The organism is Kitasatospora sp. cg17-2 (assembly GCF_054031055.1).
Genome location: NZ_CM132923.1, coordinates 6506421 through 6621763 on the forward strand (window position 1 = coordinate 6506421; position 115343 = coordinate 6621763).

General features: G+C 74.1%; 93 protein-coding genes (2 of these 93 cut by a window edge). 68 read left to right on the forward strand and 25 right to left on the reverse strand.

The window, feature by feature from the left end; all coding sequences use genetic code 11:
- On the reverse strand, positions 1–2736 hold the 5' portion of the coding sequence (locus tag ACW14Y_RS27410; RefSeq protein WP_456983683.1) for an Lhr family helicase. Its footprint begins 2007 nt before the window's first position; the window shows 2736 of its 4743 coding nt (coding positions 1–2736); its start codon is at positions 2734–2736; its stop codon lies beyond the left edge, outside the window.
- Between the two features lie 386 nt (positions 2737–3122).
- Here ACW14Y_RS27410 and ACW14Y_RS27415 point away from each other — a divergent pair, with 386 nt between their 5' ends.
- The 7 genes from ACW14Y_RS27415 to rny all read left to right on the forward strand — a co-directional run bounded on the left by ACW14Y_RS27415 (position 3123) and on the right by rny (position 11013).
- Positions 3123–4646, forward strand: coding sequence for a S8 family peptidase (locus ACW14Y_RS27415; RefSeq protein WP_380385255.1), 1524 nt, complete (start codon positions 3123–3125; stop codon positions 4644–4646).
- 141 nt (positions 4647–4787) lie between these two features.
- Positions 4788–5348 carry a GNAT family N-acetyltransferase gene (locus tag ACW14Y_RS27420; protein WP_380304200.1) on the forward strand — a complete coding sequence of 187 codons (561 nt, stop codon included), beginning with the start codon at positions 4788–4790 and terminating at the stop codon, positions 5346–5348.
- Positions 5349–5423: 75 nt separating this feature from the next.
- The gene (locus tag ACW14Y_RS27425) at positions 5424–5618 is read left to right on the forward strand and encodes a DUF3046 domain-containing protein (protein ID WP_266274417.1); all 195 of its coding nucleotides are present in this window, start codon (positions 5424–5426) and stop codon (positions 5616–5618) included.
- A 263-nt stretch (positions 5619–5881) separates the two neighbouring features.
- Positions 5882–7024, forward strand: coding sequence for an AI-2E family transporter (locus ACW14Y_RS27430; RefSeq protein WP_323182241.1), 1143 nt, complete (start codon positions 5882–5884; stop codon positions 7022–7024).
- A gap of 154 nt (positions 7025–7178) precedes the next feature.
- Positions 7179–8300, forward strand: coding sequence for a recombinase RecA (gene recA, locus ACW14Y_RS27435; RefSeq protein ID WP_380304197.1), 1122 nt, complete (start codon positions 7179–7181; stop codon positions 8298–8300).
- Between the two features lie 4 nt (positions 8301–8304).
- A complete protein-coding gene (locus ACW14Y_RS27440; RefSeq protein WP_380437208.1) occupies positions 8305–9327 on the forward strand; it encodes a regulatory protein RecX in 1023 nt (340 codons plus the stop codon).
- A 234-nt stretch (positions 9328–9561) separates the two neighbouring features.
- A complete protein-coding gene (gene rny, locus ACW14Y_RS27445) occupies positions 9562–11013 on the forward strand; it encodes a ribonuclease Y (RefSeq protein ID WP_380304193.1) in 1452 nt (483 codons plus the stop codon).
- Between the two features lie 57 nt (positions 11014–11070).
- Here rny and ACW14Y_RS27450 read toward each other — a convergent pair whose 3' ends face one another.
- From ACW14Y_RS27450 to ACW14Y_RS27470, 5 genes are all read right to left on the reverse strand, one after another.
- A complete protein-coding gene (locus ACW14Y_RS27450; RefSeq protein WP_456983684.1) occupies positions 11071–12987 on the reverse strand; it encodes an FAD-dependent monooxygenase in 1917 nt (638 codons plus the stop codon).
- 134 nt (positions 12988–13121) lie between these two features.
- Positions 13122–13973, reverse strand: a complete 852-nt coding sequence (locus ACW14Y_RS27455; protein ID WP_380304189.1) for an amino acid ABC transporter permease — start codon at positions 13971–13973, stop codon at positions 13122–13124.
- Positions 13970–14620: an amino acid ABC transporter permease gene (locus ACW14Y_RS27460; protein ID WP_360013754.1), complete on the reverse strand. Its 651-nt coding sequence runs from the start codon at positions 14618–14620 to the stop codon at positions 13970–13972. Before ACW14Y_RS27460 ends, ACW14Y_RS27455 begins: the two co-directional genes overlap by 4 nt.
- Positions 14621–14720: 100 nt before the next feature.
- The gene (locus ACW14Y_RS27465; RefSeq protein WP_380304187.1) at positions 14721–15629 is read right to left on the reverse strand and encodes a glutamate ABC transporter substrate-binding protein; all 909 of its coding nucleotides are present in this window, start codon (positions 15627–15629) and stop codon (positions 14721–14723) included.
- Between the two features lie 139 nt (positions 15630–15768).
- Positions 15769–16542 (reverse strand): amino acid ABC transporter ATP-binding protein, encoded by a 774-nt coding sequence (locus ACW14Y_RS27470; RefSeq protein WP_340635321.1) that lies wholly within the window; start codon positions 16540–16542, stop codon positions 15769–15771.
- A 415-nt stretch (positions 16543–16957) separates the two neighbouring features.
- Between ACW14Y_RS27470 and ACW14Y_RS27475 the strand changes: the two genes are divergently transcribed.
- Positions 16958–17713: a response regulator transcription factor gene (locus tag ACW14Y_RS27475; RefSeq protein ID WP_402724529.1), complete on the forward strand. Its 756-nt coding sequence runs from the start codon at positions 16958–16960 to the stop codon at positions 17711–17713.
- Positions 17714–17719: 6 nt separating this feature from the next.
- Positions 17720–19162: a sensor histidine kinase gene (locus ACW14Y_RS27480; RefSeq protein ID WP_456983685.1), complete on the forward strand. Its 1443-nt coding sequence runs from the start codon at positions 17720–17722 to the stop codon at positions 19160–19162.
- 21 nt (positions 19163–19183) lie between these two features.
- Here ACW14Y_RS27480 and ACW14Y_RS27485 read toward each other — a convergent pair whose 3' ends face one another.
- Positions 19184–20191: a TAXI family TRAP transporter solute-binding subunit gene (locus tag ACW14Y_RS27485; protein ID WP_380304180.1), complete on the reverse strand. Its 1008-nt coding sequence runs from the start codon at positions 20189–20191 to the stop codon at positions 19184–19186.
- An 86-nt stretch (positions 20192–20277) separates the two neighbouring features.
- Here ACW14Y_RS27485 and miaB point away from each other — a divergent pair, with 86 nt between their 5' ends.
- Entirely contained in the window at positions 20278–21780 is a 1503-nt protein-coding gene (miaB, locus tag ACW14Y_RS27490) for a tRNA (N6-isopentenyl adenosine(37)-C2)-methylthiotransferase MiaB (protein WP_380304178.1), read from the forward strand.
- Positions 21781–21891: 111 nt separating this feature from the next.
- Positions 21892–22590: a class III extradiol dioxygenase subunit B-like domain-containing protein gene (locus ACW14Y_RS27495; RefSeq protein ID WP_380301948.1), complete on the forward strand. Its 699-nt coding sequence runs from the start codon at positions 21892–21894 to the stop codon at positions 22588–22590.
- Between the two features lie 28 nt (positions 22591–22618).
- On the opposite strand, the gene ACW14Y_RS27500 is transcribed toward ACW14Y_RS27495, so the two are convergent.
- On the reverse strand, positions 22619–22909 hold the full coding sequence (locus ACW14Y_RS27500) for an antitoxin (protein ID WP_456983686.1): 291 nt from the start codon (positions 22907–22909) through the stop codon (positions 22619–22621).
- A 137-nt stretch (positions 22910–23046) separates the two neighbouring features.
- Here ACW14Y_RS27500 and miaA point away from each other — a divergent pair, with 137 nt between their 5' ends.
- The 5 genes from miaA to hflX all read left to right on the forward strand — a co-directional run bounded on the left by miaA (position 23047) and on the right by hflX (position 30060).
- The gene (miaA, locus tag ACW14Y_RS27505) at positions 23047–24006 is read left to right on the forward strand and encodes a tRNA (adenosine(37)-N6)-dimethylallyltransferase MiaA (RefSeq protein WP_380301944.1); all 960 of its coding nucleotides are present in this window, start codon (positions 23047–23049) and stop codon (positions 24004–24006) included.
- A 226-nt stretch (positions 24007–24232) separates the two neighbouring features.
- On the forward strand, positions 24233–24781 hold the full coding sequence (locus ACW14Y_RS27510; protein WP_380301942.1) for a hypothetical protein: 549 nt from the start codon (positions 24233–24235) through the stop codon (positions 24779–24781).
- Between the two features lie 89 nt (positions 24782–24870).
- Positions 24871–25782 (forward strand): diaminopimelate epimerase, encoded by a 912-nt coding sequence (gene dapF, locus ACW14Y_RS27515; protein ID WP_380301940.1) that lies wholly within the window; start codon positions 24871–24873, stop codon positions 25780–25782.
- Positions 25783–26005: 223 nt separating this feature from the next.
- The gene (locus ACW14Y_RS27520; RefSeq protein WP_380301938.1) at positions 26006–28444 is read left to right on the forward strand and encodes a RelA/SpoT family protein; all 2439 of its coding nucleotides are present in this window, start codon (positions 26006–26008) and stop codon (positions 28442–28444) included.
- 107 nt (positions 28445–28551) lie between these two features.
- Positions 28552–30060: a GTPase HflX gene (gene hflX, locus ACW14Y_RS27525; protein ID WP_380301936.1), complete on the forward strand. Its 1509-nt coding sequence runs from the start codon at positions 28552–28554 to the stop codon at positions 30058–30060.
- Between the two features lie 112 nt (positions 30061–30172).
- On the opposite strand, the gene ACW14Y_RS27530 is transcribed toward hflX, so the two are convergent.
- Positions 30173–31360 carry a trypsin-like serine peptidase gene (locus ACW14Y_RS27530; protein WP_380437220.1) on the reverse strand — a complete coding sequence of 396 codons (1188 nt, stop codon included), beginning with the start codon at positions 31358–31360 and terminating at the stop codon, positions 30173–30175.
- A 329-nt stretch (positions 31361–31689) separates the two neighbouring features.
- On the opposite strand from ACW14Y_RS27530, the gene ACW14Y_RS27535 reads away from it, so the two are divergent.
- From ACW14Y_RS27535 to ACW14Y_RS27555, 5 genes are read left to right on the forward strand one after another with little or no spacing between them, the layout of a single operon-like run.
- Positions 31690–33579, forward strand: a complete 1890-nt coding sequence (locus tag ACW14Y_RS27535; RefSeq protein ID WP_419931210.1) for an IucA/IucC family protein — start codon at positions 31690–31692, stop codon at positions 33577–33579.
- Entirely contained in the window at positions 33471–34190 is a 720-nt protein-coding gene (locus tag ACW14Y_RS27540; RefSeq protein WP_380437254.1) for a GNAT family N-acetyltransferase, read from the forward strand. The genes ACW14Y_RS27535 and ACW14Y_RS27540 overlap by 109 nt, the downstream gene beginning before the upstream one ends.
- A 15-nt stretch (positions 34191–34205) precedes the next feature.
- A complete protein-coding gene (locus tag ACW14Y_RS27545; RefSeq protein ID WP_456983687.1) occupies positions 34206–35615 on the forward strand; it encodes a lysine N(6)-hydroxylase/L-ornithine N(5)-oxygenase family protein in 1410 nt (469 codons plus the stop codon).
- On the forward strand, positions 35593–37419 hold the full coding sequence (locus ACW14Y_RS27550; protein WP_380301929.1) for an IucA/IucC family protein: 1827 nt from the start codon (positions 35593–35595) through the stop codon (positions 37417–37419). The genes ACW14Y_RS27545 and ACW14Y_RS27550 overlap by 23 nt, the downstream gene beginning before the upstream one ends.
- A gap of 12 nt (positions 37420–37431) precedes the next feature.
- A complete protein-coding gene (locus ACW14Y_RS27555; RefSeq protein ID WP_380385225.1) occupies positions 37432–39564 on the forward strand; it encodes an ATP-dependent DNA helicase in 2133 nt (710 codons plus the stop codon).
- Positions 39565–39666: 102 nt separating this feature from the next.
- Here the strand turns inward: ACW14Y_RS27555 and lexA are convergent, their stop codons facing one another.
- Complete coding sequence (gene lexA / locus ACW14Y_RS27560) at positions 39667–40548, reverse strand: transcriptional repressor LexA (protein ID WP_380301925.1); 882 nt, start codon at positions 40546–40548, stop codon at positions 39667–39669.
- A gap of 345 nt (positions 40549–40893) precedes the next feature.
- Between lexA and nrdR the strand changes: the two genes are divergently transcribed.
- The 15 genes from nrdR to ACW14Y_RS27635 all read left to right on the forward strand — a co-directional run bounded on the left by nrdR (position 40894) and on the right by ACW14Y_RS27635 (position 60740).
- A complete protein-coding gene (nrdR, locus tag ACW14Y_RS27565) occupies positions 40894–41391 on the forward strand; it encodes a transcriptional regulator NrdR (protein WP_360013707.1) in 498 nt (165 codons plus the stop codon).
- A 214-nt stretch (positions 41392–41605) separates the two neighbouring features.
- A complete protein-coding gene (locus ACW14Y_RS27570) occupies positions 41606–44506 on the forward strand; it encodes a vitamin B12-dependent ribonucleotide reductase (RefSeq protein ID WP_380301922.1) in 2901 nt (966 codons plus the stop codon).
- A gap of 135 nt (positions 44507–44641) precedes the next feature.
- Positions 44642–44881, forward strand: a complete 240-nt coding sequence (locus tag ACW14Y_RS27575) for a DNA-directed RNA polymerase sigma-70 factor (RefSeq protein WP_043476946.1) — start codon at positions 44642–44644, stop codon at positions 44879–44881.
- 3 nt (positions 44882–44884) lie between these two features.
- Entirely contained in the window at positions 44885–45448 is a 564-nt protein-coding gene (locus tag ACW14Y_RS27580) for a Clp protease N-terminal domain-containing protein (protein WP_380301920.1), read from the forward strand.
- A gap of 188 nt (positions 45449–45636) precedes the next feature.
- The gene (locus ACW14Y_RS27585; RefSeq protein WP_456983688.1) at positions 45637–47409 is read left to right on the forward strand and encodes a sensor histidine kinase; all 1773 of its coding nucleotides are present in this window, start codon (positions 45637–45639) and stop codon (positions 47407–47409) included.
- Positions 47406–47852, forward strand: coding sequence for a roadblock/LC7 domain-containing protein (locus ACW14Y_RS27590; RefSeq protein ID WP_030396646.1), 447 nt, complete (start codon positions 47406–47408; stop codon positions 47850–47852). The genes ACW14Y_RS27585 and ACW14Y_RS27590 overlap by 4 nt, the downstream gene beginning before the upstream one ends.
- Entirely contained in the window at positions 47849–48238 is a 390-nt protein-coding gene (locus ACW14Y_RS27595; protein ID WP_266274392.1) for a DUF742 domain-containing protein, read from the forward strand. The genes ACW14Y_RS27590 and ACW14Y_RS27595 overlap by 4 nt, the downstream gene beginning before the upstream one ends.
- Positions 48219–48884 (forward strand): GTP-binding protein, encoded by a 666-nt coding sequence (locus ACW14Y_RS27600; RefSeq protein ID WP_380301915.1) that lies wholly within the window; start codon positions 48219–48221, stop codon positions 48882–48884. The genes ACW14Y_RS27595 and ACW14Y_RS27600 overlap by 20 nt, the downstream gene beginning before the upstream one ends.
- A complete protein-coding gene (locus tag ACW14Y_RS27605; protein WP_380301913.1) occupies positions 48881–50125 on the forward strand; it encodes a cytochrome P450 in 1245 nt (414 codons plus the stop codon). Before ACW14Y_RS27600 ends, ACW14Y_RS27605 begins: the two co-directional genes overlap by 4 nt.
- A 101-nt stretch (positions 50126–50226) precedes the next feature.
- The gene (locus tag ACW14Y_RS27610) at positions 50227–51453 is read left to right on the forward strand and encodes a cytochrome P450 family protein (RefSeq protein ID WP_456983689.1); all 1227 of its coding nucleotides are present in this window, start codon (positions 50227–50229) and stop codon (positions 51451–51453) included.
- A gap of 230 nt (positions 51454–51683) precedes the next feature.
- Complete coding sequence (locus ACW14Y_RS27615; RefSeq protein ID WP_380301909.1) at positions 51684–53099, forward strand: ABC transporter substrate-binding protein; 1416 nt, start codon at positions 51684–51686, stop codon at positions 53097–53099.
- Positions 53100–53338: 239 nt separating this feature from the next.
- A complete protein-coding gene (locus ACW14Y_RS27620; protein ID WP_380301907.1) occupies positions 53339–54331 on the forward strand; it encodes a carbohydrate ABC transporter permease in 993 nt (330 codons plus the stop codon).
- A complete protein-coding gene (locus ACW14Y_RS27625; RefSeq protein ID WP_380301905.1) occupies positions 54328–55245 on the forward strand; it encodes a carbohydrate ABC transporter permease in 918 nt (305 codons plus the stop codon). Before ACW14Y_RS27620 ends, ACW14Y_RS27625 begins: the two co-directional genes overlap by 4 nt.
- 177 nt (positions 55246–55422) lie before the next feature.
- Complete coding sequence (locus tag ACW14Y_RS27630; RefSeq protein ID WP_456983690.1) at positions 55423–58623, forward strand: Ig-like domain-containing protein; 3201 nt, start codon at positions 55423–55425, stop codon at positions 58621–58623.
- A 563-nt stretch (positions 58624–59186) separates the two neighbouring features.
- Entirely contained in the window at positions 59187–60740 is a 1554-nt protein-coding gene (locus ACW14Y_RS27635) for a DUF4153 domain-containing protein (protein WP_456983691.1), read from the forward strand.
- A 175-nt stretch (positions 60741–60915) separates the two neighbouring features.
- On the opposite strand, the gene ACW14Y_RS27640 is transcribed toward ACW14Y_RS27635, so the two are convergent.
- On the reverse strand, positions 60916–62463 hold the full coding sequence (locus ACW14Y_RS27640; RefSeq protein ID WP_380437232.1) for an MFS transporter: 1548 nt from the start codon (positions 62461–62463) through the stop codon (positions 60916–60918).
- A 158-nt stretch (positions 62464–62621) separates the two neighbouring features.
- On the opposite strand from ACW14Y_RS27640, the gene ACW14Y_RS27645 reads away from it, so the two are divergent.
- The 3 genes from ACW14Y_RS27645 to ACW14Y_RS27655 all read left to right on the forward strand — a co-directional run bounded on the left by ACW14Y_RS27645 (position 62622) and on the right by ACW14Y_RS27655 (position 65050).
- On the forward strand, positions 62622–63332 hold the full coding sequence (locus ACW14Y_RS27645; RefSeq protein WP_380437234.1) for a TetR/AcrR family transcriptional regulator: 711 nt from the start codon (positions 62622–62624) through the stop codon (positions 63330–63332).
- A 196-nt stretch (positions 63333–63528) separates the two neighbouring features.
- Positions 63529–64239 (forward strand): ribonuclease HII, encoded by a 711-nt coding sequence (locus ACW14Y_RS27650; RefSeq protein ID WP_456983692.1) that lies wholly within the window; start codon positions 63529–63531, stop codon positions 64237–64239.
- Between the two features lie 400 nt (positions 64240–64639).
- Positions 64640–65050 (forward strand): hypothetical protein, encoded by a 411-nt coding sequence (locus ACW14Y_RS27655; protein ID WP_380385199.1) that lies wholly within the window; start codon positions 64640–64642, stop codon positions 65048–65050.
- 336 nt (positions 65051–65386) lie between these two features.
- Here the strand turns inward: ACW14Y_RS27655 and ACW14Y_RS27660 are convergent, their stop codons facing one another.
- Together ACW14Y_RS27660 and ACW14Y_RS27665 are read right to left on the reverse strand one after the other, a co-directional pair.
- A complete protein-coding gene (locus ACW14Y_RS27660) occupies positions 65387–66043 on the reverse strand; it encodes a hypothetical protein (protein WP_380385271.1) in 657 nt (218 codons plus the stop codon).
- Positions 66044–66565: 522 nt separating this feature from the next.
- On the reverse strand, positions 66566–68764 hold the full coding sequence (locus ACW14Y_RS27665; protein WP_456983693.1) for a RecQ family ATP-dependent DNA helicase: 2199 nt from the start codon (positions 68762–68764) through the stop codon (positions 66566–66568).
- A 231-nt stretch (positions 68765–68995) separates the two neighbouring features.
- On the opposite strand from ACW14Y_RS27665, the gene ACW14Y_RS27670 reads away from it, so the two are divergent.
- A complete protein-coding gene (locus ACW14Y_RS27670; RefSeq protein ID WP_380301891.1) occupies positions 68996–70498 on the forward strand; it encodes a DUF4192 domain-containing protein in 1503 nt (500 codons plus the stop codon).
- Positions 70499–70652: 154 nt separating this feature from the next.
- Here ACW14Y_RS27670 and ACW14Y_RS27675 read toward each other — a convergent pair whose 3' ends face one another.
- Positions 70653–71969 (reverse strand): alpha/beta fold hydrolase, encoded by a 1317-nt coding sequence (locus ACW14Y_RS27675; RefSeq protein WP_456983694.1) that lies wholly within the window; start codon positions 71967–71969, stop codon positions 70653–70655.
- Between the two features lie 699 nt (positions 71970–72668).
- Here ACW14Y_RS27675 and ACW14Y_RS27680 point away from each other — a divergent pair.
- The 7 genes from ACW14Y_RS27680 (at position 72669) to ACW14Y_RS27710 (ending at position 83073) form a co-directional block, all read left to right on the forward strand.
- Positions 72669–74801 carry a glycogen debranching N-terminal domain-containing protein gene (locus ACW14Y_RS27680; protein ID WP_380301950.1) on the forward strand — a complete coding sequence of 711 codons (2133 nt, stop codon included), beginning with the start codon at positions 72669–72671 and terminating at the stop codon, positions 74799–74801.
- Positions 74802–74960: 159 nt separating this feature from the next.
- Positions 74961–75719 carry an NUDIX hydrolase gene (locus ACW14Y_RS27685; protein ID WP_266313180.1) on the forward strand — a complete coding sequence of 253 codons (759 nt, stop codon included), beginning with the start codon at positions 74961–74963 and terminating at the stop codon, positions 75717–75719.
- A 251-nt stretch (positions 75720–75970) separates the two neighbouring features.
- Positions 75971–77635, forward strand: a complete 1665-nt coding sequence (locus ACW14Y_RS27690) for an ATP-binding cassette domain-containing protein (protein ID WP_456983695.1) — start codon at positions 75971–75973, stop codon at positions 77633–77635.
- Between the two features lie 3 nt (positions 77636–77638).
- The gene (locus ACW14Y_RS27695) at positions 77639–78559 is read left to right on the forward strand and encodes a hypothetical protein (protein WP_380310862.1); all 921 of its coding nucleotides are present in this window, start codon (positions 77639–77641) and stop codon (positions 78557–78559) included.
- 109 nt (positions 78560–78668) lie between these two features.
- Positions 78669–79601: a FadR/GntR family transcriptional regulator gene (locus ACW14Y_RS27700; RefSeq protein WP_380310860.1), complete on the forward strand. Its 933-nt coding sequence runs from the start codon at positions 78669–78671 to the stop codon at positions 79599–79601.
- A gap of 666 nt (positions 79602–80267) precedes the next feature.
- Complete coding sequence (locus tag ACW14Y_RS27705; RefSeq protein ID WP_266274373.1) at positions 80268–81917, forward strand: RNA polymerase sigma factor; 1650 nt, start codon at positions 80268–80270, stop codon at positions 81915–81917.
- A 319-nt stretch (positions 81918–82236) separates the two neighbouring features.
- Positions 82237–83073 (forward strand): S1 family peptidase, encoded by an 837-nt coding sequence (locus ACW14Y_RS27710; protein WP_456988268.1) that lies wholly within the window; start codon positions 82237–82239, stop codon positions 83071–83073.
- Between the two features lie 253 nt (positions 83074–83326).
- Here the strand turns inward: ACW14Y_RS27710 and ACW14Y_RS27715 are convergent, their stop codons facing one another.
- Positions 83327–83557, reverse strand: a complete 231-nt coding sequence (locus ACW14Y_RS27715) for a DUF7455 domain-containing protein (protein WP_380310858.1) — start codon at positions 83555–83557, stop codon at positions 83327–83329.
- Between the two features lie 549 nt (positions 83558–84106).
- Between ACW14Y_RS27715 and ACW14Y_RS27720 the strand changes: the two genes are divergently transcribed.
- From ACW14Y_RS27720 to ACW14Y_RS27745, 6 genes are all read left to right on the forward strand, one after another.
- Positions 84107–86218: a DNA gyrase/topoisomerase IV subunit B gene (locus ACW14Y_RS27720; RefSeq protein WP_380310856.1), complete on the forward strand. Its 2112-nt coding sequence runs from the start codon at positions 84107–84109 to the stop codon at positions 86216–86218.
- 150 nt (positions 86219–86368) lie between these two features.
- Positions 86369–86854, forward strand: coding sequence for a DUF1453 domain-containing protein (locus tag ACW14Y_RS27725; RefSeq protein WP_456983696.1), 486 nt, complete (start codon positions 86369–86371; stop codon positions 86852–86854).
- A gap of 30 nt (positions 86855–86884) precedes the next feature.
- Positions 86885–88051 (forward strand): sensor histidine kinase, encoded by a 1167-nt coding sequence (locus ACW14Y_RS27730; RefSeq protein WP_380310852.1) that lies wholly within the window; start codon positions 86885–86887, stop codon positions 88049–88051.
- Positions 88048–88764, forward strand: a complete 717-nt coding sequence (locus ACW14Y_RS27735; RefSeq protein WP_456983697.1) for a response regulator — start codon at positions 88048–88050, stop codon at positions 88762–88764. The genes ACW14Y_RS27730 and ACW14Y_RS27735 overlap by 4 nt, the downstream gene beginning before the upstream one ends.
- Positions 88765–88887: 123 nt before the next feature.
- The gene (locus ACW14Y_RS27740; RefSeq protein WP_380385175.1) at positions 88888–89373 is read left to right on the forward strand and encodes a DUF485 domain-containing protein; all 486 of its coding nucleotides are present in this window, start codon (positions 88888–88890) and stop codon (positions 89371–89373) included.
- Positions 89370–91133, forward strand: a complete 1764-nt coding sequence (locus ACW14Y_RS27745; RefSeq protein ID WP_380385172.1) for a solute symporter family protein — start codon at positions 89370–89372, stop codon at positions 91131–91133. Before ACW14Y_RS27740 ends, ACW14Y_RS27745 begins: the two co-directional genes overlap by 4 nt.
- Positions 91134–91237: 104 nt before the next feature.
- Here ACW14Y_RS27745 and ACW14Y_RS27750 read toward each other — a convergent pair whose 3' ends face one another.
- Both ACW14Y_RS27750 and ACW14Y_RS27755 read right to left on the reverse strand, forming a co-directional pair.
- On the reverse strand, positions 91238–92146 hold the full coding sequence (locus ACW14Y_RS27750; RefSeq protein WP_380313149.1) for a sucrase ferredoxin: 909 nt from the start codon (positions 92144–92146) through the stop codon (positions 91238–91240).
- Positions 92147–92359: 213 nt separating this feature from the next.
- Positions 92360–94810, reverse strand: coding sequence for a DNA gyrase/topoisomerase IV subunit A (locus ACW14Y_RS27755; RefSeq protein ID WP_380308416.1), 2451 nt, complete (start codon positions 94808–94810; stop codon positions 92360–92362).
- Between the two features lie 263 nt (positions 94811–95073).
- Between ACW14Y_RS27755 and ACW14Y_RS27760 the strand changes: the two genes are divergently transcribed.
- The 3 genes from ACW14Y_RS27760 (at position 95074) to ACW14Y_RS27770 (ending at position 99468) form a co-directional block, all read left to right on the forward strand.
- Entirely contained in the window at positions 95074–96432 is a 1359-nt protein-coding gene (locus ACW14Y_RS27760) for a M16 family metallopeptidase (RefSeq protein ID WP_266274363.1), read from the forward strand.
- A 20-nt stretch (positions 96433–96452) separates the two neighbouring features.
- Complete coding sequence (locus ACW14Y_RS27765; protein WP_380308440.1) at positions 96453–97820, forward strand: M16 family metallopeptidase; 1368 nt, start codon at positions 96453–96455, stop codon at positions 97818–97820.
- A gap of 454 nt (positions 97821–98274) precedes the next feature.
- Positions 98275–99468, forward strand: coding sequence for an RtcB family protein (locus ACW14Y_RS27770; protein WP_380308418.1), 1194 nt, complete (start codon positions 98275–98277; stop codon positions 99466–99468).
- Between the two features lie 127 nt (positions 99469–99595).
- On the opposite strand, the gene ACW14Y_RS27775 is transcribed toward ACW14Y_RS27770, so the two are convergent.
- Positions 99596–100033: a MarR family winged helix-turn-helix transcriptional regulator gene (locus ACW14Y_RS27775; RefSeq protein WP_231978555.1), complete on the reverse strand. Its 438-nt coding sequence runs from the start codon at positions 100031–100033 to the stop codon at positions 99596–99598.
- Between the two features lie 213 nt (positions 100034–100246).
- Between ACW14Y_RS27775 and ACW14Y_RS27780 the strand changes: the two genes are divergently transcribed.
- Positions 100247–100954, forward strand: coding sequence for a DUF4386 domain-containing protein (locus ACW14Y_RS27780; RefSeq protein WP_380308420.1), 708 nt, complete (start codon positions 100247–100249; stop codon positions 100952–100954).
- 370 nt (positions 100955–101324) lie between these two features.
- Here the strand turns inward: ACW14Y_RS27780 and ACW14Y_RS27785 are convergent, their stop codons facing one another.
- On the reverse strand, positions 101325–101954 hold the full coding sequence (locus ACW14Y_RS27785) for a TetR/AcrR family transcriptional regulator (RefSeq protein WP_380385169.1): 630 nt from the start codon (positions 101952–101954) through the stop codon (positions 101325–101327).
- A 170-nt stretch (positions 101955–102124) separates the two neighbouring features.
- On the opposite strand from ACW14Y_RS27785, the gene ACW14Y_RS27790 reads away from it, so the two are divergent.
- Positions 102125–103147: a medium chain dehydrogenase/reductase family protein gene (locus tag ACW14Y_RS27790; RefSeq protein ID WP_402724546.1), complete on the forward strand. Its 1023-nt coding sequence runs from the start codon at positions 102125–102127 to the stop codon at positions 103145–103147.
- Between the two features lie 200 nt (positions 103148–103347).
- The gene (locus tag ACW14Y_RS27795; RefSeq protein ID WP_456983700.1) at positions 103348–103617 is read left to right on the forward strand and encodes a hypothetical protein; all 270 of its coding nucleotides are present in this window, start codon (positions 103348–103350) and stop codon (positions 103615–103617) included.
- A gap of 104 nt (positions 103618–103721) precedes the next feature.
- Here ACW14Y_RS27795 and ACW14Y_RS27800 read toward each other — a convergent pair whose 3' ends face one another.
- Together ACW14Y_RS27800 and ACW14Y_RS27805 are read right to left on the reverse strand one after the other, a co-directional pair.
- Entirely contained in the window at positions 103722–104378 is a 657-nt protein-coding gene (locus tag ACW14Y_RS27800; protein WP_380308424.1) for a response regulator, read from the reverse strand.
- A gap of 132 nt (positions 104379–104510) precedes the next feature.
- A complete protein-coding gene (locus ACW14Y_RS27805) occupies positions 104511–105410 on the reverse strand; it encodes a sensor histidine kinase (RefSeq protein WP_380308426.1) in 900 nt (299 codons plus the stop codon).
- A 362-nt stretch (positions 105411–105772) separates the two neighbouring features.
- Here ACW14Y_RS27805 and ACW14Y_RS27810 point away from each other — a divergent pair, with 362 nt between their 5' ends.
- The 4 genes from ACW14Y_RS27810 (at position 105773) to ACW14Y_RS27825 (ending at position 109169) form a co-directional block, all read left to right on the forward strand.
- Positions 105773–106759 carry a thiamine pyrophosphate-dependent dehydrogenase E1 component subunit alpha gene (locus ACW14Y_RS27810; protein WP_380308428.1) on the forward strand — a complete coding sequence of 329 codons (987 nt, stop codon included), beginning with the start codon at positions 105773–105775 and terminating at the stop codon, positions 106757–106759.
- Between the two features lie 22 nt (positions 106760–106781).
- Positions 106782–107771, forward strand: coding sequence for an alpha-ketoacid dehydrogenase subunit beta (locus ACW14Y_RS27815; protein WP_380385164.1), 990 nt, complete (start codon positions 106782–106784; stop codon positions 107769–107771).
- Between the two features lie 71 nt (positions 107772–107842).
- The gene (locus ACW14Y_RS27820) at positions 107843–108349 is read left to right on the forward strand and encodes a quercetin 2,3-dioxygenase (RefSeq protein ID WP_030396600.1); all 507 of its coding nucleotides are present in this window, start codon (positions 107843–107845) and stop codon (positions 108347–108349) included.
- A gap of 184 nt (positions 108350–108533) precedes the next feature.
- Positions 108534–109169, forward strand: coding sequence for a TetR/AcrR family transcriptional regulator (locus ACW14Y_RS27825; protein ID WP_380308432.1), 636 nt, complete (start codon positions 108534–108536; stop codon positions 109167–109169).
- Between the two features lie 218 nt (positions 109170–109387).
- On the opposite strand, the gene ACW14Y_RS27830 is transcribed toward ACW14Y_RS27825, so the two are convergent.
- From ACW14Y_RS27830 to ACW14Y_RS27845, 4 genes are all read right to left on the reverse strand, one after another.
- Positions 109388–110260: an LLM class flavin-dependent oxidoreductase gene (locus ACW14Y_RS27830; protein WP_266313209.1), complete on the reverse strand. Its 873-nt coding sequence runs from the start codon at positions 110258–110260 to the stop codon at positions 109388–109390.
- A 5-nt stretch (positions 110261–110265) separates the two neighbouring features.
- The gene (locus ACW14Y_RS27835) at positions 110266–110646 is read right to left on the reverse strand and encodes a SchA/CurD-like domain-containing protein (RefSeq protein ID WP_030396597.1); all 381 of its coding nucleotides are present in this window, start codon (positions 110644–110646) and stop codon (positions 110266–110268) included.
- A gap of 68 nt (positions 110647–110714) precedes the next feature.
- Positions 110715–111707, reverse strand: a complete 993-nt coding sequence (locus ACW14Y_RS27840; protein WP_380308435.1) for an SDR family NAD(P)-dependent oxidoreductase — start codon at positions 111705–111707, stop codon at positions 110715–110717.
- Between the two features lie 156 nt (positions 111708–111863).
- The gene (locus ACW14Y_RS27845; RefSeq protein ID WP_456983705.1) at positions 111864–112994 is read right to left on the reverse strand and encodes an amidohydrolase family protein; all 1131 of its coding nucleotides are present in this window, start codon (positions 112992–112994) and stop codon (positions 111864–111866) included.
- A 409-nt stretch (positions 112995–113403) separates the two neighbouring features.
- Here ACW14Y_RS27845 and ACW14Y_RS27850 point away from each other — a divergent pair, with 409 nt between their 5' ends.
- From ACW14Y_RS27850 to ACW14Y_RS27870, 5 genes are all read left to right on the forward strand, one after another.
- Positions 113404–113868, forward strand: coding sequence for a DUF1772 domain-containing protein (locus tag ACW14Y_RS27850; RefSeq protein WP_231978553.1), 465 nt, complete (start codon positions 113404–113406; stop codon positions 113866–113868).
- Between the two features lie 147 nt (positions 113869–114015).
- On the forward strand, positions 114016–114471 hold the full coding sequence (locus ACW14Y_RS27855; RefSeq protein WP_266274350.1) for an ester cyclase: 456 nt from the start codon (positions 114016–114018) through the stop codon (positions 114469–114471).
- Positions 114472–114576: 105 nt separating this feature from the next.
- The gene (locus tag ACW14Y_RS27860) at positions 114577–114909 is read left to right on the forward strand and encodes a TcmI family type II polyketide cyclase (RefSeq protein WP_030396592.1); all 333 of its coding nucleotides are present in this window, start codon (positions 114577–114579) and stop codon (positions 114907–114909) included.
- 109 nt (positions 114910–115018) lie between these two features.
- Positions 115019–115288, forward strand: a complete 270-nt coding sequence (locus tag ACW14Y_RS27865) for an acyl carrier protein (protein WP_030301380.1) — start codon at positions 115019–115021, stop codon at positions 115286–115288.
- 3 nt (positions 115289–115291) lie between these two features.
- Positions 115292–115343, forward strand: partial view of an SRPBCC family protein gene (locus ACW14Y_RS27870; protein ID WP_266274348.1) — the 5' portion only. The gene runs 431 nt beyond the window's last position; only the first 52 of its 483 coding nucleotides appear in the window; it begins with the start codon at positions 115292–115294; its stop codon lies beyond the right edge, outside the window.

The window sequence follows — 115343 nt, forward strand, 5'->3', positions numbered from 1 at the left end:
CTCGGCGAGCGGGGAGTCGCCCTCGTAGAGGAACTGCGCGACGTAGCCGAAGAGCAGTGAGCGGGCGAAGGGGGAGGGCTCGGCGGTGGTGACCTCGACCAGGCGGACGGCCCGGGACTCCAGGTCGCCCATCAGCTCGACCAGGCCGGGGACGTCGAAGACGTCCTGGAGGCACTCGCGGACGGCCTCCAGGACGATCGGGAAGGAGCCGTACTCGGCGGCGACCTCCAGCAGCTGGGCGGCGCGCCGGCGCTGCTGCCAGAGCGGGGTGCGCTTGCCGGGGCTGCGGCGGGGGAGCAGCAGGGCGCGGCCGGCGCACTCGCGGAAGCGGGAGGCGAACAGGGCGGAGCCGCCGACCTGGTCGGTGACCAGCTGCTCGATCTCCTGCGGGTCGAACAGGGCGGCGTCGGCGCCGACCGGGGCGTCGTCGGTGACCGGTCCGGCGGCGGCGCCCGGTGCGGCGAAGGGGCCGCCGAAGTCGAAGTCGGGCGAGAGCAGGTCGGCGTCGGGCAGTCGGAGCACGATGCCGTCGTCCGCGTGCATGACCTGCGGGTCGAGGCCGTGCTTCTCGCGCAGCCGGGCGGCCAGGGCGAGTGCCCAGGGGGCGTGCACCTGGGCGCCGAACGGGGAGTGGACGACGATCCGCCAGTCCCCCAGCTCGTCGCGGAAGCGCTCGACCACGATGGTGCGGTCGTCGGGGAGGTGGCCGCAGGCGGCGCGCTGCTCGGCGAGGTAGTCGAGCAGGTTGGCGGCGGCCCAGTCGTCCAGGCCGGCCCGCTTCAGCCGCTCGGTGGCGGCCGCCGGGTCGAGTGCGCCGAGCTCGCGGGTGAAGGCGCCGAGGGCGCGGCCGAGTTCGAGCGGGCGGCCGAGGGTGTCGCCCTTCCAGAACGGCAGCCGGCCGGGGATCCCGGGGGCGGGGGTGACCAGCACCTTGTCGTGGGTGATGTCCTCGATCCGCCAGGAGGTGGTGCCGAGGGTGAAGACGTCGCCGACCCGGGACTCGTAGACCATCTCCTCGTCCAGCTCGCCGACCCGGCGCCCGCCGGCGCCCTTCCTGTCGTCCGTCCCGGCGATGAAGACGCCGAACAGGCCCCGGTCGGGGATGGTGCCGCCGGAGGTGACGGCGAGCCGCTGGGCGCCGGGGCGGCCGGTGACGGTGCCGGCCACCCGGTCCCAGACCAGGCGGGGGCGCAGCTCGGCGAAGGCGTCGGAGGGGTAGCGGCCGGCCAGCATGTCGAGCACCGCGTCGAAGGCGGACTGCGGCAGGGTCGCGAACGGCGCGGCCCGGCGGACCAGGGCGAGCAGCTCGTCGACCTGCCAGGTGTCCATCCCGGTCATCGCGACCAGCTGCTGGGCGAGCACGTCGAGCGGGTTGCGCGGGATGCGCAGCGCCTCGATCCGGCCGGCCCGCATCCGCTCGGTGACCACGGCGGACTGGACGAGGTCGCCCCGGTACTTGGGGAAGACGACGCCGGTGGAGACGGCGCCGACCTGGTGGCCGGCCCGCCCGACCCGCTGGAGGCCGGAGGCGACCGAGGGCGGGGACTCGACCTGGATCACCAGCTCGACCGCGCCCATGTCGATGCCCAGCTCCAGGCTGGAGGTGGCGACCACGGCGGGCAGCCGCCCGGCCTTGAGCTCCTCCTCGACCAGGGCGCGCTGCTCCTTGGAGACCGAGCCGTGGTGGGCCCGGGCGATCACCGGCGGGGCGCCGCGGGCGGCGCCGGAGCCGCCCATCAGCAGGGCCGGGGCGTGCGCCTCCGGCGGCGGGGTGCCGCCGGCCCGCTCCAGGGCGATCTCGTTCAGCCGGTTGCAGAGCCGCTCGGCGAGGCGGCGGGAGTTGGCGAAGACGATGGTCGAGCGGTGGGCCTGGACGAGGTCGACGATGCGCTCCTCGACGTGCGGCCAGATCGAGGCCTTGCGCTGCGGGTCCTCGTCGCCGGCGGCGCCGGTGGAGGGGGCGGCGGGCAGGTCGTCGAGGTCCGGGACGGGGACCACCACGGAGAGGTCGAACTCCTTGGTGGCGGGCGGCTGGACCACCTCGGCGCCGCGCCCGGGGCTGAGGAAGCGGGCCACCTCCTCGACCGGGCGGACGGTGGCGGACAGGCCGATCCGGCGGGCCGGGCGGTCGAGCAGCTCGTCCAGCCGCTCCAGGGAGAGGGCGAGGTGGGCGCCGCGCTTGGTGCCGGCGACGGCGTGCACCTCGTCCAGGATCACCGTGTCCACGCCGCGCAGGGCCTCCCGGGCGGCGGAGGTGAGCAGCAGGAAGAGCGACTCGGGGGTGGTGATGAGGATGTCCGGCGGGTGGGTGGCGAAGCGCCGGCGGTCGGCGGCCGGGGTGTCGCCGGAGCGGATGCCGACCTGGACCTCCGGCTCGGGCAGGCCGAGCCGGACGGCGGCCTGGCGCAGTCCGGCCAGCGGGGCGCGGAGGTTGCGCTCGACGTCCACCGCGAGGGCCTTCAGCGGGGAGATGTAGAGGACCCGGCAGCGGCGGCCGGGCTCGGCCGGGGGCGGGGTGCTGCTGAGCCGGTCCAGCGCGGACAGGAAGGCCGCGAGGGTCTTGCCGGAGCCGGTGGGGGCGACCACGAGCACGTCGGTGCCCCGGCCGATGGCGCGCCAGGCCTCGGCCTGGGCGGCGGTCGGCGCGGAGAAGGCACCCGTGAACCAGGCCCTGGTGGCCGGGGCGAAGCCGGCCAGCGGGTCGGCGGGGGGCGGGGTCGGGTGCGCGGTCGCCATGCCCCCATGGTGCCGGGTGGCACTGACATCGCGGGCCGGGCGGCCGCGGGGCGGTGGCCGTTCGGGGCAATCGGGAAGGCGAGTCGGACAAACGGACCATATGGTGATGATTCTTACCACCGTGATGCTCCTGTGATGATCAGCCCTCCGGTGGCCGGCCGGCTCCGGCGCGGCCGCCGGGACCGACGAGCGGAGACCGTGCCATGGCGCAGGCGGACCCGTCCGGCCGCGGTGGTCCTCTCCCCGGGCCCGGCCCTCTCCCCGCAACCGGCGCCGGGCCGCTCCCCGCAACCGGCGTCGGGCCGCTCCCTGTGCCCGTCCGGGCGGCCGGTCCCGGGCGGCCGGTCCGGCGCCGCGGCCGGGGGCCGCTCCGGGTCCTGCTCGCGATGCTGCTGACCGCGCTGGTCGTCGGCGGCGCCGTGCCCTACGTCGCCGGGCCGGGCCGTTCCTACCTCAGCTACCTGGTGCTCGCCGAGCGGGCCGACGCCGACGGGGCCGCCCACGCGGCCGCCGAGGCCCGGGCGGCCGGGGGGCAGGTGGTCCAGGAGTACCCGCAGATCGGGACGGTGCTGGCGTACGCCGGCGGGGGCTTCGCCGAGAAGGTCCGGGGTCGGCCCGGGGTGGCCGCGGTCGGGGCCAGCCGCACCTCGCCGGTGCCCGGGCCGCCCCGGCCGCTGGACGGCGCCGGCGACTTCCGGGCCGGGACGGACCCGGCGGGCGGTGACCGGGCGGTCGGTGATCGGGCGCGTGGTGACCGGCTGCTGCCCGGACGCGCCGTCGACGGCAACGGCGTCCGGGGCGGCGCCCGGGGCGGGGACGGCGGGGACGACGCCACCGCCACCGTCCCGGACCCCGGCGAGCAGGACGCCTGGAACCTCGCCCTGCTCGGCGCCGCCCCCGCCGCCGGGGACGCCACCCCCAACCTGCTGCGCGGTACCGGCGCCCCGGCCGCCGACGCCCTGCGCAAGGTGCTGGTCGCCGTCCTCGACTCCGGCGTCGACGACACCCACCCCGATCTGCGCGCCGCCGTCGACCCGAAGAGCTCCGCCTCCTGCGCCGACGGCCGCCCCGACGCCAGGACCGGCGCCTGGCGCCCCGACGCCGGGGTCGGCGAGAGCGGCCACGGCACCCATGTCGCCGGGATCGTCGGCGCGGCCAGGGACGGCCGCGGCGTCAGCGGGGTCGCGCCCGGCGTGCGGATCGCCGCCGTCCGGCTGCTCGGTCCGCTCGGCCAGTACTACGCCGAGAACATCGTCTGCGGCATGCTCTGGGCCGCCGACCACGGTGCCAGGGCGATCAACAACAGCTACTTCGCCGACCCGTGGAAGTACAACTGCCCCGGGGACCCCGACCAGGCCGTGCTGACCGCCGCCGTCGGCCGGGCCGTCGAGTACGCCCGGGGGAAGGGCGCGGTGGTGGTCGCCTCGGCGGGCAACGACGCGCAGGACCTCGGCGCGCCCCGCACCGACGAGCGCAGCCCCAACGACCGCACGACCGGCCCGCCGCAGTCCCGCCACGTCGGCCCCGAGTGCGTCCGGCTGCCCGGCGAGCTGCCCGGCGTGGTCACGGTGACCGCCGTCGACCGGGACGGCCGACCGTCCGCCTACACCAACTACGGGCGCGGCCACGTCTCGCTGGCCGCCCCCGGCGGGGACCCGGACGGCGGCGCCCGGGGAGCGGTGGTCTCCGACTGGCCCGGCGGCCGGTACGCCGCGCTGGCCGGCACCTCGATGGCCGCCGCGCACGTCACCGGCGCGGTCGCGGTGGCCGCCGCGCTGCACCCGGACTGGGGCTCCGACCGGCTGGCCGCCCTGCTCGCCGCGGACGCGGCGGCCGCCTGCCCGCCCGGGCCGCACGTCTGCGGCGACCACGAGTTCTACGGCGCCGGGCCGCTGGTGCTGCCGCACTGAGCCGCTGCCGCTGCCGCTGCCGCGGCTGCGCCTGACCGCGGACGGTGCGGCGGACGCTGGTGCGGTGGTGCGGTGGTGCGGGGACGGAGGGCCGCGGAAAACCGGGTGACGGGGCGGGGCCGGCGGGCCGAGGATCGGGGGATGGACACCTTCCTCACCACCGAGCGGCTGGTGCTGCGCCGCTTCACCGCCGACGACGTGGACGCCCTGGTGGAACTGGACGCCGACCCGGAGGTGACCCGCTACCTCACCGGTGGCCGGCCCACCCCGCGCGCGGTGGTCGAGGACACCCTGCTGCCGCTCTACTTCGACCACTACCGGCGCTTCGGCGACCTCGGCTGGTGGGCCGCCGAGGAGCGGGAGGGCGGGGCCTTCCTCGGCTGGTTCGAGTTCCGGTCGCTCCACGGCGACCGCTCCGAGGTCGAGCTGGGCTACCGGCTGCGCCGCGCGGCCTGGGGGCACGGCTACGCGACGGAGGGTTCCCGGGAGCTGGTCCGCCGGGGCTTCACCGGACTGGGCGTGGAGCGGGTGGTGGCGTACACGATGGCGGTCAACAGCGGGTCCCGGCGGGTGATGGAGAAGGCCGGGCTGTCGTACGTGCGGACCTTCCACGAGGACTACCCGGAGACGATCGCGGGCAGCGAGCACGGCGAGGTCGAGTACGCCCTGACGGCCGCCGACTGGCGGACCCGGGCGGGCTGACCGGCCGGAACGGTCCGAGCGGCCCGTGCCCCGGACCCCCGGACCGGCCGGTGTGCGGTCCGGGATACTGGGGGCATGAGGCTGACGGAGTTCTGGCGGCGAATGTACGAGCACTTCGGCGAGGCGTACGCGGAGTCCTTCGCGAGCGACCACGTGATGAGCGAGCTGGGCGGGCGGACCGTCCGGCAGGCGCTGGACGCCGGCCACGAGGCCAAGGACGTCTGGCGGGTCGTCTGCGAGACCCAGGGCGTCTCCGGCGTGCTCCGCTGACCCCGGCCGTCGGGCTCCGCTGACCCCGGCCGCCGGGCCGGACCGGTCCCGACCCCGCTCCGGCGAACCCTTCGCCGATGCTCGAACGTTCGTCGGGCATGGGTCAAACTGTGCGGGTGGCAAGGAGTGCAGAACAGCAGAATTCGGACAGGTCGGCGCAGGTCGCCGACGAGGCCGCGGGCCCTCCGCCCGCCTCTCCGCCCGGCCCGCCCGAGGGGCCGACCGGGGCCCGGACCGCGGGTGACGGTCTCTGGGGCACCGGGATGCCGCGCTGGCTGCCGCGCGCGATGGTGCTCGCCCTGGTCCTGGTCGGGGTGTTCCAGCTCGCCGACTGGGCCTTCCACCAGCTGATCGACCTCTTCGTGATGCTGCTGGTCTCGTTCTTCCTCTCGCTGGCGCTGGAGCCGGCGGTGGACCGGATGGCGGCCCGCGGCGTGCGCCGGGGCATCGGCACCTTCCTGGTCTTCGTCGCGGTGGCGATCGCCGTGGCCGGGTTCCTGACCGCGCTCGGCACCCTGCTGGTCGACCAGGTCGCGAAGATCGCCGGCGACCTGCCGCACCTGCTGGACAACCTGATCGCCTGGATCAACAGCACCTTCCACCAGGACCTCTCGCTGGACGAGCTGCAGAAGAAGCTGCTCAAGGACTCCGGCGCGATCGAGACCTACGCCCAGCAGGCCGCGGACAACGTCTGGGGCGTCTCCTCGACCCTGATCGGCGGGCTCTTCCAGGCCTTCACCGTCGGCCTCTTCACCTTCTACTTCACCGCCGACGGGCCCCGGGTGCGGCGGACCGTCTGCTCGATGCTGCCGCCCGCCAAGCAGGCGGAGGTGCTGCGGGCCTGGGAGATCGCGCTCGCCAAGACCGGCGGCTACCTCTACTCGCGGGCCCTGCTCGCGGTGGTGTCGGCGCTCGGGCACTGGGTGATGTTCGCGCTGCTGGACCTGCCGTACGCGGCCGCGCTCGCGGTCTGGGTCGGCGTCATGTCGCAGTTCGTGCCGACCATCGGCACCTACCTCGCCGGGGCGCTGCCGGTGCTGGTGGCGCTCACCACCTCGCAGCCGGTGGACGCGCTCTGGGTGCTGGCCTTCGTGGTGGTCTACCAGCAGATCGAGAACTACCTGCTGCATCCGCGGATCACCGCGCGGACGGTCGACGTGCACCCGGCGGTGGCGTTCGGCTCGGTGATCGCCGGTGCGGCGCTGCTGGGCGCGGTCGGGGCGCTGATCGCGATCCCGGCGGCGGCCACCCTGCAGGGCTTCGTCGGGACGTACGTGCGCCGCTACGAGGTGGCCACGGACCCGCGGATCGACCGCGGCGAGCAGCGCCGGCACCGCCGGGAGCTGCGCCGGGAGGCGGCCAGGAGGCTGCGGCGGATGGTCGGCGGGGACTCCGGGAGGAAGTAGTCCGAACGGCCCCGGCTTGATTCGAACACTTGTTCTTTGTACTCTCCGGCGCAGAGTTTTCCCCAGGCAGAGCCCGGTCGGGGCCGATTGTCGGTGGGAGGCGCTAGCGTCGAGGACGATGAAGCGCACAGCACAGAACCCGAGGGTGGAAGCCATGGCAGGTACGGACCGCGAGAAGGCCCTTGAGACGGCGCTCGCCCAGATCGAGCGCCAGTTCGGCAAGGGCTCGGTGATGCGCCTCGGCGAGAAGGCGAACGAGCCGATCGAGGTGATCTCCACCGGTTCCACCGCCCTGGACGTCGCCCTCGGGGTCGGCGGCATCCCGCGCGGCCGGGTGGTCGAGATCTACGGCCCCGAGTCCTCCGGCAAGACCACGCTGACCCTGCACGTGGCGGCCAACGCCCAGCGGGCCGGCGGCACGGTCGCCTTCGTCGACGCGGAGCACGCGCTCGACCCGGAGTACGCCAAGAAGCTCGGCGTGGACACCGACGCCCTGCTGGTCAGCCAGCCGGACACCGGTGAGCAGGCGCTGGAGATCACGGACATGCTGATCCGCTCCGGCGCGGTCGACCTGGTGATCATCGACTCGGTGGCGGCGCTCGTGCCGCGCGCCGAGATCGAGGGCGAGATGGGCGACTCCCACGTCGGTCTGCAGGCCCGGCTGATGAGCCAGGCGCTGCGGAAGATCGCCGGTGCGCTGAACCAGTCGAACACCACCGCGATCTTCATCAACCAGCTGCGCGAGAAGATCGGCGTCATGTTCGGCTCGCCGGAGACCACGACCGGTGGCCGGGCGCTGAAGTTCTACGCCTCGGTCCGGCTGGACATCCGCCGGATCGAGACCCTGAAGGACGGCACCGAGGCGGTCGGCAACCGCACCCGGGTCAAGGTCGTCAAGAACAAGGTGGCCGCGCCGTTCAAGCAGGCCGAGTTCGACATCCTCTACGGCGTGGGCATCAGCCGCGAGGGCGGCCTGATCGACATGGGCGTGGAGCACGGCTTCATCCGCAAGTCGGGCGCCTGGTACACCTACGAGGGCGACCAGCTCGGCCAGGGCAAGGAGAACGCCCGCAACTTCCTGCGGGACAACCCGCAGCTGGCCGACGAGATCGAGCGGAAGATCAAGAGCAAGCTGGGCATCGGCCCGAAGGTGGAGGAGCCGGCCGAGGCCGAGGCGGCTGCGGGTGGCGCCGAGGGTGCGGCCAAGCCGATCACCGCGACCGCCACCAAGACGGCCGCGGCGAAGAAGACGACGGCGGCCGCCGCCAAGGCCTGAGCCGTTGACGCAGCACAGTGGGCCGGTCGGCCCCGAGGAGGAGGACGACGACGGGCCGCCGGACTGGTTCGCGGCCGTCGCAGGGCCGCAGACCGAGCCCCGGTCCGCGTCGCGGCCCGAGCCGGGGGGCCGGTCGCGATCGGCGTGGCAGCCGGAGTGGGAGCCCGCGCCGGAGCGGGCCCGGGCGGCGAAGCGCCCGGCGGCCCGCCCGGCGGACGTGGGCGAGCTGGGGCTGGTCCAGGCCTCCGAGCTGCCCACGGGGCGGCGTCGGCGGCGCTCGGCGCTGGAGGCCGAGAGCGGCGCGGCCGTCGGGGGCGGCCGGGGCGAGGGTGCGGGGTCGGCCGGTCACGGGGGTGTGGCCGACCCTGCACCGGCGTTCCCGGAGGAGCGTCCGAGGCGTCGGTCCGGCCGTACCCGGGGGGGCGGTGACTCCGGGGGGCGGGACCACGACGGTGCCGACCGGGGTCCGGGCCGTCGCGGCGCGGGCCGCGGTGCCCGGGCCGAGGAGCCGGCCGATCCCGAGAGCCGGGCGCGGGACATCTGCCTGCGGCTGCTCACGGGCGCGGCCAAGAGCCGCAAGCAGCTCGGCGACGCCCTGCGCAAGCGGGAGATCCCGGACGAGGTCGCGGAGCAGGTGCTGACCCGGCTGGAGGAGGTCGGGCTGATCGACGACGCGGCCTTCGCCCGGGCCTGGGTGGAGTCCCGGCACAGCGTCCGAGGTCTGTCCCGGCGTGCGCTGGCGCAGGAGCTGCGGACCAAGGGGATCTCCGGCGAGCTCGCCGAGCAGGCCCTGGCCCAGCTCGACCACGACGACGAGACCGAGGCGGCCCGGGCCCTGGTCGACCGGCGGCTCCGGGCCACCCGGGGCCTGGAGCGGCAGACCCGCACCCGCCGGCTGGTCGGACTGCTCGCCCGGCGCGGCTACTCCGAAGGGCTGGCCTTCCGGGTGGTCCGCGACGCCCTGGACGCGGAGGGGTCCGCGGACGAGGACGAGTACGGCGACGAGGGCGACGGCTTCGAGGACTGAGGTCCTCCCGGTCGGCCCCGTCCGCCCCGACTGTTACCCGAGGGTTGGTCAACTGCCTGGCCAGTCTTGACCGTTTCGTAACCCGCGCCTAGCCTCGCACTCAGTGCGGGAGCACGTCGACCGTCCCTCGGCCGACCCCGGTCGTACGCCCGGCCATGCCTGTGACCGGGCGGTTCCGGGCGGCCGCGCGGGGGTCCCGGGCGGTGTGCCGCGGCGGGACGGGGAGTGGGCAGCATGAGGATCGCGGTGAGCGCCGGATCGGCCGCCTCCCTTTCGGTGGCCGTCCTGTTGGTGGTCCTGGCGACAGCCTGGCTACTGGTCCGGCAGTCGCGGGTCGCGCGTCGTCGCGCCGCCGCGGCGGCCGAACGGGCCCGGCGGCAGACCGAGCAGCAGGCCGACCGGCTGCGGGCCGAACTCGACCGGCGCGAGGAGCGGCTGGCCGGGGAGCTCGACCGGCTGCGCACCCGCGAGGACGAACTCGCCGAGCGCTCGGCCGCGCTGGCCCGCACCGCGGCGGAGGCCGGGGAACTCCTCCGGCGCCGGGCGGCCGAGCTGGAACGGACCGCCGGTCTCTCCGCCGCCGAGGCCCGCGCCGAACTCGTCCGGGAGGCCGAGTCGGAGGCCCGCCGGGAGGCGGCGGTCACCGTCCGGGAGATCGAGCGCGCCGCCCGCGAGGAGGGCGAGCAACGGGCCCGGGGCATCCTGGCCGGGGCGATCCAGCGGCTGGCGGCCGAACAGACCGCCGAGACCGCGGTGTCGGTGTTCCGGCTGCCCAACGAGGAGATGAAGGGCCGGGTGATCGGACGCGAGGGCCGCAACATCCGGACCTTCGAGGCCGTCACCGGCGTCAATCTGATCATCGACGACACGCCCTCGGTGGTGCAGCTCTCCTGCTTCGACCCGGTCCGCCGGGAGACCGCCCGGCTCACCCTGGAGCAGTTGGTGGAGGACGGCCGGATCCACCCGCTGCGGATCGAGGACGTGCACGAGCGCAGCCGGGTCGAGGTCGAGCGCCGCTGCGTGCGGGCCGGCGAGGACGCGCTGCTCGCCGTCCGGGTCGGTGCCATGGACCCGGAGCTGGTCCGCACCCTCGGCACCCTGCGCTACCGAGCCTCGTACGGGCAGAACGTGCTCGGCCACCTGGTGGAGTCGGCGCACCTGGCCGGGATGATGGCGGCCGAACTCGGGGTGGACCCGGAGCCGGTGCGGCGCGCGGCGCTGCTGCACGACATCGGCAAGGCGCTGACCCACGAGATCCAGGGCAGCCACGCGGCGGTCGGCGCCGACCTGGCCCGGCGGTTCGGCGAATCGGCGGACGTGGTGCACGCGATCGCCGCGCACCACGGCGAGGTGGAGCCCCGGACGGTGGAGGCGGTGCTCACCCAGGCCGCCGACGCCTGCTCGGGCGCTCGGCCCGGTGCGCGCAAGGAGTCGCTGGAGGCGTATGTGCGGCGGCTGGAGCGGCTGGAGGAGATCGCCCGGGCGCACGACGGCGTGGCCACCGTCTACGCGATGCAGGCCGGCCGGGAGGTGCGGGTGATGGTCCGGCCGGAGGTGGTGGACGACCTCGGGGCGCAGGTGATCGCCCGTGAGGTCGCCAAGCAGGTCGCCGAGGAGCTGACCTACCCGGGCCAGATCCGGGTCACCGTGGTGCGCGAGAGCCGGGCGACCGAGGTGGCCAGGTAGGGCGTGTCCTCCGGACCCCGACGGCGGCGGTCCGGCCGCCGCCGGGTCGGCGCCCGGTCAGCGCCCGGACGGGCGGACCGGCGGGAACGGCTCGGTGGCCGGAGCGGCGGCGGGAGGAGCGGCGGCGACCGGGCCGGTGACGACCGGACCGGGGGCCTTGGTGCCGTTGGCCTTCGCGCCGTTGGACGTGGCGCCGTTGGCCTTCGCGCCGTTGGACGCGGCGCCGGGGCCCTTGGCGTCGTTGGGCGCCGGGCCGTTGGACGTGGCGCCGGGTGCGGCCGGTCCGGGGACCGGTGCCTCCTGCTCGGACCCGCCGGGGAGCGAGGCCGGGCCGCCCCTGGCCCCGTCGGCCAGGGCCTGGAGGTCCTCCGCCGCCGCGCCCTGGGTGACCCCGACCAGATGGCCGTCGGGCCGGATCAGCAGCACCGTGTGCGGGCCGGCGCCCGGGTAGGCCTCGGTGACCAGGACCTCGGCCGGTACCGGCAGCGCGGCGGCGACCTCGGCCAGCCGGGGCATCAGCCCGGCGCCCAGCCAGCGCTCCGCGGACCAGACGGCGGTGCCGGGCGCGACCAGCAGCAGCAGGAAGCCCGCGCCGAGCCGGGAGTGCAACCGGTCGGGGGTGCCGTCGGTGGCCAGGACCGGCAGGTCGGGGACGAGCACCCCGGGGGCGGTGGCGGGCAGCAGCTCGCTGAGCGAGGTGGTGCCGCGGGCGCCGCGCTGGACCGGGACCCGTCCGGGCACGCCGGAGGGGGCGGCCGGATAGGCGGGGGCGCCGCCGAACCGCCCGGTGCCGAGGTGCCCGTCGGCGAGCATCGGCGCGTGCTTGCGGAAGGACCCGGTGAGCAGCGAGCGCCGGGTCTGGGCCCAGCCGCGCAGCGGGCGCAGCAGCGGCATGGCCTGGTCGACGGCGCGCAGCCGGGCGCCGACCGCCCCGCGGCGTTCGGCCTCGTAGCCGTCGAGCAGGGAGCCGCCGGGCTGCGGACCGCCCGAGTGGAGGTGCCAGGCGAGGGCGAGCCGCCAGGCCAGGTTGTCGGCGTCGCGCAGGCCGTCGGTGAGGTTCTGCATGCCGAGCGCGCCGTGCAGGTGGGCGGCGTCGCCGGCCAGGAAGCAGCGGCCGACCCGGAACCGGGCGGCCAGCCGCTGCTGGGCGGTGTGGTCGGCGGCGGCGAGCAGGTCGAACTTCGGGAGTTCGCCGCACCAGCCGGTGAGGGTGGAGGAGACCCTGGTGAGCAGGGTGTCGCCGGTGACGATGCCGGGCCAGGTGGCGTGCGGGTCGACCGGTTCGGCGGGGGCGGGCCGGCCCGGGGGGAGCCGCCAGTCGAGCCGCCAGACGCCGTCCGGCAGCGGGCGGGCGGTGGCCTCGCGGTCGCCGCGCCACGGCGGCTCGCGGTGCAGCCGGGGCTCGGTGAAGGGCAGGTCGACCCGGACGGTGGCGATCGCGCTGCGGTCGACGGCGGGCCGCCCGGGGAAGCGGATCTTCAGCAGTTTGCGGACGGCCGAGCGGGCGCCGTCGCAGCCGACCAGGTGGCTGCCGCGCCACCAGTTCTCGGTGCCGTCCTGCGGGTTGCGGGTGAGCACGCTGACGCCGTCGCGGTCCTGTTCGAGCCGGGTGACCCGGTGCAGCGGGACCACCCTGACCAGCGGGCTGCCGGTGAGGGCGTCGCGCAGGCCGCGCTGGAGGCGGTGCTGGGGCAGGTGCAGGACGGGGGTGTCGGCGAGGTCGATCCGGAGCACCTCCTGGCGGCGGCGCCAGACGGCGAAGGCGTCCCAGCGGGCGGCGTCGGAGGCGGCCCGGGTGTAGCCGATCCGGGTGAGGAAGGAGGCGGTGTCGGCGCCGAGGACGACGCTGCGAGGGCTCTCGGGGCTGAGCCCGGAGCCCTCGTCGAGGACGACGGTCGGCACCTCGTGCCGGGCCAGGGCGAGGGCCAGGGCCAGGCCGACCGGCCCGGCCCCGACCACGATCACCGGGTCCATGCCGGTCCCTCCGGGCCCGGGCGGGCGCCGTGGATCTCGGAGCACGGACCGGCCGTCAGCCTGCCGTCATATGCCGCGTGGATGCTCCCGGATGGTGTCACGAAGAGCAATGCAACAGTTCACCTGCGTGTCCGTCAAGCAGCAGCTGAAGTGCGCCGGTTCGCGCCGCGTCGGCCACGTGCCTCGATCCACCGGGCGAGCGCGGTGAGCAGGAGGCACATCGCGATGTAGATGGGGCCGATCACCAGGACCACGGGGATGTAGGGGAAGCCCGCGGAGTTGAGCGGCTGGGTGGCGATCGCCTTACCCACGAAGAGCAGCTCGTGGTAGGTGATGATGAAGCCCAGCGAGGTGTCCTTGAGGGTGACGACCAGCTGGCCGATCATCGTGGGCAGCATCGAGCGGACCGCCTGCGGGACCAGGATGTCGGTCATCACCTGGGTCTTGCGCATGCCGAGCGCGTAGGCCGCCTCGCCCTGGCCGCGCGGCACCGCGTTGACGCCGCTGCGGATGATCTCCGCCTGCACCGAGCCGTTGTAGAGGCTGAGGCCGAGCACCAGGGCCCACATCGGCTCCTTCGCGAAGAACGCGTAGTAGAGCGCGACGATCAGGATCAGCAGCGGCATGGCCCGGAAGAACTGGACCACCGAGACGCAGACCCAGCGCACCGGCTTGTGCTCGGAGAGCTGTCCGGCCGCCAGCAGCGCGCCCAGCACCAGGGAGAACACCGCCGCCAGCCCGAAGGCCTGGAGGGTGGAGACCAGACCGTCGACGATCCGCTGCTGGATGGTCGTGTACTGGAACGCGTCCCAGAGCCCGGGGTCGAACTGGCCGTTGTCGTTCAGCGCGGTGACGACGTACCAGAGCAGTCCCGCGATGCCGAGCAGCGAGAGCACCCCGAAGATCCGGTTGCGGGCGCGGGCCTTCGGTCCGGGGGCGTCGAAGAGGACGCCGGCGGTCGTCGAGCGGGTGAAGAGCTTGCTCATCGGGCCACCGCCAGTCGGGACTCCAGGAAACGGAACAGCAGGGCGACGGTGGCGCTGATCACCAGGTAGGCGCAGGCGACCCAGAAGAAGATCGCGAAGATCGAGTAGCCGCGCTCGGAGAAGGTCTGCTGCGCGCTGTACAGCTCGCTGACGCTGAACGCGCCGGCGATCGCCGAGTTCCTCGGCAGCGCGATGAACACGCTGCTCATCGGGGCCAGCACCGTCCTGGCCGCCTGCGGCAGGACGACCTGGGTCAGCGTCTGGCCGAAGGTCAGGCCGAGACTGCGGGCCGCCTCGGCCTGACCGATCGGCACCGTGTTGATGCCCGAGCGCAGCACCTCGCAGACGAACGCCGCGGTGTAGCTGCCGAGCGCCAGCACCGCGAACACGAGGTGGCTGAAGTGCACGCCGAGCGGCGGCAGGCCGAAGGTCACGGCGAAGAACAGCACGGTCAGCGGGGTGTTGCGGAAGACCGTCACCCAGCCGGTGCCGAAGGCACGCAGCACGGGGACGGGGGAGACCCGGAAGGCCGCCAGCAGGGTGCCCAGCAGCAGGGCGAGCAGCGCGCTGAGCGCGCTCAGCTCGATCGTCTGCAGGAAGCCGTCGCGGAACAGCGCGAAGTTGCCGTCCTCGAACAGGAAGCCCATCCGGCGGCCCTCCTCTCAGGGGTTCGTCGACTCGGGGGAGATCCGGACGGATCGGTCGGGATCCGTCCGGATCCGTGGAGGATCGGGTGGGACGGGTGGATCAGTAGCGGTCGAGGGCCGGCGGCTGCGGGGCGGCGGCACCGGAGAGGCCCAGGGTGGCGTCGTAGGCCTTCTTCCAGTCGCCGTTGTCCTGGTGGGCCTTGAGCGCGTCGCTGATCGCGTCGCGCAGCGCCTTGTCGTCCTTGTTCAGGCCGACGCCGTAGTTCTCCTTGGTGAAGGGCTGGCCGACCACCTTGAGCTTGCCGGTGTACTTCGAGGCGTAGCCCTTGAGGATGGCGTCGTCGGTGGTGACCGCGTCGACCTCGCCCGACATCAGCTTCTCGACGCAGGCCGAGTAGGTGTCGAACTGGGTGATCTTCGGCGAGTACTTCTCGATGTTCTTGATCGAGGTGGAGCCGGTGGCGGTGCAGACGTTCTTGCCGTTGACCGAGTCCGGGCCGGTGATCGTGGTGTTGTCGGCCTTGACCAGCAGGTCCTGGCCGGCGACGTAGTACGGGCCGGCGAAGGAGACGGTCTTCTTGCGCTCGTCGTTGATGCTGTAGGTGCCGACGTAGAAGTCGATCTGGCCCTTGGAGATGGCCGGCTCGCGCTGCGAGGAGACCAGGGTCTGCCACTTGATCTGCTGCGGGGTGAAGCCGAGGTCGGCGGCGACCATCTTGGCGATCTCGATGTCGAAGCCGCTGCGGTCGCCGCTGGCGAGGTCCTCCCAGCCGAGGAACGGCTGGTCGGACTTGGCGCCGATGAGCAGCTGGCCGCGCTTCTTGGCCTCGGCCAGCACGGCCGAGTCGATCTTGACGTCGGTCTTCACGGTGTAGGTGGGCAGCGCGGGGGCGGCGCTGCCGCCGGCCGAGGTGTTGGTGGCGCCGGGCGTGCCGTCCTTGCCGCAGGCGGCGGTGGCGGTGAGCGCGATGGCGCAGAGCGCGACGGCGAAGGTGCGACGAGTCCTCATGAGGGCAGTTCTCCTGGGGCTTGGCCACGGGTCGACCGGGCTCTGGCGGAGGGTGCGGTTCGGGTGGGGGCCCGGCGGGCGGGCGGGAGGGCGCGCGGTGGCGCCCCGCCGCCGTCGGCCGGGGGTCCGGACCGGGACATCAGTGGTGCAGGATCTTGGAGAGGAAGTCCTTGGCGCGCTCGGAGCGCGGCGCGGTGAAGAAGGCCTCGGGGGTGTTCTGCTCGACGATCCGGCCGTCCGCCATGAACAGCACCCGGTTGGCGGCGGAGCGGGCGAAGCCCATCTCGTGGGTGACGACGACCATCGTCATGCCGTCGGCGGCCAGCTGGCGCATGACCTCCAGCACCTCGTTGATCATCTCGGGGTCGAGTGCCGAGGTGGGCTCGTCGAAGAGCATCACCTTGGGGTTCATCGCCAGCGCCCGGGCGATCGCGACGCGCTGCTGCTGGCCCCCGGACAGCTGGGCGGGGAACTTCGACGCCTGGGCGCCGACGCCGACCCGCTCCAGCAGTTCCTGGGCGGTCCGTACGGCCTGGTCCTTGGCGATGCCGCGGACCTTCACCTGGCCGAGGACCACGTTCTCCAGCACGGTCTTGTGGGCGAACAGGTTGAAGCTCTGGAAGACCATGCCGACCTCGGCCCGCAGCCGGGCCAGCTCCCGGCCCTCGGCGGGCAGCGGGCGGCCGTCGATGGTGATCGTCCCGGAGTCGACGGTCTCCAGCCGGTTGATCGTCCGGCACAGGGTGGACTTGCCGGAGCCGGAGGGGCCGATCAGTACGACCACCTCGCCCTGCTTGATCTCCAGATCGATGTCCTGGAGGACGTGCAGCGCACCGAAGTGCTTGTTGACGTTGCGCAGGACCACCAGGGGAGCGGCGTCGGCGCGGGAGTCCTGGTCGAGGCTCGTGCTCATCGGGCCTGCTCCCTCGGGTCGGCCCGTGGGTGCGAACTCCCTTGGGCGGCAATGGTGGTAGGAATCCGAGGGTCGCAGCCGGCGGAGCCGCGACCCTCGGTGGGCCGACCATAGGAGCCCTGACGTCGCCACGTCAGCCGATCTGAGTGGAATTTGAGGATCACGATCCGGCCACACGCCCGGCGAACGCTGTTCACAAAGGTCCGATAAGGGCACAGTGACAGCGTCCGGAGGCCGCGGCGGGCGTGATCGCGGAGCCCCGGAGGGGCCGGGCGGCCGCCGGCCGAGCCTGGCGTCCGGGCCTTCGCTGGCCCATACTGCGCAGAACCGGGACCTGCCCGGCAGGGGCCGTGACAATCCCACGGCGACCGAGGGACGCACTCCCCGGGAAACCGTCCGGGAGAGGAGGAGAACCATGAGACTGCTGCTCGTCGAGGACGACGAACGCGTGGCCGCCGCGCTGGTCGCGGTCCTGGGCCGGCACGGCTTCCAGGTCCGGCACGCCCGCAGCGGCCACGAGGCCCTGGACGCCCTGGTGCCGGACGGCAACGAGCCGTACCGGGTGGTCCTGCTCGACCTCGGGCTGCCCGACCGGGACGGCTTCGAGGTGTGCAGCCGGATCCGGGCCGGCAGCGGCGTACCGGTGATCATGGTGACCGCGCGGGCCGACATACGCTCCCGGATCCACGGCCTCAACCTCGGCGCCGACGACTACGTCACCAAGCCCTACGACATGGGCGAGCTGCTCGCCCGGATCCACGCCGTCGCCCGCCGCGGCGCCGCGCCGGCCGCCGTCGCCGCACCCGCCCCGGACACCGTCCCGCAGCAGCGCGGCCCGCTGGAGTCCCGCGGCATCGTGATCGACCGCGAGCGCCGCCGGGTCAGCGTCGACGGCCGGGACGTGCCGCTCACCCGCAAGGAGTTCGACCTGCTGGCGCTGCTGGCCCAGAGCCCCGGCGTGGTCTACCGCCGCGAGCAGATCTTCAGCGAGGTCTGGCGCAGCGGCTGGGAGGGCAACGGCCGCACCCTGGAGGTGCACATCGGCTCGCTGCGCACCAAGCTCGCCCTGCCCGGCCTGGTCGAGGCCGTCCGGGGCGTGGGCTACCGGCTGATCCCGGAGTGCCCGACGCCCGCCGCCGACAGCCCGCCCCCGGCCCGCACGGAGCACTGACCGCACGTGCGCACCCGCCTTCTCGGCATCCTGATCGCGCTGATGCTCTGTGTGCTCGCCGCGCTCGGAATGCCGCTCGCCGCGGCGTTCGCCGCCGCCGAGCAGAGCCGGGTGGTGGTCGACCGCCTGGACGACGCCGCCCGGTTCGCCCAGGACCTGCCGACCTCCGGCGTCTCCGGCCTCGAATCGGCGCTCAAGGGCGATCCCCAGCCCGCCCCCGGCGACCTCAGCCGCCGCCACGCGCTGGACGCCGAGGTGGTGCGCTACCACGAGCTGTACGGGGTGCGGATCGGCATCTTCCAGCGCGACGGCGTGCCGATCGCGGTGGCCCCGGCCGACTGGCGGGTACCGGCCGGCGGCTGGGCCGAGCAGGCGTTCCAGGAGGCGCTGGACGGCCGGCGCAGCCACAACCCGCCGCAGGTCTGGCCGTGGACCCCGGAGCGGACACTGACCGTCGCCACCCCGGTGGTCCGCGACGGCGACGTGGTCGCGGTGGTGCTCAGCGACTCCCCGACCGGCGCGCTGCGCACCCGGGTGCTGCGCCAGTGGCTGGTGATCGGGGCCGGCGAGGCCGTCGCGATGATCGTCGCGGTGCTGCTCGCGGCCCGGCTGACCGAGTGGGTGCTGCGCCCGGTCCGCACCCTGGACCGGGCCACCCACGACATCGCCACCGGCCGGATGAACGCCCGGGTGGCGCCCGGCGGCGGCCCGCCCGAGCTGCAGCGGCTGGCCCGCTCGTTCAACGAGATGGCCGACCACGTGGTGCTCGCCCTGGACCAGCAGAAGGCCTTCGTCGCCGACGCCTCGCACCAGCTGCGCAATCCGCTGGCGGCGCTGCTGCTGCGGGTCGAGGTGCTGGGCCTGGAGCTGCCCGAGGGCCACGACGAGGAGCTCGGCGGGGTCCGCGAGGAGGGCGTCAGGCTGGCCCGGGTGCTGGACGACCTGCTCGGACTGGCCACCGCCGAGCACGCCCGCCCCGAGCCGGAGCCCACCGACCTGGCCGCGCTCGCCCTGGCCCGGGTGGACGCCTGGCGTCCGCTGGCCGGGCAGCGCGGGATCGAGCTGGTCTGGGAGGGCCCGGCGCTGGCGCTCGGCCTGGCCGACCCGATCGGCTTCGGCAGCGCGCTGGACGCGGTGGTCGACAACGCGCTGAAGTTCGGCCCGACCGGCAGCCGGGTGCGGGTGCTGGTCGCGGTGCGCCGCGAGGAGGTCGCGGTGACCGTCTCGGACCAGGGCCCCGGCCTCACCGAGGAGGAGCTGGCCCGGGCCGGCGACCGCTTCTGGCGCAGCACCCGGCACCAGAACGTGGACGGCTCGGGCCTCGGCCTGTCGATCGCCCGGACCCTGCTGCAGGCCGCCGGCGGCTCCCTCACCTTCGGCACCGCCGTCCCGCACGGCCTCGCCGTCACCCTCGCCGTCCCCCGCGCCGCCGACAAGCGCCGCGGCTGAGCGGCGGGTCCGACCCGAGGGTCAGGGCTTGACCGAGCGGTAGTAGCGGGCGGCGCCCTCGTGCAGCGGGAGCGGGTCGGTGTAGACGGCGGTGCGCAGGTCGACCAGCTGGGCGGCGTGGACCTGGGCGCCGATCTGGTCGCGGCTGTCGATCACCGCGCGGGTGATGCCCTGGACCAGGTCGTCGTCCACGTCGGCGCGGGTGATCAGCAGATTGGGCACGGCGACGGTGGCGACCGCGTCCTTGGGCTCGGCGTTGGGGTAGGTGCCCTTGGGCATGGTGGCCGCCCGGTAGGCGTCGGTGCCGCCGCCCTCGACCTTGTGGACCGACTCGGCGAGGTCGCCCAGCGGCACGATCCGGATCCGGACGTGCTCCGACAGGTCGGTGAGCGCGCTGGTCGGCAGGCCGCCGGACCAGAAGAAGGCGTCCACCTCGCCGCGCCGCAGTCCGTCGGCGGCGTCGCCGATGCCCAGCGGCTTCGGGGTGATGTCGTGCTCCGGGTCGAGCCCGGCCGCGGCCAGCAGCCGCCGGGTCACCAGGTTGACGCCCGAGAGCGGCTGGCCGACGCCGACCCGCAGGCCCTTGAGGTCGGAGGCCCGGTGCACCGGGGAGTCGGCCGGCACGATCAGCTGGAGGTAGTCGTCGTAGAGCCGGGCGAGAGCGCGCAGCTTCTCCCGGCCGGGGCCGGTGTACTGGGCCACGGCGTCCGCGGTGGCTATCGCGAAGTCGTCCCGGCCGGAGGTGACCCGGCGGAGGTTGTCGACCGAGCCCTCGGAGTTGTCGAGCTCCAGCCGGACCCCGGGCATCGCCCTGGCCAGCTGGGCGTCCAGCAGCTGCCCGTACCGGTCGTACACCCCGCGCTGGACGCCGGTGGCCAGGCGGGTCTCGCCGCGCGGGTAGCCGGGGGAGCGGCCCTCCGACAGCCACCAGCCGCCCAGGCCGGCCAGCACCAGGACGAGCGCCGCCACGATCCGCCACAACGGCCGGCGGGCCGCGGCGCGGAACCGGGAGGAGCTGCTGGAGGCCATGGAAGGGATAGTGCCAGGCGCCCGCGGCGAACGGGAGGGGGGCAGGACGGCGGAAGGTCCGGGGGAGCTGCCCGTACCCTGGTCGGGTGAGCGGTGACAGCGGATCGAAGAGCTACAAGGTCGTCACGTACGGCTGCCAGATGAACGTCCACGACTCGGAGCGGCTCTCCGGGTTGCTGGAGGACGCCGGGTACGTCAAGGCGGGCCAGGAGGGTGACCCCGACCTGGTGGTCTTCAACACCTGCGCGGTGCGGGAGAACGCGGACAACAAGCTGTACGGCAACCTCGGACAGCTGGCCCCGGTCAAGACCCGCCACAAGGGCATGCAGATCGCCGTCGGCGGCTGCCTGGCCCAGAAGGACCGCGACACCATCGTCGCCAAGGCCCCGTGGGTCGACGTGGTGTTCGGCACCCACAACATCGGCCACCTGCCGGCGCTGCTGGAGCGGGCCGCGGTCGAGCGCAAGGCCCAGGTCGAGATCCTGGAGTCGCTGGAGACCTTCCCCTCCACCCTGCCCACCCGCCGGGAGTCGGCGTACGCCGCCTGGGTCGCGATCTCGGTCGGCTGCAACAACACCTGCACCTTCTGCATCGTCCCGGCGCTGCGCGGCAAGGAGGAGGACCGCCGGCCCGGCGACGTCCTCGCCGAGATCGAGGCGCTGGTCGGCGAGGGCGTCATCGAGGTGACCCTGCTCGGCCAGAACGTCAACGCCTACGGTTCCGACCTGGGCGACCGCGAGGCGTTCTCCAAGCTGCTGCGCGCCGCCGGGCAGATCGAGGGCCTGGAGCGGATCCGCTTCACCTCGCCGCACCCGCGCGACTTCACGGACGACGTGATCGCCGCGATGGCCGAGACCCCGAACGTGATGCACCAGCTGCACATGCCGCTGCAGTCCGGCTCGGACCGGGTCCTCAAGGCGATGCGCCGCTCGTACCGGCAGGACCGCTTCCTGGGCATCATCCGCAAGGTGCGGGAGGCGATGCCGGACGCCGCCATCTCCACCGACATCATCGTGGGCTTCCCCGGCGAGACCGAGGAGGACTTCGAGGAGACCATGAAGGTCGTCCGCGAGGCCCGCTTCACCAACGCCTTCACCTTCCAGTACTCCAAGCGCCCCGGCACCCCGGCCGCCGAGATGGACGAGCAGGTCCCGAAGGCGGTCGTCCAGGCCCGCTACGACCGGCTGATCGCGCTCCAGGAGGAGATCTCCTGGGACGAGAACAAGAAGCAGGTCGGCCGGATCCTGGAGATCCTGGTCGCCGAGGGCGAGGGCAAGAAGGACGACCGGACCGACCGGCTCTCCGGCCGGGCCCCGGACAACCGGCTGGTGCACTTCACCCGGCCCGCCGAGCCGGTCCGCCCGGGCGACACGGTCACCGTGGAGATCACCTACGCCGCCCCGCACCACCTGCTGGCCGAGGGGCCGACGCTCGGGGTGCGGCGCACCCCGGCCGGGGACGCCTGGGAGAAGCGCAAGGGCGTGGCCGCGGCCAAGCCGGCCGGCGTGATGCTGGGGCTGCCGTCGATCGGCGCCCCGAAGGCGCTGCCGCTCGCCGCCCCGGCCGGGGGCGCCTGCTGCGGGGACTGACCCGGCACCGGCCCGACCGGAGCACGGTCGGGCCTTCGCCCGGACTGCCGACGGCCCGGGGGACCGCACGGTCCCCCGGGCCGTTCGGTGTTCTTGGCTAGAGTGATCCACATGCTGGTTGCCGCCGCCGTGTGTCCCTGTCCGCCGCTGCTGGTCCCCGAGGTCGCCGCCGGGGCCTCGGCCGAGCTGGAGCCGCTGCGCGCGGCCTGCGACGAGGCGCTCGGGGCGGTGCTCGCCGCCGGGCCGGAACTGCTCGTCGTCGTCGGCACCGGGCCGGAGGCCGAGGTCTGGACCGAGGGCGGGGCCGGGTCCTTCCACCGGTACGGCGTGCCGCTGGTGGCCGCGCTGCCGGGCGGCCGGGCCGAGGGCCCCGAGCTGTCGCCCGCGCTGACCGTCGGCGCCTGGCTGCTCGGCCGGTCCGGGACGGCCCTGCCGACGCACGCCTGCGCGGTGCCCGCCGACGCGCCCGCCGACCGGATGCTCGGTCTCGGCCAGGGCCTGGCCGGGCTGGCCGACCGGGTCGGGCTGCTGGTGATGGGCGACGGCAGCGCCTGCCGCTCGCTGAAGGCGCCCGGCTACCTGGACGAGCGGGCCGAGGGCTACGACGCGGCGCTCGCCCGGGCGCTGGGTACGGCCGACACGGCCGCGCTGGCGGCGCTGGACCCGGGCCTGGCGGCCGAGCTGAAGGCCGAGGGCCGGGCGCCCTGGCAGGTGCTGGCCGGCGCCGCCGAGGGCGCCGGCCTCACCGCGCGGCTGGGCTACCAGGACGCGCCGTACGGGGTCGGGTACCTGGTCGCCTCCTGGAGCTGAGCCCGGGCCGGGCCGGAAGGCCGGGCGGTCAGCCGGTCGGGCCGGGCGTGCTGCCGGGCGCGCCGCCGTTCGGGCTGCCCGGGGCGGTGCCGGTGCCCCCGGTGTCCTCGGGCTTGTGGGCGAAGTCGTCCACGGCGGTCCTGGCCTTGCTGGTGCCGTGCTCGATCTTCTCGCTGTACTTGCCCTTGGTGGCCTTGTCGATCGCGCCGCCCGCCTTGTCCACCGCGCTCCCGATCTGGTCGCTGTGCTTGCCGGCGAACTCGCTGGCCTTCTCCTTGAGCTCCCCGGCCTTGCCCTTGAGGTTGTCCATCAGACCCATGGCGCCTCACCCTTCTCTCGCTGTCTCTCTCACAACGTCCGTCACGTCCGAACCGTTCGCAACGGGACGAGGTGGCCGAAAACGGGCGTGAACGGGGGGCCGGACGGTCGGCCGCCGTTCTTTGGCAGACTTGTCCGGTGAGCAGCTCCACTACTGTCCGGCCCAGCCGCCCCCGTGTCGTCTCGGTCGTCGGCGCGACCGCCGCCGGCAAGTCCGACCTGGCCGTGGCCCTGGCCCGCGCCCTCGACGGCGAAGTGATCAACACCGACTCCATGCAGCTCTACCGGGGCATGGACATCGGCACCGCCAAGCTGACCCCGGCGGAGCGCGGTGGGGTCCCGCACCGTCTGATGGACATCTGGGACGTCACCGAGGCCGCCAGCGTCGCCGAGTACCAGCGGCTGGCCCGGGCCGAGATCGACCGGCTGCTCGCGGCCGGCCGTACCCCCGTCCTGGTGGGCGGCTCCGGCCTGTACGTGCGGGCGGCGATCGACGAGATGGAGTTCCCGGGCACCGACCCGGAGGTCAGGGCCCGGCTGGAGGCGGAGCTGGAGCAGCTCGGCCCCTACGCGCTGCACGGCCGGCTGGCGGCGCTGGACCCGGCGGCGGCCGAGGCGATCCTGACCGGCAACGGCCGGCGGATCGTCCGGGCGCTGGAGGTCATCGAGATCACCGGGCAGCCGTTCACCGCGAACCTGCCGAGCAACACCGCCGTGTACGACGCGGTGCAGATCGGCGTCGCGGTGCCGCGTCCCGAGCTGGACGAGCGGATCACCCTGCGGGTGGACCGGATGTGGCGGGACGGGCTGCTGGAGGAGGTGCGGACCCTGGAGGGGCTCGGGCTGCGCGAGGGGCGGACGGCCTCCCGGGCGCTCGGCTACCAGCAGGTGCTGGACCACTTCGCCGGGACCTGCACCGAGGACGAGGCGCGGGCCGAGACCGTCCGGGCGACCAAGCGGTTCGCCCGCCGGCAGGAGTCCTGGTTCCGCCGGGACGACCGGATCCACTGGCTCTCCCGGCCGGCCGGCACCGACCCGGCCGAGCTGCTCGACCGCTCGCTCGGGCTGATCGATCGTCAGGAAACGGCCGCGCGATAGGCGGTTTCCGGCCATCCGGCGGTGCAGTTGCGCGGGCAGAGGGCCGTGCAGCACGGTCCGGCGGTCACGACCGGATCACGTGATGGCCACGGATCACCCGACGACCCCGGTCAGGCCCGGAACGCGACCCTGGACATGCCATCATCGAGGTCACAAGGGTCGACCCGGGCGGGTCGATCGGCCAGGCCGCGAGTCGCACTCGTGTCGAACTGTCAGGGGAGGCCGCGTGTCCACGGGTACCGGCCCCGAGACCGACCAGAGCGCCGGCCGTTCCGTGAACGGCGGAGCCGTCGGCGGCAGTGTCACGGCGCAGACCGCCGACCTCGACTCCTCGACGCTGCCGGACCTGCCGGTGCTGTCCGGACTGGACATGCCCACCTCGTACGCCCTCGCGCTGCCCGCGCTCGACACCAGCGCCCCCGCCGGCGCGGTGCACGAGCGGGAGATCCGGCCGCGCCGCCGGCTCCGCTGGTGGCAGACCCTGCCGATAGCCCTGCTGGCCACCGCCGGCTCGCTGATGTTCGCCTTCCCGCTGGCCTTCGGCTCGGCCGGGGCCGGCTCGGCGATGATCGGGATGCTCGGTCTGCTGCTCACCGCCGCCTCGCTCGGCTGGGGTGCGATGGCCGCCCGGCACGCCGGTTACAAGTGGCCCGGCCTGCCGCGCCGAGGCACCGGCGAGCGGGCCGGGTGGCGGTCGATCGTGATCTACACGCTGATCGTGCTGGCCGCCTGCGCGCTGGCCCTGTGGCGGGTCGTCCGGCTCTCCGGACGGTAGGGCGGGTCCCCGGCGGTCCGCGGTCCGCGCCGGTCCGCGGGGTGGAACCGGACGGCACCGGTCCGGGGCGCCTCGGTACCATCGGGAGGGTGACCGCAACCTCCGCGCAGCCCGTCGGCCTCCCCTTCCTCAAGGGGCACGGCACCCAGAACGACTTCGTCATCGTCCCCGACCCGGACGGCCGGCTGACCATCGGTCCCGAGGCCGTCGCCGCGCTGTGCGACCGCCGCGCCGGCATCGGCGGGGACGGGCTGCTGCGCGTGGTGCGCTCCGCCGCCGACCCGGCCGCCGCCGACCAGGCCGACCGCGCCGAGTGGTTCATGGACTACCGCAACGCGGACGGTTCGATCGGTGAGATGTGCGGCAACGGCGTCCGGGTCTTCGCCCGCTACCTGGTCGAGGCCGGACTGGCCGAGCCGGGCGAGCTGCCGGTGGCCACCCGGGCCGGACTGCGGACCGTGCGGGTCGCGGCCGACGCCGCGGACGGCACGCCCGGGGAGATCACCGTGGACATGGGCCGCGCCGCGCTGCCCGGGCCGGACGGCGTCGCGGTGGCGGTCGGCGGTCGCAGCTGGCCGGCCCTGAACGTCAACATGGGCAATCCGCACGCGGTCGCGTTCGTCGAGAGCCTGGACCACGCCGGGGAGCTGCGGACGGCGCCGGCGACCAGCCCCGAGGGCGCCTACCCGGAGGGCGTCAACGTCGAGTTCGTGGTGGACCGGGGCCCCCGGCACGTCGCGATGCGGGTGCACGAGCGCGGCTCCGGCGAGACCCTCTCCTGCGGCACCGGCGCCTGCGCCGTCGCGGTGGCCGCCGCCCGGCGGGACGGCCTGGATCCGGCGGTCACCGGCGCCGCCGTGACCTACGCGGTCGACGTGCTGGGCGGCCGGCTGACGATCACCGAGCACCCGGACGGCCGGGTGGAGAAGACCGGCCCGGCGGTCATCGTCGCCCGCGGCGAACTGGACCCGTCCTGGACGGCGCTGCTCGGCGGCGCCTGACCGCCCCTCACCAGCGGTGCGAGCGGCCCGGGGAGCGTTCTCCGGGCCGCTCGGCCGCTCCGGCCGTCGACGATCGCGTTTGCCCAATTCGTATGGGATCGAATCCCCCCGTTCGAGTGACAGGTATGACGGACGGGAAGCGGGGCATCGCGGAACGTGCTCTGCTCGGTAGCATGGACCACCGGGTCGGCCCACGCCCCCGGTACCGCTGCCGGAGGTGCCGATGACCATCGAAGCCGGGCAGCCCCTGGCGGGGCAGCCGACGTCCGCACGGCAAGCCGGGCCCAGACGGCCGCTCGGCGGACTGGGCCGGGCCGCGCTCGGACGCGCCGGGCGCGCCGCGCTGCTGGCCACCGGCCGTCCGCCGGTGCCGGACGCCCTCGAACCGCTGGTCCAGGCCCACCGGCGGCACCATCCGCAGGCCGACCTCGGCCTTCTCGGCCGGGCCTACCGGCTGGCCGAGGAGAGCCACCGGGGCCAGAAGCGGAAGAGCGGCGAGCCGTACATCACCCACCCGCTGGCCGTCACCATGATCCTGGCCCAACTCGGCGCCGGCACCACCACCTTGGTCGCCTCGCTGCTCCACGACACCGTGGAGGACACCGAGTTGACGCTGGACCAGGTCGCCGAGGGCTTCGGTCCCGAAGTCGCCTACCTGGTCGACGGGGTGACCAAGCTGGAGAAGGTCGACTTCGGGGCGGCGGCGGAGGCGGAGACCTTCCGCAAGATGCTGGTCGCCACCGGGGACGACGTCCGGGTGATGGTGATCAAGCTCGCCGACCGGCTGCACAACATGCGGACCATCCGGCACATGAAGCCGGCCAGCCAGGTGCGGATCGCCAAGGTCACCCGGGACGTGCTGATCCCGCTGGCCGAGCGGCTCGGCATCCAGGTGCTGAAGGCGGAGCTGGAGGACATCGTCTTCGCCACCCTGCACCCGGAGGAGCACGCCCGCAGCCGGGCCCTGCTGGCCCGGCACGAGGACGGCCCCGACACCCTGCTGGCGCCGTTCGCCGACGTGCTGGGCCGTCAGCTCGCCGAGGCCGGGGTCGCCGCCGAGGTGACCGTCCGGCCCCGGCACTGCGTCTCGCTGCACCGGGTGCTGCTCAAGCGGGACGCCGCCCCGGGGCGGGACGGCCGGCCGCAGGAGCCGCAGCCGGCCGACTTCGGGCGGCTGCTGGTGGTGGTCGAGGAGAACGCCGACTGCTATGCCGTGCTCGGCGAGCTGCACACCTGCTGGACGCCGCTGCCGGGCGAGTTCAAGGACTTCGTGGCCGCGCCCAAGTTCAACCTCTACCAGTCGCTGCACACCGCGGTGGCGCTGGCCGGCGGCGAGGTGGTCGAGGTGCTGGTGCGCACCCGCCGGATGCACGCGATCGCCGAGACCGGGGTGGTGGCGCTCGGCGACCCCCGGCAGCCCGCGCGCGGCGGCGAGCAGGCCCCGGACGAGCTGGACCGCACCGACCCGGCCCGGCCGGGCTGGCTCTCCCGGCTGCTCGAGTGGCAGCAGGAGACCCCGGACCCGGACGCCTTCTGGTCCGCCCTCACCGCCGACCTCGCCGGTGACCGCGAGATCACCGCGGTCACCGAGCTCGGTGAAACGCTTCAGCTCCGGGCCGGGGCGACCTGTGTGGACGCCGCCTACCTGCTGGGCGAGGAGACCGGGCACCGATGTATCGGGGCGCGGGTGAACGGGCGGCTGGTGGCGCTCTCCACCGTGCTCCAGGACGGCGACCGGGTGGCCATCCTCACCGACGGCTCGGACGCGCCCGACGGCCCCCACGGCCCGGACGGCTCCCGCGGCCCCGACGGCCCCGGGTCCGCCGCCGCGCCGGCCGGCCGGCGCCGGTCCGAGCCCTCCGGCCCCGCCCCCGAATGGCTCGCGCACGCCCGCACCCCGGCCGCCAGGATCGCCATCGAACGCTGGCTGGCCGACCACCCGGCCCGCCGCCCGGTGGTCCGCACCGGCCCCTCGCCGAGCCAGCCCGCGCCGCCCGCCCACCCCGTCGCCCCCGCCCGGCCCGCCGTCCCGGTGACCTCGGCCGAGCGCCCCGGCGCGCCGGTCCGGCTGGCCCGCTGCTGCACCCCGGTGCCGCCGGACGGGATCGTCGGCTACCCGATCCGCGGCGGCGCGATCGCCGTGCACCGGGCCGGCTGTCCGGCCGGGGAGCGGATGCGCGACGACGGGCGCGGCGCGCTGGAGGTCGACTGGAGCCCCGGCGGCGCCCCGCCGGGCGGCTACCGGGCCACCCTGCGGGCCGAGGCGCTGAACCGGCCCCGGCTGCTCGCCGACCTCACCGCCGCGATCTCGGGGGAGGGCGTCGGCATCGTCTCGGCGGAGGTCGAGCCGCCGCAGGAGCTGCGGGTCCGGCACACCTACACCGTCGAGCTGCCGGACCCGGCCGCGCTGGCCTCGGTGCTGCGGGCGATGCTGCGGGTCTCCGGGGTGTACGACGTGGAGCGGCCGCACGCGCCGCCCGGCGGCGGTCCCGGCCGGGCCCCGGCCGCCCCGCCCGGCCCGGCGGGCGACCCGGCGGCGCCGGAGGGAAATGCGGATGACCCGTCCGCGCCCGACGTGCGAACATCATGGGGAATTCACGGCCGGACCGCGGCGTTCTCGGGGCAGAGGAGTCCCAGTCCGAACCGCGGCCCCGAGGGGTAGCTCGCACCTCGCCCGAGTGGTAGTCGGGGCGGCAGCTGGGCAGACTCCCGGCACGACCGTCCGTACGGTCGCGCACAGGCCACCCGTTCCAGCAGCCGAAGGACAGAATGACCTCCACGTTCGACACCCGCGACCAGACCGACGCCACGCGCCGCATCGACGGTCTGCGGGCGGAAGCCCTCATGGACGAGGACCTCGCGGCCATCGACGAGGACCACGGACACCACTACGACGGCGACCAGTACGACCGCAGCGAGCGCGCCGCGCTCCGTCGTGTCGCCGGCCTCTCCACCGAGCTCGAGGACGTCACCGAGGTCGAGTACCGCCAGCTCCGCCTGGAGCGCGTGGTGCTCGTCGGGGTCTGGACCGACGGCACCCTGGAGGAGGCGGAGAACTCGATGGCCGAGCTCGCCGCGCTGGCCGAGACGGCCGGCTCCGAGGTGCTGGACGGTGTGATCCAGCGCCGTGACAAGCCCGACGCGGCCACCTACATCGGTTCCGGCAAGGCCAAGGACCTGCGCGACATCGTCGCCGCCAGCGGCGCCGACACCGTGGTCTGCGACGGTGAGCTCACCCCGGGCCAGCTGATCCACCTGGAGGACGTGGTCAAGGTCAAGGTCGTCGACCGGACGGCCCTGATCCTGGACATCTTCGCCCAGCACGCCAAGTCCCGCGAGGGCAAGGCGCAGGTCTCGCTCGCGCAGATGCAGTACATGCTGCCGCGACTGCGCGGCTGGGGCCAGTCGCTCTCCCGGCAGATGGGTGGTGGTGGCTCCGGCTCGTCCGGCGGCGGCATGGCCACCCGCGGTCCCGGTGAGACCAAGATCGAGACCGACCGGCGCCGGATCCGGGAGAAGATGGCGAAGCTCCGCAAGGAGATCGCCGACATGAAGAAGGGCCGCGACACCAAGCGCCAGGAGCGCAAGCGCCACCAGGTGCCGTCCGTGGCCATCGCCGGCTACACCAACGCCGGCAAGTCCTCGCTGCTCAACCGGCTCACCGGCGCGGGCGTGCTGGTGGAGAACTCGCTGTTCGCCACCCTCGACCCGACCGTGCGCCGGGCGCAGACGCCGAGCGGCCGGGTCTACACCCTGGCCGACACCGTCGGTTTCGTCCGGCACCTGCCGCACCACCTGGTCGAGGCGTTCCGCTCCACCATGGAGGAGGTCGCCGACGCCGACCTCATCCTGCACGTGGTGGACGGCTCGCACCCCGAGCCGGAGACGCAGCTGGCCGCCGTCCGCGAGGTCGTCGTCTCGGTCGACGCGCAGAACGTGCCGGAGATCGTGGTGATCAACAAGGCCGACGCGGCCGACCCGCTGGTGCTGCAGCGGCTGCTGCGCCGCGAGCCGCACGCCATCGTGGTGTCGGCCCGCACCGGCGTCGGCATCGAGGAGCTGCTCGCGCTCATCGACGACGAGCTGCCGCGGCCGGCGATCGAGGTGCAGGCGCTCGTCCCGTACACCCAGGGCGCGCTGGTGTCCCGGGTGCACGCCGAGGGCGAGCTGCTCGGCGCCGAGCACACCGGCGAGGGCACCCTGCTGCACGCCAAGGTGCCGGCCGAGCTGGCCGCCGAGCTGGAGCCCTTCGCGGTGGCGCTGACGCCGCAGGGCTGATCCGCACCGCGAAGAACGCGAACGGCCCCGGTCCCCTCCCGCGAGGAGGGGCCGGGGCCGTCGGCGTTTCCGGTCGGTTCCGCCCGGCGGCCGCGTCGGTGATCGTGCCGGGCTACTTCTTCTTGGCGATCCAGTCCAGCGCCTGCTTGGCGACCGTCTCCAGGTACGGCCCGCTCAGCGAGGTGTGGTCCTGGGTGCCGATCGAGGTGTTGGAGACCAGGGCGAGCTTGCCGTCCGGCATCGGCGCGAACCAGCCGCCGCCGCTGGAGCCCTGGGTCATGTTGCAGCCGATGGTGAGCATCGACGGGCGCTTCGGGTCGAAGGAGAGCCGGGTCGGCTTCCCGCCCTCGCACTTGTACAGCTCCTGGCCGTCGAACGGCTTGTACAGCGGGTAGCCGACGGCGGTGGCGGTGACCTTGTCGCGCGGGGCGTCGAACCAGACCGGCACGGCCCCGCCGACCGTCTCCTCCAGCGACTTGCCGCTGTCGTTCTGGTTGCTCACCCGCATGATCGCGAAGTCGTACTGGTTCGCCGCGTCGCCGGTCCCGCCGCCCTCGACCAGCCACTGCGGCGAGGTCACCACGTCCTTGGCCCACCAGGTGCCGAGCGGGGCGAGCTCGGCCAGCGGGGCCTTCTTGCCGCCGCTGGAGGCGCCCGAGTTGTTGTAGGCGGGGACGAACACCAGGTCCTTGAAGTAGTTGCCGCCCTTGCCCGGGTGGACGCAGTGGCCGGCCGTCCAGACCAGGTTGCTCTTCCCCGGGTGCGCCGGGTCCTGGACCACGGTGGCCGAGCAGTTGCCCCGGCCGCCCTCGGCGGAGAAGAAGACCTTCCCGGACGGCTGCTTGGTGTACGGACGCGGCACCGGCACGGCCTTGACCACCGCGGGCTCCGGGTCGGTGACCCCGTCGTCGGCGGCGGGCTTGGCGGTGGGCGGCGCCGGGTCGGCCGGCTTGGAGTCGCCCATCTTGTCCGGGTTCCAGAAGTCCTTGACGATCGGGTTGTTGAAGACGTGCTTGGACGCCCAGTTGTCCCAGTCCTCGAACTTCCACCGGGTCAGGTCGTCCCAGCTCTTCGGCAGGCCCTCCAGCAGGCTGGTCGGGATGCCGGTGGGCAGGGTGATGCCGCCGATCACGCCGGTGCCGCCCGCCGCGGCGGAGGCGGAGGCGGTGGTGCCCGGCGAGGGCGGCGGGGCGGCGGTTCCCCCGCCGCCCGAAGGCCCGTCGGGGCCGCAGGCGGTGACGGCGAACAGGGTCCCCGCGGCGAGGACCGCGGCCGCGGCTGACCGGTGGATCGCTGGCATGAGTGCTGTCCCCCTGGTGGTTCGGTGTGGGCGGCGGGCCGCCGTCCTGGAGTCTGCCACTGGCCACCAGGACGGCACCGGGCGGCCCCCGGTTGCGGTCCCGGGCGGCGGTCACCGATCTGTGACGCGGGGGCCGTCCGCTCGTTGGCACTGGGGGACCAGCTCCCTCCCGAATGGTGAACCTTCACCGGTCTTCACCCGGACGAGTGAAGCGCCCTTGTGATCAACCGTCAGGGATAGGTAACCCTTACCTGACGCGACGGTGCGAGCGCCCGCAGGTTTTCTCCACCCCACGCGCGTCGGCACTCCACGCGCACCAAGGAGCAGCATTGAGCACCGCCCTCACCGGAGCCCCGCCCGACATCCCGGCCGGCCGATCCGGCCCCGCGGCCCCCGCCGCCGGCCCCGCGACCACTGTCCCTGCCGTCGGCGTCCCCGCCGTCGCCGCCCCGGTCGCCTCCGACCGGCTGCTCCACCCGGACCCGGCCGTCGCCGCCGAACAGGCCGCGCTGGAGGCCCTGTTGCGTTGCTGGGCCCGCGAGACCGGCGCCGCCCCCGGCCCGGACGGACATCTGCGGATCGCCGTCCTCGGCGGCGCCGCCCGACTCTCCGCCCCCGTCCGGCACTGGTCGCCGGCCGGCTGGCACCGGTTCGGCCCGGCCACCCTCGGGGCCGGTACGGCGGGAGACCTGCACGAGGCCCCGGTGGACGCCGTCACCGCCGCCGCCCTGCTCGCCGCCGCGGCCGCCGACCGGCCCGACCCCGGGCAGATCGCCGACCTCGCCGCCCGGGTCGCCGACTCGGTGGTCCGCACCGCCGACATCCTCGCCCACCACCGCTCCGGCACCGCCCCGTCGCCCGGCGGGCCCGAGCGCTCCGAGTTCCTCGCCACCGAGCAGTCCCTGCTGCTCGGCCACCCGATGCACCCCACCCCCAAGAGCCGCGACGGCCTCGGCCCCGCCCAGAGCGCCGCCTACTCGCCGGAACTGCACGGCTCCTTCCAACTGCACTGGTACGCCGTCGACCGCGAGCTGCTCGCGGCCGGCTCCGCCCTCACCGAGGGCGCCGACCGGATCACCGCCCAGCTCCTCGGCGACCCCGCCCTGCTGCCGCCCGGCACCGCCGCCCTGCCGCTGCACCCCTGGCAGGCCCGCGAACTGGCCCACCGCCCGGCCGTCGCCGCCCTGCTCGCCGACGGCCGGCTGCACGACCTCGGCCCGTCCGGCGCCGCCTGGTACCCGACCTCCTCGGTGCGCACCGTCTACCGGCCCGGCACCCCCTGGATGCTGAAGCTCTCGCTCGGCCTGCGGATCACCAACTCCCGCCGGGAGAACCTCCGCAAGGAACTCCACCGGGGCCTGGAGATGCACCGGCTGCTGGAGAGCGGCCTCGGCGCCGAGTGGCGGGCCGCCCACCCAGGCTTCGACATCGTCCGCGACCCCGCCTGGATCGGCGTCGACCACCCCGGCCTCGGCGACCCCGGCGGACTGGACACCGTGCTGCGCGCCCAGCCCTTCGCCCCCGGCGACCGCGTCCACTGCGTGGCCGGGCTGGTCGCCGAGCGGCCGCACCCGGCGGGGGCGGGCGACGAGGCCGGCCGCGTCCGGTCCCGGCTCGGCGACCTGCTGCGCACGCTCGCGTCCCGCACCGGCCGGCCGCTGCCGACCGTGGCCGCCGAATGGTTCCTGCGCTACCTGGACGCCGTCGTCCTGCCCGTGCTCTGGCTGGACGGACAGGCCGGCATCGCGCTGGAGGCCCACCAGCAGAACAGCCTCGTCCTGCTGGACGCCGAGGGCTGGCCGAACGGCGGCCGCTACCGCGACAACCAGGGCTACTACTACCGGCACAGCGCCACCGACCGGCTCACCGCCCGGCTGCCCGGCCTCGGCGCGCGCAGCGACACCTTCCTCGACGATCCGGTGATCGACCACCACTTCGCCTACTACCTGGGCATCAACCACGTCCTCGGCCTGATCGGCGCCCTCGGCTCGCAGCGGCTCGCCGACGAGGCCGTGCTGCTGGCCGCGCTCCGGCGCTTCCTGGCCGGCCCCGCCGCCCGGGCCACCGGCTCCGCGCTGCCGGGCCTGCTGCTCGAAGCCCCGACGCTGCCCTGCAAGGCCAATCTGCTCACCCGGATCCAGGGCCTGGACGAGCTGGTGGGGCCGGTCGCCACCCAGTCCGTCTACATCGAGCTGCCCAACCCGGTGGCGGGCGCGTGAGCGGGCCGGTGGACGGGCTGTCGGACGGTGGCCCCGGCGTCGGCGGTCCGGCGGACGATCCGGCGGGGTGGGGCACGATCGCCACCGCCGCCGGGGAGTTCCGGCTCCGCCGGGTCCGGCTCCCCGCCGACCTCGGCCTGCTCACCCGCTGGATGAACGACCCCGAGGTGGCCGCGTTCTGGGAACTCGCCGGCCCGTCCGCCGTCACCGAGCAGCACCTGCGCCGCCAGCTCGACGGCGACGGCCGCAGCCTGCCCTGCCTCGGACTGCTCGACGACACCCCGATGAGCTACTGGGAGGTCTACCGCGCCGACCTCGACCCGCTCGCCGCGCACTACCCGGCCCGGCCGCACGACGCCGGACTGCACCTGCTGCTCGGGCCCGTCGCCAGCCGCGGCCGGGGCCTCGGCACCGCCCTGCTCGCGGCCCTGACCGACCGCGTCCTGCGGGAGCGCCCGCACTGCGAACGGGTGGTCGCCGAGCCCGACGTCCGCAACCGGCGCTCCGTCCGCGCCTTCCGGCGGGCCGGCTTCCGGCTCGCCGCCGAACTCGACCTGCCCGACAAGCGGGCCGCCCTGATGGTCCGCGACCGCACCCCGCACCCCGCCTAGGACAGCACCCGCCTCATGGACACCCCAGCCCCCCCGCCCGGACCGTACGACCTGCTCGGCCTCGGCCTCGGCCCGTTCAACCTCTCGCTCGCCGCGCTCGCCGAGCCCGTCCCCGGGCTGCGCACCCTCTTCTGCGACCGGCGACCGGAGTTCCGCTGGCACCCCGGGATGCTCGTCGAGGGCGCGCGGATGCAGGTGCCGTTCCTCGCCGACCTGGTGTCCCTGGTCGACCCGACCAGCCCCTGGTCCTTCCTCAGCCACCTGCGGGAGGAGGACCGGCTGTTCCCGTTCTACTTCAGCGAGCGCTTCCAGCTCACCCGCCGGGAGTACGACCACTACTGCCGCTGGGTCGCCGAACGGCTCGCCAACTGCCGCTTCGGCACCGAGGTCACCGCCCTGCACTGGACCGGCGACCGCTACCGCGCCGAGCTGGGCGAGCCCGCCACCGGCCGGACGTACACCGTCGAGGCGCGCAACGTCGTGCTCGGCGTCGGCACCCTGCCCGTCCGCCCCGCGGCCTTCGCCGCCCTCGACGGCCACCCGGCGGTCTTCCACTCCGCCGACTACCTCGACCGGCGCGAGGGCCTGGCCGGCGCCCGGGACATCACCGTGGTGGGCAGCGGACAGTCCGGCGCCGAGATCTTCCTCGACCTGCTGCGCCGCCACGACGGCGACGGCGTGCGACTGCGCTGGCTCACCCGCACCCGGGCGCTCGCGCCGATGGAGTACTCCAAACTCGGCCTGGAGCACTTCACCCCCGACTACACCCGGTACTTCCACGGCCTGCCGGAGGCCGTCCGCGACCACCTGGTCGAGGCCCAGTGGCAACTGCACAAGGCCGCCTCCGCCGAGACCCTCGCCGAGATCCACGACCAGCTGTACGAACGCACCGTCGGCCGGCCGGTCGGCGCGGCGCCGGTCGAGATCACGCCCGGCACCGAGGTCACCGAGGCCCGGCCCGGCCCCTGCGGCGGGCTCGAACTCGACTGCCGGCACACCGACTCCGGCACCGCGCACCTGCTGCGCACCGACGCCGTGGTGCTCGCCACCGGCTACCGGGCGGCCGGGCCGGCCGCCCTGGAACCGCTCGCCCATCTGATCGACCGCGACCCGGCCGGCCGCTACCGGGTCGACCTCGACCACCGGGTGGCCACCCGGCCGGAACTCACCGGCGGGCTGTACGTCCAGAACGGCGAGCTGCACACCCACGGGGTGGGTACCCCCGACCTCGGACTGGGCGCCCACCGGGCCGCGGTGATCCTCAACGCCGTCACCGGGCGGACCGTCCACCGGCTGCCCCGGCGCACCGCCTGGACCGGCTTCGCCCCGCCCGCCCCCACCACCGCCGCCCCCGCTTCGTCCGTTCCCGCAACCACCCTCCCCCGACCCCAGGAGCCGACCCGTGCCGCAACCGCCGGCCGCTGAACCGCCGCTGTACCTGCCGCCGCAGCTCACCGCCGGCCATTGGCAGCGGGCCGGCCGCGCGCTGCTCGCCAAGATGCTCGGCGAGTTCGCCTACGAGGAACTCCTCGCCCCGACCGGGACCGGGACACCGGACGGCTGGACACTCGCCCTGCCCTCGGCCGAGTACCGCTTCACCGCCCGGCGCGTCGCCTACGAGAGCTGGCTCGTCGACCCCGGCTCGGTCCGCTGCGACGACCCCGAGGGCCTCGACCCGCTGCGCTTCCTGGTCCACGCCCGGCACGCCCTCGGGCTGCGCGGCGACACCACCGGCCACCTGCTGCGCGAGCTCACCGCGACCCTGATCGCCGACGCCCACCTGCTGGCCACCGGCCTCACCGCCGCCGAACTCGCCGACCTCGGCCACACCGAGCTGGAGGGCCGGCAGGGCGGCCACCCGTGGATCGTCCCCAACAAGGGCCGGATCGGCTTCTCCGCCGCCGACGCCGCGCGCTGGGCCCCCGAGGCCCGCAGCCCGCGCCCGCTGCCCTGGATCGCCGTGCACCGCCGGCTCGCCGAGTACCGGGGCGTCGCCGGTCTCGCCGACCCCGAGCTGCTGTACCGCCGGGAGCTCGACGACCCGGCCGCGCTCCGCGCCCCGCTCGGCGCCGCCGCCGAGGACTACCTGCTGCTGCCGGTGCACCCGTGGCAGTGGGACGAGACCGTGGTGCCGCTGTTCGCCCCCTGGATCGCCTCCGGCGAGATCGTGCCGCTCGGCACCGACGGCGACCTCCGGCTGCCCCAGCAGTCGATCCGCTCGTTCTTCAACGAGAGCCGACCCGAGCGCTGCACCGTCAAACTGCCGCTGGCCGTCCTCAACACCCTGGTCTGGCGCGGCCTGCCCACCGAACGCACCCTGGCCGCGCCCGCCGTCACCGCCTGGATCCACGGGCTGCGCGACGCCGACCCCTTCCTGCGCGAGGAGTGCCGGGTGGTGCTGCTCGGCGAGATCGCCTCGGTCACCGTCGACCACCCGGTCTACCGCGACCTGCCCGAGGCCCCCTACCAGTACAAGGAACTGCTCGGCGCGATCTGGCGGGAGCCGCTCGGCCCGGCGCTGGCGCCCGGCGAGCGCGGCCGCACCCTGGCCGCCCTGCTCCAGACCGGACGCGACGGACGGCCGCTGGCCGCCGAACTGGTCGCCCGCTCCGGGCTCGCCCCCGCCGAGTGGACCGGCCGGCTGTTCGCCGCGATGCTGCCGCCGCTGCTGCACTTCCTCTACCGGTACGGGCTGGTGTTCTCCCCCCACGGCGAGAACGCCGTCCTGGTCTTCGACGAGCGGGACGTACCGGTCCGGCTGGCGGTCAAGGACTTCGTCGACGACGTCAACCTCAGCGACCAGGACCTGCCGGAGCTGCGCGACCTGCCCGCCGAGGTGGACGCCGTCCTGCTGCGCGAGGACCCGCAGGGGCTGTGCCAGTTCCTGCACTCCGGGCTGTTCATCGGCGTGTACCGCTATCTGGCACCGCTGCTGGAGGCCGGGACCGGCCTCGCCGAGGCGGAGTTCTGGGCGCTGCTGCGGGCCGAGATCCACCGCTACCAGGCGCGGTTCCCGGAACTCGCCGAGCGGTTCGCGCTGTTCGACCTGTTCCGGCCGAGGATCGACCGGCTCTGCCTGAACCGCAACCGACTGCTGCTGGACGGCTACGGCGACCGCCCGCACCGCCCGCACGCGGCCCGGCACGGCACCGTGCCCAACCCGCTCGCCGCGGACGGGACGGGCCGGGTGCCCCGCCGCCGGGACCGGATTGTCACCCCTGCCCCGTAGGCTGGGTGGGTCATGACGAACGACTCCGAATCCCAGCTCCCCGCCGAGGACGCCGACGAGGCCGGGAGCGTCGCGGACGCCCCGGCGGAGGCCGTCCCCCGCGCCCGTGTCCCCGAGCTGCTGCACGCCGCGGTGGCCTCCGTCGGCGGCGTCGAGCGCCCCGGACAGCTCCGGATGGCCGAGGCCGTCGCGGACGCCGTCGACCACGGTGAGCACCTGTTGGTGCAGGCCGGCACCGGTACCGGCAAGTCCCTCGCCTACCTGGTGCCGGCGCTCGCGCACGGCGACCGCGTGGTGGTCGCCACCGCGACCCTGGCGCTCCAGCGCCAGCTGGTCGAGCGGGACCTGCCGCGCACCGTGGAGGCGCTCCACCCGGTGCTGCGGCGCCGCCCGCTGTTCGCGATGCTCAAGGGCCGCTCCAACTACCTGTGCCTGCACCGGGCCAACGAGGGCACCCCGGGCGAGGAGGGCGAGGGCCTGTTCGACCCGGTCGAGGCGCTGGGCGGGCCCGCCGGCAAGCTCGGCAAGGAGGTGCTCCGGCTGCGCGACTGGGCGGACGAGACGGAGACCGGCGACCGGGACGACATGTCCCCCGGCGTCTCCGACCGGGCCTGGGCCCAGCTCGCGGTCACCTCCAAGGAGTGCCTGGGCGCGACCCGCTGCGCCTACGGCCAGGAGTGCTTCGCGGAGAAGGCCCGGGAGCGGGCCAAGCTCGCCGACGTCGTCGTCACCAACCACGCGATGCTCGCGATCGACGCGATCGAGGGCGCGCCGGTGCTGCCCGAGCACGGGCTGCTGATCGTCGACGAGGCGCACGAGCTGGTCAACCGGGTCACCGGGGCGGCCACCGCCGAGCTGACCGTCGGCGCGGTGAACCGGACGGTCAAGCGGGCCGCCCGGCTCGCCAACGAGAAGGCCGTGGACGCGCTGCAGGCCGCCGCCGAGAACTACCACGGCCTGATGGAGACCGCCCAGCCCGGCCGGGTGGAGGAGCTGCCCGAGTACCTCGCCTACGCCGTGACGGCGATCCGGGACGCCTCCCGGCAGGTGATCACCTCCCTCGGCGAGACCAGGGACAAGGGGCTCAGCGACGAGGACGCCGTGCGCAAGCAGGCGATGGCCGCCGCCGAGTCCCTGCACGAGACCGCCGACCGGCTGCTCCAGGACTCCGAGTACGACGTGGTCTGGATCGAGCGCAGCGACCGCTACGGCCTCGGCACCGCCTCGCTGCGGGTCGCCCCGCTGAGCGTCTCCGGGCTGCTGCGGGAGGGGCTGTACAAGGAGCGCGCGGTGGTGCTCACCTCGGCCACCCTCAAGCTCGGCGGGGACTTCACCGGTGTGGCCGCCTCGGTGGGCCTGCCGTCCGACGCCCGGCTGCCGGACGTCCGCACCCCCGGCGACAATCCGGAGGCGGCGGGGGAGGGCATGGGCGACGAGCCGGTGCCGCACTGGCGGGGCATCGACGTGGGCTCGCCGTTCAAGTACTCCAAGCAGGGCATCCTCTACGTCGCCAGGCATCTGGCCGATCCCGGGCGCGATCCTGAACGGCCGGACATGCTCGACGAGTTGGCCGATCTGATCGGCGCGGCCGGCGGGCGGACGCTGGGGCTGTTCTCCTCGATGCGCGGGGCGCAGGCGGCCGCCGAGGCGATGCGGGAGCGGCTGGACCAGCGGATCCTGCTCCAGGGCGAGGACACCCTGGGCGAGTTGATCCGGGAGTTCGCCTCGGACGCGACCACCTGCCTGTTCGGCACGCTGTCGCTCTGGCAGGGCGTGGACGTGCCCGGCTCGGCCTGCCAGCTGGTGGTGATGGACCGGATCCCGTTCCCGAGGCCGGACGACCCGCTGATGAGCGCCCGGCAGAAGGATGTCGAACAGCGCGGCGGGAACGGCTTCATGGCCGTCGCGGCCACCCACGCGGCGCTGCTGATGGCGCAGGGCGCGGGCCGGCTGGTGCGCGCGGCGGAGGACCGGGGTGTGGTGGCGGTGCTCGACCCCCGGGTGGAGACCAAGCGCTACGGCGGCTTCTTCCGGTCCTCGATGCCGGAGTTCTGGTACACCACGGACCGCAACCAGGTGCGCCGCTCGCTGGCGGCGATCGACGATTCGGCGGCGCCGGTCCGGCCGGTGCCGAAGCGGGGCTGATCCGGGCCCCGGGCGGGACCGGGTCGGCGTCCGGAAAGGCCGGAGGGGCTCCACGCGCTGTGCGGGGAGCCCCTTCCTGTGGGTCCGGGCGGGGTGGTGCGGTCAGAGCCGGCGGAGGACGGCCACGACCTTGCCCAGGATGGTCGCGTTGTCGCCGTTGATCGGCTCGTACGCGGGGTTGTGCGGCATCAGCCAGATCCGGCCGTCCTCGCGCTTGAGACGCTTGACGGTGGCCTCGCCGTCGATCATCGCGGCGACGATGTCGCCGTTCTCGGCGACCGGCTGGCGGCGGACGGTGACCCAGTCCCCGTCGCAGATGGCCGCCTCGATCATCGAGTCACCGCGCACGGTGAGCGCGAACAGCTCGCCCTCGCCGACCAGCTGCCGGGGCAGCGGGAAGACGTCCTCGACGGTCTGCTCGGCGAGGATCGGCCCACCGGCGGCGATCCGGCCGACCAGCGGCACGTAGGAGGTGGACGGCCGGCCGGCCGTCTCGGCGGTGTTCGGCCGGGCCACCTCGACGCCCCGGACCTCGTAGGCGCGCGGACGGTGCGGGTCCCGCCGCAGGAAGCCCTTGCGCTCCAGCGCCATCAGCTGGTGGGCCACCGAGGAGGTGCTGGACAGGCCGACGGCCTGGCCGATCTCGCGCATCGACGGCGGGTAGCCCCGGCGCTGCACGGAGTCCCTGATGACCTCGATCACCCGGCGCTGGCGCTCGGTGAGGCCTGCCTCGTCGGTCCGGATGCCGGGCGGGCGGCCCGGCGCGGAACGGGTCGGCGCCGGGTGGGCGTCGTCCAGGGCGGGGGAGTGTTCGATGGGCTGGTCCGGAACACGCCCGACCCCGGAAATGCCCGGGCCCGTGGGGCGGTGATCCTCGCTGCGGTCCATGCTGATGTCCACACTCTGCTGATTCGTGGTGCGCTGCCCCACCTTGAGCTGGGAGTGCTCCTGCACCGGGATGGTGTTGCTTTCGACGGCGTTCACGGCTGCCCCTCTCGACGGCTGTCCTCTCCTTTTTCCAGCCCAACGCACCTCGTATCGAAAGGTTGCGCCAAACACACGTTCGAGTGAATTATTCGGGAGTTGGCTGACTCGATCAAGGCTTTGTTGTACATCGATTAAATGTTCGATCGGAAATCGACTCCGAGGGTATCGCCCGCGCCGACACGCCAGGGCCCCTCCTTCGCTCCGAAACCTAGATGTAGTGGCTACAGTCCTCTTCGTGGCCCAGTACTTGTGGTCGAGACCTCAAGATCGGGTTGCTCGCAGAGCCCCGGGATCGCATAGACTCGACCAAGTCCGCACGTCCTGCCAAGGAGGGATCCTCAGGTGCACTGCCCCTTCTGCCGGCACTCCGACAGCCGCGTCGTCGACAGCCGGACCACCGAGGACGGCAGCTGCATCCGCCGCCGCCGGCAGTGCCCGGACTGCGGTCGCCGATTCACCACCGTGGAGACGGCCGCCCTGATGGTCATCAAGCGCAGCGGCGTCACCGAGCCGTTCTCCCGGGAGAAGGTCATCTCCGGAGTCCGCAAGGCCTGCCAGGGCCGCCCGGTCACCGAGGACGCCCTCGCCCAGCTCGGCCAGCGGGTCGAGGAGTGCGTGCGGGCCACCGGCAACGCCGAGCTCACCACCCATGACGTCGGGCTTGCCATACTCGGCCCGCTCAAGGAACTCGACGTGGTCGCGTTCCTGCGCTTCGCCAGCGTCTACCAGGCGTACGACGGACTGGAAGACTTCGAGGCCGCCATCGCGGAACTCCGCGCCGAGCAGCCCGCCCCCGAGGCCGACGGCGCCTGCGTGCCCGTCGCCGCCGCCGCGCCCTAACCGGCCCGGCCCCTCCACCGGCCCCTTTCCGGGGTCGGCGCAACCCCTTCGGTCCCCCGGGGCCGACGTGTGCCCGAAAACGGCGCACAGACCATGACAAAACGTGCGCGGTGGGTGAGGATCCCTGCCTGCCGCACACCGGAAGAGCGAACCAGCCGTGCCCGGACTTTACGGGGCACTTCGGGCGTTTGCCCAACCAGGAGGAGGAACAGAAGTGACAGACACCACGAGCGGTTCCGCGCGCGGGTCGAAGTCCGACAAGGCCGCGGGCAAGGGTGCCGGCAAGGCACCCAAGGGCGGCCTGCGGATCGAGCGCATCTACACCACCCCTGGCGTGCACCCGTACGACAAGGTCCGCTGGGAGCGGCGCGACGTCGTCATGACCAACTGGCGTGACGGCTCGGTCAACTTCGAGCAGCACGGTGTCGAGTTCCCCGACTTCTGGTCGGTCAACGCGGTCAACATCGTCACCTCCAAGTACTTCCGCGGCGCCCTCGGCACCCCGCAGCGCGAGTGGAGCCTCAAGCAGATCATCGACCGCGTGGTGCTCACCTACCGCGCCGCCGGCGAGAAGAACGGCTACTTCGCCACCCCGGACGACGCCGAGGTGTTCGAGCACGAGCTGACCCACGCCCTCCTCCACCAGGTCTTCAGCTTCAACTCGCCGGTGTGGTTCAACGTCGGCACCAAGCAGCCCCAGCAGGTCTCCGCCTGCTTCATCCTGTCCGTCGACGACTCCATGGAGTCGATCCTCGACTGGTACAAGGAAGAGGGCATGATCTTCAAGGGCGGCTCCGGCGCCGGCCTCAACCTCTCCCGGATCCGCTCCTCCAAGGAGCTGCTCTCCTCCGGCGGCAACGCCTCCGGCCCGGTCTCCTTCATGCGCGGCGCCGACGCCTCCGCCGGCACCATCAAGTCCGGCGGCGCCACCCGCCGCGCGGCCAAGATGGTCGTCCTGGACGTCGACCACCCGGACGTCGAGGCCTTCATCGAGACCAAGGTGAAGGAGGAGGAGAAGATCCGCGCCCTGCGCGACGCGGGCTTCGACATGGACCTCGGCGGCGACGACATCGCCTCCGTCCAGTACCAGAACGCCAACAACTCCGTCCGCGTCAACGACGAATTCATGACCGCCGTCGAGAACGGCACCGAATTCGGCCTGCGCGCCCGGATGACCGGCGAGGTCATCGAGACCGTCGACGCGAAGAAGCTCTTCCGCAAGATGGCCGAGGCCGCCTGGGCCTGCGCCGACCCCGGCATCCAGTACGACTCCACCATCAACCAGTGGCACACCTGCCCGGAGTCCGGCCGGATCAACGCGTCCAACCCCTGCTCCGAGTACATGCACCTGGACAACTCCAGCTGCAACCTCGCCTCGCTCAACCTGATGAAGTTCCTCCGCGACGACGACTCGTTCGACGCCGAGAGCTTCGCCAAGGTCGTCGAGCTGGTCATCACCGCGATGGACATCTCCATCTGCTTCGCCGACTTCCCCACCGAGAAGATCGGCGAGACCACCCGCGCGTTCCGCCAGCTCGGCATCGGCTACGCCAACCTCGGCGCCCTGCTGATGGCCACCGGCCACGCCTACGACAGCGAGGGCGGCCGCGCGCTGGCCGGCGCCATCACCTCCCTGATGACCGGCACCGCCTACCGCCGCGGCGCCGAACTCGCCGGTGTGGTCGGCCCGTACGACGGCTACGCCCGCAACGCGGCCCCGCACCAGCGGGTCATGAAGCAGCACGCGGACGCCTCGCTCGCCGCCGTCTCCTTCGACGGCCTCGACGCCCCCGTCCTGGCCGCCGCCAACGCGACCTGGCAGGACGTCCTGCGGATCGGCGCGCAGAACGGCTTCCGCAACGCCCAGGCCTCGGTGCTCGCCCCGACCGGCACCATCGGCCTGATGATGGACTGCGACACCACCGGCGTGGAGCCCGACCTCGCGCTGGTCAAGTTCAAGAAGCTCGTCGGCGGCGGCTCGATGCAGATCGTCAACGGCACGGTGCCGCGTGCGCTCAAGCGCCTCGGCTACCAGGACGAGCAGATCGAGGCGGTCGTCGCCCACATCGCCGAGCACGGCAATGTGGTGGACGCGCCGGGTCTGCGGACCGAGCACTACGAGGTGTTCGACTGCGCGATGGGCGAGCGCTCGATCTCCCCGATGGGCCACGTCCGGATGATGGCCGCGATCCAGCCCTGGATCTCCGGCGCCATCTCCAAGACGGTCAACATGCCGGTCTCCGCGACCGTCGAGGACGTCGAGGAGATCTACTTCGAGGCGTGGAAGCTGGGCGTCAAGGCGCTCGCCATCTACCGCGAAAACTCGAAGGTCGGCCAGCCGCTCTCGGCCAAGAAGAAGGACGAGGAGAAGGCCGCCGCCGAGGCCCCGGCCCAGGTGGAGAAGGTCGTCGAGTACCGTCCGGTCCGCAAGCGCCTGCCCAAGGGCCGCCCGGGCATCACCACCTCCTTCACGGTCGGTGGCGCCGAGGGCTACATGACCGCCAACTCCTACCCGGACGACGGCCTCGGCGAGGTCTTCCTGAAGATGTCCAAGCAGGGCTCGACCCTCGCGGGCATGATGGACGCCTTCTCCATCGCCGTCTCGGTGGGCCTGCAGTACGGCGTCCCGCTGGAGACCTACGTCTCGAAGTTCACCAACATGCGCTTCGAGCCGGCCGGTCTGACCGACGACCCGGACCTGCGCATGGCGCAGTCGATCGTCGACTACATCTTCCGCCGCCTGGCGCTGGACTTCCTGCCGTTCGAGACCCGCTCGGCGCTCGGCATCCACTCGGTCGAGGAGCGCCAGCGCCACCTGGAGACCGGCTCCTACGAGCCGCTGGAGGCGGAGGAGGAGCTGGACACCGAGACCCTCGCCCAGTCCGCCCCGGTCGTGCCGGTCGTCACGAAGCCGGTCGCCGTCCCGGCCCCGGCCCCGGTCGCCGCCCCGGCGCCGAAGGCCACCGCCCAGGCCCACAACTCCACCGAGCTGATGGAGATCCAGCTGGGCATGAACGCCGACGCGCCGCTCTGCTTCTCCTGCGGCACCAAGATGCGCCGCGCGGGCAGCTGCTACCTCTGCGAGGGCTGCGGCTCCACCAGCGGCTGCAGCTGAGCGGAGCGGCCGCCTCGCGGGTGAGGTGAGCCGCCGCTGAAGGCGGGGCGAGGACAGAGATGTCCTCGCCCCGCCTTTTCGGTTTTTCCGTCAACTTTGGTTGACACTCTGCCGCCGTCAACCTAGGTTGACACTATGAGCGAGAGCGGAGAACTGGCGGCCGCGGCAGCCAGTCGGGATCCGGCCGTGGGGCTCCGGGCGGTCCGGGCGTTGCGGGATCTGGCGGACCGGCTGGAGGGGCTGCAGGTCGGCAGCGCGCGGGACCAGGGCTGGTCGTGGCAGGACATCGCGGTCTGCCTCGGGGTGACCAGGCAGGCGGTGCACAAGAAGTACGCGCGGCGCGGTGCCGGTGGAAGCGGGAAGGACGGGGACTGAGCGATGTTCGAGCGATTCACCGAGGAGGCCCGGCGGGCGGTCGGGCAGGCGGGACGGGAGTCGGCGGAGCTGGGGCACGGGCACGTCGGGACCGAGCACCTGCTGCTGGCGGTCCTGGCCGAGACCGCCGACCCGGCGGCGCGGGTGCTGATCGACGCGGGGCTCGACCACGCGGAGGCCCGGCGGGCCGTCGGGCGGTTGCTCGGGACCGGCGGCGACGCGCAGGCGCTGGCCTCGATCGGGGTGGACCTGGAGGCGGTGCGCGAGGCGGTGGAGTCCGTGTTCGGGGCGGGGGCGCTGGACTCCCCGCCGGAGCCGGAACCGCGGCGGCGCGGGTGGTTCCGGTCCGAGGGCCGGGTGGGGCGGAGTCCGTTCACGGCGCGGGCGCGCAAGGCGGTGGAGCTGTCGCTGCGCGAGTCGCTGCGGATGAAGTCCGGTCACATCGCGGTCGGCCACCTCCTGCTCGGGGTGCTCCGCGAGGGGGAGGGGCTCGGGGCGAGGGTCGTCGCCGACCGCGGGCTGGACCTCGCGGAGGTGCGACGTGAGGTCGAGGTGGCGATGGGGTGAGGGGATGGAGGTGGAGTGGTATACGGAGCGTGGCTGAAGGAGACTGACCGTCAACTTACCGGTTGAGCACATCGTCTGAATGGATATGATCGGCCGACTGCGTGAACCGAAACACCGCCCGGAGACGTTCCACGACGTCGGCCGGGCGGTCGCGCATTCGCCCGACTTCTGCCGAGGACACCGCACCGATGACAGAAACCACCAGCCCCGACGGTGGGCCCAGCCGTCGATCCGACGTGCGTACCAGGGCCGTTGTGGCGGCCGCCGCCCTGCTGGCGGCGGTGGCCGGGCCGGTCGGGGTGATGCGGGCCTTCGACGCCGGGCGCCCGCTGACCGCGGCCGCCGTGGCGGCGGCCACCGTGCTCTGGCTGATCGCCGTCCGGCAGGCCGGCAGTGCCACCGAACGGGCCCGCCGGCTGGAGCTGGAGCTGGGCCGGTGGGAGGGCGAGTCGATGACGGCCCTCGTGGTCGCCGGTGCGGCCAAGCAGGCCGAGACCGCCGCCAAGGCGCGGGCCGCCGCCGCCGAGGCCGAGCGGGACGAGGCCGGGGCGGCGCTCGCCCGGGCCGAGGAGCAGATCGCCGCCGCCCGCGCGGAGGCGGCCGGGGCCCGGGCGGAGGCCGAGGCGGAGCGCGCCGAGCGGGCCGCCGTGGACCGGATCGCCGACGAGGTGCTGCCGGTCCTCGTGAAGCGGCTGCGGAGCGGCGCGACCGTGGACGCCGCCCTGGCCCCGCACCGCGAGCACCCGCAGCGGCCGCTGCTGCGCGCCGTGGCGGAGGAGATCGGCCGCGGCGAGCGGCTGCGGGCCGCCGCGCTGGCGGTCTGCGCCACCGCGGCCGGACGGGTGCAGGCCCTGGCCACGAGCATGCACGCGGAACTGCGCGAGATGCAGCACCGGCACGACGAGGAGGTCCTCGGCGACCTGCTGCGGCTGGACCACTCGACCGCGCAGGCGGGTCGGATGGCCGACAGCATCGCGGTGCTGACCGGCGCCCGTTCGGGCCGTCGCTGGGGCCGGCCGATCCCGGTCGAGTCGGTGCTGCGCGGCGCGCTCGGCCGGATCGGCGCCTACCAGCGGGTCAGGCTGCACAACGCGAGCACGGCCGCGGTGGCCGGGTTCGCCGCCGAGGGCGTGATGCACGCGCTCGCCGAACTGCTGGACAACGCGACCACGTTCTCCGCGCCGCCGGCCGAGGTGCACGTCTACGTCGAGGAGGTGCCGGCCGGACTGGTCGTCACCGTCGAGGACAGCGGCCTGGGCCTGAGCGACAGTTGGCTGCGCCGCGCCGAACGGGCCGTCTCCGCCGAGTCGCTGGACCTCACCACGCTGTCGGCGGGCACCCGGATCGGTCTCGCGGTGGTCGGTGTGCTGGCCCGCAAGCACGGGCTGCAGATCTCCTTCCGGCCGTCGGCGCGCGGCGGTACCGGGGTGGTGGTGCTGATTCCGCAGCAGCTGGTCACGCACCCCGCGACGGTTCCGGCCCCGCTGCCCGCGCCGGTCGAGCGCGCGGTCGAGCGGGCGGGCGGTTCGGGTCCGCGCCCCGCGCTCACCCCCGCGCGCCCGGCGCCCGCTGTTCCCGCCGCACCTGTTGAGCCCGTCGCCCCGTCGGCCGATCCGGCGCCCGTCGCGCCCGCCGTCACCGACAGCGGTCTGCCGCAGCGCCGCCGCGGCCGGACCATGGCCGCCGCCGCCCCGGCCGCGGCCCCCGTCGAGCGGCCCGCCCGTCCCGACGGGGCGAGCGCCGCCGCCAGGCTGGGCGCCTTCCGCCGGGCCGCCCTGCCCGCCGCCGGGCCCGCTGCCGCCGCACCCGCCGAGCCCGCCGTCGGCACCCCGAACCCCGCGCCCGCCGGTGCCCCCGCACCGGCCGAGGGCGCCGTACCGGTCCAGGACACCCCGGGCGCGCGGTCCGCCGCCGACCCCGCGTCCGACGCTTCCCCCGTCACCGAGAAGGACTTCCGATGAGCAGTGCCACCGACCGCGACCTCGACTGGCTGCTGGAAAACCTGCTGACCAACACCCCCGGCACCCGGCACGCCCTGGTGCTCTCCGCCGACGGCCTCAAGCTCTGCCACACCTCCGGCCTCGGCAACGACCGGGCCGACCAGCTCGCCGCCATCGCCTCCGGTCTGCAGAGCCTGGCGCACGGCGCGTCGATCGAGTTCGGCGACGGCACCGGCGGTGTGCGGCAGTCGATGACCGAGTTCCACGGCGGGGTGCTGTGCATCGTGGCGGCCGGCGAGGGCGCCCACCTGGCCGTGGTCACCGACGAGGACGCCGACGTGGGTGTGGTCGGCCACAACATGCACGGGCTGATCGAGCAGATCGGCGTCCACCTCAGCGCACCGGCCCGGGAGGGCGCGGCCGGGGCGGACGGCCCGGTGACCGACGGGAGCGCCCGGGCATGAGCGGGCGCGGGGGGAACACCGACGGGCGGCCGGTCCGGCCGGGCCGGGACGACGACCCGGACCGCCTCTACACCATCACCCGGGGCCGCAGCCGGTCCCCGGAGAACGCGTTCGACCTGGTCACGCTGATCGTCGCCGAGCGGGAGCCGGCGCCGGGCATGCAGTCGGAGCACGCGCGCATCCTGCGGATGTGCGAGGCGCCGACCGCGGTGGTGGAGGTCGCCGCCGAGCTGGCGCTGCCGGTCTCGGTGGCGAAGATCCTCCTCGGCGACCTGCTGGAGGCCGGTTCGATCACCGCCCGCCACCCCCGGTTCGCCCCTAACAAGGCCCGGCTGCCCGATCTCGACACGCTGAAGCAGGTACTGCATGGACTCCAACAGCTCTGAGGGCCGGGACCCTCGGCCGAGCGGGCGGACACCGCTGCGCCGCACCGCCGACAACGCGCTGAAGATCGTCGTGGTCGGCGGCTTCGGCGTGGGCAAGACCACCCTGGTCGGCGCGGTCAGCGAGATCCGTCCGCTGAACACCGAGGAGACCCTGACCCGGGCCGGGGAGGGGATCGACGATCCCACCGGGGCCTGGGGCAAGCGCTCGACCACGGTCGCCTTCGACTTCGGCCGGATCACCCTCTCCGCGAGCCAGGTGCTGTACCTGTTCGGCGCGCCGGGGCAGGAGCGGTTCTGGTTCCTCTGGGACCGGCTGTTCTCCGGGGCCCTGGGGGCCGTCGTGCTGGTGGACACCCGGCGGCTGGCGGACTCCTGGTACGCCATCGACCGCCTGGAGCACCACGGCACGCCCTTCGTCGTCGCCCGCAACAACTTCGGCGACCCGACCCACACCCTGGAGCAGGTCAGGGAGGCGCTCGACCTGCCGCCCGGGGTGCCGCTGGTGGACTGCGACGCCCGGGACCGGGAGTCCGGCAAGCAGGTGCTGATCGAGCTGGTCCGCCACCTGACCGCCCGGGTCGAGGCCGAGACGGCGGGCACCCCCGTCACCGCCGCCGCCCCCGTCCTTGAGGAGAGCACCCCGTGACCGAGCCCGCCGCCACCCCGCCGCCGGGCTGCCCGGCCCACGCCGGCGCCACCCCGTTGTACGGGCCGCGCTTCCAGACCGACCCCTCCCAGGTCTACCGGGAGATGCGGGCCGGGCACGGCCCGGTCGCGCCGGTCGAACTGGCCGGCGGGGTCCCGGCCTGGCTGGTGATCGGCTACCGCGAGCTCCAGCTGGTCACCGGTCAGCCGCAGCTGTTCGGCCGGGACTCCACCCGCTGGACCGGCTGGGCGACCGTCGCCGAGGACTGGCCGCTCAAGCCGATGATGGCGCCGGTGCCGTCGATCCTCTACGCCGAGGGCGAGGAGCACGTCCGCCGCTCGCGGGCGGTCACCGACGCGCTGGCCGCCGTCGACCCGTACGAGCTGCGCAAGCACTGCGAGGAGCTGGCCGACCGGCTGATCGACGACTTCGCCGGGCGCGGCGAGGCGGACCTGGTCGCCGAGTACGCCCACCGGCTGCCGCTGCTGGTGCTCTGCCGGGTGCTCGGGCTGAGCGAGGAGCAGGCGCCGGTGCTCATCGAGGGCCTGCTGACCATGCTGGACGGCGGCCCGGACGCGCCGGCCGGGGCGCAGCGGCTGCTCGCCGTGATGCTGGAGCTGGTCGAGGAGAAGGCGGCGCACCCGGGTGACGACGTCGCCTCGCGGATGCTGGCGCACCCGGCGGGTCTCAACCACGACGAGATCATGCGGGACCTGCGGGTGATGCTGATCGCCGGTCACCAGCCGACCTCGTACTGGATGTCCAACGCGCTGCGGCTGATGCTCACCGACGAGCGGTTCGCCGCCTCGCTGTCGGGCGGGCGGCGCAGCATCAGCCAGGCGCTGAACGAGGCGCTCTGGGAGGACACCCCGACCCAGATCTTCGCGGGCCGCTGGGCGACCAGGGACACCCAGTTGGGCGGGCAGCGGATCGCCGCCGGGGACATGCTGCTGCTGGGTTTCGCGGGGGCCAACGCGGACCCGTCGGTGCGGCAGTCGGACGGACGGCCGGCCGAGGGCAACCGGGCGTACCTGAGCTACTCGTACGGCGAGCACGGCTGTCCGTTCCCGGCGCAGGAGGCGGCCGAGGTGATCGCGACGACGGCGGTCGAGGTGCTGCTGGACCGGCTGCCGGACCTGCGGCTGGCGGTGGCCGAGCACGCGCTGGTGTGGCGGCCGTCGGCCTGGGTGCGCGGGCTGGTGGCGCTGCCGGTGTCGTTCGCCCCGGGGTACGCGGGCTGAGTCCGGTCCGGGACGCGGGCCGAGCCCGGTCCGCGATCCCGGGCCCCGGCGGTGCCGGGGTCGCTGTACCGCTTCACCAGAACCGAAGGAGTGTTTTAGCCATGACCGCCCCCGCCCCGTTCGTCCCCGCCCCGTTCGTCCTCGATCCGCTGGCCCGTGACAACGCCGCCGAGGGTGCGCTGCTGCGCGCCGCCGGTCCGGTGGTGCCGGTGGAGCTGCCCGGTGGCGTCACCGCCTGGGCCGTGACCCGGCACGGGCCCGCCCGGGAGCTGCTGACCGATGCCCGGTTGGTGAAGGACGCCCGGCACTGGGCGGCCTTCCAGCGCGGTGAGGTGCCGAAGAGCTGGCCGTTGATCGGCCTGGCGGTGCCCGGTCCGAGCATGGTGACCACCGACGGCGCGGAGCACCGGCGGCTGCGGGCGCTGGTGGCGCACGCGTTCACCCCGCGCCAGGTGGAGCTGATGCGACCGCGGGTGGAGGCGATCACCCGGGATCTGCTGGACGCGCTGGCGGTGGGGGAGCCGGTGGTGGACCTGAAGTCCGCCTTCGCCTTTCCGCTGCCGATGACGGTGATCTGCTCGCTGCTCGGCGTCCCGGAGTCGGAGCACGCGCTGCTGCGCGACCTCTACGAGCGGTTCTTCGGCGCCCGCCCGAACCCGGAGGGCATCCAGGCGACCGTCGCCGGGCTGAACGCCTTCGTCAACGGTGTGGTGGCGCAGCGCCGTGCGGCCCCCGGTGACGACCTGGCGAGCGTGCTGCTGCAGGCCGACGCCGAGGGCGGGGCGCTGACCGACGCGGAGGCGGCGGCCACCCTGCGGGTGATCATCGCGGCGGGTCACGAGACGACGGTGAACCTCATCGGCAACGCGGTGCGGGCGCTGCTGGCGCACCCGGACCAGTTGGCGCTGGTGCGGGCGGGCAAGGTCGGCTGGGACGCGGTGGTGGAGGAGTCGCTCCGCTGGACGCCGCCGACCAGCAACTTCCTGTTCCGGTTCACCACCGAGGACGTGGCGGTGGGCGACACGGTGATTCCGGCCGGGGAGCCGGTGCTGGTCTCGTACAACGCGATCGGCCGGGACCCGGCGCAGCACGGGGTGACGGCCGAGGTGTTCGACGTGACCCGGGATCCGGTCCGGCACCTGTCGTTCGGGCACGGCCCGCACGTCTGCCCGGGCTCGCCGCTGGCCCGGCTGGAGGCGGGGATCGCGCTGCCGGCGCTGTTCGAGCGCTTCCCGGGGCTGTCCTTGGCGGTGCCGGACGAGGAGCTGCGGCCGAGCGGCTCGCTGGTGGTGAACGCGCTGAAGGAGCTGCCGGTCCGGTTGTTCTGACGGCCGGGCGGTCGGGGTGGGCCGGGTGCGGTGCGCGGCCGGCGGTCGGGGTCACAACTGGGGCACGCGGTGACGAAGGGCGTGCCCGCACCTTGGCGGGCACGTCGTGGCTGCGTTACCGTCGTCGGATCGGCCGGCCGCCGCGTCCATGTCGAACGTCGAACTCCGGTACAGCGCAATGCCGTTCTGTCGCACAGCCGAGCGTTCGCGCCCCGGCGAGGAGGACCGCGTTGACTCCCACCCCGACCGTGCCGTCCACGACCGCGCAGCCACTGAACCCTGTCCGCCGCCGTCGCCGTCCGCTCGCGGCGGTGGCCCTGCTGGCCGTCGCGGCCCTGACCGCGGCCTGCTCCAACAGCTCCGGAAGCTCGGGGGATTCGGGCGGCGGCGGCAACCAGACCCTGTCCGGCGACTGTGCCCGCTACCAGCCCTACGCCGGTCACGGGGGCACCACGGTGACGGTGTTCGCCTCGATCCTCAGCCCCGAGTCCGACAATCTGGAGAAGTCCTGGGCCGACTTCAGCCGGTGCACCGGTATCAGGATCAGTTACGAGGGCAGCAACGACTTCGAGTCCCAGCTGCCGGTGCGGGTGAGCGGCGGCAACGCCCCGGACTTCGCGATCGTCCCGCAGCCCGGACTGCTCGCCCAGATGGTCAAGAGCGGCAAGGTGGTCAAGCCGCCGCAGCAGACCGTGGCGAACCAGGAGAAGTGGAGCCCGGTCTGGAAGACCTACGGCTCGGTCAACGGCACCTTCTACGCGGCGCCGATGAGCGCCAACATGAAGTCCCTGGTCTGGTACTCGCCCAAGACCTTCAAGCAGGCCGGCTACGAGGTCCCGAAGACCTGGGCCGACCTGATGGCGCTCAGCGACCGGATCGCCAAGGCCGGCGGCGGCGCCAAGCCGTGGTGCGGCGGCATCTCCTCCGGTACGGCCACCGGCTGGCCGGCCACGGACTGGCTGGAGGAGGTGGTCCTCGGCACGTACGGCGGCGAGGTCTACGACCAGTGGGTGAACCACCAGGTGAAGTTCTCCGACCCGAAGATCGCCGCGGCGATGAGGACGGTCGCCGACTGGATGCAGAACCCGGCCTGGGTCAACGGCGGCTACGGTGACGTGAAGTCGATCGCCACCACGACCTTCCAGGACGCGGGCGCGCCGATCCTCACCGGCAAGTGCCTGATGCTCCAGCAGGCTTCGTTCTACAAGGCGCAGTGGCCCAAGGACACGAAGATCGGGCCGGACGGCGACATCTTCGCCTTCCACCTGCCCGCGGTGGACCCCTCGGTGCCCAACCCGGTCGAGGGCGGCGGGGAGTTCCTCACCGCGTTCGCGAGCCGGCCCGAGGTGCAGGCGGTGCAGAACTACCTGTCCAGCGCCGACTGGGCGAGCAGCCGGGTGCGGACCGCGACCGGCTGGGTTTCGGCCAATCAGGGTGTGGACAAGAGCCTCTACACCGATCCGATCGACCGGATCTCCGCCGACGCCCTGACCGACCCGGCGGCGACCTTCCGGTTCGACGGTTCGGACCTCATGCCGGCCGCGGTCGGCGCCGGGCAGGAGTGGAAGTCGCTCACCGCCTGGTTCGCCGAGGGGCAGTCGATCCAGAAGACCGCCGCGGACATCGACGCCGCCTGGCCGCAGTAGCGGCGCGCGTCGCAGGACCACCTGCCGAAGGGCGGTGCGGGGCCACCCACCCGCACCGCCCGCCCCTCCTCCCGCCCTGCTGCCTCCCGGGCTCGTGTGTTCGTGTGATCGCGTGTTCGCGGCCGAGATCCGTCGTGTCCCTTCGTTCGGGTCCGCCCGCTTCCCGGTACCTCCGCCTCCCGGTAGCTCTGCTTCCCGGTACCCCCGTTCCGCCTCCCGTTGGGAAAGGACGTGACGCCATGTCCCTCGCCGCCGGTGCCTGGGGCGACGCGATGGTCAAGTTCGGCAACGGCCTCGGTGCGATCGCCGGCTTCGTCGGCATCCTGTTGCTGGTCTTCCTGGTCGCCGGCCGCGCCTCGGGCCGGATCGCCCGCCCGCTGGCCGTGCTGGTTCTGCTCGGCCCGGCGCTGGTCCTGCTGCTGCTCGGCCTGGTCGCGCCGCTGGTCCGTACCGTCTACCTGAGCCTCTACAGCGACGACAGCAGCCGCTTCGTCGGCGGCGAGAACTTCGGCTGGGCCCTCACCACCGGTTCGGTGCGCGAGGTCCTGGTCAACACCCTGCTCTGGCTGGTGATCGCGCCGCTGGCGGCGACCGGGCTGGGGCTGGTGCTGGCCCTGCTGGTGGACCGGATGCGCGGCCAGGCGGTCTACAAGTCGCTGATCTTCATGCCGATGGCGATCTCCCTGGTCGGCGCCTCGATCATCTTCAAGTTCGTCTACGAGTCGCGCGACCCCTCGCAGCGGCAGATCGGTCTGCTCAGTCAACTGGCGATCTGGCTGGGCTGGGACGACCCGCCGAACTGGATGCTCGCCCAGCCGCTCAACACCTTCCTGCTGATGGCCGTCATGGTGTGGGTGCAGACCGGTTTCGCCATGGTGGTGCTGTCGGCGGCGATCAAGGCGATCCCGGACGAGGTCACCGAGGCGGCCCGGCTGGACGGCGCCCAGGGGCTGCGGCTGTTCCGGCACATCACCGTGCCGATGATCCGCACCACGGTGGTGGTGGTGCTGACCACGGTGATGATCACCACGCTGAAGGCCTTCGACATCGTCCGCACCATGACCGGCGGCAACTTCGGCACCCAGGTGCTGGCCAACGAGATGTACTCGCAGTCCTTCGTCCAGTTCAACACCGGACGGGGGAGCGCGCTGGCGGTGATCCTCTTCCTCGCGGTGCTGCCACTGGTGGCCTACAACATCCTCCAGCTGCGCAAGGAGCGTGCGGTCCGATGAGCGTACGGCGGGACGGCGGCGCCGTCCGGAAGACCTTCTCCTCACCGCTGGCCTCGGTCTTCGTGATCGCGGTGACGGTGCTGTGGACCGTTCCCACCCTCGGTCTGCTGGTCACCTCGCTGCGCCCGAAGCGGGACGTCACCGCGGACGGCTGGTGGAACGTCCTGCTCCATCCGGACCTCGGGCTGGACAACTACCACACGGTGCTGTTCGAGGGCGGCTCCGGCGTCTCCACCGGTCTGATGCCCTTCCTGGTGAACTCGCTGGCGATCAGCGTCCCGGCCACGCTCTTCCCGCTGGCGCTGGCGGCGATGGCGGCCTACGCGCTGGCCTGGGTGCGGTTCCGGGGCAGCGACACCCTGTTCTTCGTGGTCTTCGCGCTGCAGGTGGTGCCGCTGCAGATGGCGCTGATCCCGCTGCTCCAGCTGTTCTCGGGCGGTGCGCACCTGGGCTCGTTGACGCTGCTGCCGGCGCTGGACCTCAAGGGCACCTACGCGCCGGTGTGGCTGGCGCACACCATGTTCGCGCTGCCGCTGGCGATCTTCCTGCTGCACAACTTCATCGCCCAGCTGCCCCGCGACCTGATGGAGGCGGCGGTGGTGGACGGCGCCTCGCACTTCAAGATCTTCCGCTCGATCGTGCTGCCGCTCTGCACACCCGCGCTGGCCTCGTTCGCGATCTTCCAGTTCCTGTGGGTGTGGAACGACCTGCTGGTGGCGCTCACCTTCGCCGGAGGCACCCCGGAGGTGGCGCCGATGACGGTCCGGCTGGCGCAGCTGTCCGGCTCCTTCGGCGGGCGGTGGGAGCTGCTGACGGCGGGGGCGTTCCTGTCCATCGTGATTCCGCTGGCGGTGTTCTTCGCGCTCCAGCGCTACTTCGTGCGCGGGCTGCTGGCGGGTTCGGTCAAGGGCTGACGCCGGTTCGCCGGTTCCGCCCGTGACGCCCGTACCGCCCGCGACGCCCGTTGTCCCCGGGGGAACGTCGGGGTTCAGGTCATTCCATGGCGAATGTGGCGATTTCGTGGACACGGTAGGCGGGTTACCGGTACACCGTTAGGGGCTGGTCGGCCGAGATGACACAGGGGGGCGGTCATGGCAGACAGGGGCATACGCCTGGGCGGGCGTACCGACAGACGCGGTGGCGGGCGGGGTGGTGGCGGGCGCGCCGGGGGGCGGTGGTGGCGGCGGGCCGGAGTCCTGCTGGCGGCCCTGACCACGGCCGCGGCGGTGGTGTCGGGCCCGGGCGCGCCCCCGGCGGCGGCCGTCACCGCGACGCTCGGCAGCACGGCGGTCGGCACCGCCACCGATTCGGCCGACTCCAACTACCTCAACGCCTCGCGGTACGTGACCGGCTCGGCGGGCGGCACGGTCAGCAGCGTCTCGGTCTACGTGGACGGCGTGGACGCCGCGCCCAACAACCGCTTCCAGACCGCGATCTACCAGGACAACGGCGGAAGCCCGGGCGCCCTGCTGGCGAGCAGCGCCACCGCCACCCTCGCCGGGTCGGGCTGGAACACCGTCCCGCTGACGGCCACCCTGACCGCCAACACGCCGTACTGGCTGGCCTACAACACCAACGGCTCCGGTCCGACGGTCAACAACCTGCGCTACAGCCCGGGCGGCACCAGCGTGTACGGCAACGGCGGCCTGGCGTTCGGCAACTGGCCGGCCACCGCGGGCGCGGTCACCAGCAGCGGGCTGAGCTTCTCGATCTACGCCACGTACACCACCGAGGCGGCCCCGCCGCCCCCGCCGCCCGGCACGGGCCCGGGCGCCGAGGGCCCGGTCCTGCTGGTCACCAGCCAGGCCAATCCGTACACCCGGTACCTGGCCGAGATCCTCAAGGCGGAGGGCCTGAACGCCTACCGCCAGGTGGACATCTCGGCCGTGACCGCCTCGGTGCTGGCCTCCGCCGAGGTGGTGCTGCTCGGCGAGACGCCGCTCACCGCCGCCCAGGCCGCGCTGTTCACCACCTGGACCAACGGTGGCGGCGCACTGGTCGCGATGCGCCCGGACCGGCAGCTCGCGCCGCTGTTCGGGCTCACCCCGGCCACCGGCACCCGCGCCGACGCCTACCTCAAGGTGAACACGGCTGCCGCGCCCGGCGCCGGGATCACCGCCGACACCATGGGCTACCACGGCCCCGCCGACCTCTACACGCTGAACGGCGCCACCACCGTCGCCACGCTGTACAGCGACGCCGCGACCGCGACCGCCAACCCGGCGGTCAGCCTGCGTTCGGCCGGCAGCGGCCGCGCCGCCGCGTTCAGCTACGACCTCGCGAAGTCGGTGGTGCAGACCCGGCAGGGCAACGTCGCCTGGGCGGGCCAGCAGCGCGACGGGGTCGACGGCTACGAGGCCAGCGAGATGTTCTTCGGCACCGGCGGCCAGCCCGACTGGAACGACCTGGACAAGGCGCTGATCCCGATCGCCGACGAGCAGCAGCGACTGCTCGCCAACCTGCTCACCCAGCTCGCCTCCGACGACGCGCCGCTGCCCCGGTTCTGGTACTTCCCGCGCGACGTCAAGGCCGTCGTGGTGATGACCGGCGACGACCACGGCGTGGGCGGTACGGCCGGCCGCTGGGACGGCTACATCGCGCAGAGCCCGCCCGGGTGCTCGGTCGCGAACTGGGAGTGCGTCCGGGGCTCCTCCTACATCTACACGGACGACCCGCTCACCCCGGCCCAGGCGAAGGCGTACAGCGACCAGGGCTTCGAGGTCGGCGTGCACGTCAGCACCAACTGCCGCCCCTGGGGCAGCACCTCGGTCCTCCAGGGCTACTACCGGGACCAGTTGGCGGCCTGGCGGGCCAAGTACCCGAACCTGCCGAACCCGTCGAGCAGCCGCACCCACTGCGTGGAGTGGGACGACTGGGCCACCCAGGCGAGGACCAAGCTCGCCAACGGGATCCGGCTGGACACCGACTACTACTTCTACCCCTCGAACTTCACCCAGGACCGGCCCGGCTACTTCAACGGCACGGCCCAGATCATGCGCTTCGCCGACACCGACGGCAGCGTGATCGACGAGTACCAGGCCACCACCCAGCTCACCGACGAGTCCGGCCAGTCCTACCCGGGCACCGTCAACACCCTGCTCGACGCGGCGTACGGCGCCAAGGGCTACTACGCGGCGCTGACCGCCAACATCCACACCGACTTCGCCGCCTCCGCCGCCTCGGACGCGGTGGTCGCCGCCGCCAAGGCGCACGGCGCCCCGGTGGTGTCCGGCCGGCAGATGCTCACCTGGCTGGACGGGCGCAACGCCTCGGCCTTCACCGGGCTGGCCTGGAACGGGAGCGCGCTGACCTTCGGCATCACCGGCGGGGCCAACGGGCTGCGCGCCATGCTGCCGGTGGACGCGGCCGCCGGCACGCTGACCGGGATCACCTCGGGCGGCCACCCGGTGCCGTACCGGGTCGAGACGGTCAAGGGCGTCGCCTACGCGTTCTTCGACGGCGCGGTCGGCTCGTACAGCGCGAGCTACGGGCAGGACACCACCGCGCCCGCGGTGATCGGCACCACCCCGGCCGGCGGCGCCGACGCGGTCGCCCCGGGTACGGCGGTGCGGTTCTCCTTCAACGAGCCGCTGGACCCGGCGAGTGTCACCGGCGGGTCCGTCACCCTGCGGACCACGGCCGGCGGCGCGGCGGTCGCGGGGTCGGTGGCCCACGACGCGGTGGCGAACGGCGTGGTGTTCACGCCGGCCGCCCCGCTGGCGCTGACGACCGGGTACACCGCGACCGTGCAGGGCGTCCGGGACCGCTCGGGGAACGCGCTGGCCGCCCCGTACACGTTCTCCTTCACCACCGGGGGAGCGGAGCCGCGGACGATCGGGAACACGGCGGTGGGCTCGCTGATCGACGACACCGACTCCAACCATCTGAACGGCAGTCGGGTGACCACCGGCGCCGATCCGGCGGCACTCACCGCGCTGAGCGTGCACGTCGGACCGATCGCCGCGGCGCCCAACAACCGGTACCAGCTCGCCGTCTACACCGATGCGGGCGGCTCACCGGGCACGCTGGTGGCCGCCACGGGCTCGGGCACGCTGACCGCCAACGCGTGGAACTCGCTGCCGGTGAACCTCACCCTGAGCGCCAACACCTCGTACTGGTTCGTCTACAACACCAACGGCACCAGCACCACGGTGAACAACATGAACTACTCGACCGGAACCGCCGGACAGGGGGCGTACAGCAACACGGTGGTGCCGTTCGGGACGTGGCCGGCGGACTTCGGGCCGGCGGTGAAGGACTCCTTCCGGTACTCGCTCTACGGGACGTACTGACGCCGGTCCGGTCCCTCTCCGGCTCCTCTCCGGTCCCTCTCCGGTCCCTCTCCGGTCCCTCTCCGGTCCCTCTCCGGTCCCTCTCCGGTCCCTCCTCGGTTCCTCTCCGGCTTCGGGCCGGGCTCTGTCACAGGGGTGTGACAGAGCCCGGCCCGATGTTTTTGAACCTGTTCAGAATGGTCTACAGTCGGCTTCGGCCGTGGTGCCCGGTGTCCTCACCGGTGTGGTTCCGCGTGCTCGTTGGCGGACCGCCCGGAGGGTGGATTCCGCGTTCCCACCCGACCATTGAGGGGGATCCCATGTCCGGATTCAGCGTGCCCGCCGCGGGCGGAGTGCCGTCCCGGCCCGGTGCCGGTGCCGGTGCCGGTGCCGGTGCTGGTGGTGCTGGTGCTGGTGGCAGCGGTGCCGGTGCGGACGCGGGGGTGGGTGCCGGTGTTCCGGTGGCCGGTCCCACCGGGGCCTTCGGTCCTGCCGGTGGGTTCGGTCCCGGTGGGGCTCCCGGTGGCGCTCCCGGTGGTCACGGCCCCGGTGGCGTCGGCCCCGGCGGTCACGGCCCCGGTGGCGTGCCCGGCGCCGGTCCGTACCGGGTGCCCGGCACCCCCGCGCCGCAGCCGTTCCAGTGGCTGCGGCCCAGTGACCCTGAGCGGAAGGCCCCGGCCACCGGCCGGACGGTGCTGGCGGCGGTGCTCGCCGGTCTGCTCAGCTCCTGGCTGCTGATCGACGGACTCGGCGTCGATCTGCTGCTCTGCGCCGCGGTCGTCACCGTGGGCGCCGGGGCCGCCGCCCGGGCCGCCGGCCGTCGGCCGAGGGCCTGGACCGTGCTGTGGAGCGCGCTCGCGCTCGCCCTGCTCGCCGTCCCGGCGCTCTACGAGGCGGGCTGGCCGGTGCTGCTGAGCACGGTCTCGGCGGTGGGCCTGGCCTCGCTGGCGCTGCACGGCGGACGGCGCTGGAGCGGTGTCCTGCTCGCGCTGCCGGGGCTGCTCTGGCAGCTGGTGCCGGCACTGGTGTGGGGCTGCCGGACCCTGCGCGGACGTCGCGCGGGCAACCGGGGCCAGGTGGTGCCGGTACTCAAGGGCGTCCTGGTGGCGGCGGTGCTGCTGACCGTCTTCGGTGCCCTGTTCGCCGGGGCGGACGCGGCCATGGCGAACGTCCTGGAGAGCCTCGTCCCCAGCGTGGACCTCGGCGAACTCCCGGCCCGCGCGGCGCTGTTCGTGCTGGGCCTGGCGACCGCCCTGGGCTTCGCCCACATCGCGGCGGGCCCGCGGCGCTGGGACCGCACGGTGGTCCGGCCGGGCCGTGCCCGGGGCCGGCTGGAGTGGGCCCTGCCGGTGGCCGCGCTGAACCTCATGTTCGGTGCCTTCGCGGTGCTCCAGGCGGTGGTGGTGCTCGGCGGCGCCGAGGCCGTCCTGGAGCGCACCGGGATGAGCCGCTCCGAGTACGCCCGGCAGGGCTTCTGGCAGCTGCTGGTGGTCACCGTGCTGACCCTGGTGGTCGTCGCGCTCGCCAAGCGCTGGGCGCCGCGCGGGACGGAGGCCGACCGCCGACTGGTGCGACTGCTGCTCGGCGCGCTCTGCCTGCTGACCCTGGTGGTGGTCGCCGCGGCGCTCGGGCGGATGTGGTTCTACGTGGACGCCTCCGGCCTGACCAGCCTCCGGCTCTGGGTGCTGGCGGTCGAGATCTGGCTGGGCGTGGTGTTCGTGCTGCTGATCGTGGCGGGCCTGACCCCGTCGGCCGCCTGGCTGCCGCGCGCGGCGGTGCTCAGCGCGGTGGCGGCCGCCGCCGTCTACGGGCTGATGGGGCCGGACGCGATGGTCGCGGAGCAGAACGTGGCCCGCTTCGAGCGGACCGGGCAGATCGACCTGCGCAACGTCCGCTACCTCTCGGTGGACGCGGTACCGGCCCTGGACCGGCTGCCCGGCGACTACCGGACGTGTGCCCTGAACCTGGTGGCGTTCAACCTCCGGGCGGACGGCCCCGCGCCCTGGTACGCCACCAGCCTGGCCGAGTCGCGGGCCCGCGCGATCCTCGCCGAGCGGCCGTCGCCCGACCGTCTGACGGACGGAAACAACGCCTGCGACCGGGTGGGCATGAGCCGCGACTACTCCTTCGAGGGCTGAGCGGCGGCGTCGGTCCCGCTGGCCGCGAGCCTCCGGGGAATCGCGCGAAGGGCCGGTCGGGAGCGTGCTGCTCCCGACCGGCCCTGTGCCATGTCGTGCTGTGCTCTGTCGTGCTGTGTCGTGCTGTGTTGCGTGGTGTCGCGTCCGGTGCGGCCCACCGGGGTGGGCGACCGGGTCAGTGCACGGCGACGCCGGCGGTGTCCGACGGAAGGTCGGAGGCCTTCGCCTTGATGGCGACGACGGCGATCACGAAGGCCAGGCCCGCCATCACGGCGCCGACGATGAAGCCGTGCGAGATGCCCTGTGCGAGCACCTCGTTGGCCGCGCCGGTGCCCTTCGGGAACTCCTGCTTCTCCATCAGCCAGGCCTTCTGCTCCGGGGTGGCCGTGGCCATGAAGCCGGGCATCTGGACCTTGGCCTCGGCGGTGGCGTAGTGCGCGAACACCGTGGTCAGGATCGACAGACCGAGCGATCCGCCGATCTGCTGCATCGAGTTCAGCAGGCCGGAGGCGGCGCCGGTCTCCTGGCCGGAGACGCCCGCGACGGCGAGCAGCATGACCGGGACGAAGACCAGACCCATGCCGAAGCCGAAGACCACGGTGGGGCCGAGGATGCCGTCCACGTAGCCGCTGTCCGCGTTCATGAACGTCAGCCAGGTGAGCCCGACGGTGACGAGCAGCGCGCCGCCCGCCATGAACGGCTTCGGGCCGTACTTGGCCTGCAGGCTGGAGGCCAGCTGGGCGGCCACGATGATCGAGGCGCTGATCGGCATGAAGGCGAAGCCGGCCTTGAGCGGGCTGTAGTCCAGCGGGCCCTGCACGAACAGCGTGATGTAGAAGAAGATGCCGAACATGGCCGCGGCCAGGCAGAGCATCATCACCAGACCGCCGGTGCGGTTGCGGTTCGCGAACAGCTTCAGCGGCGTGATCGGCTGCGCGGTGCGGGTCTCGATGATCACGAACGCGGCCACCAGCACGACGCCCGCGGCGAAGGAGCCGAGCGTCACCGGGTCCGTCCAGCCGTCGGACGCGGCGCGGATGAAGCCGTACACCAGGCTGACCAGGCCGAGTGTCGAGGTGAGTGCGCCCGGCAGGTCGAACTTGCCCGGGTGGCGCTCCGACTCGGCGATGTAGCGCGGCGCGGCGAAGGCGATCAGGACGGCGATCGGCACGTTGACGAAGAAGACCCAGCGCCAGTCGAGGTACTCGGTGAGCAGACCGCCGGCCAGCAGGCCGATCGCGGCGCCCGAACCGGCCACCGCGGAGAACACGCCGAAGGCCCGGTTGCGTTCGGGCCCCTCGTCGAAGTTGGTGGCGATCAGGGCGAAGGCCGTCGGCGAGCAGATCGCGCCGCCGATGCCCTGGAGCGCGCGGGCGGCCAGCAGCATGCCGCCGTCCTGCGCGAAGCCGCCGAGCAGCGAGGCCAGCCCGAACAGCAGCGTGCCGGCGATGAAGACCCGTCGCCGGCCGAGGATGTCGCCCGCGCGTCCACCGAGCAGCAGCAGGCCGCCGAAGGTGAGCGTGTAGGCGTTGATCACCCATGAGAGGTTGGTGGTGGAGAAGTCCAGCGCGTCCCGGATCTGCGGCAGCGCGATGTTCACGATGGTGGCGTCGAGCACCACCATCAGCTGCGTGGCCGCGATGACGGCGAGGGTGATGCCCTTGTTCGGGCCGTGCCCGCTCCGCGTCGGAGAGTTCTTGCTGAGTGTGTTGGAGATAGCCAAGTTGATGCCCCCTGCTGGCTATTGCTTCGTATGCTGCGGACCCTGGGGTCCGGCCCGGCCCGTCGGCGTCCCGCGGACTATGAAGGAACGGTATCGTTCACTACTGTGGACGATAGCGTCGGCGAGATTATGAACGCAAGCGTTCCTTAGGGTTGGTGATGATGGATCAGTTGGTGCGGCGCCAGGCGAAGGAGCGCTCGGCCGACCGGCAGGCTCCCGGGGCCGAGGCGGATCGGGCGCCCGAGCCCGCGCGGGGCCCCTGTCCGGTCCAGGCCGTGGCCGAGGTGCTGACCAGGCCGGTGCGGCGGCGCGGGCGGGAGCTGGAGGCGGCGATCTTCGAAGCGACGCTCGATCAGCTCACCTCCGGCGGCTTCGCGCGGCTGACGATGGAAGGGGTCGCCGGTGCCGCGCGCACCGGAAAGGCCGCGCTGTACCGGCGGTGGGCGTCCAAGGTGGAACTGGTCATCGACGCCCTGGACTCCACTCTCCCACGCCCCACCGACACTCCGGACTTCGGGTCCGCCCGTGAGGAACTGCGGTACCTGGTCGAGAGTTTCGCCTCGGTGTCGCGCTCCCGCGCGGGCGGTGCCCTGACCGCGGTGATGGCCGAGTTGGACCACGAACAGGCTCAGCTGTTCAAGGACTTCATCGCCCAGCGGATGATCGAGCCCACCAAGGGCGTGATCCTGGACATCCTCCGCCGGGGTGCCGAGCGCGGCGACGTCCGGCCGGACGCGGCCACCCCGCTGGTCGCCGACGTCGTCCCGGCGATGCTGCTGTACCGGGTGAAGGTCTGCGGCCGACAGGTCGGGCCCGAGTTCGTCGACCAGTTGGTGGACGAGGTCCTCGTGCCGCTGATCCGGATGTGAGGGGGAGGGCCGTCCGGGCCTCCTGGCGGGGTGGTTGGTCCGGCCTCTCGTCCGGCCTCCCGTCCGGCCTCCCGTCCGGCCTCCCTGCTCGGCCTTCCGTCCGGTCGTGGTCCGGGTCGGGGGGGCGAGCAGGGCCGGGTCGGGGGTGCGGATGGGTGGCTTAGGCTGGAGTCCGACCAGCTGAACGGACCCCCTCATGCCCATCGTCCCGCCGACGCACTCCGTCGAGCGCTCGCTCCGGCGGGCCGGCGCCAAGATCGTGGTCGGCCTCGACGAGGTCGGGCGTGGTGCCTGGGCCGGTCCGGTCACCGTGGGCGCGGCCGTCACCGGCCTGCGCCGGCCCCCCGAGGGGCTGACCGACTCCAAGCTGCTCACCCAGCTCCGACGTGAGGCGCTCGCGCCCGTCCTCGCCGACTGGGTCACCGCCTACGCGCTCGGTCACGCCTCGGCCTCGGAGTGCGACGAGCTCGGGATGACGGCCGCGCTCCGGCTGGCCGCCGTCCGCGCGCTGGAGGTGCTGCCGGTGGAGCCGGACGCGGTGATCCTGGACGGCAAGCACGACTACCTCGGCGGCCCCTGGCAGGTACGCACGGTGATCAAGGGCGACCAGTCGTGCATCTGCGTGGCCGCCGCCTCCGTGCTCGCCAAGGTCCACCGCGACGGCATGATGGCCGAACTCGGCGAGGAACACCCCGAGTACGCCTTCGCCGACAACGCCGGCTATCCCTCCCCGGTCCACCGGGCCGCGCTGGAGGAGCTCGGGCCGACCGAACACCACCGCCTCTCCTGGTCCTATCTGGACGCGCTGCCCAAGTGGCGCCACCTGAAGCGGATCCGGGTGGTGCCCGGCCCCGCCGGGACGGTCTCCGCGGAGTCCGCCGGGGAGCAGCTCGCGCTCGGTTTCTGACACTACGTCGGGATATTTCGACCGCGGACCGTAGGGCTCGTGGTGCCCAATGGGTGGGGCGCCCGTGCGCGTTCGACCGGCATTTGATAGATATCCGGGTATGCCTGTCTTCCCCGAGGAGCCGGAGATCAACGAGAGCCTCCCGGGCCCCGGCGTTCCCAGTCCCCGCGAGTCGGACGCACAAGCCCTCCACGCGCCAGCCACCGGCGGCGCGACCCCCGTCGTACCGTCGGCCGCCGGCCCCGTGCCGGTCCAGGTGCCGGGGCCCCGCCCCGCACCGCCGCAGGCGGCGCGGCCGCGTTCGACGAGCGCGCGTGCGGACCGTCCGGGGCCATCGCCGCGGCCGAGCCCGATCCCCAAGCCCGGTCCTCGACCCGCGCCGCAACCGGTGTCGGTCGAGGTGCGGCACGTCCCCGCCGGCCGGGCGGCGGCGTTGGACCGCGCCGACGAGACCGTCGACCGACTGCTGGACGCCGGCCGCGAGCCCGGTGCCGTCCTGGTGCTGACCGTCGGTGCGGCGCACCCGTGGCAGCAGCACGAACTCTCCTTCGGGGAGGAGCGCTACTGGGCGCAACTCACCGAGGGCGGCGATGTCTTCTACGCCGACGCGGAGCTCGCCCGCCCGGTCCGCCGGCCGGTGGTCGTGCTGGTCGTCAACGGTGGCTCGGCCGCTCGTGCCGCGGCGGCGTACACCAAGGCGCTGCGGCACGCGGAGGAGCTGCTGGTGGTCTGCGGCGGCACCGACCCGGCGGTCGCCGGTGCGTCGCTCGCGGCCGCCGGGGCACCCGCTCCGCGCGTCCTGCCCGCCTGAGACCCGCGCCCGCGTCCGGACCCGCGACCCGCGGGGGCCCTTCGGCCCTCGCGGCTCCGGTCCTCCGGCCGGTCGGCGGCCCGCTCGGCGGTCTGCTCGACTGCCTTCCCCAGTCCTGTTCGGTCTTCTCCTCCCCGTCCGGTTCCGTTCCGGCCCGGTGCCCCTGTGGGGTGCCGGGCTTCGGCATGTCCGGGCCCGGGGCGGCGCGGAGGCCGCTGAGGGGCGGGGCACGGAGCAGCCGCGCGGGGCACCCGGCAGGTGCCGCGGCGCACGCCGGTCCCGGCGGGTGCCGGAGCGGCGTCCGCCGTCACGGAGCGCGGACGGGAGGCCGTCCGGTCAGCGGGTGCCGGTGCGCCGGACCGGTTCGATCGCCGTGACCCGGGCGGGCGTCCACGGGCGGTCGCCCTGGCGGGACCGCTGGGGCCGCTCGCCGCGCTGCGGTCGCTCGGGCGTCGGCCGCAGCGGCCGCTGGCCGTGCGAGCCCTCCAGCGCCGTGCGCGGTGGCAGCTCGGTCACGGTGTGCACCGGACCTTCCGCCCACGAACCCGCGTGCGGATTGCGGCCGCCGCGCCCGTCCCCGAGGATCTGCCAGCCGGCCGGGGTCAGCGCCACGTACGCGCCGCAGCGCAGCCCGTGCAGGGTGGCGGCGTCCCGCAGGGCCCACATCCACGCGCCGTCCTGCTCCGTCCAGCCGGCCGCGCCCTCGCGGCAGCGCAGCAGCACGGCCGTCCGGGCCGGGCTGGACAGGCGCAGGTCGTGCGGGGTGACCTGGCGCAGGTGGGCGAGGATCGCGTTGCGGTGCTGCCAGCCGTCGGCATCGTGCGGCCAGGGGGCGAAGGAGGCCGAGGCGGTCACCCGGTGCTCGGGGTCCAGGACGGCGACCACGACCGTGCCCGGCTGCGGCAGGTGCCGCTGGTGCAGCTCCAGGACGAAGTCGCGGGGGTCGCGGAGCAGCGGGATCCCCGATTCCGCCCAGGCCTCCAGGTCGAGCATCCGTCTGGGCGACGAGCTCCGGGCGAGGGGATACTGACCTCGGTCGATGCCGCTGATCACGATCCTCCTTCCCGACCCACGGGCGCGCGGGCGCATGCGTACGCCGAAGGCACGGTCCATGGGACCGGGCTCCGGGTACGGTCCAATTCTCAGGGTAGGAGGGGTGGAGCGGCAATGATGAAATGATGAACGCCGCCCGAAAGCCAACGTTCTGCCGGATATATTCCACGGTCGCGCGAAACCGGTCAGCACGCCTCCGGACCGCGATCCGGCCGCGTCGCAGTGCACTGCGAAGCATCTCCGACACCTCCGTTCCTCCTTTCCCGCGGTGGTCTCCCGTTGATCCGTCCGGCGGATCCCGCCGGTTCCGGCGCCGTCGGCGGTCCGTCCTCGTGCTGTTTCCGCCCTCCCGCCGTTCTCCCTCCCCGGCCGTTCCGGTGCCCGCGTCCCCGCTCCGTCCCCGCTCCGACGTCGCGTCGTCCCTGCGTCGTCCCCGGGCCGGAGCGGGGACGACGCCTTCCGTCAGCCCTGGACCGCCAGGACGAGCGGCAGGACCGCGCTGGCCCCGGCCCGGCGCAGCAGCCGGGCGGCCACGGTGACCGTCCACCCCGAGTCGACCAGGTCGTCCACCAGCAGCACCGGTCCGCCGACGGCCGCTAGCGCCGAGGCCAGCTCCGGCGGCAGGGTGAGCGCGCCCGCCACCGAGTTCAGCCGCTGGGCGCTGTTGCTGCGCGAGCCGTGCGGCGGCTGCCCGGTCGCGTACTCGATGCGCCCGAGCAGCGGCATCCGCCCGATCTCGGCGATCCTGGCACCGAGGCTGCCGACCAGCTGGGGCCTGGACGAGGAGGCCATGGTGACCACGCCGACCGGCCGGTCCAGCCGGGCGCCGTCGGCCGCCGCCGGCCCGGCCCAGCCGCCCGGCCCGCGCGCCCAGTCGGCCAGCACGGTGACCAGCGCGTCCACCGCCTCGCCGGGGACCGGCCCGTCCGGGGCCTGGTCGGCGAGCAGGGAGCGCAGCCGGTTGCCCCAGCCGATGTCCGAGAGGCGGCCGAGCGCGCGGCCCGTCTCGGCCTGCTCCCCGGCCGGGATGCGGCCCTTGAGCGGGACGCCCAGGGCGTCCATGCCGGTGGGCCAGAGCCGCCGCGGCTCGAAGCCCACGCCGGGGCGGCCGAGCGCGGCCCGGGCCGCCTCCAGCGCCTGGGCCGAGACCTCGGGCCCGTGCAGCGGCCCGGCGCAGTTGTCGCACCGCCCGCACGGCACGGCCTCCTCGTCGTCCAGCTGGCGGCGCAGGAACTCCATCCGGCAGCCGCCGCCGGTCGCGTACTCGCGCATCGCCCGCTGCTCGGCCTCCCGGGAGGCGGCGACCTTGGCGTAGCGGGCGCTGTCGTACTCCCAGCTCCGGCCGGTGGCCGTCCAGCCGCCCTTGACCCGGTGGACGGCGCCGTCCACGTCGAGCACCTTGAGCATGGTCTCCAGCCGGGTGCGGCGGAGGTCCACCCGCGGCTCCAGCGCGGCGGTGGAGAGCGGCCGGCCGGCCTCGGCCAGCGCGTCGATGGTGCGGCGGACCTGCTCCTCGGGCGGGAAGGCGAGCGAGGCGAAGTAGCGCCAGATCGCCTCGTCCTCGCGACCGGGCAGCAGCAGCACCTCCGCCCGGTCGACCCCGCGCCCGGCCCGGCCGACCTGCTGGTAGTAGGCGATCGGGGAGCTGGGCGAGCCGAGGTGGACCACGAAGCCGAGGTCGGGCTTGTCGAAGCCCATGCCGAGGGCGGAGGTGGCGACCAGCGCCTTGACCCGGTTGGCCAGCAGGTCGGCCTCGGCGGTGCGGCGCTCGGCGTCCTCGGTGCGGCCGGAGTAGGAGGCGACCGCGAAGCCGCGCTCGCGCAGGAAGGCCGTCACCTCGTCGGCGGCGGCGACCGTGAGGGTGTAGACGATGCCGGAGCCGGGCAGCCGGTCGAGGTGGTCGGCGAGCCAGGCCAGCCGGTGCGCCGGGTCGGGCAGGGTGAGCACACCGAGGGTGAGGCTCTCGCGGTCGAGCGGGCCGCGCAGCACCAGGGCGTGCTCGTCGCCGGCGCCGGTGCCGAGCTGCTCGGCGACGTCGGCGGTGACCCGGGCGTTGGCCGTGGCGGTGGTGGCCAGTACCGGTACCCCGGGGGTGAGCTCGGCGAGCATGGTGCGCAGCCGCCGGTAGTCGGGGCGGAAGTCGTGGCCCCAGTCGGAGATGCAGTGGGCCTCGTCGACCACCAGCAGGCCGGTGGAGGCGGCGAGCTTGGGCAGCACGTGGTCGCGGAAGTCGGGGTTGTTCAGCCGCTCGGGGCTGACCAGCAGGACGTCGACGGCCCCGGCGGCGACCTCGGCCTGGACGGCGTCCCACTCGTCGGTGTTGGCGGAGTTGATGGTGCGGGCGTGGATGCCGGCCCTGGCGGCCGAGTCCACCTGGTTGCGCATCAGGGCGAGCAGCGGCGAGACGATCACCGTCGGCCCGGCGCCCCGGGCGCGCAGCAGGGAGGTGGCGATGAAGTAGACGGCGGACTTGCCCCAGCCGGTGCGCTGCACCACCAGGGCCCGGCGGTGGTCGACGACCAGGGCCTCGATGGCCGTCCACTGGTCCTCGCGCAGGGTCGCGCCGGGGCCGGCCAGCTCGCGCAGGACGGCCTCGGCCCGGACCCGGACCTCGGCCCGGTCGGCGGTGGTGGCGGTGGTGTGGGTCTTCGGCTGCTCCATGGCGTCCATGAAACCCCGAGGGACCGACAGCGGGCGAACGGCGGTGGGTGAGGGACGGGCGAAGTCCGGAGGTATTTCATCCGTTCTTCTGCTGAACGGCCGTCATTTTTCCCTCGGGCGAGTGAGGCGACCGTACGCCGAACGAGGGAGGAGTTATTCACAGGCCGGGTTTATCCACAGATTCCGAAGAATTTTCCGAGGGTCCCGGGAAATTGGGACAGCCTTCGGGCCATGAGCAACGAACACATCGCGCTTCCCTTCGGCGACGGTCCCGGTGGCCGTTCGCTCACCATGCGGGGCCCGGCCGACATGGCCGAGGCGCTGCCCTACCTCCTCGGCTTCTTCCCGGACGACAGCATCGTCGCGGTCGGGCTGCAGCCGCCCGGCCTGCACCAGGGCGGGGTGATCCGGCTGGACATCCCGGAGTCCGAGGCCGAGTGGCCGTCCGCCGCGGAGGAGACGGCCGCCCTCATGGTCCGGCTCTCCGAGCGGCAGGAGCAGCGGCCGGTCCAGGTGCTCCTCTACCTCTGCCAGGACCCGGCCGTGCGGGGGCCGGGCCGGGAGCACGGCCCGCCGGTGGCGGAGCGGTTGCGGCCGCTCGCCGAGCGCCTGCGGCAGTCCTTCGAGAGCCGGGGCGTGCGGGTCAAGGAGTCGCTCTGCGTCTCGGCGGGCCGCTGGTGGTCCTACCTCTGCACCCGGGAGGGCTGCTGCCATCCGGGGGGCCATCCGGTCCGGAGCCGGCCCGGGCCCGGTCCGGTCGCGGTCGCGGCGACCGTCGCGGGCCTGGCGCCGCGCGGCAGCCGCAAGGAGATCCTGGCCGGGCTGGCCCCGATCGGCCCGCCCGGGGCGGAGTCCGCGCGGGCGGCCCTCGCCCGGGCCGGGGTCGCCCCTGGCGGGTGGCGGAGGCCGCTCGACCGGCGGGAGGGCGCCCGGCTGGTCGACACGGCCGTCGCGGAGTTCATGGCCGGGGCCGTCTCGCTCGACGACGACCGGGCGGCCGAGCTGCTGCTGGCGCTCCAGGACCGGGTCCTGCGGGACCGCGCCGCCGAGTACGCCCGCCCGGCCGAGCTCGCGTCCACCCGGCGGCTCTGGGCGTTCCTGGTCACCCGCTGCGTGGCGCCCCACGAGCGCCTCGCCGCTCCGCCGCTCACCCTGCTGGCCTGGGTGTCGTGGGTCGCGGGGGACGCCGCGACCGCGCGGGTGGTGCTCGGCCACACGCTCCGCCGTGCCCCCGGCTACCTGCTCGCGCAGCTGCTCTACGAGTCGATGAACGGCGGGTTCGCGCCGGAGGTGCTGCTGGCGAGCATCGAGGAGGAGCGGCAGCGCCGCACCGAGCAGGAGCGGGCGGAGGGCGAGGCAGCGGCCGCAGGACCGGAGGCGGCTCCGGAGCCGCCTCCCGGCCCGGACCTCGGTGGTGCGCCCGGTCCCGGTTCCGACCCGGCCGGGGGAGGGGCGGCGGAGCCCGGGCCCGGTGGCGCGGAGGCGGGCGCTCCGGCGCGGGGGAAGGCCCGCCGGGGCCGACGGCGGCGCGGTCGCCCGGTGGCGGGCTCGTCGCCCGTCGACACCCCGCCGGGGCCCGGCTCCCGCAGCGCCGACAGCACCGGTACGGCGGAGCCCCCCGGCCACCCGGCCGGGCCGGACGCTGTCGGTCGGAGCACCGGGGGCGGGCTCTGCCGGGCGCGGGTCCCCGTTCCGGCGCCCAGGGCGGAGTGGGGGCAGCGCCGTGCGCGGTGACCTCCGGGGCGGCCGGGCCGGGTCCGTCGAAGGCCTCCCGTGCCGCACGTCCGGCCGACCGACGGTCCGCCTCCCCGGTCGTCCGACCGACCGCCCCGACCGCCGGCCTGTCGGCCGACCGGGGAGCCGCCGGGCGGCCCGGGGCGCGGGCGGGCTACACCTCGCCGCGCGCCATCGCGATCAGCCGGTCCAGTACCTTGCCCCCGCTGACCCGGAGGCCGTCGTGCTCCCACTCGTTGGTGATCCAGGTCCGCACCCCGCGCACGGCCCGCGCGGTCTCCAGCGAGTCGGCGGTGTCGACGTACATGTCGTCGTGGTAGACCGCCGCGAACACCGGCACCTCGTTGGCGGCGAGCACGGCCGGGTCGTACAGGTCCGGCCAGTCGGTGCGGGCGGCGAGCAGCTCCGCGGTCTCCTTCAGCGGGCGCAGCGCCGGATCGGTGTCGAACACCCCGGGGTAGATCATCTCCCCGGTGAACAGCACCGGGGCGCCCGACTCCAGCGCGGCGCGGGCGTCGAACTCCGGGAACTCCGCGCGCACCCGCTCGGCCGCCCAGGCGGTCCCGGCCGGGTCCACCGAGCGCTGGCCGTAGATCGACTCGTGCAGGACGGCGTAGAGCGGGCCCTGGGCGAAGGAGAGCTGCGCCTGGGCGCCGGCGAGGAAGGTGTCGGAGAGTTCGGGGCCCTCCACGCCCTCCACCCAGGCCTCCTCCAGCAGGTAGTGGAGCGTCCCGGAGCCGCTGCCGGTGCCGAGCAGCATCCCGAGGGCCTGGAACGCCTCGACGGTGAGCAGCCCGCCGTCGGGCAGGGTGGCCGGGGTCCCGACGAGGTGCCCGGCGATCCGCCGCACCGCGTCGACGTCCTGCGGGAACCGCGCGTAGTGGTCCTCGTTCTTGCCGACGACCCGCGGGTACGCGGCCCGGTAGACGTCGGCGGCGGAGCTGCGCAGACCGGCCAGGCCGCCGGTGACGAAGGCCCGGTCCAGTCCCTCGGGAGCGATCGAGAGGTAGGTGAGGGTGCAGAAGCCGCCGAAGCTCTGACCGAGCACACTCCAGCGGCGGTCGCCGCCGAGCAGCCGGCGGCGGATCAGCTCGGCGTCCCGCACGATCGAGTCGGCCCGGAAGTGCGACAGATACTCCGCCTGCTCCTCGGCCCCGCCCCGCCGGGCCAGCGTCTGCCGGGTGGCGGGTGTGGAGCGGCCGGTGCCGCGCTGGTCGAGCAGGAGCACCTGGTGGTCGTCGAGCGCGCGCTCCAGCCAGCCGTCCCGGCCGAGCGGCCGGCCGGCCTTGCCCCCCGGTCCGCCCTGGAGGAACAGCAACCAGGGCAGGTCGGTGTCCCCGGTCCGGCCCGAGGCCACCACCTCGCGGGCGTACACCTCGATCTGCTCGCCCTGTGGGGCGGCGTGGTCGAGCGGCACCTGGAAGACGTGCTCGGTGAAGGCAATCCCGGGCAGCCGGCTGGCGGTCGACATACAACTCCTCGGTCTCTGCTGGTCACAGCGGTCGCTCCGGCTCCGCCCGGGGTTGCCGGTGGCGGGCCCGCGACCCCCGCACCGTATCCTGGCCGCGGCCCGGGGCCGCCTCCGGCGGCAGCCGCCCGCGACCGCCCACCCGGCGGACCGTGCGGCCGGGCCGGGACCACGGATCGGCAGCCCCGGCGGGCAGCACGCGGTCGCGGTGCGCCGGGCGGGCCTCGGACGCCCGGTGGGCGTGACCTGTGGCCGGTCTCCGGCGTTGTCCCCGGGGGCCCTGCGCCCGGGCGTCACCGCCCCGGGCGGGGCGGACCGGGACCCGACCCGGCACCGGTGACGGTGCCGTCGGACGGGTGCCCGACGCGGCGCCGGTGCGGGCCGCCGTCCGACGGTCGCCAGGACGGGACCGGACGCCGGCCCCGGGTCGGCGACGGGTGCGGTCGGACCGTCGGGCCCGACCGGGCAACGGGGAGGCGGGGACCTCCGGGCGCGAGAACGCCCGGGGGCCAACGACGCGGGGCGGGTACCGACCGGGTACCCGGCACCGCATGGCACGGCCCGGCACCGGGTACGGCCAGACACGGCACAGACCGGCGGGGATTCCGCCGGTCCGGAACCAGCACGCGATCGAGCATGCTCGCGGCCCATCGGCCTGACCGGCCACCGGACCGCCGAGGGGAGGAGAGTCCGGTGACCGCGATGAGGCCGCCACAGGCCGCACCGGCCGAGAGTGTGGTCGGCGCGCCGAGACCGGCGGGCCGGCCTGACCAGGCCCACCCGGCCGGCGCCGGTGGTCCGGCCAGGTCCGCGCCGCCGCGCCCGCAGCCGGCCGCGGTCCATCAGGCGGTGCTGTGCGTGAAGGCGCCGGCGATGGCGGCCTCGGACCCCGACGGCCAGTTGCGCGGGCACGGCCTGCACGGGTTCTACCGCTCCGGCGTCCGGGTGGTGGCCCGGATGGAGCTGCGGCTCGGCGGGATCGAACCGCTCCCGCTCCAGGGCACCCTGACCACGGCGGCCCAGGCCCGGTTCCTGGGGGCCGTCCGCCTCCCCGGCGACCTCGACCCGGACCCGGCGCTCACCGTCGAGCGGCTGCGGCACGCCGACGGCGTGGAGACCGTCACGGTGCGCAACGCCGGCGGCCGCCCGGCCCGGCTGCCGCTGGAGATCGCGCTCTCCACCGACCTCGGCCCGGTCGCCGAGATCGCCGCCGGCCACCGCTCGCCGGACCTTCCCGGCCAGGTGCAGTCCGCGGGGCTGCGCTGGGCGGGGCCCACGCACAGCGCCACGGTCAGCGCCCAGCCCTCGCCGCACGCCGTGCTGGCCGGTGCCGGGGTGCTGCGCTGGGACCTCGACGTCCAGCCGGGCGCGCGCTGGTCGGTCGAGCTCCGGGCCGAGCTGGAGAGCACGGTTCCCGGCCCGCGCCCGCCCGGCGGTCGCGGCCCCGGCGTCCCGCTGCCCTGGGCCGAGCCCGAGGTGCGCTGCGACGACCCCCGGGTGGCCCTGGTGGTGTCGCGATCCCTGGACTCCCTGGGCGGTCTGCTGTTCGCCGACCCGGACCGGCCGACCGACCTCTACCTGGCCTCCGGCGCGCCCTGGCGGTTCGGCCTGGCCCCGGCCGACGCGCTCTGGGCGGCCCGGATGACCCTGCCGCTCGGCACCCGGCTGGCCGCCGGGACCCTGCGCGCGCTGGCCCGCCGTCAGCAGCAGCCCGCCGCTGGGGCGGGCGGTCCCGGCCAGGGCGGCCGCCGCCCGGAGGGGCTGCTGCCCGGCGCGCTGCGGCACGGCGGCCCCGAGCTGCCGCCGACCTGCACCGCCACCGAGGCCACCCTGCTGTTCGTCACCGTGCTGGCCGAGGCCTGGCGGTGGGGCCTGCCCCGGGCGGAGGTCGCCGAACTCCTCCCGGCCGCCGAGCGCGCGCTCGGCGCGCTGCGCGAGGGCCTGGTGGACGGTTTCGTCACCGATCTGAGCCGCCCGGTCGAGGAGCGCGCCGCCCATCCGGTGCCGGCCCGGGCCGAGGTCCAGGCCCAGGCGCACCGGGCGGCCCTGCACGGGGCCGACCTGCTGGCGGCCTTCGGCCGGCCCGGCGCCGAGGAGTGGCGGAGCTGGGCGGCCGCTCTGCGCGGCCGGTTCCGTGAGCGGTTCTGGCTGGACGACCTGTCCGGCGGGCGCCCGGCCGCCGGACTCGCCCCGGGCGGGCAGCCGCTGCCCGCCGTGGCCGCCGCCCTGGTCCACCTGCTCGATCCCGGCCTCGCCGCCGACGGCGGCCGTCACGAGTCCCTGCTGGACCGCGAGCAGACCAGGCTGCTCGCCCAACGGCTGGCGGCGCCGGAGCTGGACAGCGGCTGGGGGCTGCGCACGCTCAGTGCCAAGTCCCCCCGGTTCAACCCGCTCGGCCACCGCAGCGGTGCGGTGCGCGTCCACGAGACCGCGCTCGCCGTCGCCGGGCTCGCCGAGGCCGGCCACGAGAACGAGGCGGGGGCCCTGCTGGAGGGGCTGCTCGCGGCGGCGGCCCACTTCGAGGGGCGGCTGCCCGAGATGTACGCGGGGGAGCAGTGGACGCCCGGCTCCCCGCCGGTCCCGCACCCGGGTGCCTGCCGGCCGGCCGCGGTCTCGTCCGCCGGGGCCGCGTACGCGGTGTTCGCGCTCGCCGGGGTCCGGCCGGACGTGCCCGGCGGGCGGGTGCTGGTCCGCCCGGCCAGCACCGCGCCGCTCGGGGAGCTGGAGCTGACCGGACTGCGGGTCGCCGGGGAGCCCTTCTCGGTGCGGGTCAGCCGGATCGGCGTGGCGATGGTGGAGGAGGCGTCCGCGGAACTCCAGCTGGTGGCCCGCTGACGTCGCCACCGCCTCCGCCCGCCCGCCCCCGTGGTCCGGCCCGCACCGGACCGGCCGGACCGGGCACGGCGGAGAGGCGGGAGGGCCGGGAGTGCCGTCCCAGCACGGTCCGTACCCGGGCCTGTGCTTATCGTCAGAGAGACGACTATGATCGTCGCCATGTCGCGTTATGACCCGTCGGCCTTCCCCCCGTTCGCAGTCACGGTCGACCTGGTCGTGCTGACGGTGCGCGAGCACGCGCTCTGCGCCCTGCTGGTCCGCCGGGGCGAGCCGCCCTACCAGGGCTACTGGGCGCTCCCGGGCGGCTTCGTCCGCCCCGACGAGGGCCTCGCCGAGGCGGCCTCGCGGGAGCTGGCCGAGGAGACCGGCCTGCGGGCCCCCACCGCCCCCGGGCACGACGCGGCCGGTCCCGGTGCGGCCGGCGCCCACCTGGAACAGCTCGCCACCTACGGCCACCCCCAGCGCGACCCGCGGATGCGGGTGGTCAGCGTCGCCCACCTGGTGCTCGCACCCGACCTGCCGACCCCGCGCGCGGGCGGCGACGCGAGCGGCGCCCGTTGGGCCCCGGTCACCGAGCTCCTCGGCCCGGACCGGGCCGACGGCGTCCCGCTCGCCTTCGACCACGGCCTGATCCTGGCGGACGGGGTGGAGCGTGCCCGCTCCAAGATCGAGTACTCCTCGCTGGCGACGGCGTTCTGCGCGACCGAGTTCACCGTCGGCGAGCTGCGCCGCGTCTACGAGGCGGTCTGGGGCGTGGTGCTCGACCCGCGGAACTTCCACCGCAAGGTCACCGGCACCCCGGGCTTCCTGCTGCCCTCCGGCGGCACGACGACCCGTCAGGGCGGGCGCCCGGCCCAGCTGTTCACCTCCGGCGGGGCCAATGTGCTCAACCCGCCGATGCTGCGTCCGGAGTCCTGAGCCCCCGGTCGCCACGGTCCGGCCGGGGTGCCCCGGCGGGGCCGGTGCCTCGCGCCGTCCCGGCCCACGCGGCTCGGTCGCAGGATCGGATTGTCCCCTGATCGGGTGAGGTGGGCGGGCGGTCGGCCCGTGGCGCTCCCGTAATGCCCGGAATCTCCGCCGCGGGCCCCTAATGTGCTGGCGCGGAACCGTGCGGGTGCGACCCGGCGCGCCGCGGACCAGGTCGGCCGAGGGCATGGGAGCAGCCAGCGATGATCCAGATCACCGGACTGACCAAGGTTCACCGAGGGGGAGGCCCCCCGGTGCTGCTGGACCTGACCTTCGAGGCCCGCCCGGGCGCGGTGACGGCCCTGCTCGGCCCCGAGGGGGCGGGCAAGTCGACCGCGCTGCGGCTGATGCTGGAACTCGAACGGGGCCGGGGCGTCACCCTCTTCGACGGCCGCACCTACCGCCGGCTGCGTCGGCCGGAGCGCGAGGTCGGGGTGCTCCTGTCCGGATCCGGCGGCACCCCCGGGGCGGTCGACCTCGCCGGGCACCCCGGCCGGAAGGCCCGGGGGCACCTCAGGATGCTGGCGGCCGCGGTCGGCGCGCCCACCAGGCGGGCCGACGAACTCCTGGAGCGGACCAGGCTCGCCGCTGTCGCCGAGCAGCGCCTGCGCACCTACTCGCCGGGCATGCACCGGCGGCTCGCCCTGGCGGCCGCTCTGCTCGGCGAGCCCGGCACGCTGCTCCTGGACGCGCCCACCGAAGGCCTCTCGCCGCGCAACGTGGAGTGGTTCCACGCCTTCCTGCGGTCCTTCGCCGCGGACGGCGGTACGGTCCTGGTCACCACCCGCACCCCGCAGGAGGCCTCGCAGCTCGCCGACCGGGTGGTGACCCTGGACCGGGGACGGATGGCGGCGGACCAGTCGGTGACGGAGTTCCGGCGCACCCGGCTCAGCCCGGAGGTCGCGGTGCGGGGTCCTCAGATGGCCCGGCTCGCCGATCTGCTGGCCGGTCAGGGCGCGCAGGTCCGGCGGGAGGGCGGGACCGAACTGGCGGTGTCCGGCGTCGGCCGGACCGAGATCGGCGAACTCGCCTACCGCCACGGCATCCTGTTGCACGAACTCGCCGACCGGGTCGCCGAGCGGCCGGCCCCCCGGGCGGACCTGCGGGTGGTCGCGAGCGGTCCGGGCCGCCCCCGGACGCCCGAGACCGCGGATGCGCCGGTGTCCGGAGCGGCCCCGGTGGCACCGACGGCGGACGCCGCGGTGCCGGAGGACGCGATGGCGCTGACGGCGGGCCGGACCGGACAGACCGGACCGACCGGATGCACCGAACGGGCCGAACAGGTCGAACAGGCCGAACGGGCCGACCGGACGGTGGCCATGCCGGTGGCGCGGCCCCGGGCGCTGGTCTCCACCACCCAGGACCTGGAGCCCTCGCCCACCCTCGCCCTGCCGGTGGCGCCGTCCCCGGCCGGCGGCTCGTCGGCCGTGACCGCGCCCGCCGCGCCGGGGCCCCGCCGCGGCGCCCGGGCCGTCACCCGACGCGCGGTCGAGGCGGCCGAGGCGGCCGAAGCGGCCGGGGTGCTCGCCGAGACCGCCGGGGCCGTGCGGACCAGGCGCCGCGGCGGCGGTCGGCGGGAGGACGAGACCTCCCCGGTGGTCGCGGTGGACCGGCTCTTCCGGGACGGGTTGACCGGCCTGGCGCGCTCGGCGCAGGCCCAGGCCGCCGCGCCGGGAGCCGAGGCCCACGAGCGCCCGGGGGAGGCGGCCGACGGACTGCTGGGCGACGACACCGTCCGCCTGGGCCGTGTCACCCGTCCGCAGCCCGACCGGGCCGAGCGGCCCGCGCCCGACCGGCCGGCCCCGCCGTCCGGGGCGCACCCGGTCGAGCCCGTTGTCCCCGCCACCTCTGACCTTCGGAGCGAGTGAACCGTGCGTGTTCTGGCTTATGAGCTGCGCCGGGTGCGCGGCCTGCGTTCGACCTGGCTGCTGCTCGGGCTCGTGGTGGTCTGCGACGCGGTGGTCGCCGGCGTGCTGGCGGGCCAGGCGGGGGACCGGACCCTCGACGGCGCGGCCGCGGTGCGGCTGCTGACGGCGGCGGTGCCGCTGGTGCCGCTGCCGTTCGCGGCGCTGGGCGCCGGGGTGCTGGGCGCGCTGGCGTACGGCCACGAGGTGCGGCACCGGGGCCTGGCGGCCTCGCAGGTGTCCTACCCGCGCCGGGTCCGGCTGCTGACGGCCAAGCTGGCGGTGACCGGCGCCCTGGCGGCGCTGCTCGCCCTGGTCACGCTGCTGGTCGACGCGGTGACCGTGCACTTCGCCCTGCCCGCCGGGGTGACGGTGGCGGCCTGGTCGGACCCGGCCGCGCTGTCCGCCCGGGTCGCGGAGGCGCTGGCCCCGTCCGGTCCCGGCGGGCTCGACATGCTGCCGCCGGTGGCGGCGCCGCTGGCCCTGGTGGCCGGGCAGGGGGCGCCGACGGCGCTGCTGGCCTTCGTGCTGCTGGTGGTCGTGGCGGGCTGGACCGGGGTGCTGACCGCCGCGCTGACCCGGAGCGCCACCGCCGGGGTGCTGCTGCTCTGCGCGCTGCCGCCGCTGCTGGAGTCCGTGGTGGCGCTGGTGCTGCGGGAGAGCGGGACGCCCTGGCCGGCCCGGGCGGCGGAACTGCTGCCGTTCCCCTCGGGGATCGAGTGGGCGTACGGATGGGTGTACGGCGGGGACGGTCGGGTTGCGGGGGGCGGCGCGGTGTCGGCGGCTCCGGCCCTGACCGATCCGGCGCTGCAGGCCGCCGCGGTGGCGCCGGTGCTGGTGTTGCTGCTGGTCACCCTGGTGGTGCAGGCCCGGCGCCGGGCGCTCTGAGCCCGCGGCGGGCCGGGGCGGTTCGCAAAGATCGACCAAGGGTGACCGTAATGAGTGGTTCACCCTGATAAGAAGTCAATTATCCAGTCACGGGCGATCACCCTTTCGTGTGCTTTTCACGAGAATTCTCAAGCTGTGCCCGCGGATCGCCGACAAAGGAGCTGTGAGTACCCTTGCGCACCCCACCATGACCCCCGCCCGTTCCGCCGATGGGGCCATCCCCGGCTCCGCCGACCTGGACCGCTACTCCTACGCCGACCGGCCCATCCCGCCGGCGCCCCGCTGGGAGGGCGCCGAGTCGGACCTCGCCCGGGTCGGCCGCAAGACCACCAGCAGCCGGGGCCGAGGCCTGCACGGCCAGCTCGTCCAGCAGCTGGGCCAGATGATCGTCTCCGGCGACCTCGGCGCCGACCGGCCGCTCGTCCCGGAGGAGATCGGCCAGCGGTTCGAGGTCTCCCGCACCGTCGTCCGCGAGTCGCTGCGCGTGCTGGAGGCCAAGGGCCTGGTCAGCGCCCGCCCCAACGTCGGCACCCGGGTCCGTCCGGTCAGCGACTGGAACCTCCTCGACCCGGACATCATCGAGTGGCGGGCCTTCGGCCCGCAGCGCGACGAGCAGCGCCGGGAGCTGTTCGAGCTGCGCTGGGCGATCGAGCCGCTGGCCTCCCGGCTGGCCTCCGGCCACGGCCGGGAGGACGTCCAGCAGCGGCTGGCCGAGCTGATCGAGATCCTGGGTCACGCCTGCGCCCAGGCGGACCTCGCCACCTACGCCCGGGCCGACACCGAGCTGCACGTGCTCATCCTGCAGCTGGCCGGGAACCGGATGCTGGAGCACCTCTCCGGGATCGTCGCCTGCGCGCTCCAGGTGTCCGGCGGTCCGGCCACCGCCTGCGAGCGGCCGTCGGAGGCGTCGGTCGGGATGCACGCCCGGCTGGTGGAGGCGCTCGGCTCCGGCGACGGCAGTGCCGCCGAGAACACGATGCGGGCGCTGCTCACCGTCCACCCCGAGATCGAGCCCTCCGTTCCGGCGCCCCGGGAGCACTGAGCGGACCGTTCGGCGACCGGACACCGCCGCCCGCCCCGCGACCTGCTCCCCGACCCGCCCCGTCGTGGTCCGACGTCCGCGATTCCTCCGCGGCCTCCCGAAGTCCCCCTCGCGACCCCCGGCCCCCCTGCCGCCACGGTGCGGCCGGGGGGTCTCCGTACGTCCGGGGCCGCGCGGTGCGGCCGGGTGGAACGGCGGGGCGGAACGGCGGGGTGGAACGGAGAGGCGGAGGGGGTGGGGGGAACGGAGGGCGAAAAGGGAGGTGGAGGGGGCGGAAGGGGTGCCCCGGCGGTGGTTCGACGGCGGTTCGGAGCCGACCCGCACCCGCCGGACAGTGGAATGGCGTGTCCATGGTGAATGGTTCGGTCGCGGGTGGGGGATGATGGAGGTCGGCCCCGGGCCGCGGCCGCCCACCGGTGTGACCCGCGACACGAAGGCCATGCGTAACACTTGACGAGCAGCAGCGATGTCTCCTGAGCGGGAGCAGCTCCGGAATAACCCAACGTGTCAGAATGCTGTGTTGGTCCGCGGCGCTGCTGCCGTCCTGCAAACCCAGACCTCAAACCCGAGTCGGTCGGAATCGACACCGCGTGCCCGACGCGCGATCTCCTTCCCCGCCCGCTCGGGCGGCCGGTACGGGTTCGAGTCCACTCATCGTCCGAGAGGTTGTTCGTGTCGGCCAGCACATCCCGTTCACTTCCCCCCGAGATCGCCGAGTCCGCGGCTCTGCTGGCGCTCATCGAGCGGGGCAAGGCCCAGGGGCAGATCGCCGGTGACGACGTACGCCAGGCGTTCGAGGCGGACCAGATCCCGGTCACCAAGTGGAAGAACGTCATGCGCAGCCTCAACCAGGTTCTGATTGAGGAGGGGGTGGACCTCATGGTCAGCGCGGCCGAACCGGCCGGCGCCAAGCGCAAGAGCGTTGCTGCCAAGAGCCCCGCCAAGCGCACCGCGACCAAGGCGGTCACCACCCGGAACCCGGCCGCTCCGTCGGCCCCGACCAAGCCGCCCGTGCGCATCGCGCCCGGTGCGCCCGTCTCCACTCCGACGGTCGCGGCCGCCGCCGCGCCGGTCAGCACCGTGTCCGCCGAGATCACCGTCGAGGGGGCGACCGTCGGCACCGAGGTGAAGGCGGCCGTCGCCAAGAAGGCCGTGGCGAAGAAGGCCGTCGCCAAGAAGACCGCGGCGCCGGCCAAGAAGGCCGCCGCCAAGAAGACCACCACCGCCAAGACCGGCAAGGCCGGCGAGGAGGAGGGCCTCGGCGAGGAGGAGGTCCTCGAGGACGTGGCCCTGCCCGGCGACAAGCCCGCCGCCGAGGGCGACGCCCCGGAGGAGGAGTCGGAGGGCTTCGTCCTCTCCGACGACGACGAGGACGACGCCCCGGCCCAGCAGGTCGCCGTCGCCGGTGCCACCGCCGACCCGGTCAAGGACTACCTGAAGCAGATCGGCAAGGTCCCGCTGCTCAACGCCGAGCAGGAGGTCGAGCTCGCCAAGCGCATCGAGGCCGGCCTGTTCGCCGAGGACAAGCTCTCGGCCGCCGACAAGCTCGCTCCCAAGCTCAAGCGCGAGCTGGAGATCATCGCCGAGGACGGCCGCCGGGCCAAGAACCACCTGCTGGAGGCCAACCTCCGCCTGGTGGTCTCGCTGGCCAAGCGCTACACCGGTCGCGGCATGCTCTTCCTGGACCTCATCCAGGAGGGCAACCTCGGTCTGATCCGTGCGGTCGAGAAGTTCGACTACACCAAGGGCTACAAGTTCTCCACCTACGCGACCTGGTGGATCCGCCAGGCGATCACCCGAGCGATGGCCGACCAGGCCCGCACCATCCGTATCCCGGTGCACATGGTCGAGGTCATCAACAAGCTGGCCCGCGTCCAGCGCCAGATGCTCCAGGACCTGGGCCGCGAGCCCACCCCGGAGGAGCTGGCCAAGGAACTCGACATGACCCCCGAGAAGGTCATCGAGGTCCAGAAGTACGGTCGCGAGCCCATCTCGCTGCACACCCCGCTCGGCGAGGACGGCGACAGCGAGTTCGGTGACCTCATCGAGGACTCCGAGGCGGTCGTCCCGGCCGACGCGGTCTCCTTCACCCTGCTCCAGGAGCAGCTGCACTCGGTCCTGGACACCCTGTCCGAGCGCGAGGCGGGCGTGGTCTCGATGCGCTTCGGCCTGACGGACGGTCAGCCGAAGACGCTCGACGAGATCGGCAAGGTGTACGGGGTCACCCGTGAGCGCATCCGCCAGATCGAGTCGAAGACCATGTCCAAGCTGCGTCACCCGTCACGTTCCCAGGTGCTGCGCGACTACCTGGACTGATCGACGGTTCGGCACCGACGTCCGACCGGAAGGCCCGGAGCTCCGCGCTCCGGGCCTTCCGGCTGTTCGGGAGGGGCGGACGTCACCGTCCGGGTGGCCCTTGTCGCTCGTCCGGGTGGCGGTGCGCCGCTGAGCGGTCGCGGACCGTGGCCGGTCACCTACGCTGTGCCGGTTGCCTGCTGCCGAGCCACCTGGAGACACGGTGCCGCCCACCCCGGACCGTCCGGACCGCGCCGACCCGCCGACCGACGCGCCCCGCGCCGTCCGCCCCGCCGCGCGCGCGGCCCGGGCGACCGCCCGGCCCGCTCCCGCCCGCCGGCTGCCCCGGTACCGCCGGGCCGCCGTGCTGACGCTGCTGGCCGCACTGCCCGGGCCGCTGCTGGCGTTCGGCCCGGCCACCGCCGCCGCGCAGGCGCGGCCGCAGGGGCGGATCGTCGGCGGAACGGCCGAGAGCACGGGCGACCACCCCTGGGTGGTGGCCCTGGCCAGCCGGCAGCAGTTCGGCTCCGGCCGCTCGGGCCAGTTCTGCGGGGGAGCGCTGGTCACCCCCACCAAGGTGGTGACGGCGGCGCACTGCTTCTACGACGAGTCCGGCGGGCACCAGGTGGACCGGCCCGGGCTGCGGGTCGTGGTCGGCCGGGACGACCTGCGCGGCACGGTCGGCCGGGAGGTGGAGGTGCGGGAGGTCCGGATCCACCCCGACTACTCGTTCACCACCAACATGAACGATGTGGCGGTGGTCACCCTCGCCGAGTCGCAGGGGAGCCGGCCGGTGATCGACCTGGTCGGCCAGGGCGAGACCGAGCCGTACCGCGCGGGGACCCCGGCCCGGGTCTACGGCTGGGGGGACACCACCGGTCACGGCGACTACTCGCCCCAGCTGCGGGGCGTGGACGTGCCGGTCATCGCGGACCAGACCTGCGCCCAGGCCTACCCGGGCGGCCAGGACGGGCGTTTCGACGCCCGGGGCATGGTGTGCGCGGGCGAGGAGCGCGGCGGGAAGGACGCCTGCCAGGGCGACAGCGGCGGGCCGCTGGTGGTCGCGGGCCGGCTCGCGGGGCTGGTGTCCTGGGGGACGGGCTGCGCCGAGGCCGCCCACCCGGGTGTCTACACGAGGATCGCCTCGGTCTCGGACGCGGTCCGCGCCCTGCTGTAGCCGAAGGGGCACGGACCGCCGCCCGATCGGGCCGCTACCGGGGCCGGGGATCCGGGAGCCGGTGGGCAGGGGGGCCGGGATCCGGGGCGAGCGGAGTCGGCGCTCCGGGACAGGCGGGGTCGGGACAGGCGGTCCGGGAACGACGAAGCCGGGCGGCCGGCCCCCAGGGGGGCGGTCGCCCGGCTCACCCGGTCGCACGCGGTGTGCGACCGGACACAGCTCGACGTCGGTCTGCTGCTGGCGGCGCCCGGGATCAGCGCTCGTCTTCGGTGGCCGTGGCGGCAGTGGTGCCGAGGCGGTTGCTCTCGTCCTGTATCTCCACGGCGATCTTCTTGAGCTCCGGCTCGAACTTCCGGCCGTGGTGGGCGCAGAAGAGCAGCTCTCCACCGCTGGCGAGTACGACGCGCAGGTAGGCCTGGGCGCCGCAGCGGTCGCAGCGGTCAGCCGCGGTGAGCGGGCTCGCAGGGGTCAGAACAGTAGTCACGTCGCCTCTTCTCTAGCTCGACGAGCTGTCGTACCAGGGTCAACATCCAACCAGGCCGAAAACGTTCCCGCTCGTGGCTTTTCTTCTCTGAGGATTCTGCTGTCGTTGATGAGGACGTGCCCCGGGGGCCGGTGGTTCATGCGTACCGGATCCCAGGATCCGCCCGCGGCTCGAACGCCCGATCGGAACCGGGTGCGGGAGTCCGCGTAGCATAATCCTCTGCTGGGTTGGAGCATAAGCCCCGTCCCGGGCCCCGGTAGCCTGCATAACGGCAGTTCCGGAGCCTGTGCCCGGTCCCACGGTCCGCCAGGAGCAGTGGTACCGGGAGGAGATGGAGCCCCGGCGTCCCGAATCCGGCACGGCTCTTGTTCGCGGAGCGCGTACAAGCTGCGCGGGACCGGCCTGCCGTGCTGTGCACCCAGCGGAGGGGTGCGCACACGGAGGGGAACGGCTGTCGGTGCGGTGTGCTGCACTGGCGGACGCTCCGTACCTGTCCGGATCTGCCCGGATGTGACCGATGAGACAGAACTTCACCGAGGAGAGTGCCGCGTGAGTGCCGAAACGACCGTGCCGTCCGCTCTGCTGGCCGGCGACGACGGTTCCAACTACACCGCTCGGCACCTGCTCGTCCTGGAGGGCCTGGAGGCGGTCCGCAAGCGTCCCGGCATGTACATCGGCTCGACCGACAGCCGCGGTCTGATGCACTGCCTCTGGGAGATCATCGACAACTCGGTGGACGAGGCGCTGGGCGGCTACTGCGACCGGATCGAGGTCGTCCTGCACGAGGACTCCTCGGTCGAGGTCCGTGACAACGGACGCGGCATCCCGGTCGACGTCGAGCCCAAGACCGGGCTGTCCGGCGTCGAGGTCGTGATGACCAAGCTGCACGCCGGCGGCAAGTTCGGCGGCGGCTCCTACGCGGCCTCCGGCGGTCTGCACGGCGTCGGCGCCTCGGTGGTCAACGCGCTCTCGGCCCGGCTGGACGTCGAGGTCGACCGCAGCGGCCACACCCATGCGATCAGCTTCCGGCGCGGTACCCCCGGCATCTTCACCGAGGCCGGCCCGGACGCCCCGTTCGAGGCGGCCAACGGCCTCAGCCGGACCCGCAAGGTCCCCAAGGCCCGCACCGGTACCCGCATCCGCTACTGGGCGGACCGGCAGATCTTCCTCAAGGACGCCAAGCTCTCGCTGGAGCACCTGCACAACCGGGCCCGGCAGACCGCCTTCCTCGTCCCCGGCCTGACCATCCTCGTGCGTGACGAGCGGCTCACCGAGAGCGAGAAGGTCGACGAGAGCACCTTCCGCTTCGACGGCGGCATCGCCGAGTTCTGCGAGTTCCTGGCGCCGGACAAGCCGATCAGCGACGTGCTGCGGCTGCACGGCGAGGGCACCTTCAAGGAGACCGTGCCCGTCCTGGACGAGCTCGGGCACATGACGCCGACCGAGGTCACCCGGCAGCTCGGGGTGGACATCGCGCTGCGCTGGGGCACCGGTTACGACACCACGCTGCGCTCCTTCGTCAACATCATCGCCACCCCCAAGGGCGGCACCCACGTCACCGGTTTCGAGCGCTCGCTGGCCAAGACCGTCAACGAGGTGCTGCGGGCCACCAAGCTGCTGCGGGTCGCCGAGGACGACGTCACCAAGGACGACGCCACCGAGGGCCTCACCGCCGTGGTCACCGTCCGGCTGGCCGAGCCGCAGTTCGAGGGCCAGACCAAGGAGGTGCTCGGCACCTCGGCGGCCAACCGGATCGTCGCGGCCGTCCTCGCCAAGGAGCTCAAGACCTTCCTCACCTCCGGCAAGCGGGACGAGAAGGTCCAGGCCCGGGCGGTGCTGGAGAAGGTGGTGGCCGCCGCCCGCACCCGGGTCGCCGCCCGCCAGCACAAGGAGGCCCAGCGCCGGAAGACCGCGCTGGAGACCAGCTCGCTGCCGGCGAAGCTGGCCGACTGCCGCAGCGACGACGTCGAGCGCAGCGAACTCTTCATCGTCGAGGGCGACTCCGCGCTCGGCACCGCCAAGCTGGCCCGCAACTCCGAGTTCCAGGCCCTGCTGCCGATCCGCGGCAAGATCCTCAACGTGCAGAAGGCGTCCGTGAGCGACATGCTCAAGAACACCGAGTGCGCGGCGATCATCCAGGTGATAGGGGCCGGTTCGGGCCGCACCTTCGACATCGACCAGGCCCGCTACGGCCGGGTCATCTTCATGGCCGACGCCGATGTCGACGGCTCGCACATCCGCTGCCTGCTGCTGACCCTGTTCCAGCGGTACATGCGGCCGATGGTCGAGCAGGGCCGGGTCTTCGCGGCCGTGCCGCCGCTGCACCGGATCGAGCTCACCAACCCCAAGCGCGGCCAGGAGAAGTACCACTACACCTACTCGGACGCCGAGCTGCGCTCCACCCTGCTGGAGTTCCAGCGCAAGAACCTGCGCTGGAAGGACCCGGTCCAGCGCTACAAGGGCCTCGGCGAGATGGACGCCGACCAGCTGGCCGAGACCACCATGGACCCGCGCCACCGCACGCTGCGCCGGATCAACCTGGGCGACCTGGACCAGGCCGAGAAGGTCTTCGACCTGCTGATGGGCAACGACGTGGCGCCGCGCAAGGAGTTCATCGTGGACTCGGCGGCCACCCTGGACCGCTCGCGCATCGACGCCTGAGCGTCCGCGCCGGAAGGGCCCTCCACCCGTGGGTGGAGGGCCCTTCGCGTCGGTTTCCACCCGTGGTCCACCCCGGCTCCGATCAGCCGCGGGCGACGGATCCGTAGCGTCGGGGAGGTCAGACAGAGCCTCCCCGGACGGAGAACCCCGATGCCCACCCTGGTCGACGCCGCGCTCGTGGTCGTGGTGATGGTGCTCGTGCTCCGGCGCCAGATGCGCCCCCGGCGCCTGGACACCGACCGCCGCTTCTGGCTGCTGCCGCTGGTCCTCGCCGTCGTCGCGCTGCGGGATCCGCAGCTGATCGACCGGCGGGACACCGTCTGGTCCGTCGTCCTGGTCGGCTGCGGCACGGTCGCGGTGCTCGCGGCGGGCTCGGTCTGGGGCTGGACCGTCCGGCTGTGGCGGGACGCGGACGGCGCGCTCTGGGCCCAGGGCACCCGGGCCACGCTGGCCGCCTGGGGCGGGATGGTCGCGATCAGGGTCGGCCTGTTCGGGCTCGGGGCGGCGCTGCACCTGCGGCAGTCGAGCAGCGCGCTGCTGCTGAGCCTGGCGGTGCTGCTGCTGGTCCGCTCGCTCGTGGTGCACTGGAGGGCGCGGTCCCTCCTGCCCCTGGGGCGGGTCACCCTGACGTCCTGACCACCGCCGCACGTACGAGGAGGCACCCCCTTGGTCGAGGCCGACCGCTTCTGGACCGGCTGGCCGTCCCGCGAGGGGCTGGAGCACGACGCCGACAGCCACCCCCGGCGGATCCTCGCCGGGCTCGGCCGGCTCGCCCTGCTGACCACCGTCTGCTGGGGGACCTTCTCCGACGGCCGGTACTCCGGCTGGGCCGTGGTGGCCGAGGTCGCCGGGCTGGTCGTGGCGGTCGTGCTCGTCGCCGGATTCCTGCACGCCTGCCGGGAGCAGCGCCCGGTGCCGGCGTACGCGCTGGCGGCCGGGCTGTCCGCGACCGCTTGGCTCGCCAACGCGGGGCACGCCTACCTGCTCGCCGACGTGCTCTGGTACGGGCTGGCGGTGACCGCGCTGATCCGGCTGCCACCCGGTCCGGCGCTGGTCACCGCCGGGGCCTCGCTGGGCTCGTACGCGGCGGTCAGCTGGGCCGGCACCCTGAGCATCGCGGCCACCTGCGGCGGACTGCTGCTGCTCGGCTACCTGCTGCGGCTGGACGTCGAGGCGCGCGGGACGGCGCGGCGGCTGCTCGTCCAGGAGCGGGCCGCGCGGGCGGCCGAGGCGGAGAGCGCGGCGCTCGCCGAACGGGCCAGGATCGCCCGGGAGATCCACGACGTGCTGGCGCACAGCCTCTCCGCCCAGCTGGTGCACCTGGAGGCGGCCCGGCTGATGCTGGACGCCGGCACCGACCGGGAGCAGGTCCGGGAGCGGGTGGTGGCCGCCCGGCGGATGGCGCAGGACGGGCTCGCCGAGACCCGGCAGGCGCTGTCGGCGCTGCGCGGCGAGTTCACCCCGGTCGGCGACTACCTGGTGGAGCTGACCGGGCAGGAGCGCGCGGAGTTCCGGGTGGCCGGGATGCCGCGTCCGCTGGCCGCCGAGGCGGGGCTCGCGGTCCGGCGCACGGCGCAGGAGGCACTGACCAATGTGCGCAAACACGCCCCCGGCGCGCGCTGCACCGTCGAACTGCGCTATCTGCCCGAGGAGGTGGAGCTGGAGGTGCGGGACGAGGCCGCGGGACGCGCGGGAGCGCCCGGCGGGCTGGCGGCGAGCGGGGGCGGGTACGGTCTGCTGGGGATGCGCGAACGCGCCGAACTGCTCGGCGGCAGCCTGCTGGCGGGCCCGCACGAGGGAGGATGGCGCGTGCTGCTGCGAGTGCCCGCATGACGGGGCCGACGGTGACCAGGGTGCTGGTCGCGGACGACCAGACCGTGGTCCGCGAGGGCATCGTGATGCTGCTCGGGCTGCTGCCGGGGATCGAGGTGGTCGGTGCGGCGGCGGACGGCGAGGAGGTGGTCGCGCTGGTCGCGCGGCACCGTCCGGACGTGGTGCTGATGGACCTGCGGATGCCGCGGTGCGACGGCGTCGAGGCGACCCGGCGGATCCGGGCCGCGTACCCGGGCACCGAGGTCGTGGTGCTCACCACCTATGCCGACGACGAGTCGCTGTTCCCGGCGCTGCGGGCCGGGGCGCGGGGGTATCTGACCAAGGACGCGGGCGGCGAGGAGATCGCCCGGGCGATCGCGGACGTCCGCTCGGGGGCGGCCGGGCTCTCGCCGCAGGTGCAACTCCGGCTGCTGGAGCGGCTGTCGGGTGCGGCCGACCCGGTGCCGTCGGGGGAACCGTCCTCGGCACCGTCCCCGGCGAGGCCCGCGGCGCCGGCCGCGGAGCCGCCGGACGGGCTGACCGCGCGGGAGGCGGAGGTGCTGGGGCTGATCGCGGAGGGCCTCTCCAACACCGAGATCGCCCGTCGGCTGTACGTCGGTCCGGCCACCGTGAAGACCCACATCAACAACCTGTTCGCCAAGACCGGCGTGCGGGACCGGGCGCAAGCGGTCGCGTACGCCTTCCGACACGGAATCACCGGGTCGCCGCAGTAGTCGGATGAGCGTCTGTCGGATCATCGATCACCTCATCGAGTGAACGTATCTGCGTTGGGAGTTTGGGGAGTTGGGGCGACCCCATGATGGGTCGGGTCACAACCCCCCGGTCCAGGAGCAGCCGTGCCACAACCGCAGACGAGAAGTCCAGAGCCGGGCGGACAGGTGGACTGGTGGGCCTCGGCACCGGCCTCACCACCGGTCGCGCCGCCGCTGTCGGCGCCCCCGGCCTCCCTGGAACCCCTGACGCCACCGGCACCGCAGGCCGGGGCCGGTCCCGGCCTCTCGGACGACGCCAGCACCGAGGTCTACCGCTCCGTCCAGAACAGCCTGGCCTTCCAGCGGATCCGCCACAGCTACCGGTCCTTCGTCTTCCCGGTCAGCGGCGTGTTCCTCGCCTGGTACCTGCTCTACGTGGCCGCCCAGGCCGCCGCCCCCGGGCTGATGCGCACCCCGGTCGCCGGGCCGGTCAACGTGGCCTGGCTGCTCGGCCTGCTGCAGTTCGCCACGACCTTCCTGCTGACCTGGCTCTACGCCCGCAACGCCCGCACCCAGCGCGACCGGGCCGCCCTGTCGCTGCGCTGGGACACCCAGGACCAGTTGCGATGAGGACCGCCACCCCGCCCCCCGTCGCCCCCGCCGGCGACCACCACGACCTGGCCGTGGTGCTGTTCGCCGTCATCGTCCTGGTCACCCTCGGGATCACCTTCTGGGCCGGTCGCCGTCGCGGCGGCGGCGCCGACGACTTCTACGCCGGCGGCCGCGACTTCACGCCGCTGCAGAACGGCTTCGCGCTCTCCGGCGACTACCTCTCCGCCGCCTCCTTCCTCGGCGTCGCCGGGCTGATCGCGCTGTTCGGGTACGACGGCGTGCTCTACAGCATCGGCTTCCTGGTGGCCTGGCTGGTCGTCCTGATGCTGGTCGCCGAGCTGGTCAGGAACGCCGGCCGGTACACCCTGGCCGATGTGCTGGCGCTGCGGCTGCGCCGCCGCAAGGTCCGGGCCGCGGCCGGCGGTGCCAGCGTCGTGGTCACGCTGTTCTACCTGGTCGCCCAGATGGTCGGCGCGGGCAGTCTGGTCGCCCTGCTGCTCGGCACCAACAGCGCCGAGGCCAGGACCTGGACCATCGTGGCGGTGGGCGGTCTGATGATCGTCTACGTCACGGTCGGCGGGATGCGGGCCACCACCTGGATCCAGATCGTCAAGGCGTTCCTGCTGGTGGCCGGTTCGGTGCTGCTGACGGTGCTGCTGCTGGTGCGCTTCCACGGCGACGTCGCCGAGCTGATGCGGCAGGCGGCCCAGCACAGCGGCGCCGGCCAGCGGTACCTGGAGCCCGGGCTGAAGTACGGCAAGAGCTTCACCAGCCGGCTGGACTTCTTCAGCCTCGGCCTCGCCCTGGTGCTCGGCACCGCGGGCCTGCCGCACATCCTCTCCCGCTTCTACACCGTGCCCACCGCCCGGGCCGCCCGGCGTTCGACGATGTGGGCGATCGGGCTGGTCGGCGGCTTCTACCTGATGGCCATCGCGCTGGGCCTCGGCGCCACCGCGCTGGTCGGCTCGGCGGAGGTCCGGCACGCCAACGCGGCGGGCAACACCGCCGTCCCGCTGCTCGCCCTGGTGCTGGGCGGCGGCAACGGCTCCACCGGCGGGGTGGTGCTGTTCGCGGTGATCTCGGCGATCGCCTTCGCCACCATCCTGGCCGTGGTCGCCGGGCTCACCCTGGCCTCCTCGGCGGCCTTCGCCCACGACATCTGGGCGGGCGCCTGGCGGGGGCGTCCCCGCCGTCGGCGCGGCGGCCGCGGGGAGCGGGGGGCACGCGGCCGACGGGCCCTCGTCCCGGCCTCCCGGCGGGCACGCGGCGGCGCGGAGGCCGCGACCGGAACGGCGGCGGAGCGTTCGGAGGACGGGGCACCGGCGACCACCGAGCGCCAGGAGGTGCTGGTCGCCCGGATCGCGGCGGTCGGGATCGGCGCGGTGGCGATCGTGCTGAGCCTCTTCGCGCAGCAGCTCAACGTCGCCTTCCTGGTCGGCCTGGCCTTCGCCGTGGCCGCCTCCGCCAACCTGCCGGTGCTGCTCTACAGCCTGTTCTGGCGGCGGTTCACCCCGCGCGGCGCGGTCTGGTCGGTGTACGGCGGGCTGATTCCGGCGGTGGTGCTGGTGGCCTTCTCGCCGGTCGTGTCCGGTACCAAGGTGGCGCTCTTCCCCGGCGTGGACTTCCACTGGTTCCCGCTGGAGAACCCGGGCCTCGTCTCCATCCCGCTCGGCTTCCTGGCCGGGTGGATCGGCACCCTCACCTCGCCCGAGCCGGCCGATCCGGACCGGTACGCCGAGCTGGAGGTCCGGGCCCTGACCGGGGCCGGGGCCGCCTGACGGCGAGGCTCCCGGCCGTGCCCCGGCCGACTTCCACGACCCCCGGCGGACCCCCGTCGGGGGTCGTGCCGTTCACCGCCCCGGGTCGGCGAGGGGCGGGGCGGTCAGAGCTCGCGCAGGGAGGTGACCTCCATCCGGGACGGCGTGCCCGCCGCCTTGCCGCAGCTCTCGGGCCGGGCCGGCTCGCTGACGCCCTCGGCCACCTCGACCTCCCAGGACCGGCCGTCCTCGTGCCGGACGCCGACCAGCCAGCGGCCCGCGCCGTCCGCCCGCTGGGCCAGGGTCAGCGCGTCCGCCCGGGTCTCCCCGGTGACCAGCCGCACGGCCTGGTCGGCGGCCTGGCCCGGCCGGTCCCAGCCGGAACAGCCGCGCGACCACTCCGGCGCCATGTGGCCGGCCGCCGTGGCCGCCAGCACCTCCTTGGCCGACTCGGCGGTCAGCCGCCCGTAGGTGTAGCCGTACGGCAGGACCAGCATCGTGGGGGAGAAGCGGTGCCCGCCCAGATGCGTCACCTCCCACACCTCGCTGTGCCCGGCGGCGGCCAGCTCGGCCGCGAGGGGGCGGCCCAGCAGGGCGCAGCAGCGGTCGCGGCGGCCGTTGGTGCACACCAGGGCGATCGGGCCGCCGATGTGGGGGGTTCCGAAATCGCCGTGCTCGCCGACGCCCAGCGCGGTGAAGTCCAGGGCGAGCAGCTCCGCCGGGTCCGCCACCGTGCCCCGGCGGACCCAGCTCCGGCCGGGGGCCGGGACGGTGTGCGCCACGACCACCTCGTGCCGGGCGGTCGGCAGGCAGTCCGCGTGCCGGCCGGGGCGGCGGATCAGCGCGACCCGGACGCCGGTGCCGCCGGTCGCGGCGTCCAGCGCGCGGCCGACCTCCGGGTCCAGGTGGCTCTGGCCGAGCGCCTTGGCACCCCACGGGCCGGTCTGTTCGACCAGCAGCCAGGTGGTGGCGGTCGCGGCGGTGGCGACCAGCGGCTCCGACAGTTCACGCGACAGCGTCGCACAGGTGCTCACGGCGGTAAGGCTACCCTTGCCGCCCGTCCGCGGCCCGGCCGCCGGGGGTGCGGCCGAGCGCCGACCGGCCGACCGCCGACACGCCGAGCCCGCACCGGCCGACGGCGCGGGTGCGGGCGGTACGGGCGGTACGGGCGGTGCGGGCCGGGCCGGGAGCGCCGGAGGGGCGCCGACCCGGTCGGTCGGCGCCCCTCCGGCGGTGGCGGGCCCGCCCTAGAAGGGCCCGGCCACGGTGCTGATCGGGCTGGTCACCGGGGTGCCGGAGCCGTCCCGGCGCGGGTCGCGCTCCGGCAGGTCGACCGGTGCGCCCTTGGGGCCGGCGGCGCGGGCCGGAGCCGGACCGGCCCAGGCGAAGGCGAGCGCGTCCTCGCCGCGCAGGAAGCGCTGGCAGCGCACCCCGCCGGTGGCCCGGCCCTTGCGCGGGTACTGCTCGAACGGGGTGACCTTCCAGCTGGACTGGGCCTCGCCGGTGAGGGTGCCGGCGGCGCCGGCCACCGAGACGACCACCGCGTCGACGCCCGGGTCGACGGCGGTGAAGGAGAGCACCCGGGCGCCGTCGGACAGCTTGACGCCGGCCATGCCGCCGGCCGGCCGGCCCTGCGGGCGGACCTGCCCGGCGGGGTAGCGCAGCAACTGGGCGTCGGAGGTGATGAAGACGAGGTCCTCCTCGCCGGTGCGCAGCTCGACCGCGCCGACCACCTCGTCGCCCTCCTTGAGCCCGATCACCTCGAACTCGTCCTTGTTGGCGGGCCATTCGGGGACCACCCGCTTGACGACGCCCTGGACGGTGCCCAGCGCCAGGCCGGGCGAGGACTCGTCCAGCGTGGTCAGCGCGAGCACCCGCTCGCCGTCGTCCAGCCGGAGGAACTCGGTGACCAGCGCGCCGCCGGCCAGCGTCGGCGACGGGGTGGGCGGCAGCGCGGGCAGGTCGATGACCGGCAGCCGCAGGACCCGTCCGGCCGAGGTGACCACGCCGATGTCGGCACGGGCGGTGGTCGGCACCGCGGAGACGACCACGTCGTTCTTGGCGCGCTTCTCCGACACCTCGAACGGCTCGCCGTCGGCGGTGCGGGCGAGCAGGCCGGTGGAGGAGAGCAGCACCCGGCACGGGTCGTCCGCGACCTCCAGCGGAACGGTCAGCGAGGCGGCCGGAGCGGCCCCGGCCTCCAGCAGGACGGTGCGCCGCTCGGTGCCGAACTGCTTGGCGACGGCGCCGAGTTCGGTGGAGACCACGCTGCGCAGCCTGGTGTCGGACTCCAGGATCTCGGTCAGCTCGGCGATCTCCGAGTTGAGCTTGGCCTGCTCCTGCTCCAGCTCGACCCGGTCGAAGCGGGTGAGCCGGCGCAGCGGGGTGTCGAGGATGTACGCGGTCTGCGTCTCGCTCAGCGAGAAGCGCTCGATCAGGCGCTCCTTGGCCTGGGCGGCGTTGTCGCTGGACCGGATGAGGGCGATGACCTCGTCGATGTCGACCAGGGCGACCAGCAGGCCCTCGACCAGGTGCAGCCGCTCCTGGCGCTTGCGGCGGCGGAAGTCGCTGCGCCGGCGGACCACCTCGAAGCGGTGGTCGACGTAGACCTCCAGCAGCTCCTTGAGGCCGAGGGTGAGCGGCTGGCCGTCGACCAGCGCCACGTTGTTGATGCCGAAGGTCTCCTCCATCGGCGTCAGCTTGTAGAGCTGCTCCAGCAGGGCCTCGGGCACGAAGCCGTTCTTGACCTCGATGACGAGGCGCAGCCCGTGCTCGCGGTCGGTGAGGTCCTTGACGTCCGCGATGCCCTGGAGCTTCTTCGCGTTGACGAGGTCCTTGATCTTGGAGATGACCTTCTCCGGGCCGACGTTGTACGGCAGCTCGGTGACCACGATGCCCTTGCGGCGGGCGGTGACGGCCTCGACGGTCGTGGTGGCGCGGATCTTGAAGGTGCCCCGGCCGGACTCGTAGGCGTCCCGGATGCCGGAGAGGCCGACGATCCGTCCGCCGGTGGGCAGGTCGGGGCCGGGGACGAACCGCATCAGGGTGTCGAGGTCGGCGGTCGGGTGCTTGATCAGGTGCCGGGCGGCGGCGACGACCTCGGAGAGGTTGTGCGGCGGCATGTTGGTGGCCATGCCGACGGCGATCCCGGTGGCGCCGTTGACCAGCAGGTTGGGGAAGGCCGCGGGGAGGGCGAGCGGTTCCTGCTCGCTGCCGTCGTAGTTGGGGCCGAAGTCGACGGTGTCCTCGTGGATCGACTCGACCATGGCCATCGAGGCGGCGGTGAGCCGGGACTCGGTGTAGCGCATGGCGGCCGGCGGGTCGTCGTTGCCGAGCGAGCCGAAGTTGCCGTGGCCGTCGATCAGCGGGAGCCGCATCGAGAACGGCTGGGCCATGCGGACGACCGAGTCGTAGATGGAGGCGTCACCGTGCGGGTGCAGCCGGCCCATCACCTCGCCCACCAGGCGGGCGCACTTGACGTGGCCGCGCTCCGGGCGCAGGCCCATCTCGTTGGCCTGGTACAGGATGCGGCGGTGCACCGGCTTGAGGCCGTCCCGCGCGTCCGGGAGGGCCCGGGAGTAGATGACGGAGTAGGCGTACTCGAGGAACGAGCCCTGCATCTCGTCCACGACGTCGACGTCGAGGATGCGCTCCTCGAAGTCTCCGGGGGGCGGGGTCTGCGAACTGCGGCGGGCCATCGCGGCGGGGCTCCCTTACGTCTCGCTTGCTTCTCGTCCACGTCTCGTCGGCGCGGTCTCGCCGGGCTGTCGGCTGTGCTGTCAACAGGGCTCGGCGCCCCCATTGTGGACCCTCCCGCCGACAGTCCCGGCCAGCGCCCCTCTTCCGCCCCTGGCGAACGTCCTGTCCGCGCGGACACATCCACGGCGCTCGCGCGTTGCACCACAATGGGGGACGTCACACGAACACCCCCCGACGTCGACGACGGGAAGGACCCGAGCGCATGGCCAACCCGGCCCCCGCCTCCCAGCAGCGAGGCATCGCCATCACCGAGCACCGCCTGGCCAATGGCCTGCGCGTCGTCCTCTCCGAGGACCACCTGACCCCGGTGGCCGCGGTCTGCCTCTGGTACGACGTGGGCTCCCGGCACGAGGTGAAGGGCCGCACCGGGCTGGCCCACCTGTTCGAGCACCTCATGTTCCAGGGGTCCGCCAACGTGTCCAACAACGGGCACTTCGAGCTGGTCCAGGGCGCCGGCGGTTCGCTCAACGGCACCACGAGCTTCGAGCGCACCAACTACTTCGAGACCATGCCGGCCCACCAGTTGGAGCTCGCGCTCTGGCTGGAGGCGGACCGGATGGGCTCGCTGCTGGCCGCCCTCGACGACGCGTCGATGGAGAACCAGCGCGACGTGGTGAAGAACGAGCGCCGCCAGCGGTACGACAACGTGCCCTACGGCACCGCGTTCGAGCGGCTCACCGCGCTGTCGTTCCCGGACGGCCACCCCTACCACCACACCCCGATCGGCTCGATGGCCGACCTGGACGCGGCCACGCTGGAGGACGCCCGGGCGTTCTTCCGCACGTACTACGCGCCCAACAACGCGGTGCTGTCGGTGGTCGGCGACATCGACCCGGAGCAGGCGATCGCCTGGGTGGAGAAGTACTTCGGCAGCATCCCCGCGCACGACGGCAAGCAGCCGCCGCGCGACGGCGCCCTGCCGGAGAGCATCGGCCGGGAGATCCGCGAGCTGATCCGCGAGGACGTGCCCTCCCGCGCGCTGATGGCCGCCTACCGGCTGCCGCACGACGGCACCCGCGAGGCGGACGCCGCCGACCTGGCGCTGACCGTCCTCGGCAGCGGCGAGTCGAGCCGGCTGTACAACCGGCTGGTCCGCCGGGACCGCACCGCCGTCGCGGCCGGCTTCGGCCTGCTGCGGCTGTCCGGCGCGCCGAGCCTGGGCTGGCTGGACGTCAAGACCTCGGGCGACGCCACCGTCGAGCAGATCGAGGCGGCCGTCGACGAGGAGCTGGCCCGGTTCGCGGCCGAGGGCCCGACCCCGGCCGAACTGGAGCGCGCCCAGGCGCAGATCGAGCGCGAGTGGCTGGACCGGCTCACCACGGTGGCCGGCCGCGCCGACGAACTCTGCCGCTACGCCGTGCTGTTCGGCGACCCGAAGCTGCTGAACGACGCCCTGCCGAAGGTCCTCGACGTCACCGCCGAGGAGGTGCGGGCCGTCGCCGCGGCCCGGCTGCACCCGCAGAACCGGGCGGTCCTGGTGTACGAGCCGACCACGGCCGAGGACACCGCCGCCGACACCGCTGCCACCGCCGAGACCGACGAGGAGGGCGCCGCCGTATGAGCACCGAGTACGTCCCCGCCATGACTTTCCACCAGCAGCCCCAGCCCGGCACGCCCACCCCGTGGGCGTTCCCGGCGCCGGAGCGCGCCGCCCTCGGCAACGGCATCACGGTGCTGCACTGCCACCGCCCCGGCCAGCAGCTGGTGGCCGTCGACGTGCTGCTCGACGCCCCGCTCGCCGCCGAGCCGGAGGGCCTGGACGGCGTCGCCTCGATCCTGGCCCGGGCGCTCAGCGAGGGCACCGACACGCTGACCGCCGAGGAGTTCGCGGCCGAGCTGGAGCGGGCCGGCGCCACCCTGGACGCGCACGCCGACCACCCGTGCATCCGGGTCTCGCTGGAGGTCCCGGCCTCCCGGCTGGCCCGCGGCCTGGACCTGCTGGCCGCCGCGCTGGGCAGCCCGGCGCTCCCGGAGGACGAGATCGAGCGGCTGGTCGCCAACCGGCTGGACGAGATCGTGCACGAGCAGGCCAACCCGGCCCGCCGGGCCGCCAAGGCGCTGTACGCCTCGCTGTTCGACGCCGCCGACCGGCTCTCCCGCCCGCGCGGGGGCAGCGCCGAGACGGTCAAGACCATCGACCGGGCCTCGGTCCGCGCCTTCTACGAGGGGCATGTGCGGCCCGCCACCACCACCGTGGTGGTGGTCGGCGACCTCACCGGCACCGATCTGCCGGCCCTGCTGGAGTCCACCCTCGGCGGCTGGAAGGGCGCCCCGGCCGCGCCGGCCGCGCACGCCCCGGTGACCGGCGACGACACCGGCCGGGTGATCATCGTGGACCGGCCCGGTTCGGTGCAGACCCAGCTGCTGATCGGGCGGATCGGCCCGGACCGGCACGACCCGGCCTGGGCCGCGCAGATCCTCGGCACCTACTGCCTGGGCGGCACCCTCACCTCCCGGCTGGACCGGGTGCTGCGGGAGGAGAAGGGCTACACCTACGGCGTGCGGGCGTTCGCGCAGCCGCTGCGCTCGGCCCCGGACGGCAGCGGGCGCGCCATGCTGGCGATCAGCGGCTCGGTGGACACCGCCTCCACCGCCCCGGCGCTGGCCGACACCTGGACCATCCTGCGCACGCTGGCCGCGGAGGGGCTCACCGACGCGGAGCGCGAGGAGGCGGTGCAGTTCCTGGTCGGGGTGGCGCCGCTGAAGTACGAGACGGCGGGCTCGGTGGCCGGGACCCTGGCCGACCAGGTCGAGCAGTACCTGGCGGACGACTTCCAGGCGGAGGTCTACCGGCAGCTGGCCGAGCTGTCGACCGAGGCCGCCACCGAGGCCGTGGTGAACGCCTTCCCGCCGGACCGGCTGGTGACGGTCCTGGTCGGTGACGCCTCGGCGTTCGCGGACCAGGTGCGCGAGCTGGGCATCGGCGAGGTGACCGTGATCGGGGCCTGATCCGGCCCGGACCCCGGGGGCCCGGTGGAGCGTCGCGACGCTCCACCGGGCCCTTTCGCGTACCGGCGCCGATGCCGGTGCCCGTACCGGTGCCGACGCCGGGGCCCGTACCGGCGCCGATGCCGGTGCCCGTTCCGGTGCGGCCGGCCCGCCGTCCGCTCCCGGGCCGGCGATCCGCCGGGCCGGTGTTAATTCCCTTGCCGGGACGGGGCGGTGCGTGGCTAGATATCCCCGGCAACCGGTGCACACACGGAGAGGAGGCGGTCACCATGCGGGTCGAGACCTATCGACAGTGCTCCCCGAGACTGTCCTCCCGATGCCCCTTCGCGGTCTGAGCACCGCTCCCGCGTCGGCCGAGCGCCGCCGCCCCCACTGACGTCCCCGAACCGCGCCGGGTCCTTCGCGCGGCACCCGCCTACGCTTGAACCGTCCGACCCCAGGAGGTCGTTGAACCATGTCGTACACCGAGGTACCCGGCGTCCGGACTCCGATCCGGATGTGGACCGACCCGGCCACCGTCGAGGGCCAGGCCATGCAGCAGCTGCGCAACATCAGCTCGCTGCCCTGGCTGCACGGGCTCGCCGTGATGCCCGACGTCCACCTGGGCAAGGGCGCGACCGTGGGTTCGGTGATCGCCATGCGCGGCGCCGTCTGCCCGGCCGCGGTCGGCGTGGACATCGGCTGCGGGATGAGCGCGGTGAAGACCTCGCTCACCGCGAAGGACCTGCCGGACGACCTGTCGCGGCTGCGCTCGCAGATCGAGCGGACCATCCCGGTCGGGCGCGGTCTGCACAGCGACCCGGTCGACCCGGGCAAGCTGCACGGCGCCCCGACCGGTGGCTGGGACGACTTCTGGCAGCGGTTCGACGGGGTCGCGTCCGAGGTGAAGTGGCGCAAGGACCGGGCGGCGCAGCAGATGGCGACGCTCGGCGGCGGCAACCACTTCATCGAGGTGTGCGTCGACGACACCGGCGCGGTCTGGCTGATGCTGCACTCGGGCTCGCGCAACATCGGCAAGGAGCTGGCGGAGCACCACATGGGCGTGGCCCGGTCGCTGCCGCACAACCAGGGCCTGATCGACCGTGACCTCGCGGTGTTCATCGCGGACACCCCGCAGATGGCCGCGTACCGGCAGGACCTCTTCTGGGCGCAGGAGTACGCCAAGCGCAACCGGGCGCTGATGATGGCGCTGTTCCAGGACGTGGTCCGGCGCGAGTTCCCCCGGGCGAAGGTCGCCTTCGACCAGGTGATCAGCTGCCACCACAACTACGTCGCGGAGGAGCGCTACGACGGCGTCGACCTGCTGGTCACCCGCAAGGGCGCGATCCGGGCCGGGGCCGGTGACTACGGGATCATTCCGGGCTCGATGGGCACCGGGTCGTACATCGTGCGCGGGCTGGGCAACGAGGCCTCGTTCAACTCGGCCTCGCACGGCGCCGGCCGGAAGATGAGCCGCACCGCCGCGAAGAAGCGGTTCAGCACCAGCGACCTGGTCGAGCAGACCGCGGGCGTGGAGTGCCGCAAGGACGCCGGGGTGGTGGACGAGATCCCGGGCGCCTACAAGTCGATCGAGAAGGTGATCGAGCAGCAGCGGGACCTCGTCGAGGTCGTGGCGCACCTGAAGCAGGTGGTCTGCGTCAAGGGCTGAGCGCCCTCCGGCGCCCGTCGCGGGAAGCCCCCGGCCGTCGGCCGGGGGCTTTCGCGTGCCCGGGGGCTTTCGCGAGTGTCGGGGGTTCGGCCCGTTCCGGGGGTTCCGCCCGTGCCGGGCCGGCCGTTCAGACGCTGTCGCGCCGGGGGTTCAGCCGCCGGTAGCCGGGGTGCACCCCGGCGGTGAGCTGCTGCGCCTCGGCGATCCGGCGCAGCAGTCCGGCCAGGGCGATACGTTCCTGCGGGTCGAGGCCGGTGCAGAGGGCCTCCTCGTGGGCGAGCGCCGCCTCGGCGAGCCCGCGCATCGCCTCCTCGCCCTTGGGCGCGAGGTAGAGGTCCTGGAACCGGCGGTCCTTGGGGTTGCGGCGGCGCTCGACCAGTCCGCGTTCCTCGATGGCGTCGATGAAGGCGACGAACCGGCTCGGCGACATGCCGAGCCGTCGTGCGAGTTCCTGCTGGTGCTGGCCGGGGGCCAGGCTGACCGCCCGGAGCAGGCCCGCCTGGGCCGGGGTGAGATCGAGCTCGGCGACCCGCCGGGCGAAGGCCTGCGAGGCGTGCTCACCCAACTGGGACAGCAGAAATGCGACTTGGGCTCCCTGCGGTCCCGAATGGGGCGACGGGGCGCGGTCGGGAGATTCGGTCATGGAAACACGATACCAGTGGACAATGATGTCCCCGAGTGAACTATTCTGGACAAGGAACTACCGGCGTCGGTGCCGACCTGTCCGTCGTCGGCCTCCGGACCACCCATCGACCCGTTTTCGACTGGAGTGCCCCTCATGACCACGACATCTGCGGTGCCGGCCGCCTCCGCCCGGCGACAGCAGTCAGGTCCCCCCTTGCTGCTGCCCGCCGTGGCGTTCGCGGCGCTGATGGTGGTGTCCATCGTGCTGGCGCGGCAGACACCGCTGCCCACCGATTCGGCGGCCGACACCCTCGCCTACTACAAGGACCACGCGACCGCCGCCAAGGTGGCCGGAACGCTGCAGTTCGGTGCCTCGCTGCCGCTCGCGGTCTGGGCCGCGATCGTCTACCAGCGGCTGCGCCGCCTGGGCGTCACCGCCCCCGGCCCCGGCATCGCGCTGGTGTCCGGGGTGCTCTCCGCCGCGTCGATGGCGCTGTGCGGCCTCACCGTCTGGGCCGCCTCCCGCTCCGGGGACCTCGGCGACGCCCCGCTGGCCCGTTCGCTGGCCGACCTGACCTTCGCCTCCGGCGGGCCGGGGCACGTGGTGCCCTTCGGCGTGATGCTGGCCGGCGTGGCCGTGCCGATGCTGCTGCTCGGCTTCGGGCCGAAGGGCTTCGCCTGGGCCGGCCTGGTGCTCGCCGGGATCGGCGTGCTCGGCACCCTGGCCCTGCTCAACACCAGCCTCGGCTTCTTCCTGCCGATCGCCCGCTTCGGCGGCCTGATCTGGCTCATCGCGGCCAGCGTGATCCTGCCCAAGCAGCGTCCGCGCCGCACGGCGGGTGCCGAGGCCGACCTGGCCTGACGGACCCGGAATTCCGACTGCTCCGGCGCGGTGACGGCCCGGACCCCCCGTTGGTGGTGCTCCGGGGGTGGGGCCGTCCCGGTCGGGGGCGGGCGGCGGGGCGCGGCGCCGGGAGGCGCGGCGGACCGGTCGCTACCGAGCGGGCCGCAGGGCTCGTGAGGAAAAGGGAGGGCGGCGCGGCGGTGTCCTGGGGAGGAAGGCCGCCGCGCCGCCTACCGTCGTACGGCGACCGGAGGGGGGTCGCCGGCCGACGGGGTGGTGCGGTTCGGTGCGCTCCGGGGGGGCGGACGCGCGTGGTGCGGGAGTGGCGCGGGTGAAAGGGGTCCGTTCGACGGACCCGTGAGTCATGGGCGCGGGAGCCGCCCGGCTGTCAGGCCGCCGCGAGACGGCGGTCGAGAACGGCGAGAATCAGCTCCTCGACGCGGCGGGCGACCGGATCGCTCTCGCCGCCGGGCCCGGCCAGCAGGTCGAAGGTCTCGAAGCTGGTCAGCATGAACAGCATCTCCACCAGCTCGTCGAGCCCGGCCTCGTCGACCTCGGCGTCCCGGTCGGCGAGCAGCCGGTTCAGGACCACCTGGAGGCCGCCGCGCCGCCGCTCGCTGCGGCTCTGCAGCGCGGTGTCGAGCTCCGGGTCGAGGATTCCCAGGCCCCGCAGCCGGCGCAGGGCGACCCGGCCGGAGGCGTAGAAGCCGTTCAGCACGTCGAGCAGCGCGGTGAGCGCCTCGCGACCGCTGGGGGCCATGAACGCGGCGGGCATCCTGGCCATTCCGCCGCGCTGGGCCAGATCGTCGAAGAGTGCCTCCAGCAGGCCGGTCTTCGAGTCGAACTGGTAGTAGACGGTCATCCGCGCCACTCCGGCGGTCTTGGCGACGGCGTCCATGCTGAACGAGGCCGGGCCCTTCTCCCCGGTGAGCAGCTCGCAGGCCGCCTCCAGAATGCGGGTGCGGGTCTGTTCGGCGGCTACCTGGCGTTGGCCGGCTCGGTACTGGCGTGGGCTCATGGGCTGTTGACGTCTCCTGAGGCGGGTGCTATCACATTCATTGTACACTCAGTCTATATAAAAATACGGGGGCAGGGAACGGTGCGGCGGCGACCGCCTCCCGTACCCGCCCCCCGCGGAGGACCGGCGCCACTCCCATCACGACATCCCCCCATACTGCGGAGGCCACGATGAGGTACCGCCATGTGAGTGTGCCGAGGCTCGGCGGAGCCGAGGTCCTGAGGCTGTCCAGCGACGAACTCCCGGCACCGGCCGTCGGCCAGGTCCGGGTCCGGGTGCTCGCCGCCGGCGTCTCCTACGGTGACATTCTGCTCCGTGCCGGCGTGATCCCCGGCGGGCCCAAGCGGCCCTTCACCCCCGGATACGACCTGGTGGGGGTGGTGGACCAGGTCGGACCGGGCACCAGGGCCCCCGAACCGGGCACCCGGGTGGTCGCGTTGGTGCGCAGCGGCGGCTACGCGGAGTACGCGCTGGTGGCCGCCAATCGGCTGGTTCCGCTGCCCGAGGGCGTGGACCCGGTGGAGGCCTCGGCGCTGTCGCTGAACTACTTCATCGCCCAGCAGATGCTGCACCGGGTGGCCGAGGTCCGGCAGGGCGGCACCGTCCTGGTGCACGGCGCGTCCGGCGGCGTCGGCACCGCCTTCCTGGAGCTGGCCGCGCTCGCCGGGGTCACCGTCTACGGGACCTGCTCCGCCGCCCGGGCCGACCAGGTGCGGGCGCTCGGCGGCCGTCCGATCGACCGGGACGCCGAGGACTTCCGCCGGGTGGTGCGCGGCCTGCCGGGCGGCGCGGTGGACGCGGTGTTCGACCCGATCGGCGGCCCGCACTTCCTCCGCTCGTACCAGGCGGTGCGGCGCGGCGGCGTGATGGTCGGCTTCGGCCAGAACGCCGCGCTGCGCGGCAACCAGCGGGACCTGCTGACCGGCGCCCAGGGCTTCCTGGGCGGCATCGTGCTGCCGAAGCTGGTCCCGGACGGCAAGCGGACGCTGTTCTACAACGCCTGGAGCCTGGAGAAGTCCCACCCGGCCGCGTACCAGCAGGACCTCGCGACCGTGCTGGAGCTGCTGCAGAAGGGCCTGGTCAAGCCGCGGGTGGGCCGCACGATGCCGCTGGAGGAGGCGGCGGACGCGCACCGGGCGATGGAGACCGCCGCGATCACCGGGAAGATCGTGCTCGTCCCGGCCGCGGCCTGACCGAAGGGGCGCGCCTCCAGGGCACGGGGCGCGCCCGGGCCGCCGTACTCCTGTCCCCGGTCAGGGGGGCGGCGGCCGGGGACGGGGCAGGAAAGGTTCCCAGCGTGTTGGGGATTCCCGACCCATGACGGTGGGACGGCGGGTCCGCAGGATGGCGGTAGCACGCTTCCCCCCGTTGCCGTCCCGTCGGAGGCTCCCCGATGCGAACCGCCCTGCGCCGTGCCCACCGCCGTCTGCTGCTGCGCCGCTGGATGCGGCGGGGCGGCCGCTACCTGGCGGACGGGCTGATCTGGCTCGGTCTGGCGATGGGCGCGATGACCTCGCCCTCCGCCCTGCCGGGGGTGCGGAAGCCGGAGGACGTGCTGCCTCCGGTGGGGGTGCCGGAATGGCACCCGGAACGGACCTCGGCGCCGGTCGAACCGCTGAGCCGGCGCGAGGAGGAGCTCTGGGCGCAGCTGCTGGAGCGCTGACCGGGCCCCCGCGGCCCGGCCCGGGCCGTCCTGTCGACCGGCCCGGGCCCGGGGAGTGATCGGGCGGGGCCGGCCGCCCGGCGTGATCCGGAGAAGCACGGGCCCTAGCTGCCGAGCCCGGCCCGCCGGGCCCGGACGGCGGCCTCGGCGCGGTCGGCCACCTGGAGCTTGCTGAAGATCCGGGAGAGGTAGTTGCGCACCGTCTTCATGGAGAGCCCGAACTCGTTGGCGATGTGCGCGTTGTTGCGGCCGTCGGCCAGCATGGTCAGCACCGCCATCTCCCGGGGGGTCAGATCGGGGAACGGCTCGCGCTCCGGAGCCGGCCGGCGCACCTGGGCCAGCAGGTGGGCGGCGGCCTCCGGGCCGAACAGCGCCCCGCCCTGGCTGACCGCGGTGATCGCCCGGCGGACGTCGTCCAGACCCGCGCCCTTGACCAGGTAGCCCCGCGCGCCCGCGCGGACCGCCGAGACGATGGACTCGTCGTTGTCGTCGGCCGTCAGCATCACCACCGCCACCCGGGGGTGGCGGGCGAGCAGCGTCCTGGTCGCCTCGATGCCGTCGGTGCCGGGCATGCTGATGTCCATCAGAACCACGTCCGGCGCGAGCCGCTCCACCGCGGAGAGCACGTCGGCCCCGCTGGAGGCCTCGCCCACCACCGTCAGTGAGTCGATCCGGTCGAGGAGTTGGCGCAAACCCGCCCGGAACAGCTCATGGTCGTCGACGACCAGGATGCGGAGGTTTCGAGGTACGGCCGGATCCATGGGGGCTCCTAGGGGAGGGTGAGGGAACACGGTCAACTCGGTGGGCGCGCGGGGTCGCAGGGAAACGGCACGGGTCGGTCGGGCACGGAGTCCGTGGCCGCCGGGGGCGGGGGAGAGAGGGGCGAGGGCGGGTCAGTCGAGCCGGTGGGTACCGTCGACGAGCGCCGAGTGCGGCAGTCGGACCCGGACCACGGTGCCGTGCGGGGCCCTGGTCCCGATCGAGAAAAAGCCGCCGAGTTCTCTGGTGCGCAGGCACATCGAAGGAAGTCCGATTCCGCCGACCGCGTCGCCGGAAATGCCGATCCCATCGTCCTCGATGGAAAGCACGAGGCCCTCGGGGCCGATCGACGCGGAGATGCGGCAGAACGTTGCCCGGGCATGCCGGACGACATTGGCGACGGCCTCGCCGGAGATGTTCTTCAATTCTTTCTGGACACGTGTCGGAAAATCGTCCAGGACGGCCGGGAGCTCGGTGACGACCCGGAGCCGGCCGGCGCCGGCCTCCTCGAAGGCGAGGGCCTGCCGGTGCAGGAACTGGCGCAGTGTGCCAGTGGTGGCGACGGTCCGGGGCTCGGAGGTGTCGAGGTCCCGGATCACCTGTCGGACATCCGCGATCGCGGTGCTGACGTCCTCCCGGGCCTGGGCCAGCAGGGCCGGGGCCTGGTCGGTGTCGTCGGTCAGGTTGAGACCGGCGAGTTCCATGCGCATGTGCAGGGCGGCCAGTCTGGGTGCCAGCGAGTCGTGCAACTCCCTGCGGACACGGCGGCGTTCGTCGAGTCGGGCGGCGGCGGCCGGACAGCCGGACTCCGCTTCGTCGACCGGCGCGGCGGCCGGTCGGGGGCGTGGCTGCGCCGGCGGCAGGCCGGCCGCGCCTTGGCCGGTGACCAGCCCGAGCAGGGAGTTCACCAGCCGACCGATCCGGTCGGAGGTGTTCCGTTCACCGCGCGTAGCGAGCGCTCCGACGCCGCTCACGGCCAGGCTGGTCGGTCTTCGGTCGGCCCTGCCGGAGGATTTGAGTATCTGGTCCAGCATGGTTCCTGAGATCCCCCCGTCGCTCGCGTCTTACCCACTGTGCACGGGCGTTCCTGGCGCGGGGAAATGGAATTCCTCGGGCATGTCCGAAAACAGGCACGGCGGACCTCTGAGTATCGGTCCGTCGTTCGTTTCCATGCCGTGATCCCAATCCACCCGGGACAAGACCTTAGGGGCGTGGTTGCACAGGGCGCAAGGGTGGGAGGGCCGGGTGGGGGAGGGGGCGGTGACGGATTCGGACACTTGGTTGCACCCATGTGAGTGAGCACTTACCCTCATGGAGTCGGGCCACGAGCGAGACCGGCGAACGAGGCGCGCGGCGCCCCGCCGGCCGTCCCCCGGAGAGCCGAGGAGGCGACCCCATGGGCACATCCCGCACCACCGATCTGACCGTCGATCAGATCGTCGAGATCTATCGCACGATGAGTGTGATCCGGGCCTTCGAGGACCGTCTGCACGGACTGGCGAAGAGCCTCCCCGGCGCGGTCCACCTCTACAGCGGGCAGGAGGCCGTCGCAGCCGGAGTCTGCGCGGCCCTCGCCCCGGACGACTACCTCGCCAGCACCCACCGCGGTCACGGTCACGCGATCGCCAAGGGCTGCGACGTCGAGGCGATGATGAAGGAGTTGTACGGCCGGCCGGACGGGATCTGCGGCGGCAAGGGCGGCTCGATGCACATCGCGGACTTCGACCGCGGCATGCTCGGCGCCAACGGCCTGGCCGGCGGCGGCGTCCCGCTCGCCTGCGGGGCCGCTCTGACGGCGCGTCAGCAGGGCACCGGCCAGGTGTCGGTGGCCTTCACCGGCGACGGCGGCGCCAACCAGGGCGCCGTGCTGGAGAGCCTGGTGCTGGCCCGGATGCTCGACCTGCCGGTGATCTTCGCGATCGAGAACAACGGCTACGCCCAGGCGACCCCGGCCGCCGCCCACTTCTCCGGCACCGACATGGCCCAGCGCGCGGCCGGCTTCGGGATCCCCGGTGAGGTGGTGGACGGCTACGACGTGATCGCCGTGCACGCCGCCACCGCCGAGGCGGTCCGGCGCGCCCGGGCCGGCGAGGGCCCGACCGTGCTGGAGTTCCGGGCCGAGCGCTTCCACGGCCACATGGAGCTCTGGGACGACCAGTCCTACCGGCCGGACGCCGACCCGGAGCGGCTGCGCACCGAGTCCGACCCGCTGCTGCTGCTCCGCTCCCGGATCGCCGAGGGCACCGTGGCCGGACCCGCCGCCTTCGAGCTGGACCGGATCGACCGGGACGCGACCGCCCTGGTCGAGGCGGCCGTCACGGCCGCCTCGGAGCCCTTCACGGTCGACCCGCGCACCCTGCTCGACCACGTCTACACCCGCTGACCCGCTCCGAGGAGGGAGTCCCATGCGCACGATCACCTACCAGCAGGCCATCGGCGAGGCGCTGGCGCAGCAGATGCGCTTCGATCGCTCGGTGGTCCTGATGGGCGAGGACAGCACCAATGCCTGGGGCCCGACCAAGGGCCTCCACCTGGAGTTCCCGGACCGGGTGCTCGACATGCCGATCACCGAGGCGGCCTTCGTCGGCGCCGCGGTCGGCGCCGCCGCGACCGGACTGCGGCCGGTGGTCGACCTGCTGTTCGTCGACTTCGCGACCGTCGCCTTCGACCAGATCGCCAACCAGGCCGCCAAGCTGCGCTACATGGCCGGTGGCCGGATCTCGGTGCCGCTGGTGCTGCGCGCGATGTGGGGCACCGGCCTGCGCCGCGGCGCCCAGCACTCGCAGGCGCTGCACCCGCTCTTCGTCCACCTGCCCGGCCTCAAGGTGGTCGCGCCGTCCAACCCCTACGACGCCAAGGGGCTGATGGCGCAGGCGCTGGTGGACGACGACCCGGTGCTGTTCCTGGAGCACAAGATGCTCTACTTCGTGCCCGGCGGCGTGCCCGAGGAGCCCTACGCGATCCCGTTCGGCTCGGCGAAGGTGGTCCGGCCCGGCACCGACTGCACCGTGGTCGCGATCGGCCGGATGGTGTCGGTCGCGCTCGCCGCCGCCGAGCAGCTGGCCGCCGAGGGCCTGCAGATCGAGGTGATCGACCCCCGGACGCTGTCGCCGCTGGACACCTCGACCATCTACGGCAGCGTCGAGCGGACCGGGCGGCTGGTCGTGGTGGACGAGGCCCACCCGCGCTGCAGCCTGGCCACCGACATCGCCGCGCAGGTCGCGCAGGACCGTTTCGCGGCCTTGCGCGGGCCGGTCAGGATGGTCACCGGGCCGCACGCGCCGGTGCCGTTCAGCCCCGAGCTGGAGGACGCCTTCGCCCCCGGCCCGGACCAGGTGGCCGCCGCCGTGCGCGCCACCGGCCTGGTGAAGGACGCGGCCGTACAGCCGCGCTGACGATCGATCAGTTTCCGTACCGCTGTGCTGCCGGGCCCCGAACGCGGGCCCGCCGACCGAGGAGGAACCGAGTGACGTCCCAACCGTTCGTGAAGCAGCCCGACGAGGGCCGCGCCATCTGGCACGTGGGCGCGCTGCTGCAGTTCAAGGCGACCGGCGCCGAGACCAACGGGCAGTTCTGGCTCGCCGAGCAGCTCTCCCCGGCGGGCTACGCCTCGCCGGTCCACCTGCACACCCGTGAGGACGAGTTCTTCATCGTCCAGGAGGGCGAGATGGTGCTGCGGATCGGCGACGACGAGCACAAGGTCGGCCCGGGCGCCACGGTCTTCGCGCCGCGCGGCATCGCGCACCAGTACCGGGTGGAGACCGAGGGCACCCGCTTCCTGGTGCTCGGCACCCCGGCCGGCTTCGAGGAGTGGTTCTTCAAGACCGGCGAGCCGGCCACCAGCCTGGAGCTGCCGCCGCCGCTGCAGGGCCCGCCGGACTTCGCCCGGCTGCTGGGCGAGCTGGCGCCGCTCGGTGTGCAGCTGGTCGGGCCGCCGCCCGGTGTCGGTGGGCCCGCCGGGCCGCCGCGCTGAGCGGTGCCCTCGCCGAAGCCCGTCTCGCCGGCCCCGGCGCCCCTCGTGGGCGGCGGGGTAGCGCGCCGTTCGGGGCGCCCGGCGAAACAGGTGAGCGGGTACTCACCTGCACGCTATCCTTCGGGTGCCCCTCCGCAGCCGCGGCCCGCTCGGAAGCCGGCCGCCCCGTTCCTTCGGAGCCTTCATGAGTATGCGCGAGCAGATCGTCGACGCCGCCGAGCGGGTGATCCGTGACCTCGGCCTGGCCCGCTGCACCACCAAGGAGATCGCCGAGGTGGCGGGCTGCTCCGAGGGCACCATCTACCGGCACTTCCGCAGCAAGGAGGACGTCTTCCTGGCCGTCCTCGCCGAGCGGCTGCCGGGCCTGCTGCCGGTGCTGCGGGCGCTGCCGGAGGAGATCGGCACCGAGGGCGAGGTGCGGGCGTCCCTCCAGCAGGTGGCGGAGGAGGCGCTCGCGTTCTACCGCGCGTCGATGCCGATGCTGCTGTCCGTCTTCGCCGAGCCCAAGCTGCTCGACCGTCACCGGGAGTGGATGCAGGCCAACAACGCCGGGCCGCACCGGGCCGTCGAGCTGCTGGCCGACTACCTGCGCCGGGCCCAGCGGGCCGATCTGGTCAGCCGGGACGCGGATCCGGTGGCGGCGTCCCAGCTCCTGCTCGGCGCCTGCTACCTGGCCGCCTACGGAGGCGTGTTCGCCGCCCCGGGCACCGGGTCGGAGCCGTTGCGGGAGGCGGAGGCCTTCGTCCGGGAGCTCTGGCGGACGCTGGCCCCGGCCCGGTCGGCGGCGGCGCCGGCGCGGGGCCGGGCCAAGGCCCGCTGAACCACCGGGTCCGCGGAGGAGCTGCACCGCGGATCGGCCCGTCGTCCGGCGAGAACCGCCGGGCGGCGGGCTTTCGCATGCCCGGGGCCGGGTCGCGCCGGTGCCGTTGCGGCTGCCCGTGCGGGCGCCCGGGCCCGTGGGCGCGAGGGCGGGCGCGCGGCAACGGGGAGGGGCGGACGGCCCGCGGCCGCCCGCCCCTCCCCGTGCTCCCGCCGTGCTCAGCCCTGGAGGCCCAGCACCTGGGCCGCCGCCTCGACCTGGCCGAGGTCCCCGGCGCAGGGCATCAGCAGCAGCTCGTCGCAGCCCGACTCGGCGTACTTGCCGACCAGCCCGCGCAGCTTGCCGGGGTTGTCGGCCGCGCCGCGCAGGATGTGCTCGACGAACGGCCCGGCGTCGCGGTAGTACGACCGCAGGTAGCCCTCGGTGTGCTTGGTGCCGTCCGCGCCGAGCGCGAAGTAGGCGAGCGCCACCAGTCGGGGCGCCCCCTCCCGGCCCTCGGCCGCCCACTGCTCGCGCAGCGCCTGGGCGCCCTGGGCGAACATGATCGGGCCGGTGCCGCCGCCGATCCAGCCGTCGCCCAGTCGGGCCGCCCGGGCCAGTGCGGCCGGGGAGTGCCCGCCGAGGATCAGCTCCGGCCCGTTCGGGCGGATCGGGGCCGGTCCGACCGAGGGCTCCCGGCCGGACTGGGCGTCGGCCCAGTGCCGCCGCAGCTCGGCCACCTGGGTGCCGGTCCGGGCGCCCCGGCCGGCCTTCTCGACCTGGCCGACCTCGAAGTCGTCCGGCCGGGAGCCGACCGCCATGCCGAGGGTGAGCCGGCCGCCGGAGAGCCGGTCCACGGTGGCCGCCTGCTTGGCCAGCAGCGCGGTGTTGGCGCGCAGCGGCGAGATCAGGATGCTGGTCGCCAGGCCGATCCGCTCGGTCACCGCGGCGGCCGCGGCCAGCGTGGTGAGCGGTTCCCAACTGCTGTGCACCAGACGGTCGATGGTGCCGAGGGTGGAGTAGCCGGCCTGCTCGGCGAGCCGGGCCCAGGCGACCACGTCGGCGCCGGCCGCACCGGCCAGCGAGGTGGGGAGTCCGATTCCGATCTTCATCGTGTTCACTCGCCTTCGAGCGGCTGGTCGTGGCGGCGGGAGAGCACGTTCTCCATCGAGGCCAGCCGGAAGAACGCCTGCGCGCCCTCGCGGCTGGTCATGTCGCGCGGGACGGCGAGGTGCTTCTCCAGCTCCCGCTCGAACTCGCGGACGGCGGGCTGCTGGCTCATGTGCGCGGCGACCAGCGGCAGCGGGCCCTCGATCTCGATCACCCGGACGGCCAGTTCCTTGCCCACGAAGGCCTGGGTGCCGAGGAGCTTGCCGACCACGGTGCCGTCGGGGCTCTTGACGTCGAAGTCCGGGCGCCCGCTCTTGCGGAACAGGTCCTTGACGATGTCCTCGCTGCCCGGCAGCAGCGGGTAGTACAGCGCGTGCCACGTGCTCATGGTCGTCTCCTGGGTTCTCCGGGCCGGGCTCGGCCCGTCGGTGGGTGTGGGGCGGTGCGGGCGGGTCCTCACTGGCTGGTGGTGACGCCGCCGTCCACGTACAGCACCTGGCCGCTGATGAAGCCGGCCCGCGGCGAGGCGAGGAAGGTGACCGCGTCGGCCACCTCGTGCAGTTCTGCGGTGCGGCCCAGCGGGATCCGGCCGAGCACCATCCGCATGAACTCCGGGTTGCTCGCGTTCTCCTGGACGAAGTCGGTGCGGACGAAGCCGGGGGCGACCGCGTTGACCGCGATCCCGTGCCGGCCCCATTCCGCGGCCAGCTGCTTGACCAGCAGGTCCAGGCCGGCCTTGCTGGCGCCGTACGCGCTGAAACCGCGCCGGGCGCCGAACTTGCCGCGCACCGAGGAGAGGTGGACGATCCGGCCGCCGCCGGCCGCGATCATCGCCCGGCCGACCGACTGGGAGAGCCAGAAGGCGCCCAGCAGGTTGGTGTCGACGATGGTGCGCCAGTCCTCCTCGGAGATCTCCTCGGCGCCGACGGTGACCAGCGCGCTGGCGCAGTTCACCAGGACGTCGATGCCGCCCCAGTCGGCGGTCACGGCCGCCACCAGCCGGTCCACGTCGGCCCGGTCGGCGACGTCCACGGCGTGCGGCACCACGGTGCCGCCGCGGGCGGCCAGCGGGGCGAGCCGCTCGGCGGTCTCCTCGGCCTTCTTCAGCGAACGGCCGGCCACCGCGACCCGGGCGCCCTGGGCGGCGAGGTCCTCGGCGACGGCGGCGCCGATGCTGCCGTAGCCGCCGACCAGCAGGACCCGGCTGCCGAGGAACTCCCGGTCGGCGGGGACGCGTTCGGGCGCGGGCCGGGGCGGGGCGGCGAAGCCGGGGGGCGGTCCGCCGGCTCCCGGAGGAGGTCCGCCGAAGCCGGCGGGCGGTCCTCCGAATCCCGGCGGGGGTCCGCCGAGGCCCGGAGGAGGTCCGCCGGCCCCCGGGGGCGGACCGCCGAAGCCGGGGGGCGGTCCGCCGGGCGGCCCGGACGGTGGGGTCGGTGCGGCTGCCGTCATGACAGCACCTCCCTGTCGCGTGTCGGTGGTGCGGGGAGTCCGACGGAGTGTCGGACCGGGGGACGCCGGGGGTGGTGAGGAGTCCGGGCCCGGTGCTGTCCGGGTCCGCTCGGCCGGCGTCGGGTCCGGTCCCGCCCGGTGCGGGCGGGACCGGGTTCAGGTGGCGTCGGGTGCGCCGGGCAGGCCGAACAGCCCGGCGGCGTTGCCGTGCCGGATCCGCGCGACCTCGGCCGGGTCCAGGCCGAGCCCGTTCAGCCGGGCCAGCGAGGCGTCCAGCGGCGCGCTCATCGGCGGGGAGTCGGTGCCGAACATGACGTTGCCGACCCCGAAGGCGTCGACGGCGGCGGCCACGGCCCGCAGGCTCGGGGTCGCGGTGTCGACGAAGACCCGGCGCAGGGCCTCGGCCAGCGGCGGGACGACGGGCCCGGTCGGCGCGGCGCCCGGTCCGCCGGGACCGCCGGGACCGCTCGGCCCACCGGTCCCCGGTCCGCCGGGACCGCCGGCACCGGGACCGCCGACCCCCGGCGGAGGACCGCCGGGAGCACCGCCCGGAGCACCGGCCGGAGGCCCGCCGGGAGGTCCGCCGGGAGGGCCGCCCGGGGCCCCGCCCGGCCGGCCGAAGGTGACCGGCATCCGCCGGGCCAGCTCCAGCCGCTCCAGCAGCAGCGGCAGTCCGCCGCCGCAGACCGGGGCGACGATCCGCAGCTCCGGGTACTTCTCCAGCCACCCGGCGAACAGCACCGCGGCCGTCCCCAGCGTGACGTCGCAGGGCCGGGCGATCTGCTCGACCAGCCGCAGGTCGTCGAGCTCCCCGGCCCCGGCCGGTTCGGCCGGCGGGTGCAGCATCACCGGGGTGCGGTACTGCGCGGCCATCGCGAAGAAGGCGTCGGCCTGCGGGGTGTCCAGGAACCGTCCCTCGATGCTGGAGTTGACCATCAGCCCGACGAATTCGTCCTGCTCCAACCGCTTGGCGGCGGCCGCGAGTTCGGCGTCGGAGCCGAGCGGATTGGTGTAGACGTAGCCGCGCAGCGCCGCGGGCCGGGCCCGGACCTGCTCGCCCAGCCAGTCGTGGAAGCGTTCGAGGGTGTCCAGCGGCTGGCGGTAGTTGTCCAGCCCGGGCGTGCGCACCATGGTGCCCGCGCCGACGGGACTGCCGACCAGGGACATGGTGATCCCGGCCGCCGCCTTGAGCTCCACCATGCCGTCGACGTCGACGAGGCTCGGCGGCATGGGGAAGCGGCGGAAGAGTTCGGGCGACGTGATGTGGCCGTGCACATCGATCGTCATCGGCTCGGCACCTCCTGGGATGTCCGCCGGCCGGTCGGCGCGGCGGGGTGGTCGCGGGCCCTGGGCTCTCGGTGAGTGAGTGCCCGCTCGCACCGTAGGGTGCGTCCGGTGGGCGCGTCAACACGGCCCGGAATCCGGGAGGTTGGTGCAACGAACCGGCTGGGCGGACGGCCCGGAACGGCCGGGACGCGGTCCGTGACGGCCGGGGCGACGTCCCAGCCCGGTGGAGACGGATGCCTCCTGACACTGGGACCGCCCGGCGGCAAGGATGAGGCGGCGGGGCAGCCCCGGGGGCCGAGATGCCCCGGTCCCCGGGGTCCCGTGTCTCTCGCATCGGGCGACCCCGCCCCGGTTCGCCGCATCGACGCGGCGGACATTCCGCGATCCCGGATCGATTCGAGGAATCGATATGAAGGACATGAAGGATAATTCGGACGTCTGGTTGGTTACCTCGTCCAGCGTTCAGCTCGGCACGCTCTGGATCATGAAGACCTCGATCCTGCCGATGCTCAACTCCCTGCCCTACGACCGGTACGTCAACACCTGCCAGCTGATCGACATGCACGTGTTCCACCCGATCGCCTTCTGGAACGGCCTGGCCACCGCCGCTGTCGGCGCCACCAAGGCCGTCCGGTCGGAGAGCAAGGTGGCCAAGGTGCTGTACGCGGCCGGCACCGTCGGCATGGCGACCGTCGCGGTCGCCTCCGAGGGCGTCAACCGGCCGATCTGGCGCCAGATCGAGCGCTGGAGCCCGTACCGCGACACCGACGCCGCCTGGCGCGGCAAGCGCCGCCGCTGGCACCTGGCGCACGAGACCCGGACCATGGGCGCGATCGGCGCGGCGGCCTGCTTCGTCCTCGCCTCGCTCATCTGACCGGCCCCTCCCCGCACCTCGCGCCGCAGCGCGCACCGGCCGGTTCCCGGAGCCTCCCCGTTTCCCGGGCCGGCCGCCGCCCCACGCCCACCCGGACCGCCCTCGGCCGCGCACCGGCCGGGGTCGTCCGCCGAGCAAAGGACTGTCATGACCTCGTCCACCGAGAGCGCGGTGGAGGCCAACAAGGCCCTCATCCGCGAGCTGACCCTGCGGGCGTTCAACGACGGCGACCTCTCCGCCATCGGTGACCGCTTCGCCGAGGACTACGTGGTGCACGCCCCCGGCCTGCCCCCGATGCCCCCCGGCCCGGACTCCTTCCGGCAGGCCGTGCTGCTCTGGCGCAACGCCTTCCCGGACGTCAACGTGACCGTGGAGGACGTGGCCGGCGACGGCGACCGCGTCTACGCCCGGTTCACCACCCGCGGCACCCACCAGGGCCAGCTGTTCGACATCCCGCCGACCGGCAAGCCGGTCACCGTGCACGAGATGTCCTGCCACCGCATCGTCGACGGCCGCGTCGTCGAGTCCTGGATCGGTGACAACGTGCCCCGGATCCTGCTCGACATCGGCGCCATCCAGCCGGTCGGCCGCCCGCAGCACTGAGGCCGCGGCGCCGAACGCCGGCCCGGAAGAGCCCACGAGAGCCCGAGAGCCGAGAGCCCGAGAGCCCGAGAGTCCGAGAGAGCCCGTACCCCGAGGGGAGCCCGCATGCACCGCACACTGATCATCGCCCGGATGCTGCCCGGCGCGGAGGGCGACGTCGCCCGCGTGTTCGGTGAGTCCGACGAGACCGAACTGCCCCGTCTCGCCGGCGTCACCCACCGCTCGCTGTACAAGCTCGGCGATGCCTACGTCCACCTGCTGGAGACCGACGACCCGGGCCAGGAGGCGGTCGACGCCGCCCGCCGCCACCCGGAGTTCGCCCGGGTCAGTGAACGGCTCACCCCGTTCATCTCCCCCTACCTGCCCACCTGGCGTTCGCCGCAGGACGCGGTCGCGCAGTGCTTCTACACCTGGGAGTCCGGCACCGGCGGTCGGTGAGCCCGCCCTCCGCCGGCGGCGCCGGCCGAACGGGGACCCGTTCACCCCGTACGGCCGCGCCGCGAGGCCCAGGAGCAGTCCCTAAACCGGAGAAACGAGAGGCAGCACCATGACCGACCACCAGGCCGGCGGGACGACCACGGTCGTCACCGCGGAGGAGATCGAGAACGTCCTCATCACCAGCGCCGGCGCGGCGCCGGACGTGTTCGAGGGCTCCCGGCACGTCCCCCTGGAGGAGCTCGGCCTCGACTCGCTGGCCGTGCTCGAGCTGGAGGCGGTGATCGCCGACCGTTACGGCCTGAAGGTCCCGGACGGCGCCGTCGCCCTCAGCGTCGACCAGATCGTCGCCGAGCTGCAGACCGCCGGGGCGGTGGGCTGAGCGATGGCCGGACACACCGAGAACAGCATCGTCATCCAGGCCCCGCTCAAGCTCG

What these genes read in the sequence shown, in the direction of transcription:
- ACW14Y_RS27420 (WP_380304200.1), top strand. Translation starts at nt 4,788, where the DNA reads ATGGACACCTTCCTCACCACCGAGCGGCTGGTGCTGCGCCGCTTCACC.
- ACW14Y_RS27825 (WP_380308432.1), top strand. Translation starts at nt 108,534, where the DNA reads ATGAGTATGCGCGAGCAGATCGTCGACGCCGCCGAGCGGGTGATCCGT.
- ACW14Y_RS27520 (WP_380301938.1), top strand. Translation starts at nt 26,006, where the DNA reads ATGACCATCGAAGCCGGGCAGCCCCTGGCGGGGCAGCCGACGTCCGCA.
- ACW14Y_RS27530 (WP_380437220.1), bottom strand. Translation starts at nt 31,360, where the DNA reads ATGCCAGCGATCCACCGGTCAGCCGCGGCCGCGGTCCTCGCCGCGGGG.
- ACW14Y_RS27650 (WP_456983692.1), top strand. Translation starts at nt 63,529, where the DNA reads ATGCCCATCGTCCCGCCGACGCACTCCGTCGAGCGCTCGCTCCGGCGG.
- ACW14Y_RS27500 (WP_456983686.1), bottom strand. Translation starts at nt 22,909, where the DNA reads ATGGGTCTGATGGACAACCTCAAGGGCAAGGCCGGGGAGCTCAAGGAG.
- ACW14Y_RS27660 (WP_380385271.1), bottom strand. Translation starts at nt 66,043, where the DNA reads ATGCTCGACCTGGAGGCCTGGGCGGAATCGGGGATCCCGCTGCTCCGC.
- ACW14Y_RS27805 (WP_380308426.1), bottom strand. Translation starts at nt 105,410, where the DNA reads ATGCTGGACCAGATACTCAAATCCTCCGGCAGGGCCGACCGAAGACCG.
- ACW14Y_RS27790 (WP_402724546.1), top strand. Translation starts at nt 102,125, where the DNA reads ATGAGGTACCGCCATGTGAGTGTGCCGAGGCTCGGCGGAGCCGAGGTC.
- ACW14Y_RS27850 (WP_231978553.1), top strand. Translation starts at nt 113,404, where the DNA reads ATGAAGGACATGAAGGATAATTCGGACGTCTGGTTGGTTACCTCGTCC.
- ACW14Y_RS27770 (WP_380308418.1), top strand. Translation starts at nt 98,275, where the DNA reads ATGTCGTACACCGAGGTACCCGGCGTCCGGACTCCGATCCGGATGTGG.
- ACW14Y_RS27795 (WP_456983700.1), top strand. Translation starts at nt 103,348, where the DNA reads ATGCGAACCGCCCTGCGCCGTGCCCACCGCCGTCTGCTGCTGCGCCGC.
- ACW14Y_RS27545 (WP_456983687.1), top strand. Translation starts at nt 34,206, where the DNA reads ATGGACACCCCAGCCCCCCCGCCCGGACCGTACGACCTGCTCGGCCTC.
- ACW14Y_RS27800 (WP_380308424.1), bottom strand. Translation starts at nt 104,378, where the DNA reads ATGGATCCGGCCGTACCTCGAAACCTCCGCATCCTGGTCGTCGACGAC.
- ACW14Y_RS27760 (WP_266274363.1), top strand. Translation starts at nt 95,074, where the DNA reads ATGGCCAACCCGGCCCCCGCCTCCCAGCAGCGAGGCATCGCCATCACC.
- ACW14Y_RS27810 (WP_380308428.1), top strand. Translation starts at nt 105,773, where the DNA reads ATGGGCACATCCCGCACCACCGATCTGACCGTCGATCAGATCGTCGAG.
- rny (WP_380304193.1), top strand. Translation starts at nt 9,562, where the DNA reads ATGAGGATCGCGGTGAGCGCCGGATCGGCCGCCTCCCTTTCGGTGGCC.
- ACW14Y_RS27430 (WP_323182241.1), top strand. Translation starts at nt 5,882, where the DNA reads ATGCCGCGCTGGCTGCCGCGCGCGATGGTGCTCGCCCTGGTCCTGGTC.
- ACW14Y_RS27485 (WP_380304180.1), bottom strand. Translation starts at nt 20,191, where the DNA reads ATGGCCTCCAGCAGCTCCTCCCGGTTCCGCGCCGCGGCCCGCCGGCCG.
- ACW14Y_RS27785 (WP_380385169.1), bottom strand. Translation starts at nt 101,954, where the DNA reads ATGAGCCCACGCCAGTACCGAGCCGGCCAACGCCAGGTAGCCGCCGAA.
- ACW14Y_RS27495 (WP_380301948.1), top strand. Translation starts at nt 21,892, where the DNA reads ATGCTGGTTGCCGCCGCCGTGTGTCCCTGTCCGCCGCTGCTGGTCCCC.
- ACW14Y_RS27450 (WP_456983684.1), bottom strand. Translation starts at nt 12,987, where the DNA reads ATGGACCCGGTGATCGTGGTCGGGGCCGGGCCGGTCGGCCTGGCCCTG.
- ACW14Y_RS27460 (WP_360013754.1), bottom strand. Translation starts at nt 14,620, where the DNA reads ATGGGCTTCCTGTTCGAGGACGGCAACTTCGCGCTGTTCCGCGACGGC.
- ACW14Y_RS27845 (WP_456983705.1), bottom strand. Translation starts at nt 112,994, where the DNA reads ATGACGATCGATGTGCACGGCCACATCACGTCGCCCGAACTCTTCCGC.
- ACW14Y_RS27685 (WP_266313180.1), top strand. Translation starts at nt 74,961, where the DNA reads ATGTCGCGTTATGACCCGTCGGCCTTCCCCCCGTTCGCAGTCACGGTC.
- ACW14Y_RS27620 (WP_380301907.1), top strand. Translation starts at nt 53,339, where the DNA reads ATGTCCCTCGCCGCCGGTGCCTGGGGCGACGCGATGGTCAAGTTCGGC.
- ACW14Y_RS27625 (WP_380301905.1), top strand. Translation starts at nt 54,328, where the DNA reads ATGAGCGTACGGCGGGACGGCGGCGCCGTCCGGAAGACCTTCTCCTCA.
- ACW14Y_RS27585 (WP_456983688.1), top strand. Translation starts at nt 45,637, where the DNA reads ATGACAGAAACCACCAGCCCCGACGGTGGGCCCAGCCGTCGATCCGAC.
- ACW14Y_RS27475 (WP_402724529.1), top strand. Translation starts at nt 16,958, where the DNA reads ATGAGACTGCTGCTCGTCGAGGACGACGAACGCGTGGCCGCCGCGCTG.
- ACW14Y_RS27830 (WP_266313209.1), bottom strand. Translation starts at nt 110,260, where the DNA reads ATGAAGATCGGAATCGGACTCCCCACCTCGCTGGCCGGTGCGGCCGGC.
- ACW14Y_RS27610 (WP_456983689.1), top strand. Translation starts at nt 50,227, where the DNA reads ATGACCGCCCCCGCCCCGTTCGTCCCCGCCCCGTTCGTCCTCGATCCG.
- ACW14Y_RS27630 (WP_456983690.1), top strand. Translation starts at nt 55,423, where the DNA reads ATGGCAGACAGGGGCATACGCCTGGGCGGGCGTACCGACAGACGCGGT.
- ACW14Y_RS27590 (WP_030396646.1), top strand. Translation starts at nt 47,406, where the DNA reads ATGAGCAGTGCCACCGACCGCGACCTCGACTGGCTGCTGGAAAACCTG.
- ACW14Y_RS27580 (WP_380301920.1), top strand. Translation starts at nt 44,885, where the DNA reads ATGTTCGAGCGATTCACCGAGGAGGCCCGGCGGGCGGTCGGGCAGGCG.
- ACW14Y_RS27470 (WP_340635321.1), bottom strand. Translation starts at nt 16,542, where the DNA reads ATGAGCACGAGCCTCGACCAGGACTCCCGCGCCGACGCCGCTCCCCTG.
- recA (WP_380304197.1), top strand. Translation starts at nt 7,179, where the DNA reads ATGGCAGGTACGGACCGCGAGAAGGCCCTTGAGACGGCGCTCGCCCAG.
- hflX (WP_380301936.1), top strand. Translation starts at nt 28,552, where the DNA reads ATGACCTCCACGTTCGACACCCGCGACCAGACCGACGCCACGCGCCGC.
- ACW14Y_RS27835 (WP_030396597.1), bottom strand. Translation starts at nt 110,646, where the DNA reads ATGAGCACGTGGCACGCGCTGTACTACCCGCTGCTGCCGGGCAGCGAG.
- ACW14Y_RS27425 (WP_266274417.1), top strand. Translation starts at nt 5,424, where the DNA reads ATGAGGCTGACGGAGTTCTGGCGGCGAATGTACGAGCACTTCGGCGAG.
- ACW14Y_RS27725 (WP_456983696.1), top strand. Translation starts at nt 86,369, where the DNA reads ATGCCCACCCTGGTCGACGCCGCGCTCGTGGTCGTGGTGATGGTGCTC.
- ACW14Y_RS27680 (WP_380301950.1), top strand. Translation starts at nt 72,669, where the DNA reads ATGAGGCCGCCACAGGCCGCACCGGCCGAGAGTGTGGTCGGCGCGCCG.
- ACW14Y_RS27815 (WP_380385164.1), top strand. Translation starts at nt 106,782, where the DNA reads ATGCGCACGATCACCTACCAGCAGGCCATCGGCGAGGCGCTGGCGCAG.
- ACW14Y_RS27415 (WP_380385255.1), top strand. Translation starts at nt 3,123, where the DNA reads ATGCTGCTGACCGCGCTGGTCGTCGGCGGCGCCGTGCCCTACGTCGCC.
- ACW14Y_RS27860 (WP_030396592.1), top strand. Translation starts at nt 114,577, where the DNA reads ATGCACCGCACACTGATCATCGCCCGGATGCTGCCCGGCGCGGAGGGC.
- ACW14Y_RS27600 (WP_380301915.1), top strand. Translation starts at nt 48,219, where the DNA reads ATGGACTCCAACAGCTCTGAGGGCCGGGACCCTCGGCCGAGCGGGCGG.
- ACW14Y_RS27645 (WP_380437234.1), top strand. Translation starts at nt 62,622, where the DNA reads ATGATGGATCAGTTGGTGCGGCGCCAGGCGAAGGAGCGCTCGGCCGAC.
- ACW14Y_RS27765 (WP_380308440.1), top strand. Translation starts at nt 96,453, where the DNA reads ATGACTTTCCACCAGCAGCCCCAGCCCGGCACGCCCACCCCGTGGGCG.
- ACW14Y_RS27675 (WP_456983694.1), bottom strand. Translation starts at nt 71,969, where the DNA reads ATGTCGACCGCCAGCCGGCTGCCCGGGATTGCCTTCACCGAGCACGTC.
- ACW14Y_RS27465 (WP_380304187.1), bottom strand. Translation starts at nt 15,629, where the DNA reads ATGAGGACTCGTCGCACCTTCGCCGTCGCGCTCTGCGCCATCGCGCTC.
- ACW14Y_RS27555 (WP_380385225.1), top strand. Translation starts at nt 37,432, where the DNA reads ATGACGAACGACTCCGAATCCCAGCTCCCCGCCGAGGACGCCGACGAG.
- ACW14Y_RS27755 (WP_380308416.1), bottom strand. Translation starts at nt 94,810, where the DNA reads ATGGCCCGCCGCAGTTCGCAGACCCCGCCCCCCGGAGACTTCGAGGAG.
- ACW14Y_RS27840 (WP_380308435.1), bottom strand. Translation starts at nt 111,707, where the DNA reads ATGACGGCAGCCGCACCGACCCCACCGTCCGGGCCGCCCGGCGGACCG.
- ACW14Y_RS27455 (WP_380304189.1), bottom strand. Translation starts at nt 13,973, where the DNA reads ATGAGCAAGCTCTTCACCCGCTCGACGACCGCCGGCGTCCTCTTCGAC.
- ACW14Y_RS27780 (WP_380308420.1), top strand. Translation starts at nt 100,247, where the DNA reads ATGACCACGACATCTGCGGTGCCGGCCGCCTCCGCCCGGCGACAGCAG.
- ACW14Y_RS27665 (WP_456983693.1), bottom strand. Translation starts at nt 68,764, where the DNA reads ATGGAGCAGCCGAAGACCCACACCACCGCCACCACCGCCGACCGGGCC.
- ACW14Y_RS27735 (WP_456983697.1), top strand. Translation starts at nt 88,048, where the DNA reads ATGACGGGGCCGACGGTGACCAGGGTGCTGGTCGCGGACGACCAGACC.
- ACW14Y_RS27745 (WP_380385172.1), top strand. Translation starts at nt 89,370, where the DNA reads ATGAGGACCGCCACCCCGCCCCCCGTCGCCCCCGCCGGCGACCACCAC.
- ACW14Y_RS27690 (WP_456983695.1), top strand. Translation starts at nt 75,971, where the DNA reads ATGATCCAGATCACCGGACTGACCAAGGTTCACCGAGGGGGAGGCCCC.
- ACW14Y_RS27595 (WP_266274392.1), top strand. Translation starts at nt 47,849, where the DNA reads ATGAGCGGGCGCGGGGGGAACACCGACGGGCGGCCGGTCCGGCCGGGC.
- ACW14Y_RS27670 (WP_380301891.1), top strand. Translation starts at nt 68,996, where the DNA reads ATGAGCAACGAACACATCGCGCTTCCCTTCGGCGACGGTCCCGGTGGC.
- ACW14Y_RS27865 (WP_030301380.1), top strand. Translation starts at nt 115,019, where the DNA reads ATGACCGACCACCAGGCCGGCGGGACGACCACGGTCGTCACCGCGGAG.
- ACW14Y_RS27575 (WP_043476946.1), top strand. Translation starts at nt 44,642, where the DNA reads ATGAGCGAGAGCGGAGAACTGGCGGCCGCGGCAGCCAGTCGGGATCCG.
- ACW14Y_RS27855 (WP_266274350.1), top strand. Translation starts at nt 114,016, where the DNA reads ATGACCTCGTCCACCGAGAGCGCGGTGGAGGCCAACAAGGCCCTCATC.